110 protein-coding genes, 5 pseudogenes and 1 riboswitch (2 of these 116 only partly in view) are annotated in these 113,341 nt (G+C 57.3%); of the genes and pseudogenes, 57 read left to right on the top strand and 58 right to left on the bottom strand.

All coding sequences use genetic code 11. The features are described from left to right. From RTE01_RS10175 to pckA, 6 genes and pseudogenes are all read right to left on the bottom strand, one after another. On the bottom strand, nt 1-254 hold the 5' portion of the coding sequence (locus tag RTE01_RS10175) for a PAAR domain-containing protein (protein ID WP_134526589.1). The gene continues 25 nt to the left of window position 1, outside the view; 254 of the gene's 279 nt are visible here — the first part of the coding sequence; the start codon lies at nt 252-254; its stop codon lies off the left edge, out of view. A gap of 65 nt (nt 255-319) precedes the next feature. Further along, nucleotides 320-1,411 carry a T6SS immunity protein Tli4 family protein gene (locus RTE01_RS10170; protein WP_134526592.1) on the bottom strand — a complete coding sequence of 364 codons (1,092 nt, stop codon included), beginning with the start codon at nt 1,409-1,411 and terminating at the stop codon, nt 320-322. Next, nucleotides 1,408-3,075: a lipase family alpha/beta hydrolase gene (locus tag RTE01_RS10165; RefSeq protein ID WP_134526595.1), complete on the bottom strand. Its 1,668-nt coding sequence runs from the start codon at nt 3,073-3,075 to the stop codon at nt 1,408-1,410. Before RTE01_RS10165 ends, RTE01_RS10170 begins: the two co-directional genes overlap by 4 nt. A 121-nt stretch (nt 3,076-3,196) precedes the next feature. Further along, a pseudogene (gene tssC, locus RTE01_RS10160) lies at nt 3,197-4,417 on the bottom strand (type VI secretion system contractile sheath large subunit); the annotation flags it as partial. Between the two features lie 37 nt (nt 4,418-4,454). Continuing rightward, nucleotides 4,455-4,952: a type VI secretion system contractile sheath small subunit gene (gene tssB, locus RTE01_RS10155; RefSeq protein WP_134526598.1), complete on the bottom strand. Its 498-nt coding sequence runs from the start codon at nt 4,950-4,952 to the stop codon at nt 4,455-4,457. A gap of 515 nt (nt 4,953-5,467) precedes the next feature. Next, nucleotides 5,468-7,111, bottom strand: a complete 1,644-nt coding sequence (gene pckA, locus RTE01_RS10150) for a phosphoenolpyruvate carboxykinase (ATP) (RefSeq protein WP_115192422.1) — start codon at nt 7,109-7,111, stop codon at nt 5,468-5,470. A gap of 311 nt (nt 7,112-7,422) precedes the next feature. Here pckA and RTE01_RS10145 point away from each other — a divergent pair, with 311 nt between their 5' ends. Both RTE01_RS10145 and RTE01_RS10140 read left to right on the top strand, forming a co-directional pair. Further along, nucleotides 7,423-8,316 carry a LysR substrate-binding domain-containing protein gene (locus tag RTE01_RS10145; protein WP_115192421.1) on the top strand — a complete coding sequence of 298 codons (894 nt, stop codon included), beginning with the start codon at nt 7,423-7,425 and terminating at the stop codon, nt 8,314-8,316. A gap of 105 nt (nt 8,317-8,421) precedes the next feature. Next, the gene (locus tag RTE01_RS10140; RefSeq protein WP_134526601.1) at nt 8,422-9,120 is read left to right on the top strand and encodes an RluA family pseudouridine synthase; all 699 of its coding nucleotides are present in this window, start codon (nt 8,422-8,424) and stop codon (nt 9,118-9,120) included. Nucleotides 9,121-9,140: 20 nt separating this feature from the next. Here the strand turns inward: RTE01_RS10140 and RTE01_RS10135 are convergent, their stop codons facing one another. Next, nucleotides 9,141-9,458 (bottom strand): cupin domain-containing protein, encoded by a 318-nt coding sequence (locus RTE01_RS10135; protein WP_041146139.1) that lies wholly within the window; start codon nt 9,456-9,458, stop codon nt 9,141-9,143. A 124-nt stretch (nt 9,459-9,582) separates the two neighbouring features. Continuing rightward, complete coding sequence (locus RTE01_RS10130; protein ID WP_134528551.1) at nt 9,583-10,407, bottom strand: helix-turn-helix transcriptional regulator; 825 nt, start codon at nt 10,405-10,407, stop codon at nt 9,583-9,585. Between the two features lie 131 nt (nt 10,408-10,538). On the opposite strand from RTE01_RS10130, the gene RTE01_RS10125 reads away from it, so the two are divergent. The 7 genes from RTE01_RS10125 to RTE01_RS10095 all read left to right on the top strand — a co-directional run bounded on the left by RTE01_RS10125 (nt 10,539) and on the right by RTE01_RS10095 (nt 16,543). Continuing rightward, entirely contained in the window at nt 10,539-11,279 is a 741-nt protein-coding gene (locus RTE01_RS10125; protein WP_041146140.1) for an AzlC family ABC transporter permease, read from the top strand. Further along, entirely contained in the window at nt 11,280-11,600 is a 321-nt protein-coding gene (locus RTE01_RS10120; protein ID WP_134526604.1) for an AzlD domain-containing protein, read from the top strand. It begins immediately after the preceding gene. A gap of 177 nt (nt 11,601-11,777) precedes the next feature. Continuing rightward, the gene (locus RTE01_RS10115) at nt 11,778-12,866 is read left to right on the top strand and encodes an ABC transporter ATP-binding protein (protein ID WP_076947394.1); all 1,089 of its coding nucleotides are present in this window, start codon (nt 11,778-11,780) and stop codon (nt 12,864-12,866) included. Beyond that, nucleotides 12,859-13,488 (top strand): ABC transporter permease, encoded by a 630-nt coding sequence (locus RTE01_RS10110; protein WP_123551586.1) that lies wholly within the window; start codon nt 12,859-12,861, stop codon nt 13,486-13,488. Before RTE01_RS10115 ends, RTE01_RS10110 begins: the two co-directional genes overlap by 8 nt. Then, nucleotides 13,488-14,156 (top strand): ABC transporter permease, encoded by a 669-nt coding sequence (locus tag RTE01_RS10105; RefSeq protein ID WP_041146144.1) that lies wholly within the window; start codon nt 13,488-13,490, stop codon nt 14,154-14,156. Before RTE01_RS10110 ends, RTE01_RS10105 begins: the two co-directional genes overlap by 1 nt. Nucleotides 14,157-14,258: 102 nt before the next feature. Further along, on the top strand, nt 14,259-15,158 hold the full coding sequence (locus RTE01_RS10100) for an ABC transporter substrate-binding protein (RefSeq protein WP_041146145.1): 900 nt from the start codon (nt 14,259-14,261) through the stop codon (nt 15,156-15,158). 44 nt (nt 15,159-15,202) lie between these two features. Continuing rightward, nucleotides 15,203-16,543, top strand: coding sequence for an NtaA/DmoA family FMN-dependent monooxygenase (locus tag RTE01_RS10095; RefSeq protein ID WP_141334967.1), 1,341 nt, complete (start codon nt 15,203-15,205; stop codon nt 16,541-16,543). 35 nt (nt 16,544-16,578) lie between these two features. Here the strand turns inward: RTE01_RS10095 and RTE01_RS10090 are convergent, their stop codons facing one another. Next, complete coding sequence (locus RTE01_RS10090; protein WP_134526607.1) at nt 16,579-17,379, bottom strand: phosphate/phosphite/phosphonate ABC transporter substrate-binding protein; 801 nt, start codon at nt 17,377-17,379, stop codon at nt 16,579-16,581. Next, complete coding sequence (locus RTE01_RS10085) at nt 17,372-18,355, bottom strand: fatty acid desaturase (protein ID WP_134526610.1); 984 nt, start codon at nt 18,353-18,355, stop codon at nt 17,372-17,374. The genes RTE01_RS10090 and RTE01_RS10085 overlap by 8 nt, the downstream gene beginning before the upstream one ends. Nucleotides 18,356-18,479: 124 nt before the next feature. Between RTE01_RS10085 and RTE01_RS26525 the strand changes: the two are divergent. Together RTE01_RS26525 and RTE01_RS10075 are read left to right on the top strand one after the other, a co-directional pair. Further along, nucleotides 18,480-18,753 (top strand): annotated as a pseudogene (locus RTE01_RS26525) (aminotransferase); the annotation flags it as partial. A 91-nt stretch (nt 18,754-18,844) separates the two neighbouring features. Beyond that, the gene (locus RTE01_RS10075; RefSeq protein WP_134526613.1) at nt 18,845-19,288 is read left to right on the top strand and encodes a 6,7-dimethyl-8-ribityllumazine synthase; all 444 of its coding nucleotides are present in this window, start codon (nt 18,845-18,847) and stop codon (nt 19,286-19,288) included. A gap of 133 nt (nt 19,289-19,421) precedes the next feature. Here the strand turns inward: RTE01_RS10075 and RTE01_RS10070 are convergent, their stop codons facing one another. Further along, the gene (locus RTE01_RS10070) at nt 19,422-20,594 is read right to left on the bottom strand and encodes an ROK family transcriptional regulator (RefSeq protein WP_141334965.1); all 1,173 of its coding nucleotides are present in this window, start codon (nt 20,592-20,594) and stop codon (nt 19,422-19,424) included. Nucleotides 20,595-20,817: 223 nt separating this feature from the next. Between RTE01_RS10070 and RTE01_RS10065 the strand changes: the two genes are divergently transcribed. Genes RTE01_RS10065 through RTE01_RS10045 form a run of 5 tightly spaced genes read left to right on the top strand, consistent with a single transcriptional unit; the run spans nt 20,818 to nt 25,849 of the window. Then, on the top strand, nt 20,818-22,065 hold the full coding sequence (locus RTE01_RS10065; RefSeq protein WP_134526616.1) for an extracellular solute-binding protein: 1,248 nt from the start codon (nt 20,818-20,820) through the stop codon (nt 22,063-22,065). A 9-nt stretch (nt 22,066-22,074) separates the two neighbouring features. Next, entirely contained in the window at nt 22,075-22,983 is a 909-nt protein-coding gene (locus tag RTE01_RS10060) for a carbohydrate ABC transporter permease (protein ID WP_041146153.1), read from the top strand. Further along, the gene (locus tag RTE01_RS10055; protein WP_134526620.1) at nt 22,973-23,812 is read left to right on the top strand and encodes a carbohydrate ABC transporter permease; all 840 of its coding nucleotides are present in this window, start codon (nt 22,973-22,975) and stop codon (nt 23,810-23,812) included. Before RTE01_RS10060 ends, RTE01_RS10055 begins: the two co-directional genes overlap by 11 nt. Nucleotides 23,813-23,814: 2 nt before the next feature. Further along, on the top strand, nt 23,815-24,777 hold the full coding sequence (locus tag RTE01_RS10050) for a carbohydrate kinase family protein (protein WP_141334963.1): 963 nt from the start codon (nt 23,815-23,817) through the stop codon (nt 24,775-24,777). Then, nucleotides 24,764-25,849, top strand: coding sequence for an ABC transporter ATP-binding protein (locus RTE01_RS10045; protein ID WP_041146156.1), 1,086 nt, complete (start codon nt 24,764-24,766; stop codon nt 25,847-25,849). Before RTE01_RS10050 ends, RTE01_RS10045 begins: the two co-directional genes overlap by 14 nt. A 14-nt stretch (nt 25,850-25,863) precedes the next feature. Here the strand turns inward: RTE01_RS10045 and RTE01_RS10040 are convergent, their stop codons facing one another. Next, the gene (locus RTE01_RS10040) at nt 25,864-27,018 is read right to left on the bottom strand and encodes an MFS transporter (protein ID WP_134526623.1); all 1,155 of its coding nucleotides are present in this window, start codon (nt 27,016-27,018) and stop codon (nt 25,864-25,866) included. 93 nt (nt 27,019-27,111) lie between these two features. On the opposite strand from RTE01_RS10040, the gene RTE01_RS10035 reads away from it, so the two are divergent. Then, nucleotides 27,112-27,891, top strand: coding sequence for an AraC family transcriptional regulator (locus RTE01_RS10035; protein ID WP_041146158.1), 780 nt, complete (start codon nt 27,112-27,114; stop codon nt 27,889-27,891). On the opposite strand, the gene RTE01_RS10030 is transcribed toward RTE01_RS10035, so the two are convergent. From RTE01_RS10030 to RTE01_RS10005, 5 genes are all read right to left on the bottom strand, one after another. Beyond that, nucleotides 27,888-28,628, bottom strand: a complete 741-nt coding sequence (locus RTE01_RS10030; protein ID WP_041146159.1) for a proteasome-type protease — start codon at nt 28,626-28,628, stop codon at nt 27,888-27,890. The two genes, RTE01_RS10035 and RTE01_RS10030, sit on opposite strands and share 4 nt — an antisense overlap. An 18-nt stretch (nt 28,629-28,646) precedes the next feature. Next, a complete protein-coding gene (locus RTE01_RS10025; protein WP_041146160.1) occupies nt 28,647-29,462 on the bottom strand; it encodes a transglutaminase family protein in 816 nt (271 codons plus the stop codon). Next, nucleotides 29,459-30,388: an alpha-E domain-containing protein gene (locus tag RTE01_RS10020; protein ID WP_134526626.1), complete on the bottom strand. Its 930-nt coding sequence runs from the start codon at nt 30,386-30,388 to the stop codon at nt 29,459-29,461. The genes RTE01_RS10025 and RTE01_RS10020 overlap by 4 nt, the downstream gene beginning before the upstream one ends. Beyond that, entirely contained in the window at nt 30,382-31,821 is a 1,440-nt protein-coding gene (locus RTE01_RS10015) for a circularly permuted type 2 ATP-grasp protein (protein WP_041146162.1), read from the bottom strand. Before RTE01_RS10015 ends, RTE01_RS10020 begins: the two co-directional genes overlap by 7 nt. A gap of 199 nt (nt 31,822-32,020) precedes the next feature. Then, a complete protein-coding gene (locus tag RTE01_RS10005; protein WP_141334961.1) occupies nt 32,021-32,920 on the bottom strand; it encodes an alpha/beta hydrolase in 900 nt (299 codons plus the stop codon). 231 nt (nt 32,921-33,151) lie between these two features. Here RTE01_RS10005 and RTE01_RS10000 point away from each other — a divergent pair, with 231 nt between their 5' ends. After that, on the top strand, nt 33,152-34,972 hold the full coding sequence (locus RTE01_RS10000) for an alpha,alpha-trehalase (RefSeq protein WP_141334959.1): 1,821 nt from the start codon (nt 33,152-33,154) through the stop codon (nt 34,970-34,972). A 266-nt stretch (nt 34,973-35,238) separates the two neighbouring features. Continuing rightward, nucleotides 35,239-37,359: a TonB-dependent siderophore receptor gene (locus tag RTE01_RS09995; protein WP_041146165.1), complete on the top strand. Its 2,121-nt coding sequence runs from the start codon at nt 35,239-35,241 to the stop codon at nt 37,357-37,359. A 92-nt stretch (nt 37,360-37,451) separates the two neighbouring features. Here RTE01_RS09995 and emtA read toward each other — a convergent pair whose 3' ends face one another. Beyond that, on the bottom strand, nt 37,452-38,063 hold the full coding sequence (gene emtA / locus RTE01_RS09990) for a membrane-bound lytic murein transglycosylase EmtA (protein ID WP_041146166.1): 612 nt from the start codon (nt 38,061-38,063) through the stop codon (nt 37,452-37,454). A 95-nt stretch (nt 38,064-38,158) separates the two neighbouring features. On the opposite strand from emtA, the gene ldcA reads away from it, so the two are divergent. Then, on the top strand, nt 38,159-39,073 hold the full coding sequence (ldcA, locus tag RTE01_RS09985; RefSeq protein ID WP_115192408.1) for a muramoyltetrapeptide carboxypeptidase: 915 nt from the start codon (nt 38,159-38,161) through the stop codon (nt 39,071-39,073). A gap of 92 nt (nt 39,074-39,165) precedes the next feature. Continuing rightward, nucleotides 39,166-40,899 (top strand): potassium/proton antiporter, encoded by a 1,734-nt coding sequence (locus RTE01_RS09980; protein ID WP_041146168.1) that lies wholly within the window; start codon nt 39,166-39,168, stop codon nt 40,897-40,899. Between the two features lie 123 nt (nt 40,900-41,022). Here the strand turns inward: RTE01_RS09980 and RTE01_RS09975 are convergent, their stop codons facing one another. The 4 genes from RTE01_RS09975 to RTE01_RS09960 all read right to left on the bottom strand — a co-directional run bounded on the left by RTE01_RS09975 (nt 41,023) and on the right by RTE01_RS09960 (nt 43,816). After that, complete coding sequence (locus RTE01_RS09975) at nt 41,023-41,919, bottom strand: type VI secretion system-associated protein TagO (protein WP_112166133.1); 897 nt, start codon at nt 41,917-41,919, stop codon at nt 41,023-41,025. Between the two features lie 4 nt (nt 41,920-41,923). Continuing rightward, a complete protein-coding gene (locus RTE01_RS09970; protein ID WP_117035270.1) occupies nt 41,924-42,256 on the bottom strand; it encodes a zinc ribbon domain-containing protein in 333 nt (110 codons plus the stop codon). Nucleotides 42,257-42,367: 111 nt separating this feature from the next. Then, the gene (locus tag RTE01_RS09965; RefSeq protein WP_101869126.1) at nt 42,368-42,616 is read right to left on the bottom strand and encodes an ogr/Delta-like zinc finger family protein; all 249 of its coding nucleotides are present in this window, start codon (nt 42,614-42,616) and stop codon (nt 42,368-42,370) included. 45 nt (nt 42,617-42,661) lie between these two features. Then, complete coding sequence (locus RTE01_RS09960) at nt 42,662-43,816, bottom strand: phage late control D family protein (RefSeq protein ID WP_141334957.1); 1,155 nt, start codon at nt 43,814-43,816, stop codon at nt 42,662-42,664. 152 nt (nt 43,817-43,968) lie between these two features. Between RTE01_RS09960 and RTE01_RS09955 the strand changes: the two genes are divergently transcribed. From RTE01_RS09955 to RTE01_RS09930, 6 genes and pseudogenes are all read left to right on the top strand, one after another. Then, nucleotides 43,969-45,150: a phage tail sheath subtilisin-like domain-containing protein gene (locus RTE01_RS09955; protein ID WP_134526635.1), complete on the top strand. Its 1,182-nt coding sequence runs from the start codon at nt 43,969-43,971 to the stop codon at nt 45,148-45,150. After that, nucleotides 45,151-45,666, top strand: coding sequence for a phage major tail tube protein (locus RTE01_RS09950; RefSeq protein WP_134526638.1), 516 nt, complete (start codon nt 45,151-45,153; stop codon nt 45,664-45,666). It abuts the gene before it with no gap. Nucleotides 45,667-45,720: 54 nt separating this feature from the next. Continuing rightward, entirely contained in the window at nt 45,721-46,020 is a 300-nt protein-coding gene (locus RTE01_RS09945; protein WP_134526641.1) for a phage tail assembly protein, read from the top strand. Next, entirely contained in the window at nt 46,017-46,193 is a 177-nt protein-coding gene (locus RTE01_RS09940) for a GpE family phage tail protein (RefSeq protein ID WP_101869148.1), read from the top strand. The genes RTE01_RS09945 and RTE01_RS09940 overlap by 4 nt, the downstream gene beginning before the upstream one ends. A gap of 34 nt (nt 46,194-46,227) precedes the next feature. After that, nucleotides 46,228-46,587: pseudogene (locus RTE01_RS09935) on the top strand (alkyl sulfatase C-terminal domain-containing protein); the annotation flags it as partial. Nucleotides 46,588-46,892: 305 nt separating this feature from the next. Beyond that, nucleotides 46,893-47,495 carry a site-specific integrase gene (locus RTE01_RS09930; protein WP_134526643.1) on the top strand — a complete coding sequence of 201 codons (603 nt, stop codon included), beginning with the start codon at nt 46,893-46,895 and terminating at the stop codon, nt 47,493-47,495. Between the two features lie 83 nt (nt 47,496-47,578). Here RTE01_RS09930 and RTE01_RS09925 read toward each other — a convergent pair whose 3' ends face one another. The 4 genes from RTE01_RS09925 to RTE01_RS09910 form a co-directional block, all read right to left on the bottom strand. Beyond that, complete coding sequence (locus RTE01_RS09925) at nt 47,579-48,436, bottom strand: alpha/beta hydrolase family protein (RefSeq protein ID WP_134526646.1); 858 nt, start codon at nt 48,434-48,436, stop codon at nt 47,579-47,581. Between the two features lie 117 nt (nt 48,437-48,553). Beyond that, nucleotides 48,554-49,714, bottom strand: a complete 1,161-nt coding sequence (locus tag RTE01_RS09920; RefSeq protein WP_134526649.1) for an IS30-like element ISCfr4 family transposase — start codon at nt 49,712-49,714, stop codon at nt 48,554-48,556. Between the two features lie 317 nt (nt 49,715-50,031). Beyond that, the gene (dadX, locus tag RTE01_RS09915) at nt 50,032-51,102 is read right to left on the bottom strand and encodes a catabolic alanine racemase DadX (protein WP_134526652.1); all 1,071 of its coding nucleotides are present in this window, start codon (nt 51,100-51,102) and stop codon (nt 50,032-50,034) included. Between the two features lie 9 nt (nt 51,103-51,111). Beyond that, on the bottom strand, nt 51,112-52,410 hold the full coding sequence (locus RTE01_RS09910; RefSeq protein WP_115192407.1) for a D-amino acid dehydrogenase: 1,299 nt from the start codon (nt 52,408-52,410) through the stop codon (nt 51,112-51,114). 321 nt (nt 52,411-52,731) lie between these two features. On the opposite strand from RTE01_RS09910, the gene RTE01_RS09905 reads away from it, so the two are divergent. Then, a complete protein-coding gene (locus tag RTE01_RS09905) occupies nt 52,732-54,264 on the top strand; it encodes a SpoVR family protein (protein WP_041146171.1) in 1,533 nt (510 codons plus the stop codon). A 75-nt stretch (nt 54,265-54,339) separates the two neighbouring features. Here the strand turns inward: RTE01_RS09905 and fadR are convergent, their stop codons facing one another. After that, complete coding sequence (gene fadR / locus RTE01_RS09900) at nt 54,340-55,059, bottom strand: fatty acid metabolism transcriptional regulator FadR (protein ID WP_041146172.1); 720 nt, start codon at nt 55,057-55,059, stop codon at nt 54,340-54,342. Between the two features lie 242 nt (nt 55,060-55,301). On the opposite strand from fadR, the gene nhaB reads away from it, so the two are divergent. The 3 genes from nhaB (at nt 55,302) to RTE01_RS09885 (ending at nt 58,134) form a co-directional block, all read left to right on the top strand. Further along, nucleotides 55,302-56,852 (top strand): sodium/proton antiporter NhaB, encoded by a 1,551-nt coding sequence (gene nhaB, locus RTE01_RS09895; protein ID WP_115192406.1) that lies wholly within the window; start codon nt 55,302-55,304, stop codon nt 56,850-56,852. Nucleotides 56,853-56,988: 136 nt separating this feature from the next. Then, nucleotides 56,989-57,519 (top strand): disulfide bond formation protein DsbB, encoded by a 531-nt coding sequence (dsbB, locus tag RTE01_RS09890; protein ID WP_041146174.1) that lies wholly within the window; start codon nt 56,989-56,991, stop codon nt 57,517-57,519. Between the two features lie 270 nt (nt 57,520-57,789). Beyond that, nucleotides 57,790-58,134: a DUF1971 domain-containing protein gene (locus RTE01_RS09885; protein ID WP_041146175.1), complete on the top strand. Its 345-nt coding sequence runs from the start codon at nt 57,790-57,792 to the stop codon at nt 58,132-58,134. Between the two features lie 95 nt (nt 58,135-58,229). On the opposite strand, the gene RTE01_RS09880 is transcribed toward RTE01_RS09885, so the two are convergent. The 4 genes from RTE01_RS09880 to RTE01_RS09865 all read right to left on the bottom strand — a co-directional run bounded on the left by RTE01_RS09880 (nt 58,230) and on the right by RTE01_RS09865 (nt 60,443). Then, entirely contained in the window at nt 58,230-58,745 is a 516-nt protein-coding gene (locus tag RTE01_RS09880; protein WP_134526655.1) for a DUF4823 domain-containing protein, read from the bottom strand. 127 nt (nt 58,746-58,872) lie between these two features. Continuing rightward, nucleotides 58,873-59,319, bottom strand: coding sequence for a YcgN family cysteine cluster protein (locus RTE01_RS09875; protein WP_041146176.1), 447 nt, complete (start codon nt 59,317-59,319; stop codon nt 58,873-58,875). 93 nt (nt 59,320-59,412) lie between these two features. After that, nucleotides 59,413-60,072 carry a fumarylacetoacetate hydrolase family protein gene (locus tag RTE01_RS09870; RefSeq protein ID WP_134526658.1) on the bottom strand — a complete coding sequence of 220 codons (660 nt, stop codon included), beginning with the start codon at nt 60,070-60,072 and terminating at the stop codon, nt 59,413-59,415. Between the two features lie 92 nt (nt 60,073-60,164). Beyond that, the gene (locus RTE01_RS09865; RefSeq protein WP_041146178.1) at nt 60,165-60,443 is read right to left on the bottom strand and encodes a YcgL domain-containing protein; all 279 of its coding nucleotides are present in this window, start codon (nt 60,441-60,443) and stop codon (nt 60,165-60,167) included. Nucleotides 60,444-60,569: 126 nt separating this feature from the next. Here RTE01_RS09865 and minC point away from each other — a divergent pair, with 126 nt between their 5' ends. The 3 genes from minC to minE are packed head-to-tail and all read left to right on the top strand — an operon-like array spanning nt 60,570 to nt 62,377. Then, entirely contained in the window at nt 60,570-61,268 is a 699-nt protein-coding gene (gene minC, locus RTE01_RS09860) for a septum site-determining protein MinC (protein ID WP_041146179.1), read from the top strand. Between the two features lie 23 nt (nt 61,269-61,291). Next, nucleotides 61,292-62,104, top strand: coding sequence for a septum site-determining protein MinD (gene minD / locus RTE01_RS09855; protein ID WP_041146180.1), 813 nt, complete (start codon nt 61,292-61,294; stop codon nt 62,102-62,104). A gap of 3 nt (nt 62,105-62,107) precedes the next feature. Then, nucleotides 62,108-62,377: a cell division topological specificity factor MinE gene (gene minE / locus RTE01_RS09850; protein ID WP_041146181.1), complete on the top strand. Its 270-nt coding sequence runs from the start codon at nt 62,108-62,110 to the stop codon at nt 62,375-62,377. Between the two features lie 97 nt (nt 62,378-62,474). Here minE and rnd read toward each other — a convergent pair whose 3' ends face one another. From rnd to RTE01_RS09825, 5 genes are all read right to left on the bottom strand, one after another. Beyond that, nucleotides 62,475-63,590 carry a ribonuclease D gene (gene rnd, locus RTE01_RS09845; RefSeq protein WP_161795719.1) on the bottom strand — a complete coding sequence of 372 codons (1,116 nt, stop codon included), beginning with the start codon at nt 63,588-63,590 and terminating at the stop codon, nt 62,475-62,477. Nucleotides 63,591-63,671: 81 nt separating this feature from the next. Then, entirely contained in the window at nt 63,672-65,357 is a 1,686-nt protein-coding gene (gene fadD / locus RTE01_RS09840) for a long-chain-fatty-acid--CoA ligase FadD (protein ID WP_115192405.1), read from the bottom strand. Nucleotides 65,358-65,576: 219 nt separating this feature from the next. Continuing rightward, nucleotides 65,577-66,179, bottom strand: a complete 603-nt coding sequence (locus tag RTE01_RS09835; RefSeq protein WP_041146184.1) for a Slp family lipoprotein — start codon at nt 66,177-66,179, stop codon at nt 65,577-65,579. Between the two features lie 38 nt (nt 66,180-66,217). Then, nucleotides 66,218-66,913 (bottom strand): tRNA (adenosine(37)-N6)-threonylcarbamoyltransferase complex dimerization subunit type 1 TsaB, encoded by a 696-nt coding sequence (tsaB, locus tag RTE01_RS09830; protein WP_134526661.1) that lies wholly within the window; start codon nt 66,911-66,913, stop codon nt 66,218-66,220. A gap of 67 nt (nt 66,914-66,980) precedes the next feature. After that, a complete protein-coding gene (locus tag RTE01_RS09825; RefSeq protein ID WP_041146186.1) occupies nt 66,981-68,891 on the bottom strand; it encodes an ATP-dependent DNA helicase in 1,911 nt (636 codons plus the stop codon). 194 nt (nt 68,892-69,085) lie between these two features. Here RTE01_RS09825 and RTE01_RS09820 point away from each other — a divergent pair, with 194 nt between their 5' ends. After that, a complete protein-coding gene (locus RTE01_RS09820; protein ID WP_041146187.1) occupies nt 69,086-69,430 on the top strand; it encodes a RidA family protein in 345 nt (114 codons plus the stop codon). Between the two features lie 65 nt (nt 69,431-69,495). On the opposite strand, the gene RTE01_RS09815 is transcribed toward RTE01_RS09820, so the two are convergent. Genes RTE01_RS09815 through RTE01_RS09795 form a run of 5 tightly spaced genes read right to left on the bottom strand, consistent with a single transcriptional unit; the run spans nt 69,496 to nt 74,839 of the window. After that, nucleotides 69,496-70,635, bottom strand: a complete 1,140-nt coding sequence (locus RTE01_RS09815) for an alginate lyase family protein (protein WP_134528554.1) — start codon at nt 70,633-70,635, stop codon at nt 69,496-69,498. A 7-nt stretch (nt 70,636-70,642) separates the two neighbouring features. Then, the gene (locus RTE01_RS09810; protein ID WP_141334955.1) at nt 70,643-71,737 is read right to left on the bottom strand and encodes an ABC transporter ATP-binding protein; all 1,095 of its coding nucleotides are present in this window, start codon (nt 71,735-71,737) and stop codon (nt 70,643-70,645) included. A gap of 10 nt (nt 71,738-71,747) precedes the next feature. Next, entirely contained in the window at nt 71,748-72,587 is an 840-nt protein-coding gene (locus tag RTE01_RS09805) for a carbohydrate ABC transporter permease (protein WP_123709081.1), read from the bottom strand. Between the two features lie 9 nt (nt 72,588-72,596). Then, on the bottom strand, nt 72,597-73,538 hold the full coding sequence (locus tag RTE01_RS09800; protein WP_255313516.1) for a carbohydrate ABC transporter permease: 942 nt from the start codon (nt 73,536-73,538) through the stop codon (nt 72,597-72,599). A gap of 11 nt (nt 73,539-73,549) precedes the next feature. Continuing rightward, complete coding sequence (locus RTE01_RS09795; protein WP_134526664.1) at nt 73,550-74,839, bottom strand: ABC transporter substrate-binding protein; 1,290 nt, start codon at nt 74,837-74,839, stop codon at nt 73,550-73,552. A 527-nt stretch (nt 74,840-75,366) separates the two neighbouring features. On the opposite strand from RTE01_RS09795, the gene RTE01_RS09790 reads away from it, so the two are divergent. Together RTE01_RS09790 and RTE01_RS09785 are read left to right on the top strand one after the other, a co-directional pair. Then, entirely contained in the window at nt 75,367-76,605 is a 1,239-nt protein-coding gene (locus RTE01_RS09790) for an alginate lyase family protein (RefSeq protein ID WP_134526668.1), read from the top strand. Further along, nucleotides 76,605-78,602, top strand: a complete 1,998-nt coding sequence (locus RTE01_RS09785; RefSeq protein WP_134526671.1) for a heparinase II/III domain-containing protein — start codon at nt 76,605-76,607, stop codon at nt 78,600-78,602. The genes RTE01_RS09790 and RTE01_RS09785 overlap by 1 nt, the downstream gene beginning before the upstream one ends. Before the next feature lie 118 nt (nt 78,603-78,720). Here the strand turns inward: RTE01_RS09785 and RTE01_RS09780 are convergent, their stop codons facing one another. Continuing rightward, nucleotides 78,721-78,906, bottom strand: a complete 186-nt coding sequence (locus tag RTE01_RS09780) for a YoaH family protein (RefSeq protein WP_134526674.1) — start codon at nt 78,904-78,906, stop codon at nt 78,721-78,723. An 87-nt stretch (nt 78,907-78,993) separates the two neighbouring features. Between RTE01_RS09780 and pabB the strand changes: the two genes are divergently transcribed. The 4 genes from pabB (at nt 78,994) to RTE01_RS09760 (ending at nt 84,275) form a co-directional block, all read left to right on the top strand. Continuing rightward, a complete protein-coding gene (pabB, locus tag RTE01_RS09775) occupies nt 78,994-80,349 on the top strand; it encodes an aminodeoxychorismate synthase component 1 (RefSeq protein WP_134526677.1) in 1,356 nt (451 codons plus the stop codon). A gap of 3 nt (nt 80,350-80,352) precedes the next feature. Beyond that, on the top strand, nt 80,353-80,931 hold the full coding sequence (locus RTE01_RS09770) for a CoA pyrophosphatase (protein WP_041146190.1): 579 nt from the start codon (nt 80,353-80,355) through the stop codon (nt 80,929-80,931). A gap of 277 nt (nt 80,932-81,208) precedes the next feature. Beyond that, nucleotides 81,209-82,573 carry an L-serine ammonia-lyase gene (sdaA, locus tag RTE01_RS09765; protein ID WP_041147681.1) on the top strand — a complete coding sequence of 455 codons (1,365 nt, stop codon included), beginning with the start codon at nt 81,209-81,211 and terminating at the stop codon, nt 82,571-82,573. Nucleotides 82,574-82,697: 124 nt separating this feature from the next. After that, complete coding sequence (locus tag RTE01_RS09760; protein ID WP_134526680.1) at nt 82,698-84,275, top strand: EAL domain-containing protein; 1,578 nt, start codon at nt 82,698-82,700, stop codon at nt 84,273-84,275. 38 nt (nt 84,276-84,313) lie between these two features. On the opposite strand, the gene yoaE is transcribed toward RTE01_RS09760, so the two are convergent. Further along, entirely contained in the window at nt 84,314-85,873 is a 1,560-nt protein-coding gene (yoaE, locus tag RTE01_RS09755; RefSeq protein ID WP_041146192.1) for a CNNM family cation transport protein YoaE, read from the bottom strand. A gap of 447 nt (nt 85,874-86,320) precedes the next feature. Between yoaE and manX the strand changes: the two genes are divergently transcribed. The 5 genes from manX (at nt 86,321) to mntP (ending at nt 90,526) form a co-directional block, all read left to right on the top strand. Further along, complete coding sequence (manX, locus tag RTE01_RS09750) at nt 86,321-87,292, top strand: PTS mannose transporter subunit IIAB (protein WP_041146193.1); 972 nt, start codon at nt 86,321-86,323, stop codon at nt 87,290-87,292. Between the two features lie 55 nt (nt 87,293-87,347). Beyond that, nucleotides 87,348-88,148, top strand: coding sequence for a PTS mannose/fructose/sorbose transporter subunit IIC (locus RTE01_RS09745; protein ID WP_041146194.1), 801 nt, complete (start codon nt 87,348-87,350; stop codon nt 88,146-88,148). A 12-nt stretch (nt 88,149-88,160) separates the two neighbouring features. Beyond that, nucleotides 88,161-89,012 (top strand): PTS mannose transporter subunit IID, encoded by an 852-nt coding sequence (locus RTE01_RS09740; RefSeq protein WP_041146195.1) that lies wholly within the window; start codon nt 88,161-88,163, stop codon nt 89,010-89,012. Between the two features lie 62 nt (nt 89,013-89,074). Continuing rightward, complete coding sequence (locus RTE01_RS09735; protein ID WP_041146196.1) at nt 89,075-89,533, top strand: DUF986 family protein; 459 nt, start codon at nt 89,075-89,077, stop codon at nt 89,531-89,533. A 199-nt stretch (nt 89,534-89,732) separates the two neighbouring features. Next, nucleotides 89,733-89,843: riboswitch (yybP-ykoY riboswitch) on the top strand. 116 nt (nt 89,844-89,959) lie between these two features. Beyond that, nucleotides 89,960-90,526, top strand: a complete 567-nt coding sequence (gene mntP / locus RTE01_RS09730; RefSeq protein ID WP_041146197.1) for a manganese efflux pump MntP — start codon at nt 89,960-89,962, stop codon at nt 90,524-90,526. Between the two features lie 3 nt (nt 90,527-90,529). Here the strand turns inward: mntP and rlmA are convergent, their stop codons facing one another. The 6 genes and pseudogenes from rlmA to mgrB form a co-directional block, all read right to left on the bottom strand. After that, nucleotides 90,530-91,324, bottom strand: a complete 795-nt coding sequence (gene rlmA / locus RTE01_RS09725) for a 23S rRNA (guanine(745)-N(1))-methyltransferase (RefSeq protein ID WP_141334953.1) — start codon at nt 91,322-91,324, stop codon at nt 90,530-90,532. 61 nt (nt 91,325-91,385) lie between these two features. Next, on the bottom strand, nt 91,386-93,131 hold the full coding sequence (ftsI, locus tag RTE01_RS09720; RefSeq protein ID WP_115192398.1) for a peptidoglycan glycosyltransferase FtsI: 1,746 nt from the start codon (nt 93,129-93,131) through the stop codon (nt 91,386-91,388). 191 nt (nt 93,132-93,322) lie between these two features. Further along, complete coding sequence (gene cspE / locus RTE01_RS09715) at nt 93,323-93,532, bottom strand: transcription antiterminator/RNA stability regulator CspE (RefSeq protein WP_001062678.1); 210 nt, start codon at nt 93,530-93,532, stop codon at nt 93,323-93,325. A gap of 12 nt (nt 93,533-93,544) precedes the next feature. Further along, a pseudogene (locus RTE01_RS09710) lies at nt 93,545-93,689 on the bottom strand (DUF2627 domain-containing protein). Nucleotides 93,690-94,322: 633 nt separating this feature from the next. After that, the gene (locus tag RTE01_RS09705) at nt 94,323-94,610 is read right to left on the bottom strand and encodes a YebO family protein (protein WP_141334951.1); all 288 of its coding nucleotides are present in this window, start codon (nt 94,608-94,610) and stop codon (nt 94,323-94,325) included. A 74-nt stretch (nt 94,611-94,684) separates the two neighbouring features. Further along, nucleotides 94,685-94,828: a PhoP/PhoQ regulator MgrB gene (mgrB, locus tag RTE01_RS09700; RefSeq protein WP_041146201.1), complete on the bottom strand. Its 144-nt coding sequence runs from the start codon at nt 94,826-94,828 to the stop codon at nt 94,685-94,687. 160 nt (nt 94,829-94,988) lie between these two features. Here mgrB and RTE01_RS09695 point away from each other — a divergent pair, with 160 nt between their 5' ends. After that, complete coding sequence (locus RTE01_RS09695; RefSeq protein ID WP_041146202.1) at nt 94,989-95,228, top strand: YobH family protein; 240 nt, start codon at nt 94,989-94,991, stop codon at nt 95,226-95,228. A gap of 66 nt (nt 95,229-95,294) precedes the next feature. Here RTE01_RS09695 and kdgR read toward each other — a convergent pair whose 3' ends face one another. Next, the gene (gene kdgR, locus RTE01_RS09690) at nt 95,295-96,086 is read right to left on the bottom strand and encodes a DNA-binding transcriptional regulator KdgR (RefSeq protein ID WP_041146203.1); all 792 of its coding nucleotides are present in this window, start codon (nt 96,084-96,086) and stop codon (nt 95,295-95,297) included. Between the two features lie 177 nt (nt 96,087-96,263). On the opposite strand from kdgR, the gene RTE01_RS09685 reads away from it, so the two are divergent. After that, a complete protein-coding gene (locus RTE01_RS09685) occupies nt 96,264-97,637 on the top strand; it encodes an MFS transporter (protein WP_134526686.1) in 1,374 nt (457 codons plus the stop codon). 78 nt (nt 97,638-97,715) lie between these two features. Here the strand turns inward: RTE01_RS09685 and htpX are convergent, their stop codons facing one another. The 4 genes and pseudogenes from htpX to RTE01_RS09665 all read right to left on the bottom strand — a co-directional run bounded on the left by htpX (nt 97,716) and on the right by RTE01_RS09665 (nt 102,176). Beyond that, complete coding sequence (htpX, locus tag RTE01_RS09680; protein WP_134526689.1) at nt 97,716-98,597, bottom strand: protease HtpX; 882 nt, start codon at nt 98,595-98,597, stop codon at nt 97,716-97,718. 238 nt (nt 98,598-98,835) lie between these two features. After that, entirely contained in the window at nt 98,836-100,884 is a 2,049-nt protein-coding gene (gene prc / locus RTE01_RS09675) for a carboxy terminal-processing peptidase (RefSeq protein ID WP_141334949.1), read from the bottom strand. Nucleotides 100,885-100,903: 19 nt separating this feature from the next. Beyond that, on the bottom strand, nt 100,904-101,581 hold the full coding sequence (gene proQ, locus RTE01_RS09670; protein WP_135184323.1) for an RNA chaperone ProQ: 678 nt from the start codon (nt 101,579-101,581) through the stop codon (nt 100,904-100,906). Nucleotides 101,582-101,662: 81 nt separating this feature from the next. After that, a pseudogene (locus RTE01_RS09665) lies at nt 101,663-102,176 on the bottom strand (GAF domain-containing protein). 132 nt (nt 102,177-102,308) lie between these two features. Here RTE01_RS09665 and yebS point away from each other — a divergent pair. The 5 genes from yebS to RTE01_RS09640 all read left to right on the top strand — a co-directional run bounded on the left by yebS (nt 102,309) and on the right by RTE01_RS09640 (nt 108,398). Continuing rightward, complete coding sequence (yebS, locus tag RTE01_RS09660; protein WP_134526695.1) at nt 102,309-103,592, top strand: membrane integrity lipid transport subunit YebS; 1,284 nt, start codon at nt 102,309-102,311, stop codon at nt 103,590-103,592. Beyond that, nucleotides 103,561-106,194, top strand: coding sequence for a PqiB family protein (locus RTE01_RS09655; RefSeq protein ID WP_134526698.1), 2,634 nt, complete (start codon nt 103,561-103,563; stop codon nt 106,192-106,194). Before yebS ends, RTE01_RS09655 begins: the two co-directional genes overlap by 32 nt. 126 nt (nt 106,195-106,320) lie before the next feature. Further along, a complete protein-coding gene (gene rsmF, locus RTE01_RS09650) occupies nt 106,321-107,754 on the top strand; it encodes a 16S rRNA (cytosine(1407)-C(5))-methyltransferase RsmF (protein WP_115192394.1) in 1,434 nt (477 codons plus the stop codon). Between the two features lie 115 nt (nt 107,755-107,869). Then, nucleotides 107,870-108,109, top strand: coding sequence for a YebV family protein (locus tag RTE01_RS09645; protein WP_041146212.1), 240 nt, complete (start codon nt 107,870-107,872; stop codon nt 108,107-108,109). A gap of 97 nt (nt 108,110-108,206) precedes the next feature. Continuing rightward, complete coding sequence (locus RTE01_RS09640) at nt 108,207-108,398, top strand: YdfD/YebW family protein (RefSeq protein ID WP_041146213.1); 192 nt, start codon at nt 108,207-108,209, stop codon at nt 108,396-108,398. Here RTE01_RS09640 and pphA read toward each other — a convergent pair. Then, on the bottom strand, nt 108,395-109,048 hold the full coding sequence (gene pphA / locus RTE01_RS09635; RefSeq protein ID WP_115192393.1) for a protein-serine/threonine phosphatase: 654 nt from the start codon (nt 109,046-109,048) through the stop codon (nt 108,395-108,397). The two genes, RTE01_RS09640 and pphA, sit on opposite strands and share 4 nt — an antisense overlap. Before the next feature lie 163 nt (nt 109,049-109,211). Between pphA and RTE01_RS09630 the strand changes: the two genes are divergently transcribed. Then, the gene (locus RTE01_RS09630) at nt 109,212-110,171 is read left to right on the top strand and encodes a VirK/YbjX family protein (protein WP_115192392.1); all 960 of its coding nucleotides are present in this window, start codon (nt 109,212-109,214) and stop codon (nt 110,169-110,171) included. Nucleotides 110,172-110,276: 105 nt separating this feature from the next. After that, nucleotides 110,277-110,420 (top strand): Ecr family regulatory small membrane protein, encoded by a 144-nt coding sequence (locus RTE01_RS09625; protein ID WP_141334947.1) that lies wholly within the window; start codon nt 110,277-110,279, stop codon nt 110,418-110,420. Between the two features lie 607 nt (nt 110,421-111,027). Here the strand turns inward: RTE01_RS09625 and RTE01_RS09620 are convergent. The 3 genes from RTE01_RS09620 to yobA are packed head-to-tail and all read right to left on the bottom strand — an operon-like array spanning nt 111,028 to nt 112,630. Next, a complete protein-coding gene (locus tag RTE01_RS09620; RefSeq protein ID WP_041146216.1) occupies nt 111,028-111,366 on the bottom strand; it encodes a YebY family protein in 339 nt (112 codons plus the stop codon). Between the two features lie 16 nt (nt 111,367-111,382). Further along, nucleotides 111,383-112,252, bottom strand: a complete 870-nt coding sequence (gene copD / locus RTE01_RS09615) for a copper homeostasis membrane protein CopD (RefSeq protein ID WP_076947338.1) — start codon at nt 112,250-112,252, stop codon at nt 111,383-111,385. Nucleotides 112,253-112,255: 3 nt separating this feature from the next. Further along, nucleotides 112,256-112,630: a CopC domain-containing protein YobA gene (yobA, locus tag RTE01_RS09610; protein WP_134526701.1), complete on the bottom strand. Its 375-nt coding sequence runs from the start codon at nt 112,628-112,630 to the stop codon at nt 112,256-112,258. A gap of 125 nt (nt 112,631-112,755) precedes the next feature. On the opposite strand from yobA, the gene RTE01_RS09605 reads away from it, so the two are divergent. Further along, complete coding sequence (locus tag RTE01_RS09605) at nt 112,756-112,986, top strand: DNA polymerase III subunit theta (RefSeq protein ID WP_041146219.1); 231 nt, start codon at nt 112,756-112,758, stop codon at nt 112,984-112,986. A gap of 78 nt (nt 112,987-113,064) precedes the next feature. Next, nucleotides 113,065-113,341: the start of an exodeoxyribonuclease X gene (exoX, locus tag RTE01_RS09600; RefSeq protein ID WP_041146220.1), read on the top strand. The gene runs 383 nt beyond the window's last position; 277 of the gene's 660 nt are visible here — the first part of the coding sequence; the start codon lies at nt 113,065-113,067; the stop codon falls past the right edge of the window.

The following is a 113,341-nucleotide window of genomic DNA, read 5'->3' as shown; positions in this document are numbered from 1 at the left end:
ATAGTAGGGATAAATTTTGCCTGGCATGGGCAGGAGCTAAAACTATCAAGCGACCCCGCCAGCGCCTGTCCTTCGTCGAAGGTAGCAGCGACTCCTCCTGAGACTTTAAAAATTCCCGGGTAATTACCGCAGCTAACCATATCCCCTTCTCTGGCAGCAAAGACGCCATACCATTGAAGCGTTGGATCGCCGATAAGGATCTTCCCACCGCAGGTAGTACTATCACCGACTCTTAAAAAATAGCCTAAACTCATTATAAAATCCTTTATATAGAAACAATCTAAAAGTATACGAAAAGAATTACTGGCTTTTCTGGCAACTACTTATAGCGCAGGGAATTTACCAGCCTGTCCCAGATTTCAATCATCTGCGCTTCGCTGTAGCGCGTTTTTTTATACTCACTGCCGAACCCAATATTAAGATTCGGCTTATCCGATGTAGCATCTCGCTCATTAGCATAAAGCATAAAATTATAGAATGTGTTCTTTTCATCTTTTCCCGTCGCAAAATTTCTGATGGTTTGGGTACCGCCGAATAACCATGACTCTGCCTGAATGCCGTGCGGTGAGAGTGCCACTTTTTTAATGGTGTACTGATTTGATGTTTTAAGTGCTTCATTAATTTTCGCGCTGCGGTTAAACAACGTGTCGTCTGAGCCCTTGATTGTATTGTCCATATCGACACCAAAAACAAAATCATCATTTTCATACCGGAATGTGAGGCTTTCCTTATGCTTTTCACCATCATCCACGATAAATCCATTCGGAATACACACCCCTTTAGCTGACGGAATATCCTCATCTTTCCTGCCACTAAGCCTTGACATCAGGGACTGCAGGGCAGCCAACTTGGCTGGTTTGGTGTTAGTCTCTACCCCGGAAAAACCAGCGTTGATATACAATTTTTTCTCATCCGCATACTTAGCAGCAGACAAGTCTAAAATCTTGGTTGTGATAATAAAAGCGATGCCATTTATATAAAAATGCGCTTCCAGATGCCGGAATGAGTCCGCAGAACCAGAGTTATTTCGATCATAGATCACACCCTTACCGTTCTGTAGTCGAATAATCTGCTTTATAAAAGGTGCATTTTCTGGCTTATTCCCTGGATTGTTTATTACATCATTAAGCACCTGCTCCCTTAACTGCACCCGCTGTTTAAAGGCGGGTGGATAGAGAGGTTTGCTTTCAATTTTAAAGTCATCGATAAAAATCATATCGTGAAGCTGATTGTTGAACGACTCGGGAACGTCAATCACATAGCGCCCGATGCATTGCGGTTTGGTTTGCGCAAACAGAGTTTTTATCACTGCACTGTCCTTCTGCACTGGCGTGGATGCTGTAGCCGGGGCAATAACAAACATGCTGCCCGCTATAAGAGATAATGCTGTAAGCTGCCGAATAACATTCATGGGATCGGGATCTCCTGAACCATTTTCACAATGGCCCTGAGGGTAAACCGCAGGGCTGGCCTGGTCTGTATATCCTTCAGGCTGCTGACTTTGTAGGCATCCTGATGGTCAACTCCAGTTGCCAGAACGCTTTTGATTTCGCTGTTACGGCATATGGCGCTCAGCGATTCCACCGGTACCGTGCCATCTCCCGGCGTTTTTGACGAGGTGACCACATACATCTGAGACCGATTAAAAGGCAGGGGGATCTCCCGGTAGTTGTTTGGCTGCTTCCTGTCACTTTCATGCCTATTTTTCGGGTAGGTAATGGAGGTTTTTCGCCACGTCAGGGTACCGTCAGAGGCGATGTTATGGCCGTAGAAGACATATGTATTAGAGTGATATTTATCATCTAGTTCAGTAATAAAAGGACGCACTCTACCTTTCATCAATTCGAAATAATCCTTCCAATTTTGACTGTAGATATTTTCATCCTTATCGATAATGTCGGACTCATACAGGCGATACCAGAGGGTCTTATTCAGGTAAATTTCACCGAAGGGATCCCGGGTCTGCGGCAGTTTGACATCGCTGCCATCTTCGCCAGCACCTTCCACGGTCAGCCAGGGAGCTCCAGAAAGGTATTTCGCCGAGGGCAAAAGCTGAAGCGGCGCGGGAGCCCTGGCCAGGACCGGCATCAGCTCTTTCGCGGTATTACCCAGCACCGCCCCGGCCATGCCCTCCTGTTTTGCACCAACCTTCATACGGCGGTACGCCGCCGGTGAGCCAAGGTCGGGGATCACCCCATGCACTATCCCCAGAATCTTATCTTTTGCCCCGCAGACCTGCGACGCATAGCGTGCCACCAGCCCGCCCATGGAATGGGTGACGATAATGACTTTTTCCTGCCCGGCGGGAAAGGGCATGCCGTGGCCGCGCTGATTTTTGTAGAGGCTGATAGTTCTGTCGATAAAGGTTACCAGTCCTTCTGCCGAGGTTTTATTATCCTGCAGCCAGTTATAGCCATAGACGTGAACCGGGAATAAAAAGTTCTGGAAATGGTTCAACTCCCCCTGAGTCAGGACAGATTCGCCGGTAATTTCAGCATATTCGCCCTCAGACAGAGTTTTACCGACCAACTGACCTAGCACGCCATTTTTCTCCGGCACTGATTTGCCGTAGTTAACAAGAGCCTGCTGCCAGTCATCCATCAATGCGCCCTGCAGGACGCTTAAAAACTTACCGTAGCTGAAGGATAAAACCTCTCCCCAGCCCCTCTCCCGGCGGGTTGTAAATAATTTTCCGTCATCGGAAAGCGGAGAATAGATGGTCTGGTTGATATCCCCACGGTTATCCACCTTCGTGGAGTCAGGATTAAGTAGTTTTCTTCTGCGCTCCCCGTCTACTCCTGCCCATTTAAGATATACGCCACCCAAACTATCGCCACGCCAAATACCCTCGGTTTGTGAGGATTTGTTTGTCATCAAATTAGTCCCCATCACTCCGGGAAGGAAGATAACGGGGATCGCTTTGACAGGTGGCTGAAGCAAAACAGCTTTAGCATTCTCTGATTTTTTCTGATTCTGTATGCCGGGCCAGCAGACCTGTCCACTGTCGTCCCATTCTGGTTTTATGCAGGTCATTGAGGGGCTGCTCTCATTACCTGCCGCGTTTTCTTCCGCCATGAATTCCGTCCTTTTTCCTTTCAGGAAAATACTCTTCAGAAAGACCTTCGTGGCAATCAACCCGGTACTTTCCCCGAAAATATGCTCCGAAATAACAGAGTGCCTTATGTTTTATCCAGCAAATCCGGCTGTTTGCGGTAGCGTCCGCGGTGTCGTACAGCGCCGGTTTCTGGGCCGAATTTGCCGAGAAGAAGCAGGCGTAATCCCGGTTCTTATAATAGGAAAGCGGAATAAAACCGAGGTTGGCGAACTCAAATTCGCGGGTTTCCGGCAGCATCACCTCTGACGGAATTTTCACCTGATTGCCGGTGCCGAGATCGTACAGATGAATGGGCAGGTCCTGCACCGCGCCGCCGGCCTGCGGCCCGCGGATCTGCACGCACCAGCCGTTGTTGATGAAGCTTTTCACCATGTTTGCCGCAAAGGCGAAGGAGGCATTGGTCCACAGGTATTTGTCGTGTTCCGGCCCCTTCACCTCTTCGACATAGTTGAAGCTGCGCACCGGCACGGTATCCGGGCCATACGGCAGGCGGCCCAGCACGCGCGGCATCACCAGGCCGATGTAGCGAGAGTCGTCGGTGTCGCGGAAGCTTTTCCATTTGATATATTCGGCGCGATCGAAGTAGTTGCCGATATCCTTGATGGCCGCAACCTGCTCCATGTTCTCCTTTAAAAAGAACGCCGGTCCCGCGGAGCCAATAAACGGCATATGCGCGGCGGCGGCGACTTTTGAGATGTTACGCATCAGCGCCACGTCCTGAGCGGAGGCATCGAACTCATAGGCCGAGATAACCGCGGCAATAGGCTCGCCGCCCGGGGTGTCGTACTCCGCGATATAGGTCTGCTTATACAGCCCGCTCTGGATAATTTCCGGAAAGTCCTCGAAGTCCTGGCGCAGCTCCTCTTTAGACAAATCGAGGAGCTCCAGCTTGACGTTCTGGCGAAAATCGGTTTTATCCACCAGCGATTTGAGCCCACGCCAGACGCCCTCAGTGCGCTGAAAATCCGGGTGATGCATGACTTCATCAAGCTGGCGGCCAATCTGAAAATCCAGCTCCGCAATATGATGGTCGAGGATCGTCTTATCCAGCTTCTCCACTTTGTGCCCGGATTTTTGCAGACACTGCATAAACACTTTCACCGCGGCGGTCACGCGCGCGTCGGCGGAGGTTTCCGCCATGACGGTCGTATCATCAAAACCGTTTAAATCACCGAGCTCAGCCACCGGTGTTAAATTTATTTTGTCAAACAGTGAGGCATATACCCCACCCTGCGGCAGGTGTTTTTCGACAACGGCGCCACCCGCCAGATTCTGGGATTCGTTATTGACTGACATTAGCATTTACTCGTCATTATTCCGTGATAAAAATGTCCAGTAATTAATCCTGGGTCGGGGCAAGCGCATTCAGTTCATTACGCAACTCTGCGGAAAGCGCGGGGTCTTTTAATATAATTTCCAGTTCTTTCCGAAAAGTCATATTATCCAGAAGATTTGATTTCAAATCGCGCAGCAGATTACGCATCGCGAGCATTGCCCGAAGCTGTGGAATTTGCCGCGCCACCGCTTCCGGCTCAAAGTCCTTCATATTGTGAAAAAAGAGCTTCACGTTTTCTTCAGAACCATCGCTGGCGAGGGTGTTTTTAACGGTGAGATTGACTTCCGGATTAAGATTAGCCAGGACGCTGTTAAAATTGTTCTTGTTGATGTCTATCTTATCGCGCTCAGAGAGCGTGCCCTCTGCCTTGCCGTTGCTGAAGTCACCCACGCTCAGGAGCTTTAGCGGGAGCTCAACTTTCTTCTGAACGCCCCCCGTCAAAAGATCCAGCTTTATATTTACACGCGCACGAGGTATTTCGTTCTGAAATGATTCAGACATATATACTTATCTCCTGAATAAATTAATCACTTAACCTGAAAGATTGTCACTATAAAGAATGCGGCTTTTTGTTTTTACTCTAAATTCATCGCGGCGTAAAGTGTGAAAAATTCAAATAACCCGTAACGGCAATCGCTAATTAAAAGCGACCCGCGCCATAAGCCCGACATCACAGGCCTGGCGCACCTGTCACCCGCCAATATTTATTTTAAATAAAGCCACACCGCAAAAATAAATAACATTCACGACAACAATGAAAATGCCAAATTAATAAATGAAATAATAAAATAATATTTTTCAAGTCCAGTATCGGACATTTAAAACACCACAAGGAGAGGAGCCGGCAATATTGACGTAAGGAGCGGTATTGACTAAAGAAGCGGGCAAGCGAAAGCCGGCGCGGCCGACGTTGACCGCTAATGCGCGTTCAGCCGGTTGCCAGAAACAGAAAAACCCGGACAGCAAACGTGTTGCCATCCGGGTTGAGCGCGGGCGACGCTATTTAGCGTTGCGGATTAGTTTGCCGTAGCGGCGGACGGTTCAAGCTTCGGGCCCGCCAGCGCCAGGCGCGCGCCGGCCTCGGTATCGCTATATTGCCTGAAGTTATCGATAAACAGCTGGGCCAGACTCTCGGCTTTCTCCTGCCAGCCGTCGGCAGAACTCCAGCCGCTGCGCGGATCGAGCCGCGCGCTGTCAACGCCCGGGATGCTCTGCGGAATAGCCAGGCCAAAGACCGGGATCGTCTCGGTGCGCAGAGGGCCGGTAGTATCGTTTAAGATAGCGCTGATAATGCTGCGGGTATCGCGCAGGGACAGGCGTTTACCCTCCCCGTTCCAGCCGGTATTGACCAGCCAGGCTTCGGCGCCCGCTTCCGCCATTTTGGCGGCCAGCACGCTGGCGTACTGCGTGGGGTGCAGCAGCAGGAACGCCGCGCCGTAGCAGGCGGAGAACGTTGGCGTCGGTTGGGTGATACCGCGCTCGGTGCCGGCCAGCTTCGAGGTGAAGCCCGACAGGAAATGGTACTGCATCTGTTCGGTCGTCAGACGTGAAACCGGCGGCAGCACGCCGAATGCGTCGGCGGCGAGGAAAATCACCCGCGCCGGATGGCCGGCACGAGAGACCGGCTTGACGATATTTTCGATATGCGACAGCGGGTATGAAACGCGGGTATTTTCGGTCTTACTGCCGTCGGCATAATCCACCGTGCCGTCAGCCCGGACCACCACGTTTTCCAGCAGCGCATCGCGGCGAATCGCCTGATAAATCTCCGGTTCCGCCTGCGGATCGAGGTTGATGGTTTTGGCGTAGCAGCCGCCTTCAAAATTGAACACGCCGTCGTCATCCCAGCCGTGTTCGTCGTCGCCGATAAGCTGGCGCAGAGGATCGGTGGAGAGGGTCGTTTTGCCGGTACCGGAAAGGCCGAAGAACAGGGCCACGTCGCCCTCTTCGCCGCGGTTAGCCGAACAGTGCATCGAAGCAATGCCCTGCTGCGGCAGCAGATAGTTCATGACCGAGAAGAGCCCTTTTTTCATCTCTCCGCCGTACCAGGTGCCGCCAATAAGCTGAATTTTCTCGCTCAGGTTAAAGGCAACGAAGTTCTCGGAGTTGAGGCCCTGCTCCTGCCACTGGTCGTTGGTGCAGCCCGCGCCGTTGAGGACCACGAAGTCCGGCGTGAACTGTTCCAGCTCCTCAGCCTCGGGAACGATAAACATGTTTTTGACGAAGTGAGCCTGCCACGCCACCTCGGTGACAAAGCGCACGCCGAGGCGCGTATCAGGGCTTGCCCCGCACCAGGCATCAACCACGTACAGCTTTTTACCGCTCAGCTGTCCGGCAACCCGCGTTTTGAGGCTGGCCCAAATCTGCGGCGTTAACGGCTTATTGTCGTTGCGGCCAAGCCCGGCATCGGACCACCAGACGGTATCGCGGGTCAGGTCATCTCTGACGATATATTTGTCACGCGGTGAACGTCCGGTAAATATCCCGGTATCAACGGCCACTGCGCCGGATGCGGTCATCACGCCGCGCGCTGCGCCGGTGAGTTCCGGGCTGGTTTCATGGGCAATCAGCAGGTCGTAATCGGGGTTATAAAATAACTCGCTGCTATCCTTAATACCAAGCTCGTGCAGAGCCTGTTTTACTAATTCGATACGTGGCATGGAACTCCTGACAAACAGCTGGCTAGGTAAGATGTATTCATTATTTCAGCCCGTCATTGCGTTCTTCTGTGAATTCCGGTGTAAAAAATCCACAGCAAAATGAAATAACAGGATGAGCAGCCTGGAGCAGCGATTTTATAGCGGTGCTCGTAGGGTATCGCCTGTGCTTTACGAAACTCGTATTAACTGCTTAGGAATACGCTAAATCTGAGAAAAATGTTAACACCTGTGGTTAGTTATGTTAATTGCATAGTTTCTATGCGTTATGCTAAAATTGCATAGCATTAAATACAGCGTTAAGGAACGGATCCGTGCTGGCTAATCTTGAAGTGAAGTGGCTGTACGATGTCATTGCTCTGGAGGAGTCCAGAAGCTTTACTCTGGCGGCTAAAACCAGAAATATATCGCAATCCTCGTTCAGCCGCAGGATTCAGGCGCTCGAGGCGTCGCTGGGTTTCAGCATCTTCGACCGCGGGGTTAACCCGCTGCAGCTCACCACTCGTGGCAAAATTTTCGTCGGCTATGCGCGAAATATGCTGGACGATATGGACTTTCAGATTAGTCGCATTAAGGGGCTAAATAACACTACTCAGAAAATAAGAATCGATGCCGCTCCGTCGCTCTCTGTTTTAGTCCTTCCGGAATTAATTGCCGGCTACACCGATATAAAAAATAAAACCTTCCACGTCGAATCCATTAACGTTAACGAAGCCGTATTTAACCTTAAGGAAGGCAAGAGCGACTTTATTCTGTCGTTTTATAATGAGGAGTTAATGAACTATCCGTTTATTAACCACAAAATTTTCGACTCCTCGGTGCACCTTGTTACGCCCTGCGATGAGAGCGGCAGGCCGCTCTTTCATCTGCACCGCGGCGTTTTGCCGCTGATGAGATATGCCAACGATAGCTATATGGGGCGCCAGGTAAATCAGGTTATCGACCGCACGCCGGGGATCACCTTCTCGCTGACCTTCGTCTCGTCGATGAGCGAGCTGCTTAAGCGGATGATCCTCAACGGCGACGGCGTAGGCTGGCTGCCGCAATACTCTATCCAGCGCGAGCTCGATGAGGGCCGCCTGGCCATTATGGACACCACGCTCTCGCTGCCGATCGGGGCCTACATGTATCGTTCCGGCTCGCGGCTTAACCAGTCGGCCGAGCGCTTCTGGCAGCATATTAAATCCCGGGATGCCCGCCAGTCCTGAGTAATAAAACCGGCGGTTTGCGTCCGTCGCCGGCTAGATAGCGAATTCGCCAGCTGGCAGAAAATTCGCTATCATCCGCCTCCTCTTTCCCAGGCGAGCCGCCCGATGTCTACGATCGTTGATACCTTTATTGCCCCGCCGTGCCATGCAGAAATTGAGATCCTTTATCAGGACGATCATCTGCTGCTGATCGCAAAACCTGCCGGCCTGCTCAGCCTCTCGGGGAAAAACCCGCGCAATCTCGACTCGGTGCATCATCGGTTAGTCCAGACCTTTCCCGGCTGTACGCTGGTTCATCGTCTCGATTTCGGCACTTCCGGCGTGATGGTGATTGCCCGCAGCAAGGCCATCAACGCCGCCCTCTGCCAGCAGTTTAGCCAACGCGCGGTGAGCAAGGTCTACAGCGCGCTGCTGTGCGGGCACCTGACCGATAATGAAGGCGTAATAGACGCCCCCATCGCCAAAGACCCGGCGCTGTTTCCGCGGATGACCATTTGCGCCACCCGCGGCAAGCCGGCCCGCTCCCGCTATCGGGTGCTTGAGCGCCTGCAGCGCCAGGGTGAAGACGGGACGCTGCTGCCGCTGACCCGCGTGCGGCTCACCCCGGAGACCGGTCGCACCCACCAGCTGCGCATTCACTGTCAGCTCGCGGGGCACCCCATTTTAGGCTGCGATCTCTACGGCGGCCTGCTGCTACCCGGCACCGAGAGCACGCCGCGCCTGATGCTGCACGCCAGCGAGCTGCGCTTTACCCACCCGATCAGCGGGGAGCCAATCAACGCCAGCAGCGCCAGTCCGTTCTGAAACCTGCCGGTCGGCAGCGATTAATCCAGCGGCGCGTCCCTGATATCAACCAGCAGCAGCGTACCGAAGCTACCGGCCGGAACGTGGTGCACGGCGCCCTTCGGCACAAAGCAGTAATCGCCGGCGGCGAGGTTGAACCGTCTGCCGTCGATAACCAGCGGCAGCGCCCCTTCCAGCACCAGCAGCAGTTCGTCGAAGTCATCGTGCGCTTCGGCGGCGATCCCCTCACCGCCCATTTTTATGACCTTTATGGCGCTATTGCCTACCGCGCCCAATACCCGCGACTGCCAGACCTGCTCCAGCCCGGCGGCGATCCGGTATACTGAGTTAATCTCCATCAATGCCTCCTGCAGGCGAATGCCAGCCGCTATAAATAACCGATCGGCGCCATCGCGCAAATACGGATATGTTAGTTGCATACGCAAAATCATTCGCTGTGCCGGGAAGCGTCTGTCGGACGGCCTATATCGATGAGGCCGCAAAAACGCCGGGCGTGGTGCCATAATGCAGGCGGAAGTATTTAATCAGGTGGCTTTGATCGTAAAACCCGACGTCCGTCGCCACCTGAGCGGCGCCGAAGCCTTTCGCCAGCAGCCCTTTGGCTCTGACCAGGCGCAGCTGCGTCAGGTATTGATGGACCGACAGCCCGGTCTGTGTCTGGAAGGTGCGCATAAAATGAAACTCGCTCAGCCCGGCGACCCCGGCAATCTCCTTAACCGCCAGCGGCTGCTGATAGGCGCAGTGTAAAAACTCGATGGCGCGACGGATGTCGGCGCGGATCGCATCCCGTCGGCCACCGCGAGCGCTGCGCCCGGCATAGCGCCCCACCAGCATATTCAGCACCTGATACATCAGGCACTCTTTTTCCAGCGGATCGCGGCTGGCGCCAAGCACGGCGGAGGCCTGCAGCATGCTGCGGGCCATCAGCGGGTCGTGGCGCATCCCTTCGCCGCCAAAATGGACCTCGCCTGCGCCGGTGAGCACCGTTGCGGCCACCTCATCGATCAGCTGCGCTGAAGGATAAAATGCGCAGTAATCCCAGCCTTCGTCACGCTGCACCGCTTCGCCGGTATGCACTTCGCCGGGCATGATAACCATCACCGTCCCCGCCGCCGCGATGCCGCGCTCCCGGCAGATGCGCGTGCGCTGCGCCCCGCGGGCGAAGGCGGCAATCACATATTCATGATGAAAGTGCGGCGGATAGCTGTGCTCGTAGCAGGAGGCGCGGAGGATCTCCATCCCACCGTGCAGCTCGCTGTCCCGCCAGAGCCTGATATCATCCCGTATCTCTTTCGCCACCCCGCCACCCTTTTTATTGCGCAAAATTGATATTTCAGCCAATGAGCAGGATTTTACTATAGCGATCCTGACGATTTCTTAAGATTATCATTCAGTGACGGACAATTCGGGACTATTTGATGTTGATGAACAAGAAGACCTCGCCCAGGGATGAGGCAGCCGCGGAGTTTCGCGCGGGCATTATCGCCTGCCTGCCCACCATCCCCGGCTACTGGAGCATTGGCTTTGCCGCCGGGGCTATCGGCACATTATCAGGGTTCACCACCGCGCAGACGGCGCTACTGGCGAGCGCGCTGTACGCGGGCTCCGCCCAGTTCCTGTTTTATTCGCTGTGGGCCACCGGCGCCGAAGTCGCCTCGGTGGTGCTGAGCGTACTGCTGGTGAACCTGCGCTACCTGCTGATGAGCTCCGCCATGAGCGTATTCTTTCGGGAATACACGACCGGGCAAAAAATTATCAGCGGGCTGCTGCTGACCGATGAAACCTTCGGCGTCGCGGTCCAGCGCGGCAGCGGGCACAACAAAGTGCCCTACGCGTGGATGCTCGGGCTCAACGTCGCCGCGTGGCTGAACTGGATCCTCGCCTGCGTGGTCGGCGCGGGGTTAGCCTCCGCCCTTCCGCCGTCGCTGATGGAGGGGCTGAGCTTCAGCCTGGTGTCGATGTTTATCGGGCTGGTGCTGATGATCTGGTTTGCCAGCCGGCGTAAAGCGCTGGAGGCCTTCAGCATTGCGACGGCGGTGGTCATCACCCTGTTCACCGCCGGCCACGCCGATATGAGCGTTGTGGTCATCGTGGCGGCGTCGGTCGCGGCAACGCTGGCAACGGTCGGGCTGCGCCTGACGTCCAAAGGAGAACAATAGATGGAACGCAATATTATCCTTGCCATTCTCGCCTCCGCGCTGGTCACCGCCCTGATGCGCACGGTGCCTGTTTTACTGCTTTCGCGTTTTCGCCTGGCGCCGGTTATCCAGCAGTGGCTGAGCTTTATTCCGTCCGCCATTATGGCGGCGATTATTGCCGCAGAGCTGCTCGGCAAACCGGCGCTAAGCGGCTCGGGGATCAGCATTTCGCTGCTGGCCGCCGCCGCCGCGACGGTGGCCGGCGTCCTCACCCGCAGCCTGTTTGCGACGGTAATTGCCGGGATGGTTGCCTTTTCCGCACTCAGCTACCTGCTGCTTTAATTATGCTCCTGGCCACGGTTATCGTGGCCTTTTCATTATCAGCTTTCCCCCACGCGTTAAATTCAAATAGCGGCATTGCAAATGCAAATATCATATTTGCCGGTTAATCACCGCCTCTGTAGCTTGTAGTTTATTCATGCTTTCCATGAAATAAACTTCAGGGCGCGACGGCGGCAAATGATTAGACTCGAAAATATCTATAAGACCTACCCCGGCAGCGCGCATGCGGCAATAAGCAATCTGAACCTGACGATTAATAGCGGCGAACTCTGCACCTTCGTTGGCCCCAGCGGCTGCGGTAAAACCACCCTATTACGGATGATTAATCAGCTCGATAAGCCGGACTCCGGTTACGTCTACGTGCAGGGTGTAAAAATAGCCGAAAGCGATATTATCCAGCTGCGCCGCAAAATTGGTTTTGTTATGCAAAGTGCGGCGTTATTTCCGCACCGCACGGTGGCGCAAAATATCGCGACGGTACCGCGCCTGCTCGGCTGGAGCAAAACGCAGATCCGCGCGCGCATTGCCGAGCTGGTCGATTTAATGTCGCTGGACCGCCTGCTGCTTGAGCGCTATCCGCATCAGCTTTCCGGCGGCCAGCAGGGACGCGTTGCTATCGCCAGGGCGCTGGCGGCCGACCCGCCGGTGCTGCTGATGGATGAGCCCTTTGCCGCCATCGACCCGCTGGTGCGCGAACGCCTGCAGGACGAGCTGCTGCTGCTCCAGCAACGCCTGCATAAAACGATAGTGCTGGTGACGCACGATATTAACGAGGCCATCCGCCTGGGCGACAGAATTGCCATTTTCGAGGAGGGCGGCGTGCTGGCGCAGTTTGCCTCTCCTGACCATATTTTATCGCACCCGGCCAGCGACTTTGTCCGCCGCTTTATCGGCCCCGAGCCCAACCTCAAGCGGCTGGGCATGATTCAGGTCGGCCAGCTGCCGCGCCATGACGTGGCGCTGGTTGACGAGCAGCATGCGCCGATCGCCAGCCGTCACCCAACCCTCAGCAGCCCGCTGCAGCTGATCCTCGATAAGCACCAGCGTCCGCTGCAGTGGTTCGACCCGCACCGGCGCATTTCGCTGCCCATCACCCAGCCGCTGGCCGCGCTGCACAGCCTGCGCTTTGCCTACAGCGCGCTGCTGGATGCGCCGGGCGGCGTGCTGGTACACGTCGACGACAGCGGAAAATATCAGGGCACCGTTTCGTACTCGCTGCTCCAGCACGTGCTGGATGGTCTGGTGGAAATTCGCCGCTATGGTTGACTGGCAGTGGATCCTCGACAACCGGATGATGATCGGCGCGCTGCTGTGGCAGCATACCCAGCTGGTGGCTATCTCGCTCTTTTTTGGCACCCTGCTGACGGGATTACTGATTGGCCTGACTCTGCGCTGGCCGAAGGCCGCGCAGCCTCTGCTCTATCTCTGCGGGGTCCTGTTTACGATCCCCTCGCTGGCGCTGTTCATTTTACTGCTGCCGTTTACCGGCCTGTCGCTGACCACTTCGGTCATCGGCCTGACGCTCTATTCCCTGCTGATCCTGCTGCGCAACACGCTTGCCGGCATCGAGAAGCTGCCGGCGGCGGTGCTGGAGTCGGCCCGCGCGCTGGGCTACACCCGCGGCTACCGCTTTTTTGATATCGAGCTGCACCTGCTGGCACCGTCGCTTTTCGCCGGCCTGCGCATCGCCTCCGTCACCCTGGTTGGGCTGGTGACGGTGACCGCGCTGATTGGCCAGGGCGGGCTGGGACAGCTGCTGCTGGCGGGGTTTAACCAGGATTTTATTACTCCTGTCATTGTCAGCCTGGCATTGAGCCTTGCGCTGTCGCTGTTATTTGACTCGCTGATCGCCCGCGTTGGCTATTGGCTTACGCCCTGGACGCGCTGATGGATATCCTACAGGCAACGCTGGGCTGGTTTTTGCAGCCCGAACACTGGCTCAGCGACGGCGGTATTTTGGTGCGCCTGCGGGAGCATATTTATTACGTTACGCTGAGCATGCTGATCGCCTCCGCCATTGCCCTGCCCACGGGAATTGCGCTCGGCTACTGGCGCAAAGGCGCCTTCGTGATCATTAACTTATTTAATATCGGCAGGGCAGTTCCGGCGCTGGGATTAATTCTGCTGTGCATTCTGCTGTTCGGCTTTAACGATATTCCGCTCTTCGCCGCGCTGGTCGCCATGTCCGTTCCGCCGATTCTGACCAACGCCTGGGTCGGGATCTATCACGCCGACCGCCAGCTGTGCGATGCGGCGAAGGCGCTGGGCATGACGCCGCTACAAAGCCTTTGGCAGCTGCGGATCCCGCTGGCCGCGCCGCTTATTTTCGCCGGAATGCGCACCGCGCTGGTACAGCTTATCGCCACCGCCGTCGTCGCGGCCTATGCGGGCCTCGGCGGCCTCGGTCGGTTTCTGATTGACGGGCTCGGCCAGCGCGATATTCCGCAGGTGATCGCCGGCTCGCTGGTGGTCTCCCTGCTGGCCATCGGCAGCGAGCTGCTCTTTTCACTGATTGACCGGCGCTTCACCCATACCATCGGCACTCCGGAGTATTAGTTTTTATCACCCATTGCCGCGGCCCGAATATCTCACACGGGCGGCAGCGTACCCGTGGCTGACTTAACGCATCACGGATATTTATTCACCTAGCGAGGCACTATGCACAATATATTAGCTTTCCCTTTTCACCGTCGCCGTTTTCGCCTGTCACTATTAGCCGTCGGGTTACTCGGCTTAAGCTTTAGCTCATTAGCGGAAAGCGTCACGATCGGCGGCGCTAATTTCACCGAGAGCTCTATTCTCGCGAATATTTACGCCAGCGCGCTGAAGAAAAATAATATTGAGGTCAGTACCCGACTTAATCTCGGCAACCGCGAGATCATTATTCCGGCATTAAAGAGCGGCGAAATTGATATTGTGCCGGAGTATCTTGGCGCCCTGCTTAACTACTACGACGGAAAAACCCTGGCCACCAGCCAGAGCGACGTCAGCGCCGAGCTGGCTAAGGTTCTGCCCGCCGACTTCACGCTGCTGACGCCTTCCCCGGCGACCTCAATTACCGCGTGGGCGGTTCGCGCCGACACGGCGAAAAAGTACGGCTTGAGCAAGCTCTCCGATCTGCAGCCCATCGCTCATCAGCTGACGATCGGCGGGCCACCGGAGCTGGCGGTGCGCGCGCTCGGCCTGCCGGGGCTTAAGCGCGTCTATGGCCTCGAATTTAAGGCGGTAAAATCCCTCGATATGGGCGGGCCGCTGACTCGCCTGGCGCTCAACTCCGGCAAAATCGACGTTGCGACGGTTATCTCTACCCAGGGCAACCTGGCGAAAGAGGACTGGGTGGTGCTGGATGACGATAAGCACGAGCAGCCGAGCCAGAACGTGGTGCCGCTGGTGCGTAAAGCCAGCCTGACGCCGACGGTGAGCAAGGTGCTGAACGACGTCTCCGGCAAGCTGAACAACGCCACCCTGATTGAGCTCAACCAGCAGGTCGATCTGCAGCATAAAGACCCGGCCGCCGTGGCGGAAGCGTGGGTCAACGACCATCTGGCAAACCGCTAACCTCTCCATGCCAGGGATCGGCAATAACCGCAAACGAGTCGCACATGTCTGAAAATCATATGATTCTGAACCTGTTTTTCTTTAATCCGCAGGGGGATTACCGCTTCTCATGGCGCCATCCTCAGGCGCCGGGCAAAGAAATTTTCACCCTCGGCTACTACGCGGAGCTGGCGAAGAAGGCCGAGGCCGCCACCCTCGACGCCATTTTTGTCGCCGACCACATTGCCATCTGGGATACGGTGCCCAGCGGCTTAACCCACTACGCCAACGCACGGCTGGAGCCCATCACCCTGCTCGCCGCCCTTGCCGCCGTGACCGAGCATATCGGCCTGATGGGCACCGCCTCCACCTCCTACAACGAGCCCTACAATCTCGCCCGCTACTTTGCCTCGCTGGACTTTCTCAGCGGCGGTCGGGCGAGCTGGAACGTGGTCACCTCGTGGCTGGAAGAGGAAGCGGCGAACTTCGGCCTCGACCAGCTTCCGCAGCACGGCAACCGCTACCAGCGCGCCGGGGAGTTTATCGATGTCGTCACCCGCCTTTGGGACTCCTGGGAGGACGATGCGGTGCTGTATGACAAAACGAGCGGCCTGTTTGCCGATGCGTCTAAGGTGCACCACCTCAACCATCGCGGCGAGTTCTTTAACGTCCGCGGGCCGCTCAACGTCCCGCGCCCGCCGCAGGGTCATCCGGTGCTGGTCCAGGCGGGGTCTTCCGAGGCGGGGAAAAACCTCGCCGCGGCGTGGTCAGATATGCACTTCGTGTTTATTAAATCCATTGCAGAGGGGCTGGCCTATCGTCAGGAGATGAATCAACGGCTGCGGGACTATGGGCGCGATCCGGCGCACTTTAAAATCATCGCCGGCGTTCTGCCCGTGGTGGTCAATTCCGACGCCGAGAAGGAGGAGCGCCAACGGCTTAACGAGCGTTTGATGAGCGATCAGATGGCGATAGACCTGCTCTCGTCCTACCTGCGGATGGATTTAAGCGCCCACTCGCCGGACCAGCCCCTGCCGCCGCTGCCGGACGAGGCGACGTTTGACGGCATCCGCACCGCGCTGCAGCTTATCCGCCACTACGATCCCAGCCTGACCGTTCTGCAGCTGGGGCGCCTGCTGCTGCAAAGCTCCGACAGCTGGCTGCTGATCGGCAGCGCGGAGGAGGTTGCCGACGCGCTGACCGCCACCTGGCGCGCTGGCGCGGCGGACGGATTTAACCTGATGTTCCCGCTGCTGCCGGGGGATTTCGATCGCTTTGTCGACCAGGTGGTGCCGATCCTGCAGCGTAACGGCGCGATGCGCACCAGCTACCCGTCGGGCACGCTGCGGGAGAAACTCGGGCTGCCGGCGGCGGAAAACCGCTTTACCGCGCCGGGTCCGCGCTAGCCTGCGCCGAAGGAGGCCGGGCCTCCTTCACCCGCCTACAGTTGGGTCACGCCCCTTGTCGCCGCCTCGGCGCGCCACGCCAGCAGCTGCGCATACGGCTGGCGCGTCACAACGCTAAAATCGTCGATCAGCTGCGCCCGGCAAATATCCCGGTACTGCGCGCCGGTAACCAGCTGATGCAGCGCCTCGCGCAGGAGCGCCATCGTCGCCGGCGGCGTATCTTTGCTGCTTATCAGCGGCAGCCCCGGCGCCAACGGACTGCGTCCGATAACGCACAGTCCGGCAAGCAGCGCGGGGTCGTGGCGCTGCAGCAGCGCCCAGCTGACGCAGTCAATCGCCGCGATATCAGCCGTTCCCTGCTGTAATTCAATCAGCGACTGGCGGTGGCTGCCGCTCCAGCGCACGGCGGAAAAAAAGCGGCCGCTCTCGGCCAGCGGCGCCACCCTTTCCAGCAGCGCATTGTAGCCGGACTGGGAGTCTGGCGAATTGCACACCGCCCGCCGATGGCGAAAATCCGCCAGCGTCCGATGCCGGTTCGCCTCCTGGCTCACCAGCAGGCTACGATAATTCGCCCCTTCACAGCCCTCCGCCGCGTAGTGAAAGCAGCCGACGATCTGCACATCCGCAAGCAGGGTGACCAGCGGATAGCCGCAGGTCTGGCTCAGCAGCAGCTGCGGATCGCGCCAGTGGTTCAGCAGCTCATCCCGGGGCCATCGCGCCGGCAGGTCCGCCACTGCCACCCCGCGGGCCGCGAGGATCTCGCGCAGCGCCAGCCACAGCGCCCGCGTCTCTTCATGATTAACCGCATACATGGGAAAATCGACAACGTTATTCATGGTTCTCCCCCGCGACAGGCCGCTTTTTTACGCCGGGATGGGCGTTCACCGCCACCGCGCGAAACGAAAAGCGCCGCAGCCATTCGCCATAGCCGCGCACCACAAAGCCGTGGTTACGCTGCCGGTAGCTCTCCCGTTCGAGCAGATAAAGTTTACGCAATCCGTACCAGGGGATCCCCGGCAGGTCGTGATGAACTGAATGATAGTTGAGGTTAAGAAACAGCACCCGCCACGCCAGCCCCGCTTCATTAATCACCGAGCGCGCCAGCGGATCGTCGGCGGCCCGATGCTCAAGGAAGGAGCGAACCTTGGTGAGCGCCAGCGCCGGATAGCTGACGGCGGCGACAAAATAGAGCGGCGAGAACTCAACGTGCACCATCAGCGCAAACAGGCCGGCCAGCAGCAGGCCGTGGGTAGCCCACATCGCCATCGCCGCCTTCTGGCGCAGGCGAAAGGCGCGCCACGCGCTGACGAGCGTTTGCGCAATATCCAGCAGCGGTGCCAGCAGCAGCCGTCCGATAAAGGTGTTGCGCAGATGAATCACCCGGCGCTGCCAGGGCGCGAAACGCCGCCAGCTCTCGGCGGTAAAATAGTAGGATTCGGGATCATCGACCGGCAGCGTGAGATGGTGATTATCGTGGTGCGCGAGATGCGAATCCCGGTACAGGCCGTAGGGATACCACACCGCCAGCGGCAGGATGCCCAGCAGCTGATTCAGGCGCGGCCAGCGCGTCGGATGGCCGTGTATCAGCTCATGCTGTAACGACATATACCAGGCGCTAAACCAGATCAGCAGCAGCGTTGCCGGCAGCAGCCCCAGCGTTTTCCAGTATACGAGGGTGGCAAACCAGCCGCCGTAAATGGTGATAATCAGGAGCCAGGTCGGAAGTTCGCTGCGCCATAAGCGGCTGCGTGAAAGCTGGTGGATAAGGTCGCGCTGCTGCGGGTGCAAATAGACAGACGTTTTTTTGGTCATTACTGCAAATACCGTTTCCGCGTTATCTTTTATCCTTCGAAGATGTGAGATAACACGGAAAATAACAAAGTATTTAAATGACTTAGCTTTGCCAGAAACGTGGGGTAAACGAAGCGCCTGCGGGGCGCTGCCGATGCGGATGATGGCGGATACTGCCCACCTCCCCCGCGACGCGTCAATTATCCACATTATGCAAAGCATGCTGGATAAAGGCGGGCATCGACCCTTTACATTACAGTATAATGTTAACAGACGGATCCAACCCGAACCGCTGCTCGACGCGTTCAGGCGCGGTGGCGCAGAGGAGAACGAGATCTGCCTTGAGCTCAGTTTTAAAAGAACGCGAACCGACCGATAGCCAGGTTGTCGCCAATATCGCTGAAAGCGTGGCCTTTTAGGTCCCCTGTATCGATAGCGGAGTCGAGGACCTGCTGGTCTCAATAATTGGGTCCGCATCGCCTGATGCCGACCGTTTAACAGGAGTGTGTCATGCCATCGTTAAGAGTCGCCTTTATCAAAGCCAACTGGCACGCGGATATCGTCAGCCAGGCCGAGAGCGGATTCCGCCAGGAGCTGGATAGTCAGCAGGTGGAATACACCGTTGATAGCTGGGACGTTCCCGGGGCGTTTGAAATGCCGCTGCTGGCCCAGCGTCTGGCGAAAAGCGGCAGCTATGATGCCATCGTCTGCGCCGCGCTGGTGGTTGACGGCGGGATCTATCGCCATGACTTCGTGGCCCAGGCGGTGGTTAGCGGCCTGATGCAGGCGCAGCTGGCGACGGAAGTGCCGATGTTCTCGGTCTCTCTGACGCCGCACAACTTCCAGCCTGCCGCCGAATTTATCGATTTTTATCGCGGGCACTTCGTGAAAAAGGGTCAGGAAGCGGCAAAAGCGGTACTGCAGATCCATCGCCTGCCGCAGCCCAAAGCCTGAGAAGACGAAACGAGCCTCTCTTCTTGAGGGCGACGGCTCCCTGAGCCAGCGGGCTGATTAGCGACGAGCTGACGGCCCAGGCCCTGCGCAATCTCAAGCCTGAGTCCCGACGGCCACGCTAGCGGCCGCCGGACTACTTCATCAGCGCCTGAAACTGCGGGTTAAACTCATCGAATATAGGCAACGCGGCGGCGCCGAGCGCGGCGGTATCGGTGCCGGTCATCCCCATTTTCACCCGCATCCCCGTCAGATAGCGCCCGCGCACCGACTGATACAGCGGCGGCAGGCGCGCCAGCACTTTTTCCAGCAGCGGCGCCGGCATCGTCCCGCCCACCACCACCGTTTCGGCATCAAAGACGCACTCCAGCAGGTTGATCGCCTGGCGCAGCGGCGGCAGCGCGCTGTCAATCCAACGGTCGAACAGCGCCTCATCTACCGCCAGCAGATCTTCCGGCAGCGCCCGATACGGGTCAAGGCCGCAGAACTCATAGGCCGCCTGCAGCGAAACATAGCGCTCAAGGCAGCCCTGATTGCCGCAGTAGCACGTCCGGCCGCCGGGCTGGATGACGATATGCCCGACCTCCCCGGCGTTATGCGCATGCCCGGTATAAATATGGCCATCGGTAAAAATACCGGCACCCAGCCCGGTGCCGATATAGAGATAGACAAAGGAGTTCAGGTGGCGGGCAACGCCGTGAAAACGCTCGCCGATGGCCGCCACCGTCGCGTCGTTTTCGAGGGTGACCGGCAGACCGCTAAGCCGCGCCAGCTCGGATTCGACGTCCACGCCCTCCCAGCCGTTAAGGGTCGTCGGCCCGGTGGATGAGATCCCCTCCACGCCAAAGGGACCGGGCATCACCACGCCGATCCCCAGCACCCGGCTCCAGTCGAGCCCCGGCAGCGTCCGCAGCTCCTGTATCACCTCGCCGATGCGCGCAAAGGTGGCACCAGGCTGGGGCTTTTGCACCAAAATGAGTCGGCGAAAATGGATCTCGCCGGTGAGATCGACCAGTACCACGATCAGCGTTTGGTGATCGAGATGAATACCAATAGACCACGCGCTGGAGGGGTTGAGGCTCACCGGCACCGCGGGTTGTCCGCGCCCCGCCGCCCGCCGCGGCGCGTGGCTGGTGAGGATCTCCATCTGCTGCAGCTCGGCAACAATATTAGAGACCGTTTGCGGGGTCAGCGCGGTCAAGCGCGCCAGCTCGGCGCGGGTTAATTTGCCATGCAGGCGCACGGCTTCAATCACCACCCGCCGGTTGTGCACCCGCGCGTGCTCAAGGTTTGTTCCCGATGTTTTCATTCTTTCCCTTCCTTGCCTTTCCCAGGCGCCTGATGCAGCAATTCTAGCCTTCGTCACAAATCCCGCAATCACATTCTCGGGCGGACTTTCGCATGGCACAAGCTTTGCTACGCTTATGCCAAGGGCCACGAATGACCTTGCGGCTGTATTGTCGCCCCGATTAAATCAATCAAATTGATTTAATAAATCATAACCCCTTTTTCTCAGTACAGCGGAGAGCCACATGAAATACCACAGCACACTTCGGGTGAAGGCCGGTTTGTTGGCTATGCTCGTCATCAGCGGCAGCGCGGCCGCGGCCGCCACCCAGGTCAACGCCCTGTTTATGACCCAGGCGGCGTACAGCGAAAACGATATTCGTGCGATGACCGCCGACTTCGAAAAGCAGAACCCGGATATTAAGATCAACCTCGAGTTCGTCCCCTATGAAGCGCTGCATGACAAAATTGTCGCGGCGCGCGGCGCCGGCGGTAACGGCTATGACGTGGTGCTCTTCGATGCCATCTGGCCGGCGGAGTTTAGCCGCTTCGACCTGCTGCAGGACGTCTCGGCGCGGATCCCCGCCGACGAGCGGGAGAAGGTGTTCCCTGGCGCAATGAATACCGTGGTCTACAAAGGCAAAACCCTCGGGATGCCGTGGATCCTCGACACCAAGTACCTCTACTACAACAAAGCCATGCTCGAAAAGGCGGGCATCAAGCAGGTGCCAACCACCTGGCAGCAGGTGCTGGACGACGCCAAAATTCTTAAAGATAAAGGCGTGGTGAAATACCCGCTGGTCTGGAGCTGGTCCCAGGCGGAAGCCCTGGTCTGCGACTACACCACCCTCGTCTCCGGCTTCGGCGGCAAGTTCTACCAGGACGGCAAGCTCGACTTCTCAACGCCGGCTTCGCTCAAAGCGGTCACGCTGATGAAGAAATCGTTGGACGACGGCCTGACCAACCCCGCCTCCCGCGAATATCTCGAAGAGGACGTGCGTAAAGCCTTCTCCAACGGCGACGCGGCGTTCGCGCTGAACTGGACCTATATGTACAACATGGCCAACGACCCCAAACAGAGTAAAGTCGCCGGTGACGTCGGCATTATTCCCGCCCCCGGCGATACCCCGGATAGAGCCGGCGCCGTCAACGGCTCGATGGGCTTAGGCATTGCCAAAGCCAGCCAGCACCCGGAGCAGGCGTGGCAGTATATCCACTACCTGACCTCGCAGCCGGTGCAGGATAAATACGCCAAACTCAGCCTGCCGGTGTGGAAATCCTCCTACCACGACCCGGCGGTTGCCCAGGGCCAGGAGAGCCTGATCGTCGCCGCGGACAAATCGCTGAACGTGATGCTCTCGCGCCCGGAAACCGCCGACTATTCGCGGCTCTCCAACACCCTGCAGCAGCAGCTTCAGTCGGTGCTTCAGGGTAAAGAAGCCCCGGAAGCCGCCATGCAGACCGTTGATAAAAGCGCGGCCCGCCTGCGTTAAGGAGTTTTGATGCTGAGTTTGCAACAACGCGAGCGTCGTCAGGCATGGGTGCTGCTGGCGCCCATGCTGGTAGCGATGTTTCTGCTGACGGCCTGGCCGCTGGCGCGCACCCTGTGGCTGAGTTTTACCGATACCGCGCTGGTGGGAAACGGTGAGGCGACGAACTACGTCTGGCTGGAAAACTATCTCTATGCTCTGACCGACCCGGATTTTCGCGCCGCCTTCGCCCGTTCGCTCTACTTTACCGTGGTCTCCGTCGCCATTGAGGGCGTTATCGGCGTGCTGGTCGCGCTGTTGCTCAATCAGCGCTTTGTCGGACGCAATATCCTGCGGGTGCTGGTGATATTGCCCTGGGCGCTGCCGACCATCGTGAACGCGATGATGTGGCGGCTTAACTTTAACCCGGACTACGGCAGCATTAACGCGCTGCTCACCCAGCTGGGGATCATCGACGGCTATCGCAGCTGGCTGGGGTCGCCGGACTCGGCGCTGAATGCGGTGATGCTGGCGGATATCTGGAAAAACTATCCGCTGGTCACGCTGCTGGTGCTGGCGGCGCTGCAGTCCATTCCTGAGGATCTGTACGAGGCGGCGCGCCTCGACGGGGCCGGATCGTGGCGGCGCTTTCGCGCCATCACCTTCCCGGCCATCGCCGCCCCGCTGGGCGTGGCGCTGGTGCTGCGGACCATCGACGCCTTCAAGGTGTTCGATATCATCTACGTGATGACCCGCGGCGGCCCGCTCGACAGCACCAAAACCCTCAGCTTTTTCGTCTATCAGGAGTCCTTCAGCTATCTGCGGGCGGGCAGCGGCGCGGCCTACGCCATTCTGATGACCCTGATGTGCGCCCTGCTGATCGCCCTGTATCTGTTTATGCTGCTGCGCCAGCGCCGCCGGAGCACCGAATATGAAGCGTAAAATCCGCACTCTGCTGCGCTATCTGGCGGCGCTGCTGGTCGCCCTGTCCACTCTCGCGCCGATGCTGTGGCTATTTTTAATGAGCGTCAGCACTCCCGCCGATCTGACCCGCGTGCCGCTGGAGTGGCTGCCGGGGGAGTGGGACTTTAGCCGCTACGGCCGCCTGCTCTCCCTGCAGCCCGGCGAGCCGGGAGCGCTATTTTTACCCGCGCTGCGCAACAGCCTGCTGGTCGCCGCCGGGGCGACGCTGGTCTCGCTGCTGCTGGCGGTGCCCGCCGCCTTCAGCTTCTCGCGCTATCCTGGCCGCGACGGCTGGCTGTACGCCGGGCTGGGGATTTACATGGTGCCGCCGGTGGCCTTCGTCCTGCCGCTGTACTTTATTCTCGAACACTTCGGGCTGCTCAATACCCGCAGCGGGCTGGTGCTGGTCTACTGCTCGCTGATTATGCCGTTCCTCACCTGGATGGTGAAAAACCAGTTTGACGCGCTGCCGCAGGATATTGAACAGGCCGCGCGCCTCGACGGACTGAGGGTCTGGCAGGTGCTGCTGCGCATCACCATACCGCTGGCGAAACCGATGCTCGGCGCCTCGGCGCTGTTTGGCTGGCTGCTGGCGTGGGATGAGTTTTTCTATTCGCTGCTGTTTACCAGCAATATCGCCGCTCAAACCCTGCCGGTCACTATCGCCGGGTTCACCGCCGGACGCGCCACCGACGACGGTCTGGTGGCTGCCGTCGGCATTCTCGCCTCGGTCCCGCCTCTGTTTATCGCTATCTGGTTACAAAAAACGCTGGTCAGCGGCCTCACTAACGGTGGAAGTAAAGGATAACTATGCACAAGCTCACCGCGCCCGTGCTCTATATCGCGGGCAATTACAATATTGATTTGATTATGGGGACCCTCGCGCAGTGGCCCCTGCCGGGCACGGAGGTGATGCTGGAGCACAGCGCCCTGCGCCCCGGTGGCTCGGCGGGCAACTGCGCCCTCGCGCTGGCCGCCATGCAGATCCCGCATCGCACCATCGGCTGCCAGGGCGATGACGCCTTTACCGCCTGGCTGGCGGCCCAGTTTCCCGGCAGCGCCGAACGCTGGCCGCAGTACTCCTGCGAAACCTCGCTGACGGTGGCGGTTACCCATCCCGATAAAGAGCGCTCCTTCCTCAGCAACTACGGGCATATCACCCGCCTGTCGGCGGAGGATGTTCTCGCCCAGCTTCCGGAACGGGCAACGGCCGGCGATATCGTCCTGCTCTGCGGGACCTTTTTATGCACCGCTCTGCTGCCGGACTATCCGGGGCTGCTGCGGACGCTGCGCCAGCGCGGCTTCCAGGTCGCCGTGGATACCGGCTGGCCGCCGCAAAGCTGGGATCCGGCGCTGCGCGAAGCGGTGAACCAGTGGCTGGCCGATTGCGACTGGCTGCTGCTCAATGAAGTTGAAACCCTCGGACTCGCCGCGATGAGCGACCTGCCGCAGGCGGCCCGCAGCCTGGCGTCGCGCCTCAGCGGCCGGGGAGGCTGCATCGTCAAATGCGGCGCCGACGGGGCCTGGTGGTGGACCGCCGAGCGCGGCGACCGCGCGGCGGTGAAGCCGGTCGAGGTGATTGACACCATCGGCGCGGGCGACAGCTTTAACGCCGGCTTTCTCGCCGGGCTGCTAAGCGGCCAGCCGGCAGCCCAGGCGCTGCGCTGGGGCAACGCCGTTGCCGCGCACGCCATTAGTACCTCCCCCCGCCACTATCCCGACTGGCGAACCCTGCAACACCATATTGAGGAGACCGCCGATGGCCAGCGTTGAGCTGATAAAAGTCGCCAAGCATTACGGCAAACAGACGGTGCTTCTGCCGCTGGATTTAACCATTCCTGACGGCAGCTTCACGGTGCTGGTCGGGCCCTCCGGCTGCGGGAAATCGACCCTGCTGCGGCTGCTGGCCGGGCTCGAGGCCCTTTCCGCCGGGGAGATATTAATGAACCGCCGGCCGATTGGCGATCTCGATCCCGCCGATCGCGACGTGGCGATGGTTTTTCAGAGCTACGCCCTCTACCCGCACCTGACGGTAGCCGAAAACCTCGCCTTCCATATGCAGGTTAAAAAGGTCGATAAAGAGACGCAGAAAAGCAAAGTCCAGCATATCGCCAGCCTGCTGGGAATCGATAAGCTGCTGGCCCGCTACCCGCGCGCGCTTTCCGGCGGCCAGCGCCAGCGCGTGGCGATGGGCCGGGCGATGGTGCGCAACCCGCAGGTTTTCCTGTTTGATGAACCGCTCTCCAACCTTGACGCCCAGCTGCGCATGGAGCTGCGGGCGGAGATCAAGTCGCTGCACCAGCGCTTTAAGACCACCATGATTTACGTTACCCACGATCAGGTTGAGGCCATGACCCTGGCCGATCAAATCGTGGTGATGCGCGAGGGGCTTATCGTCCAACAGGGGCCGCCGCTGGAGATTTACGATCGCCCCTGCAACACCTTTGTGGCCCGCTTTATCGGCTCGCCGCCGATGAACCTGCTGGCGGGAGAGATAGCCAGCCGCGACGGCGTTCCCGGCGTGCGCTGCGGCGAGCTGTGGCTGGCGCTGCCGGAACGCTGGTATCGGGCGGCGGCGGCGCAGGGAAGCGCGCCGGTCACCGTCGGCCTGCGTCCGCAGGATATCCAGCCGGACCCCGACGGCCTGCCCGGAACGGTCAAAATTATGGAGGTCACCGGGGAGTCCACCCTGCTGCATCTCGATTGGCAGGGATTCCCGGTTCACGTGCAGGTCGCCGGACGCATTGACGCCCGGCTCCAGCAGCCGCTGAATCTCACTGCCCGGCGCGAGAAAATCCATCTCTTCGATGCCGCCAGCGGCAGGCGGCTGGCGGAGGAGAACTAGCTGACGCGGGTGCCCTAAGCGGCGCCCGCGCTCTTTTCGGCGAAACAGGGTAAATAGCGGATACCGGCGATGACGCCGAGCGCGGCACAGACCACCAGCGACACCCCCAGCGATTGCCCCCAGCCGACCAGCGCCAGCCCGAGGCCAATCAGCAGATAGTAACCGAGACCGAAAATGGCCCCGGCGGTGCCGCGACAATCGCTGTAGGCGCCGAGCGCCGAACCGAGCACCAGCGGGATCGCCATAGCGAAAGCGAGCGCCACCCCGGCCATCGGCAGCAGGAACCAAAGCGAGTCGCGCCAGAGGTACACCGCCGCGCCGCTGGCCAGATGGAGCCAGCAGGCAAGCAGCAGCATCCGCCCCTGAGTCACGCCCCGGTGTAGCAGCCGGCGATTGAGCAGCGCACCGGCCAGGGAGCCGCCGGCCAGCGCCATGCCGCTGTAGCCAAACGCGGCGACCGGCAGGCGCAGCTCGGCGAAGATAAACGGCGCCAGGCTGTAGTAGCTGAACAGGCTGACGTTGAACGCCGCGACCAGGATAACCGCCAGGCCAATCTGCCGGTCGGCTGCCATCCGGCGCAGCACCGGCAGAAACGCCGCGTTCGCCTGCCGCGCCGGCCGCGTTTCCGGCAGCAGCCAGCCGCACAGCAGTAGCAGGACGCCGGCCAGCAGCGCCAGGGCGAGGAAGACGCCGCGCATGCCCCAGCCGGCGGCGAGCAGGCCGCCGACCCAGACGCCCGCCGCCGGACTGACCGCCAGCGCCAGGCCGATAAGCGAAAAGAGGCCAGCGAGCCGGCGGCCGCTAAAACGGTCCCGCAGGATCGTCTGGCTGACAACCGACCCGACTGCGGCGCCGAATGCCGCCACGATCCGCGCCAGCAGCAGCAGCCTAAAGTCCGTCACCGCCAGCGCCATCGCGCAGCCGAGGGCGTACACCGCGATCCCCGCCAGCATCGCCGGACGGCGGCCGTAGAGATCGCTGGCCCGCCCCCAAAAAAGAACCCCGAGCGCGAAGCCGATAAAATAAACCGCCAGCGTTTGCGCCGCCTGCTGCGCGCTGACGGCAAAACGGACGCTGATATCGGTCAGCGCCGGGCTGTAAATGGTTTCCACCATCTGCGGAAACATCAGTAATGCGGTGACCAGCACCACGGCCGAACGCCCGAACATATCCACCTCCTGATAATAAGAGGCGCTATTGTAGGCAGGCCGGGGATCGGACATTATAAACATAGTGACTATATATATCGGAAATCAGACATTATGGCGTGGCTCGATGCGCATGCGGCATTCAACCCGGATGCGCTGAACAAAACGGTGGTTGGCGTCCGCTCGGCGCTCGGCAGCCACGACTCCGGCAGCCACCGGCACGATATGGCGCAGATACTTTTCACCCGCCAGGGCTGCGTGCGCCTGACCCTCAACGATGGCGCGCTGCTGTGCCTGCTTCCGCCCACCCGGGCGGCGTGGATCCCGGCGGGCGTCCCCCATCGCGCGGAGATGAAAAGCATCGTCGACTACCGCTCGGTGTGGTTTCAGCCCTCCCGTTTCCCCGATCTCCCCGCACATCCGGCGATCCTCAACGTCGGCCCGCTGCTGCGCGAGCTGCTGGAGCGGACGGCGGCAAGCCCGTGGGACAGCGATTGGGAGAGCGGAAGCGGCTGGCATCTTGCCGCCCTCTGCGCGGCAGAGATTAGCGCGGCGGCCCATGAGCCGATGATGCTTGCCCTGCCGCAGGATAAGCGCCTGGCCGCGCTGGGCGGTCAGAGCCTGCCGCCGACGTTACGGGCGCTGGCCGCAGAGTGCGGCGCCAGCGAAAAGACCATCAGCCGCATTTTACACCGCGATACCGGGATGTCCTGGCAGCAGTGGCGGCAGCAGTGGCGATTGATGAAGGCGGTGGAGCTGCTGGCGACGGGAAAGCGCATTACCGATGCCGCGCAGGCGCTGGATTTCGCCAGCGACAGCGCTTTTATCTACTTTTTCCGCACCATGACCGGCATGACGCCGGGACGCTATCTTTCGTCATCGACGACGGTTTAGCGCTCGCGCGCCGGCGCGAACGGCGGCAGCTTCTGGAAGGTGTTCTGCAGCCCTTCGGACCACGCCCTGCGAATGGTCGTGAAGTAAGGATCGCTTTCGGTGATGCGATGCTGCTCGTCGCTGCTCAGGCTGCCGCTGCGGTAGAGCAGCGTATCCAGCGGCAGGCCGACGGAGAGGTTGCTGCGCAGCGTTGAATCAATGGAGATCAGCGCGCAGCACATCGCCTGCTCCAGCGGCGTGTCGATGGTCAGCACCCGGTCGATAATCGGTTTACCGTACTTGCTTTCGCCGATCTGGAAATAGGGCGTATCGCGCGTGGCCTCGATAAAATTACCTTCCGGGTAGATGTGGAACAGGCGGTGCGTCTCCCCCGCTAGCTGGCCGCCCAGCAGCAGGTTACAGTTAAAGTTGGTATTGCCGCAGTTCTGCTGGTTGCTGCTGTCGCGCTGAATAACCTCCTGCAGCGTTTTGCCAATCAGCATCGCCGCATCATACATGGAGCTGACCTGCATCAGGTTAGGCTCCTGCTGGGTGCGAATTCGCGCGCTCAGCAGGCTAATCACGCTTTGGGTGGTGGCCAGGTTGCCGGCGGACTGCAGCACCAGCACCCGTTCGCCCTCTTGCTGAAAAACATGAAGCTTCTTAAAAGTCGCAATATGATCCACGCCCGCATTGGTGCGCGAATCTGACGCGAATACCAGTCCATCCGCTAAACACATGGCCACACAGTAGGTCATCGTTCTCCGTTCCTGCCTCTATTGCTGCTGCGCCTGTTGAGGATGTTCGCGCACTTCAGCGTTGGTTAACATAACTTCCCCGCCGCCACCCAGACGGGTGCCGCGCACCGGACAGGCGTCAAGATAGTCCAGCCCGGTTGCCAGCCGCAGGTGCTGATTCAGGTTACGGGTATTATTGGTAATATCAAATGATTTCCAGCGCCCGTTGAGCCACACCTCCGCCCAGGCGTGCATCGCCACGTGCTGGGCGTTATCGCTATAAACATAGCCGCTAACGTAGCGCGCCGGGATCGCCATCGCCCGACAGCAGGCGAGGAAAACGTGAGTATGATCCTGGCACACGCCCTTCGATCGCGCGAAAGCGTCGGCGGCGGAGTCCTGCACCAGCGTCGCACCCGGCGAGTAGGGCATTCTGACCAGCAGCTCCGCCATCAGCTGATTGAGGCTCTCCTCCGGCTCGTCGGCGCGATAGAGGCCGTGGGCGAACTCACGGATCCGCTCGTCGGCGCGGGTCAGCGGCGTGCAGCGCAGGAAGACCAGCGGCGAAAGCAGCTCCTCTTCGTCTACCCCGCTCTCTTCGTCCTCCTGCGCGATATCGACGATCCCGCTGGCGCGGATCGCTATCTCCTTATGCGGGTTATCCAGCGTCAGCACGTGCAGCACGTTGCCCCACGCGTCGGTGGTCGCGATGCTGGCGCCGTCCGGCAGCGTCAGCGTCCAGGAGGTGATTTTTTGCCGACCGGAGCTGCGCGGCGTCAGGCGCAGGTACTGAGTCGAAAACTTGACTTCTTCATCGTAGCCGTAGCGGGTCAGGTGGTCGATAACCAGTTTCATAGCGCCTCCAGATAGGTTTGTCTGATGCTGTCGGACAGGGCGTTAATTCGCGCCAGCAGCCCGTTGAGGTAACTCTGCAGATCGGCGCTGGCCAGCTCTTCCCGGGTGCTGAAACGCAGATCGACGTTAAGCTGATGCGCCAGGCGCAGCGGCATATGGGAGCGATCGTTGGCGATATGCTCCAGCTGGCCGACCAGGTCAGAAATGGAGGCCCTGAGCGAGCGCGGGACGTCGTTGCGCAAAATTAGCAGCTCCATCACCGTCTCCCTGCTCACCGGCTGGCGGAAGATGCTGTTGTAGGCTTCGCGGGCGCTGACCGCGTTCAGCAGCGTGTCCAGCCGGTAGTACTCGCGCACCGGGTCCGGGTCGCTGCTCAGCTGCTGATCCTTAACCAGCAGCAGCTGGGTGGTGGCGTAGGCGCGTTCAATCAGCGTGCCGATGCCGATAAAACTGAGGGCGTCGTTGCGCAGCAGGGTGCCCAGCACCGCGCCGCGGAACAGGTGTACCCGCTCTTTTACCCACTCGAGGAAACCGTCGCTGCCGAGCTCGCTGATCCCCTGCTGGCGCAGCCTGCGCAGCTCAATGCGCGTCGCGTTAATACACTCCCATACCTCAGCAGAGAGGCTGCCGCGCACCGCGTGGGCGTTATTCCACGCCATCTCGACGCAGCTGTAGATGCTGCCGGGGTTGTTGCCGTCGAGGGCAAAAAAGTTGAACAGGTTGCCCATCGAGAAGCGCGCGTGGCGCTCCTGAAACAGCTCGTGGGTCTGCGACAGGTTCAGCGGCAGGGCCAGATCCCGCGCCTGCTGGCTATGGCGGGGGATCATCGAGAGTTTGCAGGTTACGTCGAGCACCCGGGCGTAGCTTTCCGCACGCTCCAGATAGCGCGCCATCCAGAACAGTTCACTCGCTGTACGACTTAGCATGATTCGTCATCCTCCATCACCCAGGTGTCTTTGGTGCCGCCGCCCTGCGATGAGTTCACCACCAGCGAGCCTTCCGTCAGCGCCACCCGCGTCAGGCCGCCGGGCACCAGGCGAATCTCCTGGCCGGAAAGCACGAACGGACGCAGATCGATATGTCGGGGCGACAGGCCGTCTTCGACGAAGGTCGGGCAGGTCGAAAGCGCGAGGGTATCCTGGCCGATGTAGTTGGCCGGGTTTGCCAGCAGGCGCTGGCGGAACGCTTCGCGCTCCTCTTTCGTCGAGCGCGGACCGACCAGCATGCCGTAGCCGCCGGCGCCGTGCACTTCCTTAACCACCATCTGCTCGAGGTTGTTCAGCACGAACTGCAGGTCTTCCGGCTTGCGGCACTGCCAGGTCGGGATGTTGTTGAGGATCGGCTGTTCGCCAAGGTAGAAGCGGATCATCTCCGGCACGAAGGGGTAGATCGATTTATCGTCGGCGACGCCGGTACCGATCGCGTTCGCCAGCACCACCCCGCCCGCCCGGTAGACCGACAGCAGGCCGGGAACGCCGAGCATCGAATCGGCGCGGAAGGCCAGCGGATCGAGATAGGCGTCGTCGACGCGGCGGTAGATAACGTCAACCCGCCGCGGCCCCTCGGTGGTGCGCATGTAGACCGCGCCGGCTTTAATAAACAGATCGGCGCTCTCCACCAGCTCAACCCCCATCTGCTGGGCAAGAAAGCTGTGCTCAAAGTAGGCGCTGTTAAAGCGCCCCGGCGTCATCACCACCACGCAGGGATCGTCCACGGGGGAGCTTTCGCGCAGGGTTTGCAGGAGATAGCCCGGATAGCGCTCCACCGGCGCAATGTGGTGCTGCTCAAACATCTCCGGGTAGAGGCGCATCATCATCTTGCGGTTTTCAAGCATATAGGAGACGCCCGACGGCGTGCGCAGGTTGTCCTCCAGCACGTAGTACTGACCGTCGCTGTTGCGCACCATATCGACCCCGGTGATGTGGGCGTAGATATTGTTGGGCAGATTAATGCCCTGCATGCAGGGCTGGTACTGCTCATTGGCCAGCACCTGTTCCGCCGGAATAATGCCGGCGCGCAGGATATTCTGCTCGTGGTAGATATCGTAAAGGAAGGCGTTCAGCGCCTTCACCCGCTGGCGGATGCCGCGATCGATGCGCCGCCACTCCGCGGCGGGAATAATGCGCGGTACGCTGTCAAAGGGGATCAACCGTTCGGTCCCCTCTCCTTCGCCATACACGTTAAAGGTGATGCCGATGCGGTGAAAAAGCAGCTCCGCCTGCTCTTTTTTTTGCCGGATAGAGAATTGATCGGTGTTGTGAAACCATTGCCACCAGGCGTTATAGTGCTGGCGCTGCTGTCCCTCGACGGTAAGCATCTCGTCATAATAATGCCCGTCAGGAAGCGTTATTTTTATCATGGCCGTCTCCTCCGGTTGTACTCACTTTGGGGTAACCCCAGGAAGAGATAAGCATTAATTATGCCAGATCGCGGCCGGTGACGGCGTTGTGCAAGCCCGCAGCCTCGCGCCGCCTGGCTGTGCAAAAAACAACCCGTTATTTTCCTTATATTTCGCCCGGTCTGCACCACGATGAGGCACGGCAAACCGCTTTGCGCCATTACGGCGAGAGCGCCTCCAGCCAGGTCGCATAGTGCCCCGGCCAGTCGACGGTTGGCGTCCCCGGACGCCCCATCGCAAAGCCGTGACCGCCGCTGGCGTAGCGATACAGGCTGACCGGCACCTGATGCTGGCGGCAGGCGTCAGCCATAATCAACGTGTTGTGCGGATCGGATACCGGATCGTCCAGCGCCTGGGTCAAAAAACAGGGCGGCGTCTGCCCGTTCACGTAGGTCTGCACCGACCAGGCGCGGTCAACTTCCGGCGAGGCGTGAGGCCCGGCGAGGATCCGGTGGGTGGCGGTGTGGCTGTAGGGCGGCTCCAGGGAAATAATCGGGTAGATCAGCGCCGCCCCGTCGGCGCGGGCGGGGAGCGCATCCGCCGCGTCGAGCGGCGGATAAGAGGCAAAATCGGCCCGGCAGGCGGCCATCCCCAGCAGGTGACCGCCGGCGGAAAAGCCCAGCAGGCTGGCCTTCCGTTCGCGCTGACGAATCAGGCGCAGCGCCCGCTGAGCATCCTGCAGCGGCGCCAGGCCCCCCGCCGCCCAGCCTTCGCCGGGAAGGCGGTAGCTCAGGACGTAGGCGGTGTAGCCGCGTGCCGTGAGCCAGCGGGCGGCAGGCCACGCCTCCATGGCCATTTCAATCCGCCGATAGCCACCGCCCGCGGCCACCAGCACGCCGTGGCCGTTGGGTACCGCCGGTCGCCATACCGTCAGCTGCGGCCGCGCTATCTGGCTAAGGGCGCCCCGGGCCGACAGCCGCACAGCGCCGCCAGGCCCGCCGCCCCCTGGCGCCACGCCGGGCCAGAGATTCAGGATCTCCTGCTGACCCTCGCCGGCGCCGGCGCGGCGGGCGGCCAGCAGCGCCGCGGCGCTAAACAGTAGAAAATGACGTCGGTTCACGGTTCGCTCCCCGGGCGCTTGTCGCCCGTCGTTACGGTAGCGCGATTTTAGCATAAAGCGGCGCCGCGCACGGCGCCCTTATTCGCCCGGCGGCGGCGCAGAATACAGGTAAATTATCTGTTTTCATCCAAAATGTTAGCTGCGACACGCGTAGCGGCAGATATTCGTCTAAGGTTTTCTGATGATCAATCGCAGTGGCAAAATCGTCTGTAATGATAAGGAGAACTACCCATGACGAGATCCGTTTCACGTCGCCCGGCAGCGCTGCCCTACGCGCTGCGTCTGGCGCTGGGAGGCGCCCTCTTTGCGCTGTCAGCGCTGGCGGCCCAGGCCGATGAGACAAAACCCGCCCCGCCGCAGTCGCCGGATATTCTGTTAGGCCCGCTGTTCAACGATGTGCAAAGCGCCAAACTCTTCCCCGATCAGAAAACCTTCGCCGACGCGGTACCGAACGGCGATCCGCTGATGATCCTCGCCGACTACCGGATGCAGAAAAATCAGGCCAGCTTCGACCTGCGCCACTTCGTCGAGCTCAACTTCGCGCTGCCAAAAGATAACGACACCTACGTCCCGCCCAAGGGCCAAACCCTGCGCCAGCATATTGACGGCCTGTGGCCGGTGCTAACCCGCAGCACCGTCGAGGTCGAGAAGTGGGATTCGCTGCTGCCGCTGCCCAAGCCTTACGTCGTCCCGGGCGGCCGTTTTCGCGAGGTCTACTACTGGGATAGCTACTTCACCATGCTGGGCCTCGCCGAAAGCGGGCACTGGGATAAAGTGGCCGATATGGTGGCCAACTTCGGCCACGAGATCGATACCTGGGGACACATCCCCAACGGCAACCGCAGCTACTACCTGAGCCGGTCGCAGCCGCCTTTCTTCCCGTTTATGGTGGAGCTGCTGGCGACCCACGATGGCGATCGGGCGCTGAAAGCCTGGCTGCCGCAGATGGAGAAGGAGTACCAATACTGGATGGAGGGCGCCGATGCGCTGTCGCCGGGCAAAGCCAATAAGCGGGTGGTGCGCATGGAAGACGGCGCGCTGCTGAACCGCTACTGGGACGACAACGACACGCCGCGCCCGGAGTCCTGGCTCGATGACGTGACCACCGCCAAAAACAACCCCAACCGCCCGGCGACCGAGATCTATCGCGATCTGCGCTCCGCCGCGGCCTCCGGCTGGGACTTCAGCTCCCGCTGGATGGATAACCCGCAGCAGCTGGGCACCATTCGCACCACCAGCATCGTTCCGGTCGATCTTAACTCGCTGATGTTCCGCATGGAGAAAACTCTCGCCCGCGCCAGCAAAGCCGCCGGCGATAGCGCGAAGGCGGCGCAGTACGACGCGCTGGCCAACGACCGCCAGAAGGCGCTGGAGAAATACCTGTGGAATGACAAAGAGGGCTGGTACGCCGATTACGATCTTAAAAGCCACAAGGTGCGCAATCAGCTCACCGCCGCGGCCCTGTTCCCGCTGTACGTCAACGCCGCCTCCAGCGAACGGGCGGCCAAAGTTGCCGCCGCGACGCAGTCTCGCCTGCTGAAACCGGGCGGTTTAACCACCACTACCGTCAACAGCGGCCAGCAGTGGGATGCGCCGAACGGCTGGGCGCCGCTGCAGTGGGTGGCTGCCGAAGGGCTGCAGAACTACGGCCAGCAGAAAATCGCGATGGAGGTGAGCTGGCGGTTCCTCAGCAACGTCCAGCACACCTATGACAGCAAGCAGAAGCTGGTGGAAAAGTATGACGTCAGCTCAACCGGCACCGGCGGCGGTGGCGGCGAGTATCCGCTGCAGGACGGCTTCGGCTGGACCAACGGCGTGACCTTGAAAATGCTCGACCTGGTGTGCCCGAAAGAGAAGCCTTGCGATTCGCTCCCGGCGGCGCGACCGGCGGCAAACGACAGCGCCGGCGGCACGGCTAAAGCGGTACCCGCCGCCAAGCCAGCGGCGAACGACAGCGCTGGCGGAACGGATAAAACGGCACCTGCCGCTAAGCCAGCGGCGAACGACAGCCCTGGCGAAACGGGTAAAGCGGCGCCCGCCGCCGCGCATTAACCCTCACCGCACCCGGCCTGCGCGTGGCTACCAAATCTGGTAGGCACGCGCGCTGGCCCTCACGCCCTCCTCCCCCGCACGCCGCGCCTGTACCGATAAATACCATATTTATCATCAGGTTTTACTTTCCTGCGCGCGAATTACATCTTGATAACGATAAGATAAACAATAATAATTCGTATTACTTTATGACGAAAATTGACACTTTCGCTTTTTCTCGCGGCGGCGTACAGGAGTACCAGGCTGCGTAACATCAGGATTATGCAATGATCGCTCGCGTCACCTTCAAACGCTCCGCCTTACTGTGCGCCCTCGCTACCGCTTTCCCTCTCGCAGGCCTTGCGGAAGAAACGGTCGTGGTTACCGCCCAGCCGGTCGACTCCGCCAGCACGCCCACCGTGGGCTATAGCGCAAAGACCTCCGCCGGAGCCACCAAAACCGATCAGCCGCTGATTACTACCGCCCAGTCGGTGTCGGTTATTACCCGGCAGCAAATGGCCGATCAGGGCGCGAATACGATTAGCCAGGCGCTGCAGTACACGCCAGGCGTCTACTCTAGCTTTGGCGGCGGCGCGACGCGTTTTGATACCGTCTCCCTGCGCGGCTACCACGGCGGCGACGTGGATAACCTGTTCCTCGACGGCATGCGCCTGATGAGCGACGGCGGGAGCCATAACGTCATTCAGGTCGATCCGTGGTTTATCGAACGGGTGGACGTTATCCGCGGCCCCTCCTCCGCGCTGTACGGGCAAAGCGTGCCGGGCGGCCTGGTCAACCTGACCTCGAAGCGCCCGCAGTTCACCTCTGAAGGTCATTTCCGCCTCAGCGGCGGAACGCAAAATACCAAAGGCGCCGCCTTCGACTATACCGATGCCATAAACGACCAGTGGGCCTATCGGATTATCGGCATGACGCGCTCCAGCGATACCCAGTATGACAACTCCCGCGAAGAGCGTTACGCCATTTCGCCGTCCCTGCTCTGGCAGCCGGATAGCGACACCTCGCTGCTGCTGCGCGCCTATCTGCAAAAAGATCCGTCGGGCGGCTATCACGGCTCGCTGCCGCTGGACGGCACCCGCTACGCGCACAACGGGCGCAAGCTCTCCACCAGCACCAACGAAGGCGATCCGTCCGATGGCTATCAGCGTCGCGAGCAGATCTACAGCTATGAGTTTAATCACCAGTTCAGCGACGTCTGGTCGGCCTACTCCGCCGGCAGCTATACCCACACCAACGTCTCGTTAGATCAGGTGTATCAGGTGGGCTGGGTTGACGATAGCAATATGCTCTCTCGCGGCTACAGCGGCTCGCGCGGCTCGCTGGACGCGTGGTCTACGGATAACCGCCTGCGCGCCGATTTTAATACCGGCGAGCTGGCGCATACCCTCATCCTCGGCGCGGAATATCACCGCTTCCGCAACGATTTATGGACCGGAGCCGGCAGCGCCTCGCCGCTCGATCCGTTTAGCGGCTATACCGCCCAAACCGGACATACCGTCACCTACAGCGACAACAATAACCGCCGCTACTATCAAACCGGGCTCTATCTGCAGGATGAGATGGTGTGGAATCGCTGGCATCTGGATCTCTCCGGCCGCTACGATCGCATCGTTTCCCAGCAGGTCAGCGACACGTTCGGCACCTCGAGCCGCCGTTCGGATGACCATATCAGCGGCCGCGCCTCCCTGCTGTACGCTCTGGAAAACGGCCTCTCGCCGTACCTGAGCTACAGCCAGGCCATTACCCCGGCAATGCTGCCGGGAGCCGACGGCACCCTGCTTAAACCGACGACCGCGGAGCAGGTCGAAGCGGGTCTGAAGTTCCAGCCGCCGGGCAGCGCCGATATGTACAGTATCGCTATCTATGATTTAACCCAGAAAGACGTGGCCACCCGCGATCCGAATATCGCCACCGCGACCTTTGTTCCGGCCGGGAAGGTGCACTCTCAGGGCGTCGAGCTGGAGATGCATAACCAAATTACGCCGCAGCTGAGCACCATCGCCTCCTATACCTGGAACCGCCTGCGCTTCCAGGAAACCAGGGACGGCACCAACGATAATACGCCGCAGCTCTCGCCGGATCAGATGGCTTCCTTCTGGGCGCGCTATCAGTTCCCGGCAGGGATCAGCGCCGGTGCGGGGGTTCGCTATATTGGGAAACAGTGGGCGGATGATGCCAATACCGAGCGTCTGCCGTCGGTGACCCTGCTGGATGCCATGGTGCGGGCGGATCTCGGCGTCTGGTCGCCGTCGCTGAAAGGGGCGTTCGTGCAGGTGAATGCGAATAACCTCAGCGACCGGGAGTACCTCTCCGGCTGCTACGGAACCGGCAACTGCTACTGGGGCGCGGAGCGCAGCGTGACGGCCACCGTCGGCTACGATTTCTAAGCTCTGGTCTAAAACGCCGCGCCTGCGGGCGACAGAATCACGCGTTCTGTCGTCCCGCTAAGCGCGGCGCGAGTGGCGCAAGGCGGCGATGATTACATCGCGTCCAGCGCTTTCTGCAGCTTCCAGATATAGCGCGGCGCCTGCGGAGCCGGATGCTTTTTCGCTACGTGCTCGAAGAAGTCGTCGGCATCCATATCATTGATCTCGTCAATCGCGTCCTGGCGGTTCGACGAGAAGGTGCGCAGCAGCGCGCCGGCGCCGTTGGCGTAGGAGACCACCACCGCGTAGCGCATCACCTGCGGATCTTTAATCCCGGCCAGCGGACCGTTCTCAAGAATGCTCAGATAGGCCGCGCCCATCGAAATATTGCGCTCCGGGTTTTTCAGCTCGCTCACCGACGGCTCGCCGCGCCAGCCCATGCGCTGGTAAACATCGCGCCCGGAGGTCGAAGGCTTCAGCTGCATCAGGCCAACCGCGCCGGATTTACTCACTACCGTGGGATTACCGCCGGACTCAATGGCAATAATCGCCGTCACCAGCTGTGGGTCAACGCCCCACGCCGCGCCGGCTTTTTCGCTGATTGGCATCCACTGCATCGCCCGCTTCACCGGAACCTCGGCGTTCCACGGCGGATTGCGGTAATCATGTTTCGAGCTACAGCCGGCCAGGAACACAAATAAAAAAACGCACCATCTCAATTTCACACATCTATCCTTATTGGCTGAAGTTTGCTGCCTGGAGATGACAATAATCGCTCCAGGCGGCATGATAACCCTTTCATTCTTAGCAAGGAATTGTCATGTCCCAGTTTTATCTGGTCGCCCCCTCAGGCTACTGCACCAACCAGCAGGCGGCGGCCCGCGGCGTCAGCCGTCTGCTGGAAGCAGGACACCAGGTGATGAACCAGCAGGTCATTACCCGCCGACAGCAGCGCTTTGCCGGGACTGAGCAGCAACGCCTGGACGATATCAACCAGCTCGTCACCCTCGACGGCAGCAACCGCATCGTCATGCCGGTACGCGGCGGCTACGGCGCCAGCCGTCTGCTCCCGCATATCGACTGGCAGGGCCTGACCGCGCGCCAGCGGCAGGACCCGCTGCTGATCTGCGGCCACAGTGATTTCACGGCGATCCAGCTGGGTCTGCTGGCAAAGGGTAGCATAATCACCTTCAGCGGGCCGATGTTGGCAGGTAACTTTGGTGCAGAAACGCTGGATCCGTTCACGGAATTTCACTTCTGGCAGGCGCTGAGCAGCCCGCAGTTTACCCTCGAATGGGACGGCGACGGTCCGGAGTGCCGCGCGCAGGGCACGCTGTGGGGCGGTAACCTGGCGATGCTCACCTCGCTTATCGGCACGCCGTGGCTGCCGCAGATTGCCGACGGCATTCTGGTACTGGAAGATATCAACGAACATCCGTTCCGCGTCGAGCGCATGCTGCTGCAGCTGCTACATAGCGGCATTCTTGCGCGCCAGCGGGCGATTATCCTCGGCAGCTTCAGCGGCGCCGCGCCCAACGATTACGACGCCGGATACGATTTACCGGCGGTCTACGCTTACCTGCGCGCGCAGCTCGCTATTCCGCTGATCGACGGCTTAGATTTCGGCCACGAGCAGCGCACCGTCACCCTGCCGCTCGGCGCGCGGGCGCTGCTGGTGAACAATGCGGCCACCACCACCCTCACGCTGAGCGGCCATCCGGTGCTGACGGAATAAAATTTTCCGTGACACATTTCCGGATCCCCCGCGGATGGTTAATATGTTGTCAATTTCTCAAAGTCTTCATACGCGTAAGGAGTGCATGAACATTGGATGCCGGTGCGGTTATTAGTCTGTTTATTCTGGGTTCTGTATTAGTAACCTGTAGCATTTTATTGAGTTCCTTTTCCTCACGTCTCGGCATTCCGATTCTGGTCATCTTCCTGGCTATCGGCATGCTGGCGGGCATTGACGGTATCGGCGGCATCCCTTTTGACAACTACCCTTTCGCCTATATGGTGAGTAACCTGGCGCTGGCGGTGATCCTGCTGGACGGCGGGATGCGCACCCAGGCCAGCTCCTTTCGCGTGGCGCTGTGGCCCGCGCTTTCGCTGGCCACCGTCGGGGTACTGATCACCTCCTGCCTGACCGGGCTGATGGCAGCGTGGCTGTTTCATCTCAACCTGATTGAGGGGATGCTGATCGGCGCGATTGTTGGCTCTACCGACGCCGCGGCGGTCTTCTCCCTGCTCGGCGGCAAGGGCCTCAACGAACGCGTCGGCTCAACGCTGGAGATCGAATCCGGCAGCAACGATCCGATGGCGGTATTTCTAACCATCACGCTTATCGAGATGATTCAGCAGCACGAAACCGGCCTCAGCTGGATGTTTGCGGTCCACATCGTGCAGCAGTTTGGCCTCGGGATCGTCATCGGCCTCGGCGGCGGCTATCTGCTCCTGCAGATGATAAACCGCATCGTGCTGCCGACCGGCCTCTATCCTCTGCTGGCACTGAGCGGCGGAATTATGATTTTCGCCGTCACCACCTCGCTGGACGGCAGCGGCATCCTGGCGGTCTATCTGTGCGGCTTCCTGCTCGGCAACCGGCCGATTCGCAACCGCCACGGCATTCTGCAAAACTTCGACGGCCTGGCGTGGCTGGCGCAAATCGCCATGTTCCTGGTGCTCGGCCTGCTGGTGACGCCGTCGGACCTGTGGCCGATTGCGATCCCGGCGCTGCTGCTGTCGATGTGGATGATTTTTATCGCCCGTCCGCTGTCGGTCTTCGCCGGCCTGCTGCCGTTTCGCGGGTTTAATCTGCGCGAGCGCATCTTCATCAGCTGGGTGGGGTTACGCGGCGCGGTACCGATTATCCTCGCCGTATTCCCGATGATGGCCGGGCTTGAGAATGCGCGCCTGTTCTTCAACGTCGCCTTCTTCGTGGTGCTGGTCTCGCTGCTGCTGCAGGGCACCTCGCTGTCGTGGGCGGCGAAAAAAGCGCGGGTGGTGGTCCCACCGGTCGGCTGGCCCATTTCCCGGGTCGGGCTGGATATCCATCCGGAGAATCCGTGGGAGCAGTTCGTCTATCAGCTCAGCGCCGATAAATGGTGCGTCGGCGCGGCGCTTCGCGATCTGCATATGCCGCCGGAAACGCGCATTGCCGCCCTGTTTCGCGATAACGCGCTGCTGCACCCCACCGGCAGCACCCGCCTGCTGGAGGGCGATATTCTGTGCGTGATCGGCCGCGAGCGCGACCTGCCCGCGCTGGGTAAGATGTTCAGCCAGTCGCCGCCGGTAGCGCTCGACCAGCGCTTCTTCGGCGACTTTATTCTTGACGCCAGCGCCAGGTTTGCCGACGTCGCGCAAATTTACGGCCTCGACGGCGGAGAAGAGTATCGCGATCGCCAGCTGTCGCTGGGCGACGTGGTGCAGCACCAGCTCGGCGCGGCGCCGGTCGTGGGTGACCAGGTTGAGTTTGCCGGCATGGTGTGGACGGTCGCGGAAAAAGAAGAGGACCACGTTCTGAAGGTGGGCGTTCGCGTTGCGGAAGACGAGGCGGAGTGATCCGCCTCAGAAATAACATTAACTTACTGATATTTATTATTTTTTAAAAATTACGATCCACATAAAGACCACACTAAGCAGAAGCCACGGCCTGCCGTGGCTTACCCTGATTGACTGTTAGCTCTATTTCCAGCCGCAGGCTTGCTGTAGGGGTTTCAATGCGCTATTGAGTCCAGCCAGATCGAATGTTACGGACACGGGGCTTTCGTTGTAAGGAGTTATCCTGGCGAACATCTTATCGGCTTTCATTAGGGCTTTAACAAAATCAATATCTCGCCCGCTATAGAAAACTGCCTTTGTATCGGTAGATATCGACCAGCTTCTTTCCACGGCTTTTTGCTTATCAAGCCGATAAAGCATGCTCGTTTCTTCTAACCCCAAGTACACATCCCAATTAATGAAGACTTCAGTTTTCTTTTCCCGGCAAGCTACAAAAATCGTCGGTGTAACCGTTTCACCGTATGGGGTTCTAATGGAATCATTGCTAGGTAGCATTAAAACCACGTTTTTTGAGTCATCAACTGGAGATGTTGTTATATGGGTCAACCATTTTCCAGGGTTCGAGACTGGCTCTACTGCGGTGGATACAACCTCTTCTGTTGCATCTTGAGGGAAAAGCTTGTCATAGCACGCTAATCGTTTAGTGCCATTTATTTCTGAGCGGCACACGATGACCTTGTCTTTACTGATCGTCTCGATCTTGCCAACCTCTGCGACTGAAGATGCGGTTTTAGCTGAGCTAACAGGTTTAAAGGTTGGCGAGAAAAATCTGTCATAGCAGGTCAGACGCCTCTCATCCGTTTTTTCATCAGGGCATTGCTCTCTACTTTCAAATTTTTTAACAATCTTCGTTCGCGTAGGTGGAATTGAATTATCGTAACAAGAAAGACGCTGAGAGCTATCCTCCATAGTTCGGCACTGAAGAACCCCTTTAAAGTCCCTTGGCTCCTCCTGAGCATGAGTAGCCAAAGAAACGGAGGCTGCTAAAAATGTCGCAATGAAAACAAAACTTTTCTTCATGAGATCATCCCTTTGGTCTCGTAAGAAACACCAGTATTCCAATGACTACGTCGCCGATAACCCAAATCGTTCCAATGGCCATCATCCCTAAACCGGCTCCTAAAGCGGCCCCCGCCCTTTCCGCTTCCGATGTTGCATTGTTAATGACTTCACCGGTTCCACCTAACCCCTTAAAAAGGGCGTAGATCATGAAGATATTAAATAGAATAAAGAGCCATTTTATTAATACCCCAAAAATTGAGCGTCGCGGTTTTCTTAGTTGTTTACCACATGACGGACACCTCAACGCTGAATCACTCACTTCCTTCCGGCATTCCGGGCAGCTAACTAAAGCCATAGCAATCATCCCCATCGTTACTTATTAATTTTCATTTGTTACAAAACATTTTGATTTTATCGGATTATTCTGAGTTAACAAGAGATAGACCCCGCATATGCGGGGCCTATTTTAAACTGCGAGGCTAAGCTGATCGTTTCCATAATGCGAAGCGGGGAACGCATCTGAAGGGATAAAACCAGGTGGCAACTTTTCGCGATGGCCGCGTTTTGTTACCAGTTTTTCAACGCTATTTAGCGTGGTAAAAGTGATGCTGCATTCAAAGTTCTGGCACTGATGATAATGCCGAACGGTGGTATTACTTAACGGACGACTGGTGCGCGTTTTCGCAACGGCACCACAGATAGGACACTTAAACATGATGGCCTCCCGGGGCGGGAGTTGAACTCGCTCATATTATGGCCGCTAACCCTCACTTTCTGCAATCCATTCAGGTATTTTCGCTTCAAGCTCAAGCCGTGTTTGAAATCCGTTATCGTCGATAGAGTGTGTGGCCTTTGCGATTATCCAGTCCTGATTATCTATCGCCCCTTTAAACCCGGTTACTGTGCCGTGCATTTCCGGGTAAAGATCTGCGCGGCCATAGGCCAGTGTTAAATTAAACTCAGCTGCGCCTCGCTGGAGCTGTTGCCACTTTGCGGCGGCCGCGCGCTGCGCCGCTATTTCGCTACTGTAGGTTGTCCGCAGCACAAAAACGTTGCCGTCTTCACCTGCAATATAATCCCCTTCCCGGCTGCTGCTGCGTGGCTTTTTCTCGGCGGTCTTTTTGCGCTTTCTGACGGTGACCTTTTTCTTTTTTCCGAAGTCCAAATCCAGCCAGTACGCCTGTACGCCGGTATATGCATCACGGTCAGCGATGCGGAAAGAGTGTCGATCCCCGCTGCTGCGCGTGATAGCGAACTCAGGTAGCGCCTTGCCGTTCGCGCTGACTCCGCCGCCGGGCAGGATAAATAACAGGCATCCGTTTTTTACCGTGGCGATGGACCCCAGAATATCCGCCATGCGAGTCAAAAATGACATGTCGCTTTCCTGGGTCTGGTCTGCGTGGTCGATCTCGGCACTCATCAGCTGCTCAGATATGATCGGCTTCAGCTTGTAGCGGTGGGCGATGGCCGACACGATGCGCTCCACGGTGACGTCGTGCCACGACACCTCGCGTTTAACGTTGAATTCATCCCGAAAATCAGCGCTCCGGGCGGTAATGTCGATACGGTCTGGCGGGCCTGAATGGGACACCTCGTCAACAATATAAATCCCCTTGTATATCAGTGGCACTCCCAGCCATCCCAGCGACACGGATAGCTCCGCGCCACGCGGCGGCAACGCAATATCACCCTGGCTATCGTCAACGGAGATCGTTAGCTCATCGGCATTAAATCCGCGGTTGTCCGTCAGCTCCAGTGAGATCAATTTCTCATCCAGCACGGTCAACGCCTTGCCGCCCATCAGGACATTGAGCGCCGGGATGCGCGACAGTTCATCCTGATAGGCTTTAAAGTCCCTGGCGCCTGTATCAAGCAGGCTTTTTACTTTGTCGATTGCGTCTGTATTCAGCACCATGATCACCCCTCTGGCGCTGATAGTTCCATGCGCGCGCGAAGCTGGCGACGGCTTTTTGTTGTCACGGAACGCTCACAACCAGCGGCGCAAGACGACGCCGGAAAATTTAGGGATTATCACCCCGAACTCACTCAACATGATGGCGGTAGAGTATGACCGACAACTTTTTCCACGGGGCGCGCACTAAAGAAGACACCGACCTCCAGACCGCGATCAACGACGTTGACTCGACGGTTATTGGCCTGGTCGCGGTTGCTGAAGATGCCGACCCTCTCGCCTTTCCACTAAATACGCCGGTACTTATCACGCGGGTGATTAGCGTGCTGGGTAAGGCCGGCAAAACCGGCTCTCTGTATAAATCGCTGAAGGCCATTTCCGACCAGGTTAGCACCCGCGTAATCGTCGTTCGCGTCGCGGAAGCTAAAGCCGGAGAAAATGAGCCAACGCAATCGCAGCTCGTTATTGGCGGCACTCAGGCCGACGGGAGCTATACCGGTATGTATGCACTGCTGACGGCAGAGCAAAAAACCGGATACCGTCCGCGCATTCTCGGCGTGCCGATGTACGACACCGAAGAGGTGACCGCGCAACTGCGTGTTATCGCGAAGCAGCTGCGGGCGTTCTCATACAGCTACTGCGACGGCTGCGACACCATTGCGGAGACTAAAACCTACCGCGAGACGTTTGCGGAGCGTGAAGGCATGCTGATCTGGCCGAACTTCATCGCCTATAACCCGCTGACCGGTGACAACGAGGAATTCCCCGCCGTCGCTTATGCGCTGGGTCTGCGTGCGCTGATCGACAACGAGCAGGGCTGGCATAAATCGCTGTCCAATGTGGCGGTTAAGAATGTGCTGGGGATTTCCAAAGACGTGTTCTGGGCGTTGCAGGCGGAAGATTCCGACGCCAACGAGCTGAACGCCCACGAAATCACCACGCTGATCAAGCGCGACGGCTTCCGGTTCTGGGGCAGCCGCACCACCGACACCGAAGAATATATCTTCGAGGTGTACACCCGAACAGCACAGATCCTCGCCGACAGCATCGCGGAAGCGCAGTTCACCACTGTAGATACCCCGCTGACCCCGGCAAACGTGAAAGACGTGGTGAGCGGGATTAACGCCAAACTTCAGGCGCTGGTCACCGCGGGCAAATTGATTGGGGCCAACTGCTGGTTTGATATCGTCGACAACCCAACCACTGGCCTGCGCCAGGGTAAGGCGGTCGTGCGCTACAACTACAGCCCGGTGCCGCCGCTGGAAGATTTGACGCTGATCCAGACCTTCACCGATCAGTATTACGAACCGGCTTTTGCATCGCTGGGAGGTGCGTAAATGGCTATTCCTAAAAAACTCCGGCTGTTTACCCTCTTTGTTGACGGGGAAAACTTCATCGGGAAAGTACCTAGCGTCACGCTCCCGAAGCTCACCCGGAAAACGGAAGACTACCAGGGCGGCGGCATGCTCGGCGCGGTAGCGGCCGATCTCGGCTTAGATGCCGGCGCGCTGGATGCGACGATGATTGTTGGCGGTGTGGTCGAAGAGCTGATCCTGAAATGGGGTGGCGATATCGACGAATTGCGCTTGCGCTTCGTGGGTGAGATTTACAGCGGCGGAAGCAGCTCATTGCTGGAAGTCGAAATGCGTGGGCGCATCACTGAGATTGATCCGGGTGAGGCGAAACAGGGTGATGATACTAACCACACCTACGCCATCAAAAACACCTACTACAAGGAGTCGGTAGACGATAAGCCGCTGCTGGAAATCGACCTGCTGAACTTTATCTACAAGCGCAACGGCAACAGCCTCTACCCGGATCGCATTGCGTCCGCGCTGGGCCTCGGCCAGTAACCCTCTCGTTTTTCACTATCAACGGCGGTCAGCTGGCCGCCTGGAGAAATCACTATGTCTGTAACGCTTAGCCAGCCGATTAAACGCGGCGATCAGGAAATCAAAACCGTCGCCATCAATGACACCATCAAACAGGCCGGATCGCTTCGCGGCTTGCGGCTCGTTGATGTGCTCAACCTCGACTATGACGCAGTGTCCACGCTGTTCACGCGCGTGACCAGTCCGCAGCTTACCGCTTCTGATATCGCCACTATGACCACCGGCGATTTCACTGCGCTGTGCGAAGAGATGGCGCCTTTTTTGACGAAAACGGCGCCGTCCGCACCGAACGAGGCGGCGACGGCGAGCAAATAAGAGAAGCGGTTATTTCCGGTGTCGACGACCTGATCGCCGACATCGCTGTAGTTTTTCACTGGCCGCCCTCCGAGATGTACGGCATGGAGCTGCGCGAGCTGATAGCCTGGCGCGATCGGGCGGCTATCAGAAGCGGCAACCATGACAAGGAGGATGACGACGATGGATCTTAGTATTCGCGTTGCGTTCAGTGCGATCGATAAACTTACCGTGCGCGCGATGACCCCGGAAATGTTCTTCGACTATCTGGCGGTACATATCAATGGCGAGAAAGCGGGTAACGCGAAATCGGTCTTTAATATCGATCTCGGCAGCGACGGCGGCAAGTATAAGCTGGAGCTGGAAAACGGCGTACTGAACCATACCGCCAACGCGGAAGCAAAAGATGCCGATACCACTATCGCTCTCAACCGCGCCACCCTGAATAAGATCATCCTCAAAGAGGAGACGCTGAAACAGGCCGTCGATAAAGGCGACGCGAAAATCACCGGTAACGCCGATAAGCTCAATGAAATGCTGGGCTATATGGACAAGTTCGAATTCTGGTTCGACATAGTTACGCCATAATTGATTTGCCACCTAAATTGATATCTAAGTCCAGATATAAAGTCTGGACTTTTTTTGCCCTAAGATTTGCATACGCCATTATTTTCCCATCCCTTCAGGTTTAAATTTGAGCGTAATCTGAACAAATTTACCCTGAGGAAATGTTCGCAACACGGTCATTCTCACAGTGTATTGATTTAAATGGTGAACTTGGTATGCAGTGGCTGTTGGATTGTGTTTTGCTTCCTTTGCATGACGTTAATTTCAGCTTATCGCTCATAAGGGACAACCATACTCAAATCTCCCACATTGCAGGAGATTTGAGTATGAACACGTCACCGTGGAACAAATACCGTATCATCGGCCAAAAAAGACCACTTCAGATATCTCATATCTGGGGGATCCGAATCCGGCTTGAACTGGAAGGTAAAACGCGCGATTTAGCTCTGTTCAATATGGCCCTGGACAGTAAGCTTCGAGGCTGTGATCTGGTCAAACTCAAAGTATCTGATGTGGCATATGGTAGCTCGGTTTCAAGCAGAGCAACGGTGTTGCAACAGAAAACCGGTAGCCCTGTGCAATTTGAGATAACCAAAGGGACAAGAGAAGCTGTTGCTGCATTGATAAAGCTTGGCAATTTGCGCAGTAAAGACTTCTTGTTCCGGTCTCGGGTCGGAACTAACCAGCACATATCAACACGTCAATACAACCGGATCTTTCATGGGTGGATAGAAAAGCTTGGTCTCGAAGATTCGCTTTACAGCACTCATTCCATGAGAAGAACAAAACCTTACCTGATCTACAAGAAAACCAAGAATCTTCGGGTGATCCAACTTTTGTTGGGCCATAAGAAGCTGGAAAGCACAGTCCGTTATCTGGGCATTGAAGTAGATGATGCGTTAGAGATCTCTGAATCGATTGAAGTCTAAGGTTGTCAGGGCTGCAACAGCGGCCCTGTGCCAACAACGGACGTTAATCCGGGAGGACTCAGGACTTAATGCCCACACTTCGTTCAATCCGGGCATTGACTCTCGAGCCATTGACCGACGACAGGCCATAATTTCTCCGCACATCGCGCACGAAAAAAGCCCATATGACCAATGGATGACAAACCAAAATCTGCGCACCGTATGTCGCGGCGTTCTAATTTTGCGTTTTGCACTGGCTCCAACAACCGTGCAATAGCTTCCGGGTTAGCCCACGGATCGTCATCAAAACCCATCACCAGTACGGGTAACGTTATCTCACCAGCCCGTTGGCGTGCATTCCAGTCTGGATCGTCGTAGAAATACCCCGGCATTGCGCTCCAGCGCCCCCACTGACGCATCACCGGAGCCGGTAAATCTTCGCCGAGCCCCAGGCGCCTGGCAGGCATATAGCCGAAGATACTGCAAAGAACCGGGGCAAGGACACGCAATAAGCACCAGACTCGCATTTTTTCTACCGTCTGTTTTATCGTGCTCGTCACACCAGCATGTGAGGCCACAATGACCGCGGCCTGCAAAGATTGGGTGGCAGACGAAAGCAGAACGGCATGACCTCCCACACTGTGCCCTACTGCCAGCAGGCTAACGCCCGGGAAACGCTCTTTAGCCCATGCTGTTATGCATCCGACGTCCTGCTCGATCCAGTCCGACATTGAGATGTTGTAATGACAGACCCTCCCGGACTTCGAAAGACCCGTGCCGCGGTAATCATAAGTGAGAACACTGAATCCTCTGTTAAAAAGATACTCTGCAAATCCCTTATAGAATTCCTGCACAACCGCCGTTGCCGGGTGAACAATAACCAATGCTTTAGCATTGCTTCTCTCCCAAACCGTGGCAGCCAGAAATCCGCCTTGATTGATGGGTATGATTATCGAATTCATTTTAAGAGCCTTACCTGTGTGGTCATACCAGTTATCCTGAATTCAATTTAGCCTTTACTACCGAATCTGGCTATTTTTTTCTATTTTGGAGCCTTATGTCCGCTTTTCGCTGTGAGTTCAACCGATGGACGCAACACACTTATTGAACCGTTCTGCGGGTGATTCATAGTCTAGCGTTTTTCTCGGCCTTTCGTTGAGCTGTCTGGCAACACTGTTAAGTCTTTGCTGGCTGTGAACCGATAAGTCAGTTCCTTTTGGAAAATATTGTCTGAGCAATCTGTTCGTATTTTCATTTGAGCCACGTTGCCAGGGAGATTGAGGATCACAAAAATAAATCTGAATGTCTGTCGCTACAGTAAATCGTGTGTGGCTGGTCATTTCAGCGCCACGATCCCAAGTTAATGTTTTATAAAGCTCAGCAGGTAATTCCCGGGCTTGTCTGATGAGTGCAGATATAACCGTTATGGTCTTGTTGTCTCTGATCTTTGCCAGCATAACAAAACGGGAATGACGTTCTACGAGGGTGATGATATAGGAGTTTTTCGAGCCCTGAATCAAGTCACCTTCCCAGTGACCTGGAATGGCCCTGTCAGCGGCCTCAGGTGGCCTTTCGCTGATAGGTATCGTGTGCGGGATTGACCCTAATCCTTTCCCTTTAAGCGATGACGTTCTGGATCTACGCACTGCTCTTCCGCTTCTGAGGCATTGCTGCAGCTCTTTTTTTAATGCTCCCCGGGTTTGTATAAAAAGCGTTTTATAAATCGTTTCGTGTGACACATGCATTTCCTGATTATCCGGATAACAGCGTGTCAGCCAACCGGCGATCTGTTCCGGTGACCAGTCCTGATGCATCTTCTCTGCAATGATTTTACACAATGCGGGGCTTTCAATTGGCTTGCAAGGTTTTGGTCTCAGCGCATTTTCCCACGCAGTAGCATCGGCTTTTGCTGCACGGTATTGTTTTGCACCACCGTGCCTCCTGACCTCGCGGCTAATCGTTGAGGGCGCTCTTGATAATTTGGCGGCGATGGCTCTGATACTGAGTTTTGCTACCAGCCCTCTGGATATCTCCTCTCTTTCATCAAGCGAAAGCGCTAATCGGTGCCGTTTTCGCACGGGAGGACGGTAGCCGCCTGTCTGGTGGATAGTGGGCATAATGGAAGAATGATATCTGTCAAACATTCTGGCGATATCATGTAGAGAATCACCTTGCTTATATCTGTCCCAGATAATTGCCTTCTGCTCTGGCGTGTAGTTAATCCGAGTTCTTCGTTTCATAGCAACGTCCCCCTTGATTAAGGATAGCGTTGCATCGACCCATTGAACTCACAGCTCAAAGCAGACTGTCAGATTCGATTGTGTACTGCCAGTAAAAACTATCAACTCAAATCTGAGCTGATACACTTAATGCGAATAACCCCGATCAAGCTTCGGGTCTATTTTGTCTGCAGAAGGGGCGATCCACAAAGTGTCCACACCCGCCGAGTAATGGCGGGTTTTGGCGGGTAGTTTGAGGTTATCGAAATTCCGGTATTTCAGTAACTTATTGAAATACCGGCACATATGATCGGCGGAGTGATCCGCCTCACGGAAAGTTACGCCGTCACAACGGGGACGCGCGGCGCCAGAGCGCACATCAGCTCATAGCCGACGGTACCGCTGGCGGCGGCCACGTCGTCGATTTTCACTTCCTTGCCCCACAGTTCGACCGGCGCACCGATCCCGGCCTGTGGGCATGGCGTGAGGTCTACCGCCAGCATATCCATCGACACGCGCCCCACCAGCGTGGTGCGCACGCCGTCAACCAGCACCGGCGTTCCCGCCGGCGCGATACGCGGATAGCCGTCGGCATAGCCGCAGGCCACGATGCCAATCCGCTGCTCCTCCGTCGTCCGGTAGAGGCCGCCGTAGCCCACCGACTCACCCGCCTTCAGGTTCTGCACGGCAATAATCTCGCTACTGAGGGTCATCACCGGCTTCAGGCCGCTGTTGGCGATATCCTGCCACTGGCCGGACGGCGAGGCGCCGTACAGCACGATCCCCGGCCTGACCCAGTCAAAATGCGCTTCCGGGTGCCAGAGGGTCGCCGCCGAGTTCGCCAGCGAGCGTGAGCACGCCAGCCCTTCCGCCGCCTGCTCGATGCGGCGCATCGGCTCGACGATGCCCTGCGGATTTTCCGCGTCGGCAAAGTGCGACATCAGCGTCATTTCGCTGACGTTGCCCAGCGCCCGCAGCTGCTGCCAGACGGTATGGATGCGCTCCGGCATAAAGCCCAGCCGGTTCATGCCGCTGTTGACCTTAACGTAGATATCCAGCGGAGCGTGGAGCTTCGCCTGCTGCAGCGCCTTGATTTGCCAGTTGCTGTGCACGCTGGTGGTCAGGCGATACTTATCAAACAGCGCCAGCTCGTCAGCGTGGAAAAAGCCCTCGAGCAGCAGAATCGGCCCTTTCCAGCCCTGCTCGCGCAGCAGGATCGCCTCTTCAAGATTCAGCATCGCAAAGCCATCTGCGCCGCTGAGCGCATTCCACACGCGCGCCAGGCCGTGGCCGTAGGCGTTGGCTTTCACCACCGCCCACAGCCGCGAGCCAGGAGCCGCGCGCCGGACAATCTGCAAATTCTGCCGCAGGGCCGACAAATCAATGCTGGCCAGTACCGGACGGGACATGAAAACTCCTTAGTTGTGAACGCCGTGCAGGTGCTGAGCACGTGCCGGAGTGAAGCCCGGGCTATAGCGGGCGACGGCAAGATCGTCGTACGGAATAGCCGGAGTGCGACCCGAAATTAAATCGCTCAAAAGTTGTCCTGAGCCGCATGCCATGGTCCAGCCCAGAGTGCCGTGCCCGGTATTGAGCCACAGGTTTTTATACGGCGTGCGCCCGACCACCGGCGTGCCGTCCGGGGTCATCGGACGTAGGCCGGTCCAGAAGGTCGCCTGTTCTACGTGGCCACCGCGCGGGAACAGATCGCGCACCACCATCTCCAGCGTTTCGCGACGCGGCTGCAGCAGCTCTTTATTAAAGCCGACGATTTCTGCCATCCCGCCGACGCGGATCCGCTGGTCGAAGCGGGTAATCGCAATTTTGTAAGTCTCATCAAGGATAGTCGATACCGGCGCCCCGTCCTCCTCGGCGATCGGGATCGTCAGCGAGTAGCCCTTCAGCGGATAGACCGGAATGTCCACCAGCCCTTTCAGCATCGCCGTCGAGTAGGAGCCAAAGGCCATGACGTAGGCATCGCCTTTGACAATTTCATCCCCGCACTTCACGCCGGCGATCTGCTCTCCTTCGTACAGCAGCGCGTCAACCGAGGTATTGAAGCGGAAGGTAACGCCCGCCTGCTCCGCCATCGCCGCCAGGCGCGTGGTAAACAGCTGGCAGTCGCCGGTTTCATCGTTCGGCAAACGCAGGCCGCCGGTCAGCCTGTGGCTGACCTCGGCTAAAGCGGGTTCGACTTCCCGCAGACGTTTCGCCTCCAGCAACTGATACGGCACGCCGGCATCCTGCAGCACGGCGATATCGCGGGTGGCGTTCTCATACTGTTTTTCGGTACGGAAAAGCTGCAGCGTCCCGCCCTGGCGCCCTTCATACTGGATGCCGGTGCTTTCGCGAAGCGCCTTCAGGCAGTCGCGGCTGTACTCCGCCAGACGTACCATGCGGCCTTTGTTTTCCATATAGTGGCGGGTGTCGCAGTTGCGCAGCATCTGCCACATCCATTTTAGCTGGAACTGCGTGCCGTCAAGGCCGATCGCCAGCGGCGCGTGGCGCTGGAACATCCACTTAATGGCCTTCAGCGGCACGCCGGGCGCGGCCCAGGGTGCGGCGTAGCCCGGGGAGATCTGTCCGGCATTGGCGGCGCTGGTCTCTTCCGCCGGCCCCGGCTGGCGGTCGATAACCGTCACCTGATGCCCTGCCTGACTTAAATACCATGCACTAGCTACCCCAACCACCCCACTTCCCAGTATGACGACTCGCATAGCGACTCCGTAATAGTTAAAGAACAATCATCTGATTACAAATTGATAACTCAGTTGAAAATATTATTCAACATACGCTTTATTTATGGTGACTTATCTCACAGCGAACCGCACCAGCCCTGCCCCCGAAGATTTACTATCTCCTGCTGCGCTTCATTTTTCCTCAGAATAAAATTCTGCGTGAAAGGCTAAACCAGGCCTTTAAGATTGCTAAATCGCGAAGAAAAGAAATTGTCCGCAGGCGCAGTTTGCCGAGCCGTGTTCTATGCTTGTTGTGAGGCTCTCCGTATAGAGAGAGTCACCGACAATGAGGGCGCGCTAATGGCTACGATTGATTCCATAAACAGGGACACGACTCGTTTAAGCGATGGACCCGACTGGACTTTTGAACTGCTGGAAACCTACCTCGCCGAGGTTGACCGGGTCGCGAAGCTGTACCGTCTCGACACCTATCCGCATCAGATCGAAGTCATTACTTCCGAGCAGATGATGGATGCCTACTCCAGCGTCGGAATGCCAATCAACTACCCGCACTGGTCGTTTGGTAAGAAATTTATCGAAACCGAGCAGGCGTATAAGCACGGCCAGCAGGGGCTGGCCTACGAAATTGTCATCAACTCTAACCCCTGCATCGCCTACCTGATGGAGGAGAACACCATTACCATGCAGGCGCTGGTAATGGCCCACGCCTGCTACGGGCACAACTCCTTTTTCAAGAATAACTACCTGTTCCGCAGCTGGACCGATGCCAGCTCGATAATCGACTACCTGATCTTCGCCCGCAAATACATCACCGAGTGCGAGGAGCGTTACGGCGTTGATGAGGTGGAGAAACTGCTCGACTCCTGCCACGCGCTGATGAACTACGGCGTCGACCGCTACAAGCGTCCGCAGAAAATCTCGCTGCAGGAGGAGAAGGCGCGGCAGAAAAGCCGGGAAGAGTATCTGCAAAGCCAGGTGAATATGCTGTGGCGCACCCTGCCTAAGCGGGAAGAAGAGAAAGCCATCGAAACCGCGCGCCGCTACCCTTCTGAGCCGCAGGAAAACCTGCTCTACTTTATGGAGAAGAACGCGCCGCTGCTGGAGTCATGGCAGCGTGAAATCCTGCGTATCGTGCGTAAGGTGAGCCAGTATTTCTATCCGCAGAAGCAGACGCAGGTGATGAACGAAGGCTGGGCGACCTTCTGGCACTACACGATCCTTAACCACCTGTACGATGAAGGCAAGGTGACGGAACGCTTTATGCTGGAGTTTCTGCACAGCCACACCAACGTTATCTACCAGCCGCCCTATAACAGCCAGTGGTACAACGGGATTAACCCCTACGCGCTGGGCTTTGCCATGTTCCAGGACATTAAGCGCATTTGTCAGTCGCCGACCGAGGAGGACAAATACTGGTTCCCCGACATCGCCGGCTCCGACTGGCTGGAGACGCTGCATTTTGCCATGCGCGACTTCAAGGATGAGAGCTTTATCAGCCAGTTCCTGTCACCGAAAATTATGCGTGATTTCCGCTTCTTTACGGTGCTCGACGACGACCATCACAACTACCTGGAGATTTCCGCTATCCATAACGAAGAGGGGTATCGGGAGATTCGCGCCAAGCTTTCCGCCCAGTACAACCTGAGCAACCTTGAGCCGAATATTCAGGTGTGGAACGTCGACCTTCGCGGCGACCGTTCGCTGACGCTGCGCTACGTGCCGCATAACCGCGTACCGCTGGATAAGGGGCGCCGTGAGGTGCTCAAGCACGTCCATCGCCTGTGGGGATTCGACATCCTGCTGGAGCAGCAAAATGCCGATGGCAGCATCGAACTGCTGGAGCGCAGCCCGCCGCGGCAAAACGCGCTGTAAATCGCGCGGCGTTAAATCGCATAAAGCAAAACGCCCGGCATAATCGCCGGGCGTTTTTTTATCTTATTGCGGGACTTAGCGCATACCGATGACTAAATCACCCGGCAGCGTTTTCTGCATACGATGCCAGATTTCACCGCTGTCATGCCCGTAGCGACGGACTATCTCGTAAACCTGCTCGTGCTGCCCTTCTTCACAGACTTTGGCCAGCTGGTGATAGAAGCCCAGCGCCAGGCTGCGCGCTTCCGGATTGGCGAAATAGTGGCGGCCAATGCGGGTATACAGGCCCTTCATGCCGTTGAGGATCAGGCCGTAGATCGGGTTGCCGGAGGCAAAGGCCAGGCCGCGGAAGATGCCGTAATCGAGATCGGCAAACGCATCGCCGTGGTCTTCCACCTCACGCGCCGCGGCGAGAACCTGCAGGGCGTTTTCAGGATGCTGACGGAAGGCCGTGCGGATAAAGATAGTGGAGATATTGGTCCGCACCGACAGCAGGTTATCGATCAGCTGCGGGACGCTGTCGTGATCGAGGCGCGCCAGCGTTTCGAGAATATTCAGACCCGACGTTTCCCAGAAATTGTTCACCTTCGTCGGTTTGCCGTGCTGTATCGTTAACCAACCGTCACGGGCCAGACGTTGCAGAACTTCGCGTAAGGTCGTACGGGTCACACCAATAAGTTCAGAAAGCTCACGTTCGGCGGGGAGAATGGTGCCCGGGGGAAAGCGGTTATTCCATATACTTTCAATGATGTACTCTTCCGCGAAACCCGCAGGGCTCTGCGCCTTAATGACCATAGTAAGATTTCCATTACACAGCGTTGCAAATTCTACTCATCATACCAGAGCCGCTATAGGGCAGATAGCGCCTGGAAGTAATTAAAAAGGGATCGCCGTTTCATTTTGAGATTTTGCTCTTCGCGTTTGACAAAGGCTGGGCGCGATGCGAACCAGGTTGCTTCCCCTTTTGCTCAGCTGGTAGTCTTGCCAATCGCAATACGTAAATTCATGTCAATATTTGACGGGGAAGGATGTCTGTCGTGGAAATGTCTTATGGCCGCGCCCTGTGGCGTAATTTTCTTGGCCAGTCTCCGGACTGGTATAAGCTCACCTTAATTGTTTTCTTAATCATTAACCCGCTGGCGTTCTATCTCAATCCGTTCATCGCCGGCTGGCTGCTGGTGGTTGAGTTTATTTTTACCCTGGCGATGGCGCTCAAATGCTATCCGCTGCTGCCCGGTGGCCTGCTGGCTATCGAAGCGGTATTTATCGGGATGACCACCGCAGAACATATTCGCGATGAGATCGCCGGCAACCTCGAGGTGCTCCTGCTGCTGATATTTATGGTGGCCGGGATCTACTTTATGAAGCAGCTGCTGCTGTTTATCTTTACCCGCCTGCTGCTGGGTATCCGCAGCAAGATGCTGCTGTCGCTGGCCTTTTGCCTGGCAGCGGCGTTCCTCTCCGCCTTCCTCGATGCGTTAACCGTGGTGGCGGTGGTGATTAGCGTCGCGGTGGGATTTTACGGCATTTATCATCGCGTGGCCTCCGCGCGGCCCGACGATCTCGATCTGCTGGACGATAGCCACATCGACCAGCACTATCGCGACGTGCTGGAGCAGTTCCGCGGCTTTCTGCGCAGCCTGATGATGCACGCGGGCGTCGGTACCGCGCTGGGCGGCGTGATGACCATGGTGGGCGAACCGCAAAACCTGATCATCGCCAAAGCGGCCGGATGGCACTTCGGCGAGTTCTTCTTACGCATGGCGCCGGTGACGCTGCCGGTCATCGTCTGCGGCCTGCTCACCTGCCTGCTGGTGGAGAAGTTCGGCCTGTTCGGCTACGGAGAACCGCTGCCGCTGGCGGTGCGTAAGGTTCTGCAGGATTACGACGACCGCAGCCGCCAGCAGCGTAGCCGTCAGGATCGCCTGCGGCTTATCGCTCAGGGGATTATCGGCATCTGGCTGATAACCGCGCTGGCCCTGCATCTTGGGGAGGTCGGGCTGATCGGTCTGTCGGTGATCGTTCTGGCGACCACCTTCTCCGGCGTGACCGACGAGCACGCTATCGGTAAAGCCTTTACCGAGGCGCTGCCGTTCACCGCGCTGCTGACGGTCTTTTTCGCCGTGGTCGCCGTAATCATCGACCAGCACCTGTTCTCGCCGGTGATCCAGTTCGTACTGCAGGCGTCGCCGCACGCCCAGCTGTCGCTGTTCTATCTGTTTAACGGCCTGCTGTCATCCATTTCCGATAACGTCTTCGTCGGCACGGTCTATATCAACGAGGCCAAAACCGCGCTCCAGCAGGGCACCATCAGCCTGCCGCAGTTTGAGCTGCTGGCGGTCGCTATCAATACCGGCACCAACCTGCCTTCGGTCGCCACGCCTAACGGCCAGGCGGCATTCCTGTTCCTGCTGACCTCCGCCCTGGCGCCGCTGATTCGCCTCTCCTACGGGCGAATGGTGTGGATGGCGCTGCCTTACACCATCGTGATGACCCTGGTCGGGCTGCTGTGCGTCGAGTTTACGCTGATGCCGGCGACGCAGTGGATGCTCGAAAACGGCTGGCTCGTGACGCCGCAGCTTCCCTGAGCCTGACGCATATTGCACATCCGGGATCTATCGCCGGATGTGCAATATTTTTACGTAATATTTTCGGACTAGCTGCTGGCGTCGGTTCGGTTTTCGTTTACACTGCCATGATTTAGCATTTTTCAGGGAAAAGACTATGTTGCGATATTTAAACCAGTGCTCAAGAGGACGCGGAGCCTGGCTCCTGATGGCGTTCACCGCTTTCGCGCTTGAGATGGTTGCGCTGTGGTTCCAGCACGTTATGCTGCTGCAGCCCTGCGTAATGTGTATTTACGAACGCTGTGCGCTATTAGGCATTATGGCAGCCGGTATTGTCGGCGCTATCGCCCCGAAAACGCCGCTGCGCTACGTGGCGCTGGTTATCTGGCTCTACAGCGCCCTGCGGGGGCTGCAGCTGGCGTGGGAACATACCATGATTCAGCTTCACCCTTCTCCGTTCCAGACCTGCGACTTTGCCGCCCGTTTCCCAACGTGGCTGCCGCTGGATAAGTGGCTGCCGCAGATGTTCGTGGCCAGCGGTGACTGTTCCGTGCGTCAGTGGGAGTTCCTGACGCTGGAGATGCCGCAGTGGCTGGTGGGGATCTTTGCCGCCTATCTGGTTGTGGCCGTGCTGGTTCTGATTGCTCAGCCGTTCAAACCGAAAAAACGCGATCTGTTCGGCCGCTAATCAAGCCGCACCGCTAAGAGTAAAACCTGTCAGAGCAATCGCTGGCAGGTTTTTTTTTGCCTCGCCCTCCAACAGCTCTCCACGATGCCGAAGGTTCGGCGATGAAAAGGCCCGGGGCGGCCGCAGCCTCTGCCCGACGTTCGTTGAGCGCAGCGGACCCCGGTCGCCGGTATCGCGCCTTTAGGGTATTTTTCTCTGCCGCGAGTTGACGTCAGGCCCAATAAGTTGCATATTAAATGCATCTTATTCGCATCCGCTAAGGAGCTCATGATGTCTCACCTGCGTATTCCGGCTAACTGGAAAGTTAAACGCTCCACGCCCTTCTTTACCAAAGAGAACGTACCTGCCGCCCTGCTCACCCACCACAACACCGCCGCCGCCGTTTTCGGCCAGCTCTGCGTGATGGAAGGGACGGTGACCTATTACGGCTTCGCCGACGAACAGGCGACGGAGCCGGAGGTCAAAGTGGTGATTAACGCCGGGCAGTTTGCGACCAGCCCGCCCCAGTACTGGCACCGCATCGAATTAAGCGACGACGCCCAGTTCAATATCAACTTCTGGGTTGAGGATGATGCCGACGGCGAAAACGGGCTGTTCCACAGCAAAAAATCGTAATCCCGCCTGCCGATGGCTGAAAACAGAAAACCCGCCGGTTGGCGGGTTTTCTGACGGGGATGAAAGGCTAATTCGAACGCCGCTGGATGTGGTGATTAATACAAGCCCGCAACGTAGCTATTAATAGGTTGCGGCAATAAATCCTGAGGATGATCGCCACCAAAAGTGGCCCACTTACTCTTACCACTCAGAATGGACGAGGCGACCACGCGATCCGTGGCGGAGTGATAGACCGTAATTTTCACTTCAATTTTATCCGGAATTCCGGACCACTCTGTCGCTCTGTCTTCCCAATGCAGTATTTGAGGCACGACGTAATAGCCTTCGCTCAGCGGACGTTTATCCTTCAGGCAGCTCAACGTCGTACACTCAGGGACAATGGATACGTTGTCGGTATAACGGGAGAACGCAGACTGGACCGCGAGGGCCGTAGCTGCCCCGGAGCCGTTGTATGTTTTGGTTTCATAAACCCCATTTGTTGGCTGAGCAATAACGACCATTTTGTTTTTGAGCAACAGCTCGGTGCTTTTGGTGACTTCTGCTGTGTTGTATTTCGCCGAACATCCGCCAAGCAGGAGCCCGGTAATAGCTATCATTAGTATTTTTTTCATTTTATGTTTCCATTAATTGCAAACGGAAACACTTTATCATCGGTAGCCACTGAGCTAAAACAGAAAACCCGCCGGTTGGCGGGTTTTCTGTTTTAGCCGTTCTGCTTAGCGCTGCGGGCAGCGGGCGCTACTGCGCCCAGTCAGGCTTGTTTAAAATATGGTCCTGCCAGTCGTTGACGGTGGACTCTTTCACCGCGATATGGCGCACGGAAATGCGCTCGCCGTGCATCGCCGCCTTCGAGCCGGTCAGCAGCGGATGCCAGTGCGGCAGCGGCTGGCCTTCCGCCAGCAGGCGATAGGCGCAGGTAGGCGGCAGCCATTCAAAGGTTGGCAGATTGTCCCGCGTAAGCTTGATGCAGTCAGGCTCATACTCGAAGCGCCGTTCATAGTTACGACACTGGCAGGTTTTAATATTCAACTGACGGCAGGCGACGTTAGTAAAATAGATTTCGTCAGTATCCTCATCCATCAGCTTATGCAGGCAGCACTGTCCGCAGCCGTCGCACAGTGATTCCCACTCCGCGTCGGTCATTTGCTCCAGCGTTTTGTGTTGCCAGAAGAGTTGTTCGCTCATAGGGATGTCCGTCATTGCAATTCAGGGTGCACCTTATAACCAGTCTGGCACGCCGATGCAAGTTTTGCCGCCTCTGAAGGCGGCAACAGGAGGTTACAGCACGCGGGTCGACAGGGAGAAACCGTTAAAACCGACTTCGAGCTCGTCGCCGCTATCCAGCGGGCCGACGCCTTCCGGGGTGCCGGTCAGCACCACGTCGCCGGCCTTCAGCGTAAAGAAGCGCGACATGTAGGCAATCAGCGGCACAATTTTATGGATCATATCGGCAGTCGTGCCCTGCTGGCGGACAGCGCCGTTCACCTTCAGGCTCAGCGCGGTGCTCTGCGGGTCGCCGTGGAATTCAGCGGCGGGAATAAAACCGGAGATCGGGCAGGCATTGTCGAACCCCTTGGCCTTCTCCCACGGCTGGCCGGCTTTTTTCAGCTTGCCCTGTAGATCGCGCAGGGTCAGATCCAGCGCCACGCCGTAGCCCGCGATCCCTTTGAGCACGTGCTCTTCGGTCGCCTGACGCAGCGTGCTGCCAATCAGCACCGCCAGCTCCACTTCGTGATGCACCGACCCCAGCCCTTCAGGAAGCACCAACGGCTGGCGGATATCGCACAACGCCGTCTCAGGTTTAATAAACAGCACCGGTTCTTCCGGCGTCGCACTGCCCATTTCCTTGATGTGGTTTGCATAGTTGCTGCCCACGCAAACGACTTTGCTTACCGGAAAATCCAGTAATGCTCCCTGCCAGTTATGATGTTGGTACATTATTTCCCCTTAGTGGGTGAATCAGAGTGATACCCTTTTCCTTCAGGCTGCTCCGGTGCGAACGACGTTCCCCTTCCGGCAGTCTGAATTATTTAAGGATTATTCCCCTGTTCCGCCAGATGCTTCTTGAGTAAATTCTCAGGCGGTGGAGGAATCTGCAGATAATAGCCCTGTTCGCTCAACGCCTGTTTTACTTTTTCCAGGTCAGCGCTAGCCAGTTTTTTACGCCCGTCGAGCGGCAGCAGCATGGTCATTTTCGGCGTGCCGAAGCTGCTCATTAATTCCGGGGGCACGCGTGAGAAATCGTCCTTTTTTTCGACATATAAATAGGTTTGCTCACGTTTAGTACTTCGATAGATCACACAAAACATAGTTTTACTCGGAATTAGACCCGTGGTCACTTGCCTCAATATATGAGTGACTATAACATGCCTTTTAGTCTTCGGAATATCACCGCACTTCGGCAGGTGATAAACAGCAAATTGAGTAAGGCCAGGATGTCAAATACGCCAATCGAACTTAAGGGCAGTAGCTTCACCTTATCTGTCGTTCATTTGCACGACGCAAATCCCGAGGTTATTCGTCAGGCGTTAGAAGACAAAATCGCCCAGGCCCCCGCTTTTTTACGTCACGCCCCGGTCGTTGTGAATATTAGCAGCATCGAAAATGTCGTCGACTGGCGCGCCATGCAGGAAGCTATCGCCACCACCGGTTTACGTATTATCGGCGTGAGCGGCTGCAAGGTCCCACGGCTGAAAGCGGAAATCGACCGCACCGGGATCCCTTTACTGACGGAAGGGAAAGAAAAAAAGCCTCGTCAGGCACCGCCAGAACCGGTTGTCGCCCCGCCAGTTGTTAATCAGATCACAAAAACGCGTTTGATTGACCTGCCGGTACGTTCCGGTCAGCGCATTTATGCGCCAAACTGTGATCTAATTGTTACAAACCATGTGAGTGCCGGTGCGGAACTTATCGCAGACGGTAATATCCATGTATATGGCATGATGCGAGGTCGCGCACTCGCAGGCGCAGGCGGCGACAGGGAAGCCCAAATATTTTGTTCACACCTCACGGCGGAACTGGTGTCCATCGCTGGGGAATACTGGCTGAGTGATAATATCCCGGCCGAATTTTATGGCAAAGCGGCGCGTCTGCGTCTGGGCGATAACGCTTTGACTATTCAACCGTTGAGTTAGTCCCTTTTTAACAAGGAATTTCTATGGCACGCATTATTGTTGTGACTTCGGGTAAAGGGGGCGTTGGCAAGACCACCTCCAGCGCGGCCATCGCTACTGGTTTGGCCCAGAAGGGAAAGAAGACCGTCGTTATCGACTTCGACATTGGCCTGCGTAACCTTGACCTGATCATGGGCTGCGAGCGCCGGGTGGTTTATGACTTCGTTAACGTTATTCAGGGTGACGCCACGCTGAATCAGGCGTTAATCAAAGATAAGCGCACCGAAAACCTCTACATCCTCCCCGCTTCCCAGACGCGTGATAAAGACGCGCTGACCCGCGAAGGCGTAGACAAGGTTCTTGAAGAACTGAAAAAAATGAATTTCGATTTTGTTGTCTGCGATTCCCCTGCAGGCATCGAAACCGGTGCGCTGATGGCGCTGTACTTCGCTGACGAAGCCATCATCACCACTAACCCGGAAGTCTCCTCCGTTCGTGACTCCGACCGCATCCTCGGTATTCTTGCATCCAAATCCCGCCGTGCGGAAAATGGCGAAGAGCCGATTAAAGAGCACCTGCTGCTGACCCGCTACAACCCAGGTCGCGTCAATAAGGGCGACATGCTGAGCATGGAAGACGTTCTGGAGATCCTGCGTATCAATCTGGTAGGCGTGATCCCGGAAGATCAGTCCGTGCTGCGCGCGTCGAACCAGGGCGAGCCGGTTATTCTGGATGATGCATCGGACGCAGGTAAGGCCTATGCCGATACCGTCGAACGTCTGCTCGGAGAAGAACGTCCTTTCCGCTTCATTGAAGAAGAGAAGAAAGGTTTCCTCAAACGCCTGTTCGGAGGATAAATTATGGCATTACTCGACTTTTTTCTCTCGCGGAAAAAGAACACGGCCAACATTGCGAAAGAGCGCCTGCAAATCATCGTTGCGGAGCGTCGTCGCGGCGATGCTGAACCGCATTACCTGCCGCAGCTACGAAAAGATATTCTGGAAGTCATCTGTAAGTACGTGCAGATCGACCCGGAAATGGTCAGCGTGCAGCTGGAGCAGCGAGACGGTGATATTTCGATTCTGGAGTTGAACGTGACTTTACCAGAACCGGAAGAGTCGAAATCCTGACGCTGGATGCGCCCGATAGCCTTGCGCTGTCGGGCCAGTTTGTTGCATAGCCCGGAGATCTCCCGGGCTATTTGCCGTAGCTTAGCGCTGCCGTGACCTAGCGCGGATATTCGCTGAGCAGTGCCCGCAGGCGATCGGCCATCAGTTCGCTACGCCAGCCGGAAATCAGCTCCGGCAGCGCATTTCCGCTCTTCAACTGCCAGTGCCAGTTCAGCAGCTGGTTAATCTGCCTTCTTGACGCCAGCAGCTCGGCGCTCAGCCCCGTTTCGCTACTCACTTCCTGTACCAGCGCCTTAATCTCTTTGAAGACCTTGCGGTATCCCGGCATATCGATCAGGTTTTGCAGCGGCTCAGGCAACGCCTCTTCCGGCAGCTCCTGCGCCTTCGCCACCAGGCTTATCAGCGTTTTGCCGTGAAAACGAATTTCGCTGCCCGACAGGCCGAGGCTATCGAGCTCGCCGAGGCTGCCGGGCATATAGCGCGCCACGCTCCACAGATGCTCCTCACGCACGACGAAATTCACCGCCATGTCACGATCGCGCGCTTTGCGCAGGCGCCACTCCGCCAGCAGCTGCAGGCAGCCGAGCTGGCGGGTGCGAAGCTGCCAGGCGTTGCCAATCTCGCGCCACGCCTGCGACGGGTCCTGTATTTCCTGGCGGCGCTGCTGCATCAGACGACATTCGTCCAGCGCAGCGGGCAGCCAGCCGGCGGCTTCCGTTTCGGCCATCAGCCTGATGGCGATGGGCAGCAGGTACCAGACGTCCGCCGCGGCATAGTCGCACTGGCGTTCGGTCAGCGGGCGGGCCAGCCAGTCGGTACGCGACTCGCTCTTATCCAGCGCCACGCCGGAGTACTCCTCGACCATCGACGCAAAGCCCCATGACATCGGGCGCCCGCAGAAGGCCGCCAGAATTTGGGTGTCAATCAGCGGCTGCGGCATCAGGCTGAAAGTATTAAGGAACACTTCCAGATCTTCACTGCCGGCGTGGAGGTATTTGGTGACGTTTTGATTCAGCAGCAGTTCACGCATCGGTGCCCAATCGGTGATTTCCAGCGGATCGATGAGCGAAACCTGCTCGCCATCAAACAGCTGCAGCAGCCCCAGCTGTGGATAATAGGTACGGGTGCGGACAAATTCCGTATCCAGCGCAACCGCAGCTGCCGCGCTTGCCGCTTCACAGACGGCGCGAAGACCGTCGTTGGTGGTAATCATCTGATAGTTCAAATCATGCTCTCTTAACTGGCGCCCATAAAAAACGCCGGCTTAGCCGGCGTCTGGCGATTCACTCTTAGCTCAGGCTTTATTGTCTACTTTAGCGCGAGCTTCGTCACGAAGTTCTCGCCGTAAAATTTTCCCGACGTTCGATTTTGGCAGTTCATCACGAAACTCAACCAGCTTGGGAACCTTATAGCCCGTCAGCTGGCGGCGGCAGAAAGTGATCAGCGCCTCTTCCGTCAGCGCCGCATCTTTCTTCACGACAAAAATCTTCACCGCTTCGCCGCTGCTGCCGGACGGTACGCCGACCGCCGCCACTTCCTGAACGCCGGAGTGCTGCATCACCACGTCTTCAATTTCGTTGGGGTAGACGTTAAATCCGGAAACCAGAATCATATCTTTCTTACGATCGACAATCCGCAGGAAACCATCGTCGTCCATCACCGCGATATCGCCGGTGTGCAGCCAGCCGTCTTTGATGATTTCAGCGGTGGCGTCCGGACGCTGCCAGTAACCCAGCATCACCTGCGGGCCTTTCACGCACAGCTCGCCCGGCTCGCCCGGGGCGACCTCGTTATCGTCATCGTCCACCAGCTTCGCTTCGGTCGACGGCACCGGAAGCCCGATGCTCCCGCTGTGGTAGTCAATATCATGCGGGTTAACGCTAACCAGCGGCGCGCACTCGGTGAGGCCGTAACCCTCCAGCAGATACTGTCCGGTGAGCTTCACCCAGCGTTCGGCCACCACCTGCTGAACCGGCATCCCGCCGCCGGCGGAGAGGTGCAGCGTGGAGAAGTCGAGCTGCTGAAACTCTTTGTTATTCAGCAGCGCGTTAAACAGGGTATTGACCCCGGTCATCGCGGTAAACGGATATTTAGCCAGCTCCTTCACCAGCCCCGGAATATCCCGCGGGTTGGTAATCAGCAGGTTCTGCCCGCCAAGCTCGATAAACAGCAGGCAGTTCATGGTCAGCGCAAAGATGTGGTACAGCGGTAAAGCCGTCACCACCAGCTCTTTGCCCCGGTGCAGCAGCGGCCCGTAGGTGGCGTTGACCTGCTCAAGGTTGGCCAGCATATTGCGATGGGTCAGCATGGCCCCTTTCGCTACGCCGGTCGTCCCGCCGGTATACTGCAGGAACGCCAGATCTTCACAGACGATTTCCGGTTTGACGTACTGCATCCGGTAGCCGTGCTGCAGCGCGCTGCGAAACGAAATGGCGTCGGGCAGATGATATTTCGGCACCAGCCGCTTGATATACTTGACGACGAAGTTAACCAGGGTCCCTTTCGCCGTCGACAGCTGATCGCCCATTCGCGTCAGGATAACGTGCCTGACCTGGGTTTTATCGACCACCTTCTCGAGGGTATGCGCAAAGTTTGAGACGATCACAATCGCCGCGGCGCCGCTGTCGTTGAGCTGATGCTCAAGCTCGCGCGGCGTGTACAGCGGGTTGACGTTAACCACGATCATCCCGGCGCGCAGGATGCCGAACAGCGCGATGGGGTACTGCAGCAGGTTAGGCATCATCAGCGCCACGCGGTCGCCCTTTTGCAGACCCAGGCCCTGCTGAAGGTAAGCGGCGAAGGCGCGGCTGCGCTCCTCCAGCTTACGATAGGTCATCACCTCGCCCATGTTGATAAACGCCGGCTGGTCGGCATAGCGCGTGGCGGCGTGTTCAAACAATTCAACCAGGGATTGATAGCGGTCAGGATTTATCTCCGCAGGAACATCGGCGGGATAACGGTTTAGCCAAACCTTTTTCACTGCATCACCTCTGAAATAGTTATTCGTCGTCATCACAGCCCCTGATCAACAAACACTCTGTTAACATTATATTAACTCAGCGTACCAGTTTATTAATTAGGCGTTTTGCAGGTTGCGAAGCGCGTCACTATTTATTTTTCTTATCAGACCAAAAATGACGAAACAGCGGACAGGCCGCTGTTTCTTTTAGCTTTCAAATAGCTTATAAAAACCGCAAAATCATTCAGTTACCACATTTCTTACTTCCGCTGGACCCGGGTTATACCAGCCCATTCCACCGTAGCCCCAGCCGCCATAACCATAGCCGTAGCGCCACGGACGCGGGCCGACCATCCACGGGTCAATCGGCTGCGGCGGCATAACCACCTGCTGCACAACGTTCCAGCGCTTATAGCCGATGGCATTCATCTGCATAAATTTGTACGGCGTGCCGCCAACCTTACCGTCGACAACGCCGGTAATCGGGCCAACTACCGTCACCAGGTGACCGCGGAAGTCGACCGGGTCGAGGAAGCCATTAACGTCGGCGAGGATACGCCCGCGCGAAGGCTCGCCCAGCTCGGGTCGAGCGGCGCTGTCCAGCGGCACCGTGGCAATTTCTAAGCGGGTTTTGCCCTGCTGATTGGTGATGTTGACCACTTTGCCGCCAAAGCGAGCTTCCTGGCCAACGTACAGCTGCGGTGCGGCCATAACCCGCACTAAATCCTGCTGCGGCGTCGGGGTAGAGCCTTTGATGGCATCCGGTACCGAAACGCAACCACTTAACGCAGCGGCAGCGGCGCCCGCCAACAGCCAACGTACTACTTTAGTTTGACCCGCCATGATGCGACTCCTTCTCTCAGTCTTATGCTTACTGAGATTCATCCACGGCCAGGAAGTTTCTTCCAGGCCACGTTGTTACGCAAATAAACCGGCTCGGCGAGCTCTACGGCAACGGTTTTTCCGACGGAAAGCAGATGGCAGGCCAGCGGCAGCATATCTTCCGCTGCCGGCAGCTCAATTTCGCCGTGGGTTAAGGTCAGCGAGGAGTCCTTCGCCAGATCGGGCCACGCCGGCCAGCCGGTGCCAACCGTTGCCCAGCGTCCCTCCAGCTGCTGCAGACGCTCGCTGACGGCCTCCGGCGTGAGGACTGCTTCGGTCTCTTCGCCGTGCCAGACGCCCTGCTCGTCGCGCTGATATTCCGCCCAGTAAACCTCGCCCATGCGGGCATCAATGGCGGCCAGCACGCGGGTGGCGCCGGTTTTACGCCATGCCCCCTGCGCCATGGTGGCCAACGTAGAAACGCCGATCATCGGCAGTTCGGCGCCGAGCGCCAGGCCCTGCGCAATGCCGATACCGATGCGCACGCCGGTAAAGCTACCCGGGCCGCGGCCGAATGCCAGCGCATCCAGGTCGGTCAGCAGGACGTTGCTTTCGTTAAGGACATCCTGCACCAGAGGCAGAATACGTTGCGTATGTTCACGGGGGCAGATTTCAAAATGAGCACAAAGGGTGCCATCATTCCACAGCGCCGCGGAGCAGGCCTCCGTGGCGGTATCGATAGCTAAAATTCGCATGGGTTGTCGCGCTCTCGCTATAGCAGATTGACAAAATGGCGCGCAGTTTATCACATTTTACGCCGGATCACCGCACCGGCGGCACGGCGAGAAAGCGCACCGCCCGGCGGATATCGCGGGTTCGCGGCGCCGGGGGCAGGCTGGCGAGGAATACCGCGCCATAGGGGCGCATCACCAGACGGTTATCGCAAATGACCAGCACGCCGCGGTCGTCAATGTCGCGGATCAGGCGCCCCACGCCCTGCTTGAGGGTGATCACCGCATCCGGCAGCTGAACCTCGTCGAACGGGTCGCCGCCGCGCAGCCGGCAGTCTTCCATTCGCGCTTTCAGCAGCGGATCGTCGGGAGAGGTAAAGGGGAGCTTATCGATAATCACCAGCGAGAGGGCATCGCCGCGCACGTCGACCCCTTCCCAGAAGCTGCTGGTCGCCACCAGCAGCGCGTTACCGGCGCTGACGAACTGCTGCAGCAGCTGGCCTTTGCTGGTTTCCCCCTGCAGGAGAACCGGCAGCGTCATGGTGGCGCGGAACTGCTCCGCCAGATCGCGCATCATGGCGTGGGAGGTGCACAGCATAAAGCAGCGCCCGTCGTTAGCCTCAATCAACGGCTTGAGCATCGCCGCCAGGTGACGCGCCGCGCCGGGCTGATTCGGCAGCGGCAGATTGCGCGGCACGCAGAGCAGCGTCTGGTGAGCATAATCAAACGGGCTGGGCAGCAGCAGCGACTCGGCCTCTTCAATCCCGAGGCGAGAGGTAAAGTGGCGCAGATCGTCATTTACCGACAGCGTTGCCGAGGTGAAAATCCAGCTGCCGGGCTTTTGCGCCATCACTTCTTTAAACTTTTCGGCGACGGTCAGCGGGGTCAAGGCCAGCGTAAAGTGGCGCGAGGTGCACTCATACCAGTAGCTGAAGCCCGGCTGGTTAATCTCTTTCAGCCGCTTGAGCCGCGCGCGATAGACCGTTGCCCGCTCAAAGGCGGCATCCAGCAGCGCGGAGCGCCCAAGGGAGAGCTTCGCCACGTCGTAACAGAGTTCCAGCGCGTCATCGAGCAGCAGCAGCGCACGCTGGATATGGCTATCGGCCAGCAGGTCGCGCAGGTTGCCGCGATAGCCGGGGTCACCGAGCTGCAGGCGAAAATCCTGCGCGCTCTGGGCCAGGCGATCGGCGCATTTTTGCAGCTGCTGGGTATCTTTGAGTTCGGTGCGGTAGGCGATGGTGATGTCTTTCGCCAGGTCCTGCAGCTGGCGGCTGGAGAGCGACTGGCCAAAATACTGGCTGGCGATATCCGGCAGCTGATGCGCTTCATCGAAGATCATCACTTCAGCCTCAGGGATGAGCTCAGCGAAGCCGCTCTCTTTAACCACCATATCGGCGAGGAACAGGTGATGGTTAACCACCACCACGTCGGCATCCATCGCCTTTTTACGCGCTTTAACCACGAAGCACTCTTTATACAGCGGGCAATCGCTGCCAAGGCAGTTGTCATTGGTGCTGGTGACCAGCGGCCAGGCCTGCGAGTCCTCCGCCACGCTGACGCAGGTGCTGACGTCGCCGTCAATCGTTTGGTTAGACCACGATCGCAGCAGGATGACATCGCTCAGAACCTGCACCGGCAGATCGCCCCCGGCCAGCGCCTGCTGCTCGAGACGCTCCAGGCACAGGTAGTTCGACCGCCCTTTCAGCAGCGCCAGCTTACCGGTAAATTTCAGCGCCGTAGCTACCGTTGGCAGGTCGCGGCTGTAGAGCTGATCCTGCAGCGCCTTCGAGCCGGTGGAGATAATCACCTTTTTGTTGGCCCGCAGCGCGGGTGCCAGGTAGGCGTAGGTCTTACCGGTTCCGGTCCCAGCTTCGACCACCAGAGGCCGCGTTTCCTTAATAGCCTGCGTCACCGCCACCGCCATCAGGCGCTGCGGCTCGCGTGGTTTGAATCCCGGAATCGCGTTGGCCAACTGGCCGTCTGCTGCAAAATCGTCGATCACAATGCCCCCTGGTTATTTGGACAGTGATTATGTCAGGGAGGAGCTCTTTTCACCAGCCCGGGTAGTGACGCGAGCGGAACATTATGGCAGTCTTGCCCCCGTCAAACGGATATACCCGTCGTCTTTCGGGCGGTTTCCGCGCCGGTTCTGCCGGCAACGCCGCCTGAAATTCATTGGATTGAGAGGAAACTGAAATGACTATTACGCGTATCGATGCGGAAGCCCGCTGGTCTGATGTGGTGATCCACAACCAGACGCTGTACTACACCGGCGTGCCGGCAAACCTCGACGCAGGCGCCGAAGAGCAAACCGCCAACACCCTGGCGCAGATTGACGCGGTGCTTGAGAAACAGGGCAGCAACAAGTCGCGTATTCTCGACGCCACCATTTTCCTTGCCGACAAAAGTGATTTTGCCGCGATGAACAGAGCCTGGGACGCCTGGGTTGTTGCCGGTCACGCGCCGGTTCGCTGCACCGTGCAGGCCGCGCTGATGAAAGCAGAATACAAAGTCGAAATTAAAATTATCGCCGCGGTGTAAGCACTTTTACGCTGAGCCTTTCCGGGGTCGGCGCAAGCGCCTCGCCCGGAAAGGTGCCCGCCCTATCAGGCCGGGCACCACATCAACTGTTCTTTTAACGGTAACGTCTCCTGAGGCAAGCACTTCAGGGCTTCGCGATAGGTTGCCAACTGCTGGGGATATCCCCGCGCCGACTGCAATAACACTCTTAGCGCACTATCCCAGACAATTCCCTGCAAGTCGCTATACGGCCACAGATCCGGCTCACGGATAAACGGCACCAGATAATCAATCCCCTGCTTCACCCCTCGCCCGTCGCGGACTGTATTCCAGCGATCAAACTCAACGTGTTCAGCGTAGCGGTTAAGCAGCAGATGCGCTTCCAGGTTAAACAGCGAATAGTGAAACGGAATGGTGCGCTCCAGTTCCATCGTCTGCTTGCCGTCCTGGTCGATTTGCGCCGCCATCCGTTGGGTAATGCCCTGTTCGATAATCCGCGCCACCAGGCCTTTATCGCCATAGAACAGCGCGTTCACTGCACGCTGGGCGTCATACCAGGTGCCGTGGTTGTTGTGCCAGACATACTCAGAATGGCCTATTTCGCTGTAATACATCCAATGGTTGAAGTCGCGGAACCACTGGTGCAGGCCGATGATATCATCCGTATCCAGCACGCTTGCCGCATTAATCAGTCCGATGGTGTCAACCACCATCCACAGCAGGCGCGTGTCGATAAGCCCGGTGCCGCGACCGGAGACAATCCCCGGGATCGCCTGACCGTAGTTCAGATGCGGGTTCATCCGCGTATCCGCATCAAGAAACCAGCAGCGGATCTGCTGCGCGGCGGCCTGCGCGTACTGTCGCTGGCCGGTGAAGTACCATGCCAGCCCCAGCGTCAGGCAACGTTCGCACATACGGATAATGCGCGTGGTGTCGGTGTCGTTATTTTCGCACTGCGGATTGATGTGCCCGTCGCGGCGAATATAGGGCAGCCCGTTGGGCCGCCGTGGATTAGGCCACCAGTAGGTACCAAGACTGTAGTAATCATGGGCGTCGCCGCTCGCCGGACGCAGTTTTTTATGCACCACACTTTCCGGCGGCTCGCGGCGCAGCAAGTCCGCTTCCGTCACCAGTTTCCCGAGCGCCTGCTGGAGTGGAGAAAATGGCTGCTTTAGTCCCGCGCGGGCATTCTCAAGACAGCTTTCATCAAGGGTGTACAGCTTCATCGCCACCTTATTCATCCTCCGCACAGGCGATGCGCAGGCCGCTTTGCGCATCAAACAGATGCACGCCGGAAAGCTTCGGCTGCAGCCAGATATTATCGCCCTCCTTGACCGCAAGACGCTGTTTGAACACCGAAGTGAATGCCCCGCCGCCAGTATCGCAGAACAGTTGCATATCCGAGCCGGTATTCTCCACCGCCGTAACCTTTGCCGCCAGAGCGTCGTCGCGAGCTTCGTGCACCACGTTGACCTGCTCCGGGCGAATCGCGTAGACCACCTGCTGCCCGTTTTGCACCCGTGATCCCGCAGGCAGCGCCAGCAGCGAACCGTCCTTCAGACGCAGAGTGGTGATGTTGCCGTTAATCACCACTTCGCCCCGCAGCTGGTTGATTTCCGGTGAGCCGATAAAACCGGCGACAAACAGGTTCGCCGGCTGGTCGTACAGCGCCAGCGGGGTGCCCGCCTGCTCAATTCGCCCGTCGCGCAGCACGACGATCATTTGCCCCATGGTCATGGCTTCAATCTGGTCGTGCGTCACGTATACCGAGGTGGTTTTCAACCGACGATGCAGCTCGCGGATTTCACCGCGCACCTGGGTACGCAGCTTGGCATCGAGGTTTGATAACGGTTCATCAAACAAGAATACCTGCGGCTTACGTACAATGGCGCGTCCCATCGCCACACGTTGACGTTGACCGCCGGAGAGATCTTTTGGCAAACGCTCAAGCAGCGGTTCCAGCCCCAACAGCGCCGCCGCATCGTTAACCTTCTGGTTGATTTCCGTCTTCGCCAACCGCGACATTTTCAGCGCAAAGCCCATGTTTTCGCGCACCGTCATCTGCGGATACAGCGCGTAGCTCTGAAACACCATCGCGATATCACGCCGCTTCGGTTCAACCTCGGTGACGTTGCGTTCATTAATATGCACTTCACCAGCGGATATCTCTTCCAGTCCGGCAATCATGCGCAGCAGCGTCGATTTGCCGCAGCCACTTGGCCCGACAAGGACGCAGAACTCACCGTCCGGGATAGTCAGCGACACGTCTTTAATGACGTGCGTATCACCATAAGACTTCCGCACGCTATTCAATACAACAGATCCCATTGGTAACTCCTTATCCTTTGACCGCGCCGGACATAATCCCGCGATTGAAATGTTTTTGCAGACCCAGATAGACGATGATGCTTGGCAGCATCGCCAGTAGCGTAATGGCGATAAAAATGTTCGGTGTGATGCTCTCATCGGTACGCAGCGTACCGAGGATCACCGGAATAGTGTTCAGGCTGTCCTGGTTGACCACAATCAGCGGCAGCAGGTACTGGTCCCAAATCATGATGAAGCCAAAGGTCACTACCGTGCCGAGCGCCGGTTTCACCAGCGGGAGGATCACATGGAAGAAGATTTGCCATTCGTTAGCGCCGTCAATGCGTGCCGCCTCTTCCAGTTCTTTCGGGATGGCCGACATAAACTCGGTCAGCACAAAGATGGAGAATGCCCAGCCCACCACCGGCAGAATCATCCCGAGGTAGCTGTTGTAGAGCGATGCATCGATAAACGGCAGCCGCCAGTTAATAATCATGTACAGCGGAATGGCGATAACTTCTTCCGGCAGCATCATGGTGGACAAAATCACCAGACTGACCAGCGCCACGCCGCGGAACTTTTTGCGTGCCAGCGCGTAGGCCGCCAGCGCGCTCACCGAGACCTGCAAAACTGTGCCGAAAAACACCACCAGCACTGAGTTCAGCAGGTACTGCCAGACGCCGATATCCATCCAGGCGAAGATAAAGTTCTCGAAGGAGAACTGATTCGGCCAGGCCAACAGTTCGCCCGGCTTGACCGGCGCGCCGCTGAACGCGGTCGCGACGATGCCCCAGAACGGGCCGACAAAAACAATCAACAACAGCGCGTAAATGCACCAGCGTCCTGCGGTATCCCAACGTTTACTTAACATCACGGCTCCTTAGTAACGTGCGATACGTTTTTTTAGCGTTAAATGACAGATGGTTAAGATCACCGTAAAGGTGAACAGCAGGAACGACACCGCCGAGGCGTAGCCATAGTCGAACTGCTCAAAACCCAGTTTATAGATGTGGGTCATGACCATTTCCGTGGCGTTAGAGGGGCCGCCGCCGGTGGTGGCGTACACTTCCGCAAAGACACGGAAACCACGAATAAAGGAGAGCATCAGCACCACCGACAGCGCCGGGATCATTCCGGGCAAGGTGACGTAACGCAGGCGGTTCCACCAGTTTGCGCCGTCAACGTTCGAGGCGTCGTACAGATCGCGGCTGATACCCGCCAGCCCGGCAATGAAAATCACCATGTTGTAGGGCACTGCTTTCCAGATATGCAGCAACATGATCACCCCCAGCGCCTGATCGGAGCTGGCAAGGAAACCCTGATCGGCGACGCCAAACCAGCTCAGAATGTGGTTTACCACCCCGTTTGGTGTAGGGTTAAACAGGATGCGCCACATTTCGGCGACAATTGCCGCGCTGGTCACTGCCGGTAAAAAGATGGCGGTGCGAATAAATCGCAGGTGGCGCGCTGGCCCTTCAAGCAGCATGGCGAGGAAAAAAGCCAGGATTGCGGCGGCAAACATGGTCACCACCACGTACAGCAGGGTATTCACCACTGCCGCATGTAGCTCAACGTCGGCGAAAGCGCGGGTAAAGTTCGCCAATCCCACCCACTCGTCCGGTTGATTAAAGTTAACCTTGTAAAAGCTCATCACCAGCCCCTGAATCATCGGGATGAACTTAAACCAGCTAAAAATAATCAGCGCCGGGGCTAAAAACAGCCACGGAATCAGCGCCCGCTTGCGCTTTGGCGTCAACCATCCGGTGGCTTCAGGCGAAGCGGCTTGCTTTAGCGGCGAAGACTTCGTCTCATGCAGCGTCATAACTTACTCCCTCAATTAGCCAGCACATTTTGCTTTTGCAACTCAGCGTCGACCTTGCCATCTATCGCCTTCAGCTCAGCGGCAATATCGCTGTTGCAATTGGCGAAAATACGGTTAAAGCCATCGGCAGCCACCTGACGAACCGGCGTCCAGTTCGGAATTTGCGGTACGTAACGGCCCTGTTCGTTGTAGAGCCGAGCGAAGGTTTCCCAGCGCGGGTCCTGATAGACTGCTTTGACATCGACATTTTTATTTACCGGCAGGCGCACCACCGGAATGTGCTTGCTGCCTTTACCCATGCCAATTTCCTGGCCTTCGGTCGAAATCATAAATTCGATAAATTTACGCGCCGCCTCTTTTTGCTTGCTGCTCTTCATCATAAAGACGGAGGTCCCTTCAGCCAGAGTAGCTTCCCCTTTTGGCCCCACCACCGGCAGGACCTCAAAGTTGTCTTTGCCCGGGTCTTTATCAAACAGCGCGATGTGGTACGGGCCGCTAAAGAACATGCCGCTTTGCCCGGAACGGAAGGATGGGATAACGTCGGCGGTGGTGGCGTTAATCGCCCCCGGCTGGGTGACTTTTTCACACATCATGGTACGCATAAACGTCAACGCCTGCGCGACTTGCGGGGTTTGCAGCGAGGCGCTGAACTTGCCGTTATTCTCTTTGACAAAATCACCGCCCGCCTGCCAGATAAAGCTGCTCATAAACCAGCTGGCATAGCCACGGGTCGTGGATGCCGGAACAACAAATCCGTAAGTGTCGTGTTTGCCGTTCCCGTCCGGGTCCTGGGTGGTAAAGGCTTTGGCCAGCGTTTGAATATCATCCCAACTTTTCGGCTGCGGCAGGCCTAATTTCTCGCGCCAGTCCTTGCGCACAAATAGCGCGAAGGTTTGCGCGGATGTTGGAACGCCATAGTATTTGCCGTCAATATAGCGGGTACTGTTCCAGGCGGTCTGATACAGCTGGTCACCACCCTTAATGCCTGAGGGGTCGATTTCTTCCGCAATACCCAGTTGAATAAACTGTCCCAGCGATGCCGCGTCGTTAAAAATCAGGTCCGGTAAGGCGTTGCCCGCCGTCGCCCTCGCCAGGCGCTGTTCAAAATCAGTCGTGGCGTTGAAATACTCAATTTTAATGCCGGTATTCTCTTCGAACTTTTCAGCCTCTTGTTTATAGATATTTTTGGAGTCATTGCTTGCGCGGATCCACACGTTAAGGGTCGTGGCGGCGTAGCTTTGCCCGACGCCAACACCCAGAGCGGTAACAAGTAATAATGAACGTAATTTATTCGCAGACATGATTGCATATCCTTTATTGTAGGGCACAACGGTAATTAAATTCGCAACAGCTGTTTTTCTGTGAGCGCGATTAACATTGAGGCATTAATTCAACATGCATAAAAAAGTATTTCCAAACATTAAATAGAAATGCATTTCTCAATACAACCACACAAAAAAGAAATTGCATTTCAAAAACTTAAAAGTTGAATCAGATCACATCAAATAGTGACACAAAAAGTGACATTAAAATTTAATAATTAAAAATCAATAAGTTATAAACTTAGTCATTTTGTTGCATTTATCAATAAAAATTGAAAAACGTCGAAAACCGTGAACTACACAGCATTAAATGAGTCATTTTTCATCCACCGCAATAATCATGATGAACATCACAAAAAAAATCACTTTGTCTTTTACACTGCACGCCATGCTATTTATCAAGGCGTTATTTTTTAATTAATTCACCTGCCTTTTACGTCATGGAAATACGCAACAGGCATAATTCTCTTGTTATCTTTTCTCATATTTGAAGAAGGGTTATCACTATGTATTCAATACCTCGCCGAGGAATATTAGGCTTTACGTTTCTCTGTTGCAGCATCAGTGCATCCCTGTATGCCGCTGAACCCTACACCCTTGACGGTAAAGATTTAGCCTATAGCCGCCAGCAGATAGCGGCTAAAGACCCGCTGTTCGTGCAGGCCGCAAACGCGCTGTTAAACAAGGCGGACCTGGCGCTTAAACATCCGCTGCTTTCAGTGATGGATAAAACGCTGGTCGCCGCCAGCGGCAATAAGCACGATTACTACAGCTTTCCACCGTACTGGTGGCCAAACCCGGAGACCAAAGACGGTCTGCCGTACATCCGCAAAGATGGGCAAACTAACCCGGACGCAAACAGTAATGCCACGGATAAAAATCGCCTGGTGAAAATGAGCAACGATGTCTCGACGCTGGCGCTGGCATGGTATTTCTCTCAGGATGAACGCTACGCGCAGAAGGCCGTTCAACAGATTAAAAGCTGGTTCCTCGACGCCAATACCCGCATGACCCCGAACCTGCAATATGCGCAGGCTATCCCCGGGATTAATACCGGACGTGGCATTGGCATTATCGATAGCCGGGCGCTGGTTGAGGTGGTTGATGCCATCTCCCTGCTGCAATCATCCAGCGCACTGAGTGAAAAGGACGTAACGGCGCTTAAACAGTGGTTCGGCGAGTTTTATCACTGGATGACCACCAGCCAGAACGGCTTTGAAGAAGAGAACTGGCACAACAATCACGGCACTTATTTTGATATGCAAGCCGCCACCTATGCGCTGTTCAGCGGCAAAATCGAAGAAGCGAAAAAGCGTCTGTACATCACTCAATTGCGCCGTATCGCCGGGCAGTTTGATATGCAAGGCCGTCAGATGGCTGAGCTTGAGCGCACCCGTCCGTGGCACTACAGCAACTTCAACCTCGAAGCCTATAACCGTCTGGGACGTCTGGGCGAAAAAGCCGGTGTCGATATCTGGAACTTTACCCTCGACGACCATAGCCTGCAAAAAGGCTATCAATATGTCGCTGGCTTTATTAACAGCGGCACGCCGTGGCCATGGAAAGACCTCGACAAAATGGACGATAAAAAAGCGCTACGCAACATTGCGAGCGCCGCCCACGCATGGCCGAACAATCCGCTATTTAGCGAGAAAGCGCGCTGGCTGAGAGCGAAATATCCTGACGATATCACCACGCTCATCGCCCCACTTCCTGCATCAACCGAGGTCAGGGATAACCAATAATGAAACAATTTTCTGGGCTATGGACCGACATTGCCAGACGTGCAGCCGATAATGTCGAGCAGATTGAACAGCTCGTGAAGGATGCACAACCGATACTTGAAGCCGCCGTTCACATCCCGCAAACCGGGATAGCCAGTTGGAATCTTTATTACTTTTGTCAGCACCATGGGGTGCGGCTGACGTGGCTGGCGGACTCTCCCCACCAGCACGCTTGCCCTGTGGATGGCGAAACATTCAGCGGCGAGCCCTGGGACGGCGCATGGTGGCGTGAAATGAACGGTCGCAACGCCAGCGCCTGCCAGCAGTTGGGGCTGCTTTGGCGTCTGACCGGGGAAACGCCGTACCGCGATAAAGTCCGCATGCTGCTAATGGGCTATGCGGATGTTTATCCCGACTATAAAGTCCATGGCGATATTCCGCACAATGGTCCTGGCAAAATGAATGCCCAGACGCTGTGCGAAGCCAACTGCATTCTGGATATGGCGCTAGGATATGATTTTATTCGCGACAGCTTACCGCCCGGTGAGCAGCAGCACATTGGCGAGATCCTGCTGCGCTGCGCGGCAACGTTTCTGCGCGCGCATCGCAGCCCACAAATCCATAACCATGAAGTGAAAATCAGCGCGGCGCTCGGGGTGCTGGGGTTTGTGCTGGAAGATGAGAGCCTGCTGGATTTTGCCGTAAATCAGCCCTACGGGCTGCGCTGGCAACTCGAGCATGGATTACTGGCTGAAGGTTTATGGTTTGAAGGTTCGATTCACTACCACTACTACGCGCTGCAGGGGTTCTTTGCCTTTGAGAAGCTGGCGCGTGGCACCCGCTGGAGCCTGCTTGATGGCCCGTGGTATCCACGAATGCTCAGTTTCCCACTCTCGCTTGTGCTCCCTGACGGTACCTTCCCACGTCTGAACGATTGCCTCGCCGGACAAGAGAAGCTGTATCACCGCGATCTGTACGAATTTGCCTGGTTTATCTGGCATGACCCGCTCTACGCGTCGGTCCTGCAGTTGACTGAAGATGAAGCGGATTGGCGGGAGACGCTGCTGTGGCGCGACCGGGCGCTGCCTGAAACCGCAATCAATCCGCTCCCGCAACACTCGGTCTTTGCTCCGGGCGCCGGGCTGACGCTGTGGCGACACCCGCAGCAGCAGTTGGCGGTGTTGATCAAACACAGCCCCTGGGGCGGCGAGCACGATCACTACGATCGGCTGAGTCTGATGCTGTGGCAACACAACGGCTGGTTACTCCCGGATCTTGGCACCACGGGCTACGGTGCGAAAATGCACTACGATTATTACAAAAACAGCGCCACCCACAACACGCTGTCCGTCAACCAGACCAATCAGCCGCCAGCCAACACCGAGGTCTTGGGCTGGCATATGGGCGATGATTATCACTGGATAGACGCGGAAGTTAACTGGAAGAAGCCGCCACCAACGCTTAATAGCCATACGCGGGTAGAATGGGATGTTGAGGCATGGCGCGAAGTGCGCTTTCGCCGTCGCCTGTTGTGGCTGGATGATGTGCTGATTGACCTGTCAACGGTGGAAAACCCTCATCGCCAGCAGCTCGACTGGACGCTGCATCTGGCCGCGAAGGCGCTCGACCAAAGCGGCATGCCGCAACCCTTTTCGCTCAGAGGGCCGCTGCGTGATATGCGGGATTCAACCGTGACGCCGCTTCACGGCTGTCAGCCGCGCCACTTTTCCCGCGAGAACGACACCTTTGCCCTGTGGCTAGCCGGTGACGGTGAACTGTGGCAAGGGCTGGCTCCCGATAATCCGGCGATCGGCGACCTCAGCTATCTGGTATTACGCAACCATCTGCCGCAGGCGCGTTTTTGTTGTGTTTGGGATCTGGCGAAAACGTCACCGCTGACCGAAGTAAGCGTACATCACACGCCCCTCGGTACTCAGTTGAACTTCTGGCGTGGTGAGCGCGTGACCCACGTGATGCTGCATGAAGATCCCGGCCTGCTGCCAGAGGTGATTATTTGACCCGCCGCCTTCCGCTAACGGAGGGCGCGTTTAACATTTTTCGCCGGTAATCATCGGCCTGAAGGGGGAGACTGTCAGGGAACTGGCTCCCTGCTGATATATCAAAGACGCTATCTACTTACTCTTCGTCTTCATCATCTTCAAAGCGCGCTACGATTCGGTCCCCGGTATGCGTGGCGCGCAGTTCGTTGGCCACCAGGCGAATCGCCTCACCGCTGCTCATCCCCTGCGACATCAGCTCATGGATACGCTCTACTGCTTTTTGCTGCTGCTCGTGGCTCAGCGAAGGTAAACCTGCAAACATATCTGACTCCTGCTACATTGTGGGGCGTAATTATTTCACGCCGTCCCCTTATTAGCCAGCGGGCGGTAACGATCAGGATCGAGGAAGATGTTGTCCCCCGCTATTATTACCCTGCCCTGGCATCCGGATGCCGCCGAGCGCTACTTTGCGCCGATAAGCGCAGCGCCCTGGGCGATGCTGCTGCACTCAGGCTTTGCCGATCATCCGCACAACCGTTTTGATATTATCGTCGCCGAGCCGCGCGCGACGCTGACGACCCGCGGCGGTATCACCACGGTGAATGACGGCCAAACGTTGACGACTTCGGCTGACGATCCGCTAACAATCCTGGCGCAGCAGCTGGCGCAGTGCGGACTCGCGCCGCAGGCCCATCCGCACCTGCCGTTCCTTGGCGGCGCGCTGGGGCTGTTCGGCTACGATCTGGGGCGCCGCTTCGAAAAGCTGCCCTCTCATGCCGACGCGGATATTGCCCTGCCGGATATGGCGGTCGGTATTTACGACTGGGCGCTGATCGTCGATCACCAGCGGCGTGAAGTCGCTCTGCTGAGCTACGACGATCCCCACGCGCGCCTGCGCTGGCTGACGGCACAAGCGGCCCCAGCGGCGACCCCTTTTAGCCTGACCTCGGCCTGGCGCTCTAATATGAGCCGCGAGCAGTACGGCGAGAAATTTCGCCAGGTGCAGGCGTGGCTGCAAAGCGGTGACTGCTACCAGGTCAACCTGGCCCAGCGCTTCCAGGCCCGCTATCAGGGCGACGAGTGGCAGGCATTTTGCCAGCTTAACCGCGCTAACAGAGCCCCGTTCAGCGCCTTTATTCGCCTCGAGGACGGCGCGGTGCTGAGCCTCTCTCCGGAGCGTTTTATCCGGCTGCATCAGGGTGAAATCCAGACCCGGCCGATTAAAGGCACCCTACCGCGGCTGGCCGATCCGCAGCAGGATGCCCGCCAGGCGAAAAGGCTGGCTAACTCGCCAAAGGATCGCGCTGAAAATTTGATGATCGTCGATTTGATGCGCAACGATATTGGCCGGGTGGCCGAGCCCGGCAGCGTTCGCGTACCCGAGCTCTTCGTCGTTGAGCCGTTCCCGGCGGTCCACCATCTGGTCAGCACCATTACCGCCAGGCTACCGGCCCATCTTCACGCCAGCGACCTGCTGCGCGCGGCGTTTCCCGGCGGCTCCATTACCGGCGCCCCCAAGGTGCGCGCGATGCAAATTATCGATAGCCTTGAGCCGCAGCGGCGCAACGCGTGGTGCGGCAGCATTGGCTATCTCAGCCTGTGCGGGAATATGGACACCAGCATTACGATCCGCACGCTGACGGCGTGGCAAGGGCAGCTATACTGCTCTGCGGGCGGCGGAATTGTCGCGGATAGCGAAGAAGACGCTGAATACCAGGAAACGTTTGATAAAGTTAACCGCATTCTGCACCAACTGGAGAGTTAAGATATGGCGGATAGCGCCCTTGAGCTGGACGACTTTCTTTCGCGCTTTCAATTACTGCGCCCGCAGCCTTCGCAAGGCGCCCTCAATCAGCGCCAGGCCGCGGTGCTGGTACCGATTGTCCGTCGCCCGCAGCCGGGGCTGCTGCTTACCCAGCGCTCGCCGCGGATGCGTAAGCACGCCGGCCAGGTGGCCTTCCCGGGCGGGGCGGTCGATAACAGCGACGCGTCGCTGATTGCCGCCGCGCTCCGCGAGGCGCAGGAAGAGGTGGCCATTCCCCCTGAACAGGTGGAAATCATCGGCGTTCTGCCGCCGGTGGATAGCGTGACCGGCTTTCAGGTCACCCCGGTGGTGGGGATCATTCCGCCAAACCTGCGCTATCACGCCAGCCAGGATGAGGTGGCGGCGGTCTTTGAAATGCCGCTGGCCGAAGCGCTGCGCCTGGGTCGCTATCACCCGCTGGATGTCCATCGCCGCGGCAACTCGCATCGGGTCTGGCTTTCGTGGTATCAGCATTATTTTGTCTGGGGAATGACCGCGGGGATTATCCGCGAGCTGGCCCTGCAAATCGGCGTCAAGCCCTGACGCCTTAATCGACTTTGCGCAGCCCTTCTTCCGGCTGCGTTCCCTCGCCGAACTCCCCCGCACCGCCCTTTGCTTAACCCTCTTCCGGCTACCCATCGGGCCCGTTATTTAGGGTATATACTTAAATATGACGGCGCTCTCAACATTAGTAAATTAATGGTTATCCATTAGTTTAATTCATGTGAATAGTTAAGCTGATGCTACGGTTCCCTCTTACACTATGCGCAGTTATCACATCGTTGCCGCACCCGCGGCAACCCTGTACTGGAGTGTTATGGTGATTAGTATATTCGACATGTTCAAGGTGGGGATTGGTCCCTCATCTTCCCATACTGTAGGGCCGATGAAGGCCGGTAAACAGTTCGTCGATGACCTGGTCGAAAAGGGACTACTTAGTGACGTGACGCGCGTGGCGGTTGACGTCTACGGCTCGCTGTCATTAACCGGCAAAGGCCACCACACGGACATCGCCATTATCATGGGGCTGGCGGGCAATCAGCCCGATACGGTCGACATTGACGCGATTCCGGCATTTATTCGCGACGTAGAAGCGCGCGGACGCCTGCTGCTGGCGCAAGGGCAGCAGGAAGTCGATTTCCCGCAGGATGACGGCATGCGTTTTCGCAGCGACAATCTGCCGCTGCACGAGAACGGGATGACGATTCATGCCTGGGCCGGTGACAAAGAAATCTACAGCAAAACTTACTACTCCATCGGCGGCGGTTTTATCGTCGACGAAGAGCATTTCGGCAAAGAAGATGCGGGCGAGCTCAGCGTTCCTTACCCGTTTAAATCGGCGCAGGAGATGCTGGGCTACTGCAAAGAGACCGGACTGTCGCTCTCCGGAATGGTGATGCAGAACGAGCTGGCGCTGCACGACAAAAAAGAGATCGAAGACTATTTCGCCAACGTCTGGCAGACCATGCGCGCCTGTATCGATCGCGGCATGAATACCGAAGGGGTACTGCCAGGGCCGCTGCGCGTACCGCGTCGCGCCTCTGCGCTGCGCCGCCTGCTGGTTGCCAGCGATAAGCTCTCCAGCGACCCGATGAACGTCATTGACTGGGTGAACATGTTTGCCCTCGCCGTCAACGAAGAGAACGCCGCCGGCGGCCGCGTGGTTACGGCTCCGACCAACGGCGCCTGCGGGATTGTGCCCGCGGTGCTGGCCTACTACGACCACTTTATTGAATCGGTCAGCCCTGATATCTACATTCGCTACTTTATGGCGTCCGGCGCCGTGGGCGCGCTGTACAAGATGAATGCTTCTATTTCAGGCGCGGAAGTGGGCTGTCAGGGCGAGGTTGGTGTAGCGTGCTCGATGGCCGCCGCGGGTCTTGCAGAGCTGCTCGGCGCCAGCCCGGAGCAGGTGTGCGTGGCGGCAGAGATCGGCATGGAGCACAATCTTGGCCTTACCTGCGATCCCGTCGCCGGCCAGGTCCAGGTGCCGTGCATCGAACGCAACGCTATCGCATCGGTTAAAGCGATTAACGCCGCGCGAATGGCGATGCGCCGTACCAGCGAACCGCGCGTCTCCCTCGATAAAGTTATCGAGACGATGTACGAAACCGGCAAGGATATGAACGCCAAATATCGCGAGACCTCCCGCGGCGGTCTGGCCATCAAAGTACAGTGTGACTAAACCATCGCAAACGAAATGCGCCCTAACCGGCGCATTTTTCTTCTGCTATTCATTTACACCCACTACACTTACTGTCTGACGATTGTTATTCTGACCGATACTCAGAGTCGACAGGGTGTCGCGCATGCAGACTGCACATAAGGTCATCACGACATACCGCCGAAAACGTATGGTCGTCTGTTTGATTGTTGCGTTATTAACGTTAACAACCACGCTGGTTATCCGATTTATTTCACAGCGTAGCCTAAATCAGCAGCGGATCCAGACCGTCACCGGCCAGATGGTGCTGGCGATGGATAAAATTCTTCTCCCGCTTGAAAACCAGCACACCTCGCTGCTCAATTTCGTCGGCCAGCCGTGCCGGGATATTCACCTGCCTCTACGCAAGCTGGCGGCCACGCTGCAGACGGTGCGCACCATCGCGCTGGTGAAATCCAGTATTCTTTACTGCTCGAGTATTTATGGCGAACGCAATGTTAACGTTCATCAGCGACAGCCAATGCTGCCGAGCAATCACCCCATTCTGGTATTCTCCACCGATGGATCGCTTCTGGTCGGCTCGCCTGTATTAATACAGTGGTATCCGGTATCCCCCAGCGGCGCCGACGGCGTCATGCTGATGATTAACATTGAGCTGCTGGGGGAGTTAATTCTCAACGCGAAATCACCGCTGATTACCGGTATTGGGCTGCAGGTGGGGGGCAAAAGCTTTATTAACGGCCTTGGTCTGGTGGACCGCGACGCCATTCCCGGCGAGCGCATTATTTATCATCAGAGCTCTTCGCAGTTTCCCTTTACCATTAACGTCAGCGGCCCGGGCGCCTCGGCTATCGCCCTCAACGACCTGCCCGCCGAGCTGCCGCTGGCGCTGATCCTCACGCTGTTGATGACCGGTATTGCCTGGCTAATCACCGCCGGCAGGCTCAGCTTCTCCCGTGAAATCAGCCTCGGGATCGCTTCTCGCGAGTTCGAGCTTTGGTGCCAGCCGCTGGAGGATGCGCGCAGTCAAAGGTGCTGTGGAGTCGAGATCCTGCTGCGCTGGAACAATCCGCGTCGCGGGAATATTTCTCCCGACGTCTTTATTCCCATTGCCGAGGGCTACAATCTTATCGTTCCCCTCACCCGCTACGTGATCGCAGAAACCGCGCGCCAGCTGAAGCTCTTCCCCCAGGACAAAGGTTTCCATATTTCAATCAACGTCGCCGCCCGCCACTTTGCTAACGGCGAACTGCTGCGCGATCTGCATCACTACTGGTTTAGCGCCCATCCCATCCAGCAGCTGGTGGTGGAGTTGACGGAGCGTGACGTGCTGCAGGATGGCGATCGTCATATGGCCGAACACCTGCATTACAAAGGCGTGCAGCTGGCAATCGATGATTTCGGTACCGGCAACAGCTCGCTGTCATGGCTGAAAAAACTGCGCCCCGATATCTTAAAAATTGATAAGTCCTTCACCGGCGCTATCGGCATCGACAGCGTAAATTCGACGGTAACGGATATGATTATTGCCCTCGCGCATCGCCTGGAAATTGTCACTATCGCGGAAGGCGTTGAAACGCAGGAGCAGGCGGAGTATCTGCGTGACCACGGCGTCGATATCCTGCAGGGGTTTCGCTACGCCCGACCGATGCCGATAAACGAATTCCCGCAATGGCTGGCGATGCACAATCTGGCAACGGTGGGAGCAAAGAATAGCGAATAGCCTGCCGGCCCCTTGCGGAGGCCGGCAGGTCGGCGGGATTACTCTTCTTCGTCGTGCTCGTGGCGCGTTTTGACGACGCGGACCAGATCGACACGATAGTTGTTAGCCTCAACGATAGTGAACTGCAGCGGCGCCAGCTCAACGACGTCGCCGGGGCGTGGGATATGGCCGTTGACGGCGATAACCAGCCCGGCAACCGTCGCAATATCCTCTTCTTCGTTGACGATATCATCCAGCCCCAGCGCCTGCTGCAGCGCGTGGAGATCGGTCGAGCCCTTGATCAGCCAGCCGTCGCCATCGGCAACAATCTCCGGCGTCTCATCGGCGTCCGGGAACTCGCCGGCAATCGCCTCCAGCACGTCCAGCGGCGTCACCAGCCCCTGCACCACGCCGAACTCGTTGGTGACAATGACGAAGCTGCCGCGGGCCCTGCGCAGGACGCCCAGCAGATTGATCGGGTCCAGAGTTTCCGGAACCACAATCGCCGGCGATGCCGAAGCAAGCGCCGCCACGTTCTCACCGGCCTCCAGGGCCACCAGCATCTCTTTGGCACGAACGATACCGATGATCTCATCCAGCTCGCCCCGGCACACCGGGAACAGGCTGTGCGGGGAAGAGAGCAGCTGGCGGCGAATCTCATCTTCGCTCTGCTCAGCGTCAACCCAGCTGATTTCACCGCGCGGCGTCATGATGCCGCGCAGCGAGCGCTGGGCAAGCGTCAGCACGCCGTTAATCATGTAGCGCTCTTCTTCGGCAAACTCGCCTTCCGGCACCGGTACCGCAGAAGGCATGTCGCCATCGTGCGTGACCTGATTCTGCTTGCGGCTGCCCATCAGGCGCAGGATCGCATCGGCGGTCCGCGCGCGCAGCGGCAGCGTCGACTGATGGCGGATAAAGTTACGGCGCGCCACCTGGTTGAAGAACTCGATGGTTATCGAGAAGCCAATCGCGGCGTACAGGTAGCCTTTCGGTATATGGAAACCAAAGCCTTCAGCCACCAGGCTCAGGCCAATCATCAGCAGGAAGCTAAGGCACAGCACCACCACCGTCGGATGCTGGTTCACGAAGCGGGTCAACGGCTTCGAGGCCAGCAGCATCACCATCATCGCAATCACCACCGCCGCCATCATCACCGGGAGATGGTTCACCATACCCACGGCGGTAATCACGGCATCCAGCGAGAACACGGCATCAAGCACGACGATCTGCAGCACCACCACCCAGAAGCTGGCGTAACCTTTACCATGACCGGCATCATGCTGGCGGTTTTCCAACCGCTCGTGCAGCTCGGTCGTCGCCTTGAACAGCAGGAATATCCCCCCCAGCAGCATAATAAGATCGCGCCCGGAGAAGGAAAAATCAGCGATGCTGAACAGCGGTTTGGTTAAGGTCACCATCCACGAAATAACCGACAGCAGCCCCAGACGCATGAACAGCGCCAGCGACAGGCCAATCAGACGTGCTTTATCACGCTGCTTTGGCGGCAGTTTATCTGCAAGGATGGCGATAAATACCAGGTTGTCGATACCGAGCACGATCTCGAGGACGACCAGCGTCAACAAGCCGACCCAAATAGAGGGATCCATTAAGAATTCCATGAGTTGCTCCAGTTAACGACGGACGTAGTCATCGCTATGTCATGCACAGGCGAGACAGTTGTTGCTGGTAAAAAAGCGTAGCAGGTAGCGGTGGCAGACTGGTGCCAAAAGGTGAAAAGACGTCGATGAGGGTCCATACAGCGGGCTATGCCCTATACTCCTGAGTAGTTAAACGGAAGCTAAACATAGCAAAAAACAGAACCGGATTGGAAAAAAATTTACCTGTTTTTGCAATAGCTAAGGCTATTTTTTGCGCCGCGAAATTATTATTCGTAGATGCGTGATTAACGGATCTTCATCACATTAATTATTTTTTCACTATCTAAAATAATTCGCTGTAGTGATTATTTTAGATCTTACACCCTTACTGAATCGATTTTGTTCGCAAGAGTGATTCAGGATGTATCACAACAGATGATGCATTCACCATAATAAAGGAGGTAGCAAGTGACGATTGCTATTGTAATAGGCACACATGGTTGGGCTGCAGAACAGCTGCTGAAGACGGCAGAAATGCTGTTGGGCGAGCAGGAAAACGTTGGCTGGATTGATTTCGTTCCCGGTGAAAACGCCGAAACGCTGATCGAGAAGTACAACGCACAGCTGGCGAAGCTGGACACGACTAAAGGCGTGTTGTTTCTCGTCGATACGTGGGGAGGCAGCCCGTTCAACGCGGCGAGCCGCATTGTCGTCGATAAAGAACACTACGAAGTCATCGCCGGCGTTAACATTCCAATGCTGGTTGAAACGCTGATGGCCCGTGACGACGATCCGTCGTTCGACGAGCTGGTGGCGTTAGCGGTGGAAACCGGTCGTGAAGGCGTTAAGGCGCTGAAAGCGAAAGCGGTAGAAAAAGCGGCTCCGGCTCCCGTTCAGGCGGCAGCGCCGCGAGCGGCAACCCCAGCTAAACCGATGGGTCCAAACGATTACATGGTTATCGGCCTGGCGCGTATTGACGATCGTCTTATCCACGGACAGGTCGCGACCCGCTGGACCAAAGAAACCAACGTCACCCGTATTATCGTCGTCAGCGATGAAGTCGCCGCCGATACCGTACGCAAAACGTTGCTGACTCAGGTTGCACCTCCGGGCGTCACCGCCCACGTTGTTGATGTGGCTAAAATGATCCGCGTCTACAACAACCCCAAATACGCCGGCGAGCGCATTATGCTGCTGTTCACTAACCCCACTGACGTTGAGCGCGTTGTTGAAGGTGGCGTGAATATCACCACCGTTAACATCGGCGGCATGGCTTTCCGCCAGGGCAAAACGCAGGTGAACAACGCGATTTCGGTCGATGAGAAAGATATTGAAGCGTTCAAGAAGCTGAACGCCCGCGGTATCGAACTGGAAGCACGTAAAGTTTCCACCGACCAGAAACTGAAAATGATGGACCTGATCGCCAAGGTTAATAAATAACCCTGCGCTCGCGCCTGACTTTTCAACTTAAGACTTAATCAACAGGAGAAGTACAATGGAGATTACCCTTCTTCAGATTGTGCTGGTGTTCATCGTCGCGTGTATTGCGGGTATGGAGTCGGTACTTGATGAATTTCAGTTCCACCGTCCTCTGGTGGCCTGTACGCTGATTGGCGCCGTTCTCGGGGATATGAAAACCGGTATTATCATCGGTGGTACCCTGGAAATGATCGCCCTGGGCTGGATGAACATCGGTGCCGCCGTAGCGCCGGATGCCGCCCTGGCGTCCATCATCTCGACCGTTCTGGTTATCGCGGGCCACCAAAGCATTGGTGCCGGTATCGCGCTGGCTATCCCGCTGGCAGCAGCAGGCCAGGTTCTGACCATTATCGTTCGTACGATCACCGTTGCCTTCCAGCACGCTGCGGATAAAGCAGCGGATAGCGGAAACCTGACGGCCATTTCCTGGCTTCACGTTTCGTCTCTGTTCCTGCAGGCCATGCGTATCGCTATCCCGGCTGTTATCGTCGCTATCTCCGTCGGTACCAGTGAAGTCCAGGGTCTGCTGAACGCCATTCCGGAAGTGGTCACCGGCGGTCTGAACATCGCAGGTGGCATGATCGTAGTCGTTGGTTACGCGATGGTCATCAACATGATGCGCGCAGGCTATCTGATGCCGTTCTTCTACCTCGGCTTCGTTACCGCTGCATTCACCGACTTCAACCTGGTTGCTCTGGGCGTGATTGGTACCGTAATGGCCATCCTCTACATCCAGCTGAGCCCGAAATACAACCGCGTAGCGGGTGCGCCAGCGCAGGCTGCTGGTAATAACGATCTCGATAACGAACTGGACTAACAGGTGAGCGAAATGGTTGATATGACTAAAAATACCACCGAGAAAAAACTCACTCAGAGTGATATTCGTGGCGTGTTCATTCGTTCTAACCTGTTCCAGGGTTCATGGAACTTCGAACGTATGCAGGCGCTGGGCTTCTGCTTCTCTATGGTGCCGGCAATTCGTCGCCTGTACCCGGAGAATAACGATGCGCGTAAACAGGCGATTAAGCGTCACCTTGAGTTCTTTAACACTCACCCTTACGTTGCGGCGCCGGTTCTCGGCGTAACGCTGGCGATGGAAGAGCAGCGTGCTAACGGCGCGGAGATCGACGATGGTGCCATCAACGGTATCAAAGTCGGCCTGATGGGTCCGCTGGCAGGCGTAGGCGACCCGATCTTCTGGGGTACCGTGCGTCCGGTATTCGCGGCGCTGGGCGCCGGTATCGCGATGAGCGGCAGCCTGCTTGGTCCTCTGCTGTTCTTTATCCTGTTTAACGCGGTACGTCTGCTGACCCGTTACTACGGCGTCGCGTACGGTTACCGTAAAGGTATCGACATCGTTAAAGATATGGGCGGCGGCTTCCTGCAGAAACTGACCGAGGGGGCATCGATTCTCGGCCTGTTTGTCATGGGGGCACTGGTTAACAAGTGGACGCACGTGAACATCCCGCTGGTGGTATCCACCATCACCGGTCAGGATGGCCAGACTCGCGTGACTACCGTGCAGACTATCCTTGACCAGCTGATGCCGGGTCTGGTGCCTCTGCTGCTGACCTTCGCCTGTATGTGGCTGCTGCGTAAGAAAGTTAACGCCCTGTGGATCATCGTTGGCTTCTTCGTCATCGGTATCGTTGGCTACGCCATCGGCCTGCTGGGGCTGTAATTATCCTGCTGTACGCCGGGGGCCTGCCCCCGGCTTTTTTTTAGCTTTTGTTCGGAGGATGGATGACTCTCACGGATCTGGTGCTGGTTCTGTTTATTTTGCTTCTGCTGGCATTTGCGATTTATGACCAGTTTATTATGCCGCGCCGTAACGGCCCGCAGCTGCTGGCCGTTCCCCTGCTCCGTCGCAGCCGCGTTGATGGGATAATCTTCGTCGGCCTCACCGCCATCCTGATTTATAACAACATTATCAGCCACGGCGCGCTCATCACGACCTGGTTATTATCTGCTCTGGCATTAATGGGGTTGTACCTGTTCTGGATCCGCACGCCGAAGATCATCTTCAAGCCGACTGGCTTTTTCTTCGCCAATATCTGGATTGAATATAAGCGAATTAAAGAGATGAATTTATCGGAAGACGGCGTGCTGGTGATGCAATTAGAGCAAAGACGCCTGCTTATTCGCGTACGAAATATCGACGATCTGGAAAAGATATACAAACTTCTCATTTCTACTCAGTAAGTTACAAATATAGCCTGCGCTATATTTCAGCCGATTCCGGCAGAGGGATACATAGCCATTGCTATATTCCCTCTGCCCACTTCACTCATATTTATTAACCAATTATTGACACCTAAATTCAAATGAAAATCGTTATCATTTGGTTATTAAAATATCTAAATGGTGTTATTGTTTTATATTCTCAAAATATGTTAAGGTTGCGCCCGTCGTTGGGGAGTAGCCGATCTTCTGTCCGCCAGGCCAGAAGATGTACGTGTCAACATACTCGTTGCAAAACGTGGCACGTACGGGTTGAAGAACGCATTCAATCAGGCGAGACCATAGGCACATCACTGCGGTACGCAATGTATAATCATTAGAGCTATTGCGTATATTTACTGGGGGCAGCGATGTGTCATATGGAATATCCCCGGTCAGGACGCACTCATGAACTTATCCGCAACGATCCTTCTGGCCTTTGGCATGTCCATGGACGCCTTCGCCGCCTCTATCGGTAAGGGTGCAACTCTCCACAAACCTAAATTTTCCGAAGCGTTACGCACCGGGCTTATCTTCGGCGCGATTGAAACGCTGACCCCGCTTGTCGGCTGGGGAATGGGGATGCTTGCCAGCCAGTTCGTCCTCGAGTGGAATCACTGGATTGCCTTTGTGCTGCTGGTTTTCCTCGGAGGCCGAATGGTCATTGAAGGATTTCGCGGCGGCGCCGGCGACGAGTGCGAAGCGCCCCATCGTCACGGCTTTTGGCTGCTGGTCACCACCGCCATTGCCACCAGCCTTGACGCCATGGCCGTTGGCGTCGGTCTGGCATTCCTGCAGGTGAACATCATTGCCACCGCGCTGGCGATTGGCTGCGCGACGCTGGTGATGTCAACGCTGGGTATTATGCTGGGACGGTTTATCGGCCCGCTGCTTGGCAAACGGGCTGAAATTCTCGGCGGGATTGTGCTTATCGGTATCGGGACAGAAATTCTCTGGAGCCACTTCGCCGGTTAGCGATCAGGCATCACGCTGCCAGCAGTGGATCATAAAATCGGTCTGGCAGCCGAATCGCGCCTGCTGACGCAGCGTTTCACGCACCGGCGGTTTCGCCCGCCATGCAAACGGCGTCATCTGCAGCAGCGCCTCGGCCTCACTTCCGCTTAGCGTCATGGGATACGCCAGCTGCTGCTCATGGCGCAGGGTAAAACCGGTCATCTCTTCCGTATTCTGCTCGTGCAGATGCACCTCGTCGTAAATCAGGCCTTTTAGCTCAAGCAGATGCTTCGGACCCGGCGTCGCGGTAACCACCCAGCCTCCGGGTCTGACCACCCGCGCCAGCTCGAGCGCGTTGCAGGGCGCGTAGATCCGCACCACCGCATCAAAGCTGCTATCAGCAAACGGCAGACGCTGGCTGGAAGCGACGCAGAAATTCACCTGCGGATAGCGTTTGGCCGCCGCGCGAACCGCTGATTTAGAGACGTCGAGGCCCCAGCAGCGGGCTGAAATAGCGGCAAACGCGTGGGTGTAGTAACCCTCGCCACAGCCGATGTCCAGCAGGTCGGCTGGCGCACAGGTCTGCAGAAACTCGCCGATCGCATCACGCAGCGGCTGGTAGTGGCCGGCATCGAGAAAGGCGCGTCGCGCCTGCATCATCTCCGCACTGTCACCCGGATCGCGCGAGCGTTTGAACTGCACCGGCAGCAGGTTAACGTATCCCTCCTTTGCTAAATCAAACTGGTGCCGCTGCGGGCAGATATAGCTATTTTCGCGGCGATCAAGCGGCGCGTGGCAAAGGGGGCAACTGTAAGACATGACAACTCCGGTGTCGCTGAAAGAGCGAAAGTGTAGCGTTATTCGCTCTTTCAGACCACTGTTACAGCGCCGGAGGCAGGCTCTCGTCGTTATGCATAACGATAAGATTGTCCGAGCCCGCCGGCATTCCGTCCGGCATGACGTTTTCGAGCCGCAGGACGTCGCCCATTATCTGGCTAAATACCGGCGCCGAAACGGCCCCGCCGTAATAAGAGCCGTTGCTGGGGTCGTTGATCACCACCACCAGCGCAAACTGCGGGTTGCTGGCCGGCGCCACGCCCGCGGTATAGGCAACATATTTATCGATGTACTTGCCGTCCGGGCCAATTTTTTTCGCGGTCCCGGTTTTTACCGCAATGCGATAGTCGCGGACGGCCGCTTTTGTCCCGCCGCCGCCCGGCAACGCCACGCTCTCCATCATATGCTCTACCTCATGGACGATCTGTTCCGGCATCACTCGCGTACCGATAACCGGCGGATCGATGCGGGTAATCGACAGCGGCCGCTCGATGCCGAAGCCGCCGATGGTGGCGTAGACGTGCGCCAGCTGCAGCGGAGTGACCATCAGGCCGTAGCCGAAAGAGAAAGTCGCGCGATCCAGCTGGCCCCAGTAGCGGCGCTGGGGCATCAGCCCCGCGCTTTCCCCGGTGAGCCCGAGGCCCGTCGGGTCGCCAAAGCCAAAGGCCTTATAGGTGTCGATCAGGTGCTGGACCGGCATAGCCAGAGACAGGTGCGAGACGCCAACATCGCTGGATTTTTGCAGAATGCCGGTGAGGGTCAGCTCCGGGTAGTAGCCGACATCGCGAATGCGGTGACCGTCAAGAACGAAAGGATGGGTATCTACCACGCTGTCAGGCTGCACAATCCCCTGCTGCAGCGCCGTCATCAGCACCAGCGGCTTCACCGTCGAGCCCGGCTCAAAGGTATCGCTGATGGCGCGATTACGGAAATCATCCAGCCGGGCGTTATCGCGATTATTGGGGTTAAAGTCCGGATAGCTGGCCATCGACAGGATTTCACCGGTATCAATCTTAATGAGCACCGCCGCTCCGGACTCGGCCTTGTTCCAGCTGACCGCATTATCCAGCGCATCCTCGGTGACCGTCTGCAGCCGCTCGTCGATACTCAGCTGTAAATTGTGCGCCGGAACCGCCGCCACCTCGGTGATATTTTCAATCACGTGGCCGTGGCGATCTTTACGCACCAGCCGACGTCCGGCCTTTCCGGTGAGCTGGGCGTTGAAGCTTTTCTCAACCCCTTCAATTCCCTGATTATCGATATTGGTAAAACCAAGCAGGTTGGCCGCAACGTGGCCCGCCGGATAAAAGCGTCGGGATTCATCGCGCAGGTTAATCCCCGGCAGATGCAGCTTATCGATCCACTCGGCCTGCTCCGGGTTAACCTGGCGCGCCAGATAGACAAAGCGCATATGGGGATGAGCCTGAACCCGTTTCGCCAGGTCGCTCAGGTTAAGGTGCAGCGCTTCCGCCATTGCCTGCCAGCGTGGCCCATAGCCGACGCCCCCTTTCTCGACGATCGTTTGCGGGTCGGCCCAGATTGCGCTAACCGGTACGCTGACCGCCAGCGGGCGATTCTCGCGGTCGCTTATCATCCCGCGCTGAACGTCGATAGGCTCTTCGCGCAGCGAACGCATATCCTCTTGTTTAACCAGATTATCGGGGGAGACAATCTGCAGCCATCCCACCCGGCCTAAAAGCAGCCCAAGGCAGCTGAGGATCGCTGCACACAGTAGCCCAAAGCGAATCGGGGTGAAATTCGCGCCTGTCTTAGTTTTGTTCTTTTGCACCGTAGCTCCAGCATTATTTTGCAACCCTCTGATTTAACAGAAAATCGACAAAACAGGATGCGAAACAGTGCTAATAAAGGTGTTGTTTTGCAACAAAGCGCAACGGAGGGGGAAAATCGGAAATGTTTTGCAATAAATGCTAAAAAGCCCCGCAAAGGCGAGGCTTTCTTTACAAGCTGAGTGGTCTTGAATCAGATAGCAGTTACGTTAACTGCTGCCGGACCTTTCTGGCCGTCCTGAATTTCGAACTCAACGTTCTGGCCTTCAGCCAGAGTTTTGAAGCCATTACCCTGGATGGCGGAGAAGTGTACGAACACGTCTTTGCTGCCATCAGCCGGAGTAATAAAGCCAAAACCTTTAGACTCGTTGAACCACTTAACTTGACCTTTAATCTTTGCCATTTGCAAAATTCCTTAGACTGTTTTCTTCGCCCGTAGGCGCTTACATAGATAAAACTGACACACTACTGCATGAGGCACTAATATAAGGTTCGGCAGAGAAGCGGTATTCAACGACAACGTGTTTACTCAGGACTTCTTTACTGAAAATGCCACACATAAACAGAACTGTACCTCGTTTAACCCGAAAGGTGTTATCACATACAACGTTAATAATGGCAAGCCATTTTTAAACGGCTCTCGATCCTTCGCACAAAATATAAGGGAATCATTTGACCAACTGCACATTTATGCGCCTTTTCTCGCCCGTCGTTAATGCCGGGGCGCGCGGCAAACATCCCATTATGCATGGATGAGCGCTGCAACTTTTTCACCGTAGCTCAACAACTTCGCTCCGTCCAGCCCGCCAGGCATGCACCCTGCCAATTTTAAGGGGTTACGTCCGGGTCGCTGCATAACGATGCGCATAAACGCGCATATTGATAGTTGAAAATTGGCTTAGGCCGAGAATATGCAGGGTTAATTAAATCCTGTTAGCCACGCGATAAATAGTGTTTATATTGCATCTTAATAATGAATTTTCGATGACACACACTTTCATCATGCAATTAAATCACGATGTTATTATTTTATTTGAATAGCTCAAAAATCCATAGCTTATTGGATAAAATTGCGATCGCTAACACATTAAGTGACATAAGAAATGTGGCAATAAGCACGGAAGGATAAGAATAAGTTATTGCGTAAGGCGATGAGGCAGGCGTACACCAGTGCGGTGTACACCCTTTAGCAGCTACCGCTCAGCGACGAGACGGATAAAGTCGTCGTCCTTCCCCTTCTCAACGGCTGAAGGTTCGGCAGCCTCTTCCTTTTCAGGTTCATTGGCTTCGCAGAGCCGACGCAGCAGCGCGTTTTGGCGCTTTTGCTGATCCAGCAGAGCCTGCAGCAGCGCAATCTGCTCGTTGGCGCGCGAACTTGCGCGATTAACAAAAAACCATAACAACAGGCCGACAAGCAACAGCACAATGGAAAGCGCCAGCGATGCCAGATTTACGATCCCAGGACTTAGTAACTCACTCATTTCACCACCTCAAAGAGAAGGCGTTTATTCTACCACCCGCGCAGCAGAAGAAAATCAGTCGTAATAAAAATGTCTTACCAGGGGATGAATTTGTTGATGGTGCAGATGCCGCTGAAAAACTGCACATCCTGATCGCACATTACGTTAAGCATCTGAGTCCACAGCAACAAACAGCCCGCTATGACAACAATCAGCAAAACCCAGCGTAATTTTTTCACTCCACACTCCGCATCAATACCAGATGTTGCCAGGATAGCACGCTCATCTTAAACCGCGGCTAACTGTAATACGAAACGCAAGTTTCAGAATCATAGACTTGTTTCAACTCGTGTACCTGTCAAAATAAACGCCGAGGATAATACAAATTATGAGGCAACAATGCGATTGATCATTCGTACGATTGTAGTACTGGCTATCTTATGGATTGGCGTATTATTAAGCGGCTACGGCATGTTGATTGGCAGCAATGAGAACGCAGCGGGGCTGGGCCTCCAGTGTAAATATCTGACCGCTCGCGGTACCACAACCGTGCAGTACGTTCATTCTGACAGCGGTATTATTGGTCTGACCGACTGTCCGGTTCTGCGTAAAAGCGAAACCGTTATCGACAAAGGTTAATCCGCTCCGGGCTACAGCAGGAAGCGTCTTCCCGCTGTAGCCCGACGCAGCTAGCGCCCGCCGCTGTCAGAACGGATAGTCGTTATAGCCCATCTGCTCAGAAATTTTACGCGCCGCGGTGTGCAGCATTTCAACGTATTCATGCAGACGTTCCTCCGAGAAGCGCAGCGTCGGGAAAGAGATACTCAACCCGGCAATCACTACGCCAAAGCGGTCGAAGACCGGTACACCAATGCAGCGTAGCCCCTCTTCCTGCTCTTCGTTGTCTTCGCCATAGCCCTGCTGACGAACGCTGTCCAGAACCCCCAGCAGCTCTTCGGTGCTGGTAATCGTCCGGTCGGTGCTGCGCTTATACTCGACGTCTTCGAGGATCTGCTCCACCTCGGCGCGGTCGCGCCACGCCAGCAGCACTTTGCCGATAGCGGTGCTGTACAGCGGGTTGCGGCGGCCGATGCGCGAATACATGCGCAGGTTGTACATCGAATCGATTTTATGGATGTAGACGATACTGTCTTCGTCCAGCGCACCCAGATGGATAGTCTCTTTCGTCAGGCGCGACAGCTCGCGCATCTGAATATCCGCACTGCGCACCAGATCGACATTCTGCAGCGCGCGCGCGCCCAGCTCGAACAGCTTCAGCGTCAGGGAGTACTTCTCAGACTCCCCTTCCTGGGCAACGTAGCCCAGCGACTTCATGGTCTGCAAAAAGCGATAAACGGTGCTTTTTGACATCATGACGCGCTGAGATAGTTCGGTAATACCAATTTCACGCTCTTCGCCAAGCGCCTGCAGGATGCCAAAAACCTTCAATACTGAAGAGACAGAATCTGGCTGTTTATCCAAATCTGCAACTGCCATTTATCACCTCATCGCAACTGTTTTATAAAAATTAGAACCGGTTTTTATTATAAATTCGCAACCCGATGCCCGCAATCGTTCTTCTGCCCATTCGTTACAAATCTGCGACATACCGCCGAATAATCAATGCTAAAATCATTACCCAGAGAATAGTTACGATAAAGACACAAGCTTAACATGGATAAAAACGTTCCCGATGGTCTGCCACTGCCGCAGCGTTACGGCGCCATTCTGACCATCGTTTTAGGCATCGCGATGGCGGTACTCGACGGCGCCATTGCCAACGTGGCCCTGCCGACCATCGCCACCGACCTTAACGCTTCGCCCGCCGCCTCAATCTGGATAGTCAACGCTTACCAAATCGCCATCGTCATTGCGCTCCTGCCGCTCTCCTTTCTGGGTGATATGTTCGGCTATCGACGCATCTATAAAATCGGTTTGCTGGTGTTTACCTTTACCTCACTGGCCTGCGCCCTCTCCCACTCGCTGGAGATGCTGACTCTCGCCCGCGTAGCCCAGGGCCTCGGCGGCGCCGCGCTGATGAGCGTGAATACCGCGCTCATTCGTCTTATCTTCCCGAAACGCTTCCTCGGACGAGGAATGGGGATCAACTCGTTTGTGGTCGCCGTCTCATCCGCGGCCGGCCCGACGATTGCCGCCGCTATCCTCTCCGTCGCCTCCTGGCAGTGGCTGTTTTTAATCAACATTCCGCTGGGGATTATTTCGCTGACGCTCGCCATGCGCTACCTGCCGGCCAACAGCAGCCGCAGCAGGATCACCCGCTTCGATCTCCCCAGCGCTATCATGAATGCGCTGACGTTTGGCCTGCTGATCGTCGCGCTCGGCGGCTTTGCGCAGGGGCAGTCCGGCCAGCTGGTGCTGGCTGAATTGGCGGCTATGCTGGTTATCGGGTTCTTCTTCATTCGCCGCCAGCTGCGGATGCCGGTGCCGCTGCTGCCGGTTGATCTGCTGCGTATTCCGCTTTTCTCACTCTCCATCTGCACCTCAATCTGCTCCTTCTGCGCCCAGATGCTGGCGCTGGTTTCGCTGCCCTTCTTCCTGCAGGCGACGATCGGACTCAGCGAGGTCGAAACGGGACTGCTGCTGACCCCCTGGCCGCTGGCGACCATGGTGATGGCGCCGCTGGCGGGTTACCTGATTGAGAAAATTCATGCCGGGCTGCTGGGAGCAATCGGTCTAACGGTCATGGCCTGCGGTCTGTTTGGCCTGGCGCTGCTGCCCTCATCGCCGTCCGACCTCGATATTATCTGGCGCATGGCGCTCTGCGGCGCGGGCTTCGGCCTGTTCCAGTCGCCGAATAACCACACTATCGTCTCATCGGCCCCGAGCCACCGCAGCGGAGGGGCCAGCGGAATGCTCGGCACCGCCCGACTGCTGGGACAAAGCACCGGCGCGGCGCTGGTCGCGCTGCTGTTCAATCTGCAGGGTAACGGCGGCACCCATACCGCGCTGCTGCTGGCTGGCGGACTGGCGGTAGTTGCGGCCACCGTGAGCGGCCTGCGCGTCACCCAGCCGCGCCCCGGACAATAGCCCGCCCGATTACGGCACAAAAAAAACCGCAGCCCGATTAAGGCTGCGGTTTTTGTTTCTACGCTCTGAAGAAGAGGATTACTTCAGGTATTCCCCGCTGCGCAGAGCTTCGATACGTTTATCCAGCGGCGGGTGCGTCATAAACAGCTCGCTCATCGACTTCGCTTTGCCGTTGATGCACAGCGCCATCATGCTGCTGGCTTCCTGCGGCTCGTAGCTGGTTTTCAAACGCTGCAGGGCGGCGATCATTTTCTCACGGCCGACCAGACGGGCAGAGCCCGCGTCCGCATGGAACTCGCGGTAGCGCGAGAACCACATGGTGATGATGCTGGCCAGAATCCCAAACACCAGCTCCAGAACGGTGGCGACGGCAAAGTAAACCAGCGGGTTGCCGTTGCTGCTCTCGCCTTCATCGCGGTTGCCGCTAAGGAATCCTGCGGCAATTTGCGCGATAACGCGCGAGATAAAGATAACGAAGGTGTTCACCACCCCCTGAATCAGGGTCATGGTCACCATATCGCCGTTGGCAATGTGGCTGATTTCATGGGCAATAACGGCTTCCGCCTCGTCACGGCTCATGTTTTGCAGCAGCCCGGTGCTGATGGCAACCAGCGAAGCATCACGGCGTGCGCCGGTGGCAAAGGCGTTAATATCCGGCGCATGGTAGATAGCAACCTGCGGCATGCCGATGCCCGCCTGCTGCGCCTGCTGCGCGACGGTATTCATCAGCCAGCGTTCGGTTTCGTTACGCGGCTGCTCAATGACTTCCCCACCCACCGATTTTAGCGCCATCCATTTCGACATCAGCAGCGAAACGATCGAGCCACCAAAACCAAAAAGCAGCGCCATGATCAGTAGCCCGGTCATGCTGCTTGACTGTATTCCCGTCAGGCTCAGCACCAGCCCGAACACCGCCATAACGGCCAGGTTGGTCAACAGGAAGAGCGCGATTCGCATCATAATTTTCTTCTAACCTCGATTTAACAAAACGCACTATGCGATTACCCATATCGTATGGGTACAACGTTAATTTTCAACCATCCTCCCCCGCTAAGTCACGAGAAAGACACAACTTTACATTTTGTAGCATATCGCTGACATCTGCATAATATATTGACATCGCGCGCGGGGGAATCGAGGTTTTTGACGGCAGGATCGGATAAAAAAAACGGGCACAACATGTGTGCCCGTCGGGTGCTTATTTGCTAACCGGTGGTTCCACCGCCGGCTGGTCTTTCTCCAGATGGGCCAGGTCGCGCGCGATATGGACCGTTTCATCAAGATACGGATCCGGCTCCTGGTAATCCTTCGGCAGATCGTCCAGCTTCTTAAGCTGTGGTTTGCCTTCACGTTTCAGGCGATCGTTAATGCGGGCCAGACGAGTCGCATCATCCTCTTCGTTCTCTTTCTCACGCTGGGCGTAGTTCAGAGAAACGATATTACGCTTGTCTTTCATTGCGTTATAGCGAGCGATGTCCTTCATGATGTACTGGAATTCCGGATCTTTGGCAATCCGCTCATCATGCAGTTTCAGCAACCCGGCGCCGAACGGCGTTAAGTCGCCGGACTTGACGTAGGTGGCTGCATTCACGCTATCCCACGGCAGAGCGTTATCTTCATACTGCTCGCCGGTCTCGCGATCTTCAGTGCCGGTTGGCATCATGATGTCCGGCGTTACGCCCTTACGCTGAGTACTGCCGCCGTTAATACGGTAGAACTTCTGGATGGTGTACTGTACGGAACCCAGCGCCGGCCAGTCCGGACGCAGCATCTGATCGTAAATGCGGTTCAGGGAGCGGTACTGCTGCACGGTGCCTTTACCGAAGGTTGGCTCACCGACGATCAGTCCGCGCCCGTAGTCCTGCATCGCCGCGGCGAAGATTTCAGAAGCCGAAGCGCTGAAGCGGTCAACCAGTACAACCAGCGGGCCTTTGTAGTACACGACGCCGTCAGTATCGCTGTCTTCACGCACTTTACCGTTGTTATCACGCACCTGCACTACCGGGCCAGACGGGATAAACAGACCGGAAAGCGATACCGCCTCGGTCAGCGCCCCGCCGCCGTTGCTGCGCAGGTCGATAACGATACTGCTGACGTTCTGTTTTTCCAGCTTCTGCAGCTGAACCTTGACGTCATCCGTCAGGCCAACGTAGAAACCAGGGATATCCAGCACGCCGATTTTTTCTTTACCAACGGTTTTCACCGACATTTTAACCGCGCGGTCTTCGAGACGAATTCGCTCGCGGGTTAGCGTGACGATGCGCGTTTTCGCGCCCTTGCCTGCAGGCAGCACTTCAAGGCGAACTTTACTGCCCTTCGGCCCTTTGATCAGCGCCACCACGTCGTCAAGACGCCAGCCGATCACGTCAACCATGCCCTTGCCGGCCTGGCCGACGCCTACGATACGGTCGCCAACGCTAATGGACTTGCTCTTCGCCGCCGGCCCGCCGGCCACCAGCGAGTTGATCACCGTATAGTCGTCGTCCATCTGCAGCACCGCGCCGATCCCTTCTAACGAAAGGCTCATTTCGGTATTGAACTGCTCGGTATTGCGCGGCGACAGGTAGTTGGTATGCGGGTCGATTTCGCGGGCAAAGGAGGTCATAACCAGCGAGAACACATCTTCACTATTGGTTTGCGCCAGACGGCGAATAGCAAACTTATAGCGACGGGTCAGCGTTTCGCGGATCTCTTTGTCGTCTTTACCGGCAAGCTTCAGGCTCAGCTGGTCAAACTTCACCTTGGCATCCCACAGCGCGTTCAGCTCGGCCTCGTCTTTCGGCCAGGGCGACTTGCTGCGGTCAAGGTTGAAGTTATCGTTGCCGGTAAAGTCCATCGGACGCTCCAGCACCTTCAATGCGTACTGATAGCGTTCGAAACGGCGCTTCTGTCCCAGGTTATACAGGTCGTAAAAAACGTCCAGTTTTCCGCTGCGCAGCTCGTCGCCGATTTGATTTTTCCTGGAGGCAAACTGAGCAACGTCGCTGGCCAGCAGCACGTTGTGGCTGTAATCCAGCAGGTTCAGATAGCGGTCAAAAATTTTTGCCGAGAAGGCGTTATCGAGATCGAACTGTCGATAGTGCGAACGAGTAAAGCGCGAGGTTACGCGCTCACTCACCGTCGCGTGCTGCGGCTCTTCTTTCAGCACGGGGATTTGATCGGCTCGGGTAATATCATCCACGGCAAACGCATGGCCTGCTATTACTAGCAGGCCCGCAAGCGCGGTGAGCTTAAAGAATGTGTTCATGCCTGGCCCGGCCTCCGTTTCAGAACACCAGGTGTTCTGCGCGTACAATCATTGACATACCAGAAGTCAGCTGTACACGAACGCCATCTTTGGTGATTTCCAGAACGGTGGCGTCCATTGCGTTATTGCCTGCTTTCACCTTCAGAGCCTGGCCGACGGACAGCACGGTCAGATCTGATACAGGAGTATGACGCTCTTCGCGCGGTGCTTTCGCAACGGCGGGACGCGGCTTACGCTGTTCGGTGCCTTCTTTGCGGCGAACCTGAGGACGTGGCTTACGCTCACGACGGGCGCCGTCTTCCTGCTGACCTGCAGCGGCAGCTGCGGCTTCGCGTTTTTTGGCCTGCTGGCCTGCACGCTGTGCCTGGACGCGAGCTTTTGCTTCTTCGAGCTGCTGACGGGCATGAGCAACGTGCTGCTCTTCCAGTTCGCCGCACGGGTTGCCGTCGAGGTCGACGCGAATCGCCCCAGGCTTAACGCCGTACAGATAGCGCCAGCTCGAAGTATAAAGACGTAAAGCGGCACGAAGCTGGGTTTTGCTGAGATTCATCTCACCCCCAACGCGCTCAACGAGATCCTGAAAAATACCGACTTTCAGGGGGCGAGCTTCACCTTCAGCGCTGAAGCACTGTGGGAAACGTTCGGCCAGAAATGCGATAACTTCTTTACTGCTATTCAACTTAGGTTGATTTTCCATGAAATTTCCTGATTACAACGGACGTAGCCAACAAGCCGCAGGCATGAACAGGCGCCATTATAATGACGCCATCGCTAAATGCTACGTTATCCGTTGATTATCCTGCGACGTGGGTGAATATTTTTTGATAGTCGGTCGCAGAAATGAGTTTTTCCAGCTGCGCTACCAGTTCCGTAAGCCCTTGTTCATCCTCAGCGGTGAAGCGGGCGTACGCGGTGCTGTCGATATCCAGGACGCCAATAATCTGACCGTTCACCCGCAGCGGGAAGACAATCTCCGAATTGCTGGCGGCATCACATGCGATATGCCCGTCAAAGGCGTGAACATCCTCCACGCGCTGCACGCGATTCTGCGAAACGGCAGTACCGCAAACGCCCCGCCCAACCGGAATTCGCACGCAGGCCAGCTTGCCCTGGAAGGGCCCGAGCACCAGCGTATCGCCTTCGAGTAGGTAGAACCCGGCCCAGTTTACCTCGCTCAGCCGCTCAAACAGCAGCGCGCTGGTATTAGAGATCGTGGCCAGAAAACTGGTTTCTCCTGCCATTAATGCCTGAAAATCACGGTTCAGATCCGCGTAAAATTCTGTTTTGTTCATTATGTAATCACTTAGTTGTCTTACTCTCTTACACTGACTGCCTAATAAAATAAGCATTAAATGCGTTCAGGCTCAAGATGAATTCATTCCTGGGTTAATATAGTGAAATACATTCATTGCCGTACGTAATAAATGCCACTAAAAACACCCCAGATTACGCCAGCGAAAAAGATGACCGTACATGCGGTCGGTTCGCCGTTGCCTCAGGCCCACTATCACCGCTGCCCGCAGTGCGACATTCTGTTTCGCCTGCCGGTGCTTAAGCGCAATCAGAGCGCCTGGTGCCCACGCTGCAGCGCCAAAATACGCGACGGCCGCGACTGGTCGCTTTCGCGCCTCGGCAGTATGGCGATCGCCATGATGCTGCTGATGCCTTTCGCCTGGATGGAGCCTTTACTGCGTTTGCACCTGCTCGGCGTGCGTATCGACGCTAACGTATTACAGGGCATCTGGCAAATGACCGACCAGGGCGATCCGCTGACGGCGGCGATGGTGCTATTTTGTGCCATTGGCGCGCCGGCCCTGCTGGTTATCTCCATCGCCTATCTTTGGCTAGGCAACGTGCTGGGGATGAACCTGCGCCCGGTGCTGCTGATGCTGGAGCGGCTAAAAGAGTGGGTGATGCTCGATATCTACCTGGTGGGCATCGGCGTGGCCTCGATCAAGGTCCAGGATTACGCGTTCCTGCAGCCCGGCGTCGGGCTTATCGCCTTTGTCTCATTGACGCTGCTCAGCATCCTTACGCTCATTCACATGAACGTCGAAGAACTGTGGGAGCGATTCTACCCCGAGCGCCCGGCGCTGCGTCCGGACACGAATCTGCAGGTGTGCACCGGCTGCCACTACACCGGGCACCGCGACGCCCGCGGTCGCTGCCGTCGCTGCCATACGCCGCTACGCCACCGTCGGCCGCAGAGCTTGCAGAAGAGCTGGGCGGCGCTGATTGCCTCGATGATGTTCCTGCTCCCCGCCAACCTGCTGCCGATCTCGATTATCTACGTTAACGGCGCGCGCCAGGACGATACGATCCTCTCCGGGATTCTGTCGCTGGCCAACAGCAACGTCGCCATTGCCGGCGTGGTGTTTATCGCCAGTATTCTGGTGCCGTTTACCAAAGTTATTGTGTTGTTTACGCTGCTGGTCAGCATACAATTCAGGTGCGAACAGGGGCTGCGCACCCGCATCCTGCTGCTGCGGCTGATTACCTGGATTGGCCGCTGGTCGATGCTCGATCTTTTCGTTATCTCATTAACCATGTCGCTGATAAACCGCGATCAACTCCTCGCTTTTACGATGGGGCCTGCTGCGGTATATTTCGGCGCCGCGGTAATATTAACTATCCTTGCTGTTGAATGGCTGGACAGCCGCTTACTTTGGGACGCACATGAGTCAGGAAACGCCCGCTTCGCCGACTGAAGCCAAAATTAAAACCAAACGTCGCATCTCGCCATTCTGGCTACTGCCGGTCATCGCGCTGATGATCGCCAGCTGGCTGATCTGGACCAGCTATAGCGATCGCGGGACGACGATCACTATCGACTTTCAGTCGGCTAACGGGATTGTCCCCGGACGCACGCCTATCCGCTATCAGGGGGTAGAAGTGGGCACGGTGCAGAATATCTCGCTGAGTAAAGACCTGAGTAAGATAGAGGTTTCGGCCAGCGTCAAAAGCGATATGAAAGATGCCCTGCGCAAGGACACGCAGTTCTGGCTGGTCACGCCGAAAGCCTCGCTGGCGGGCGTTTCCGGCCTTGATGCGCTGGTCGGCGGCAACTATATCGGCATGATGCCGGGTCGGGGCGAACCTGAGGACCACTTTGTCGCCCTCGATACCCAGCCGAAGTACCGTATCAATAACGGCGAGCTGATGATTCATCTCCACGCCGCGGATCTCGGCTCGCTAACCAGCGGGTCGCTGGTCTATTTTCGCAAAATTCCCGTTGGCCGGGTCTACGACTATGCGCTCAACGACGGCAACCAGGGGGTCACCATTGACGTGCTGATCGAGCGCCGCTTTACCAATCTGGTTAAAAAAGGCACCCGCTTCTGGAACGTTTCGGGCGTCAAGGCCGACGTCGGGTTTAGCGGCGCTAAAGTGGAACTGGAAAGCCTTTCGGCCCTGGTTAACGGGGCGATTGCCTTCGATTCCCCCGACGATTCCAAAGCCGCTCAGCAAAACGATGAGTTCGGGCTGTACGAAGATTTGGCCCACAGCCAGCGCGGCGTGCTGGTGACGCTCGATTTACCCGACGGCACGGGCCTGAAAGCCGGCTCTACGCCGCTGATGTACCAGGGTCTCGAGGTCGGACAGCTGACTAAGCTCAACCTCCAGCCCGGGAGTAAAGTCACCGGCGAGATGACCGTCGATCCCAGCGTCGTAACCCTGCTGCGTGATAAGACGCTTATTCAGATGAAAAAGCCGAAAATTTCGCTGGATAACCCAAGCCTCAGCGCCCTGCTGACCGGCAATACCTTTGAGCTGGTTCCGGGAGAGGGTGAGGCGCGCAGCCACTTCGTGGTGCTGCCGGCGGATAAATCGCTGCTGGAGGAGCCCAACGTCGCCGCCATCACGCTGACGGCATCGGAGAGCTTCGGCATTGACGCCGGACAGCCGCTGGTGCTGCACGGCGTGAAAATCGGCCAGGTGCTGGAGCGCAGGCTGACGGCGAAAGGCGTCACCTTCCAGGTGGCCATTACGCCGGAATACCGCGACCTGGTGCACGGAGACAGCAAATTTGTGGTCAACAGCCGCCTCGACGTTAAGGTTGGCCTCGACGGCATTAAGGTGCTTGGCGCTAGCGCCAGCGAATGGGTTGACGGCGGTATCCGCATTATTCCCGGCGCCAAAGGGGCGATTCAGTCCAGCTATCCGCTGTATGCCAATATGGAAAAAGCGCAGGAGAATAGCCTGAGCGACGTCCCGACCACCACCCTGAGCCTCACGGCGGAAACGCTGCCGGATGTGCAGGAAGGCTCGGTGGTGCTCTACCGCAAGTTTGCCGTGGGCGAGGTGACCTCCGTCAGGCCGCGCAGCAACGCGTTTGATATCGACCTGCACATTAAGCCGGAATATCGTCATCTGCTCACCGGCAACAGCGTGTTCTGGGCAGAAGGCGGCGCGAAGGTCCAGCTCGACGGCAACGGCCTGACCGTGCAGGCTTCGCCGCTGGCTCGCGCCCTGAAAGGGGCAATCAGCTTTGACGAGCTGAGCGGCACCAGCGCCAGTGCCCGCAGCGGTAATAAGCGTATTCTGTATGCTTCAGAGACCGCCGCCCGCGCGGTAGGCGGGCAGATAACCCTGCACGCCTTCGATGCGGGAAAACTCTCCTCCGGCATGCCTATCCGCTACCTGGGGATTAACATCGGCCAGATCCAGTCGCTAAACCTGATCACCGCCAAAAACGAAGTGCAGGCGAAAGCCGTGCTCTACCCGGAGTACGTAGATACCTTCGCCCGCGGAGGCACCCGATTCTCGGTGATCACCCCGCAAATTTCCGCGGCGGGCGTCGAGCATCTGGATACCATCTTCCAGCCGTATATCAACGTTGAGCCAGGTCGGGGAACGCCGCGCCGTGACTTCGAAATCCAGGAAACGACCATTAGCGACTCTCGCTATATCGATGGCCTGAGCATCGTGGTTGAGGTTCCGGAAGCCGGTTCGCTGGATATCGGCACGCCGGTGCTGTTCCGTGGCCTCGAGGTGGGGACGGTCACCGGGCTGACGCTGGGATCGCTGTCGGACCGCGTGATGGTCAAACTGCGTATCAGCAAGCGTTACCAGTATCTGGTGCGTAACAACTCGGTGTTCTGGCTCTCTTCCGGCTACAACCTCGACTTTGGCCTGATTGGCGGAGTGGTAAAAACCGGGACCTTCAATCAGTTCATTCGCGGCGGCATCTCCTTTGCCACCCCGCCGGGCACGCCGCTGGCGCCAAAAGCGCAGGATGATAAGCACTTCCTGCTGCTGGAGAGCGAGCCGAAAGAGTGGCGCGAATGGGGCACCGCCCTGCCGCGCTAGCTCGCGGATTGTTGGAGCTCAGCCGCCGCCCCGGCGCCTGAGCTCCGCGCTGGCTAAACGCTCCGGTGTCCGATGCCGGAGCGTTTATGGTAAACTGCGCACCCTTTTTTCTTGTGGTGCGCTCCAGTGGCTCAAAACGCTGTCTTTTTTCCTGACGAATTCCTCGCTCAAATGCGTGCGGCAATGCCGACACATCTCTCTTTCGATGATTTTATTGCCGCCTGCCAACGTCCGCTACGCCGCAGCATCCGCGTTAACACGCTGAAAACCAGCGTGGCCGACTTTCTGCAGCTGGTCGCCCCCTACGGCTGGCAGCTTACGCCGGTGCCGTGGTGCGCAGAGGGATTTTGGATCGAGCGCGAGGACGAGGAGTCTCTGCCGTTAGGCAGCACCGCAGAGCACCTCAGCGGACTCTTCTATATTCAGGAAGCCAGCTCAATGCTGCCGGTGGCCGCCCTGTTTGCCGATGGCGATATGCCGCAGCGGGTGATGGATGTCGCCGCCGCGCCGGGGTCAAAAACCACGCAAATCGCCGCCAGGATGGGGAATAAAGGCGGGATCCTCGCCAACGAATACTCCGCCAGCCGGGTCAAGGTCCTGCATGCCAATATCAGCCGCTGCGGAATAAGCAACGTTGCGCTGACGCATTTCGATGGCCGGGTATTTGGCGCCGCGCTACCGGAGAGCTTCGATGCGATCCTGCTCGACGCCCCCTGCTCCGGTGAAGGCGTGGTGCGTAAGGATCCCGAGGCCTTGAAAAACTGGTCCCCGGAAAGCAATCAGCAGATTGCGGCAACCCAGCGCGAGCTTATCGATAGCGCCTTTCACGCCCTGCAGCCGGGCGGTACGCTGGTGTACTCAACCTGCACCCTGAACCGCGAAGAAAATGAGGACGTGGTGCAGTGGCTGCTGGCCCGCTATCCGCAGGCGGTGGAGACGCTGCCTCTCGGCTCGCTCTTCCCCCAGGCCAGCGAGGCCCTGACGGCGGAGGGCTTTCTTCACGTCTTCCCGCAGATTTATGACTGCGAGGGCTTCTTCGTTGCCCGTCTGCGTAAAATCGCCGCCGTTGAACCGCTGCCGGCGCCGGGCTACAAGGTGGGTAAGTTTCCGTTTATCCCGATGAAGCGCCGGGAAAGCGCCGCCGTGTCGGACGCCGCGGCGGCCGTTGGTCTGCGCTGGGATGAGAGCCATACCCTCTGGCAGCGCGATAAGGAAATTTGGCTATTCCCTCAGGCCCTGGAAGCGTTTATTGGCAAGATCCGCTTTTCGCGAATTGGCATCCGGCTGGCGGAAACGCACAACAAGGGCTTCCGCTGGCAGCACGAGGCGGTCATCGCCCTTGCCGCATCCGCGACGCCTTTTGCGCTGACGGAGAGTGAGGCCGAAGAGTGGTATCGCGGCCGCGATATTTACCCGCAAACCCCGCCGCAGCAGGACGAAGCGATCGTCACATACCAGGGCGCAACCCTCGGCCTGGCGAAAAAAGTGGGTTCACGCCTGAAGAACAGCTATCCCCGCGAGCTGGTGCGTGACGGGAAGCTATTTGCCGGCAAGGTGTGATTGAGCGCAAAAAAACAGCACTTTTTCACTGGCTATTTGCGCCCCATTGTCTACGCTGAAAAATGGCGGCCTTAACTGGTCGTACCACAACTCAGCAGACAAACGGGGTGAATTTATGAGTAAAACAAACATACGCATCGGCGCGTTTGAAATAGACGACGCCGAACTGCACGGCGAACAGCAGGGGGAGCGAACGTTAAGCATTCCCTGCAAATCCGATCCGGATTTGTGTATGCAGCTCGACGGTTGGGATGCTGACACCAGCGTTCCGGCTATTCTCGATGGCCGACATTCCGTTCTCTACCGTAAGCACTACGATCAACAATCTGACGCCTGGGTCATGCGCGTAGCCTGACTCAAAAAGAACCCGTCGCCTAAGACGGGTTATTTACCCCCTTTCTCGTTAAACTCCCCTATACTTATTAGCATGTTAACCTGAACATGTGGCCAGGATGTTTGCCTTAGTTTTGTTCATTTGTTACCTGGACGGCGGCTGCGAGGACATTGTCGTGGATGTTTACGACGACGAACGACGCTGTGTGGTCGCCATGGACGATCAGCGGATCCGCCATGGCGGCTGCTTTCCGGTAGAAGATTTTATCGACGGTTTCTGGCGCCCCGCCAGCGAATACAGCGATTTCTAGCCTGCCTGCTGCAGCTGCACGAGGGTTAGCTCACCGCCAAAGACGGCCCCGGTATCAATATAGTGCTGGTTATCGCTGTCGTAGCGCTGCCTGAGCGGCGTATGGCCAAACCAGAAATGATCGGCGCCGCCAATCGCCCCGTGTCGTCCAGCCAGATGCTCCGTCAGGCGCTGACGGTTCCACAGGACCTGAGTTGCATCCACCGGCTGCTGCCAGCGATAGCACGCCGCCGGATAATCTGCGTGGGCAATAACGTGGGTCTGCGAGCCGGCGCGGAGCTCAATAATCAACGGCAGCCGACGGCAGCGGGCAAAGAGCGGCGCCATCTGCCGCCGCGCCTCCGACGAACTCTCCTGATACCAGCGCCCGCCGTTGAGCATCCACAGCGCCATCTTTCCGCTCTCCTGCGCCTCCAGCGCCATCTGCTCGTGGTTGCCCCGCACCGCGCGAAACCAGCGCCGGTCAAGGAGGCCCAGCGTTGCGGCGCTTTGCGGCCCGCGATCGATCAGATCGCCCACGGAGATAAGCAGATCCTGGTACGGGTCAAACCTGAGCAGCCGCAGCTTCGCCGCCAGCAGCGCAAGGCAGCCGTGCAGGTCTCCGACGAGCCAAATATTACGCCAGAGTGAACCATCAAGATGCTGATACATATTGATCCTCCTGCCACAATTATAGCGAGATATTTCTCCTGTTCTCCTCCCTGAAACACACTTCAATAAAATTTAAACGAAACGGAAATATAGTCCGCCAGGGCATTAATCTCGCGCCTGACTCTCATTAAAATAGAGGCTAAATAACGCCGAGGTATTCATCGTGACGGACAATAGCCTGCATTCAGCCTACGTACTACAGCCACAGACAAATCTAATTACCGATCTGGTGATGGGCAGACTTATTCCCGCACCAATTTGGCAAAAGCGTAATTACCGGCTTAAGTTCCTGCTGCGAACCGCATTATTTTATACGCCAACCCGGACCATGCTGGATAATCTCGCGGCGCGGCCCAACTTCAGCCAGCTGCTCGCCGCTCAGGTGACGCTGCCGGGAAAAGTTCATCGTCAGTACCTGAGGCGCGGGCTCAACGCCGGCCAGCGCGCCGCGGCGATCGTCAGCCACTATCAGTATATCGATACCTTACCCGCCGGCCGGCTGGGTGCCGCCATGACCGCGGTGCAGGAGATGCCGCTGCTGGCGCTGCAGGGCAAAGATGACGCCCGGTTTACGCTGTCCGCCTCCTCGGCCGGGAAAGCCGAGCGCGAAGGCGAGACCACGCTTTGGCTGCGCGACGGGAGCCAAACGCTGCTGGCCAGCGCGACGTTTAGCGTGGTGCGCGACCAGGAGCAGTGGCAGCTGACCATCGGCGGGCTGCAGGGGCCGCGGCGCAACGTCCCGCACGAGGTGATAAAACAGGCTACCCGTGCCTGCTACGGCCTGTTTCCTAAACGCCTGCTGCTGGAGTTTATCTGGGCGCTGGCGGCGCAAAGCAATATCCAGGCAATTTATGGCGTGAGCGATAACGGCCACGTTTTCAGAGCATTACGCTATCGTTTAAGTAAAGGACGCCACTTCCACGCCAGCTATGACGAGTTCTGGAAGTCTATTGAGGGCGAGGCCGACGGCGCGTGGCGCTGGCGCTTACCGCTGCGCCTTGAGCGCAAGTCGCTGGAGGAGATTGCCAGCAAAAAGCGCGCCGAGTATCGCCGCCGCTTCCAGCTGCTCGACGAGCTGAACGCCGAGGTTATCGCCCTCACCGCCGGCTCCCGCCAGGCGTAGCTTGCCAATAAATAAACGCCGTTTTCACAACGGCGTTTGCATCTTATCCTGCGGTTTCGTTACTATCATCACTTCTTCGTTTCCGTTCAGGTAGCCATTGAAGTTATGAGTAAAGCAGAAGCAGTGCTGTTGGCTATCGTCTTGATTATTTTGACGGCTTCCCTGTGGTTTATTTTCAGCGGCGAAATCTGGTCCCTGGTCAGCTATCTGGAGACGCAGCTATATCCCTCTTTAGTGGCGCCGGAATAATCCCTTTGGTTTATTTACACACGCCAGCTGCGCGTTTTTTTGCGGCATAAAAGTAACTAAAAATAAGCCTCGGGTCGCGTTGACAGCATCTAACTCAATTATCTGACAAAAATTTATGCCCGCCCACCCGATGAATGTCGCTAGAGAATGAGGAATGGGAGCCTTTTTCGCAAAACCCGCGATCGCCATCTCCTCTAATGCAAGAGGTGCAAAGCACATCCCGCGCGCTGTTTTTCTGTAAAGGAAATGTGAATGCGTTTTTTGTTGTGGTATAAGGGGAAAAGGTCGCGTCGGGAAATGAGGGATCGTCTCGGGCCTTGCTAGATAATACTTTGAAAGATATAGATAAAAAGAGACCGAACACGATTCCTGTATTCGGTCCAGGGAAATGGCTCTTGGGAGAGAGCCGTGCGCTAAAAGTTGGCATTAATGCAGGCTAAGTCGCCTTGCCTTATAAGAATAGTTTACCGCGTCAGGTTTTCCAGTCCGCAACAAAAGTGGGCCAATAATTCCTGGTAAAATCGCGGAAAGGCATAAAAAAACCGCCGTCCCTGTTGCAGGGAAACGGCGGTTTTTTCATTTTAATACAGTCAGATAGTTCTAAAGATCAGCAAAGTTTTTGCGCTCGCTCGATAAAGGGTGCCAGGCTCATTTTTTGCCCCGGATGCTGGGGGTCATCGACCTGGATCACAGAAATCGGCTGACCGCTGGTTTTACCGGCCTTAACCTGCTCAATAGCAATATCATTTAACGGATACTGCACCAGCGTGCTGGGATTGATGGCGAACAGCGCATTTCCCGGACGACAGGTCAGCATCACCTCTTCACGGTTAAATGCCCAGCTATCCTTACCGACTTCAAAGCGGCTAACGGTGATAACCTGCGGGGCCGCAAGTGCGGCGCCGGAGCTTGCCAGTAACATCAGTGTCAGAACAATTTTTTTCATGATTTAACCAGTTAATTCAATAAGGTTCCCAGGTCGCAAACAGGCTGACGGCCAGCAGCGCCAGCGCCCCCAGCGCCATCTCCACCTGCGTGGTTCGCAAAATGAGCCGCTCTGCCCGCGCGTCGTTCAGCGACATTCGAGGTACCAGAACATACCGGTTCACCAGCGCGATTGCCACCATCCCCGCGACCAGAGCACATTTGATCAACAGCATTCGGCCCCACGGCGAATCGCTGAAAAATCCGCCCTGAATCAGCAGCGTATTCACCATGCCGCTGGCAATAGTGCCGGCCACCGCCAGATGCCCGTAGCGCGAAAAGCGCATCATGGCGCTAATCGCCGCCTGCCGCCAGCGCCCCTGCAGCAAACGCAGGCAGTAGATAAACGGCAGCAGCCCGCCAAACCAGCCGGCGACGCAGAACAGATGCACGGCATGATTGGCGCGCTGCAGCGCCCCCAGCCCGCCTTCGCTCATCGCCGCATGGCCCACGCCCGCCAGTAAAAGCAGCTGCGCGCAAAGCAGCACCAGCAGCAGTCGCGCCGAATGGTGCGGCTTAAGCCAGACGACGATAAGCGTGACCCAGGCCAGCAGAATTTGCCACACCCAGACGCTGCCAAACCGCGTGCCGGCGACGGCCTGCCAGATAGCGGGCTGCCAGACATCGGGCCAGCCTTCGCCCATCAGGCCGCCCTGCGCCATTAGCATCAGCAGCGCTGAAAGCGCGCTGATCAACAGCAGATGGCGCAGTAGCGGATAAAATCGCTGCATCAGCAGGCGACGCAGCGTCGATGGCGCCCACCACGCGCCGTACAGCACGCAGCCGAAAGCCACCATCAGCGAGCCGAAGTGGACAAACCGTAGGATGATATAGAGTGACGCGAGCATCGTTTATTTAACGGTAAAGTGGTACTGCCCTTTGGTCTTATGACCGTCGACGGAGACCACGTGCCAGTCAACGGTATAGTCTCCCGGCGATAAGGGCTGCGACAGCGGGACCACCAGCTGCGCTTTATTATCATCGCTAAGCGCCAGCTTGCCGGTCGCCACCGCGTTTTGCTGAGGGCCGCTAAGCGTCACGCCGCTGAAGCGGGTTTCGATACCCTCGGAAAAGCTCAGCGTTAGCGCCTGCGGCGAGGCGTTCACCGTCGAATCCGCGGCGGGAGTTTGCTGCTGCAGGTGCGCGTGGGCGAAAGCGCCGGCGCTGGCCAGGAAACCGGCGAGAAGAGCGGCTGCGCGCAGCGTGCTTGCGGCGAGGATACGCATAATCGTCATTCCTTTTCGTTATGTATGTAGCACAGAGAATAACCCTGTATAATGGCGTAGTCGAGCCATGCGTATCAGTCTTAGGTCACGCTCGGCAAGCTTTAGGTATCATCCAGGAGAAACCAATGGAAAATAATCTGGCAAAAATCTCGCAGGACGAGATGGACAAGGTCAACGTCGATCTTGCGGCGGCCGGCGTCGCCTTTAAAGAACGTTATAATATGCCGGTGGTCGCCGATTTGGTCGAAAGAGAGCAGCCTGCTCATCTCCGGGACTGGTTCCGCGAACGCCTGATCGCCCATCGACTGGCATCCGTATCACTCTCACGCCTGCCCTATGAACCCAAAACAAAATAATTCAGCCCCCCTGTGGAGACCCGGGTTGGCAAGACCGGCACATTCTATTACGCTGACCCCTTTGACCAGGAGCGCGCTATGCTACGCGTAATCGATACAGAAACCTGCGGACTGCAGGGCGGCATCGTAGAGATCGCCTCTGTCGATATTGTCGATGGCCAGATAACCAATCCGATGAGCCATCTGGTCCGCCCCGATCGCCCTATCAGCCCGCAGGCGATGGCCATTCATCACATCACCGAAGAGATGGTCGCCGACCAGCCGTGGATTGAAGAGATTGTCCCGCACTATTTGGGCAGCCCGTGGTACGTCGCCCACAACGCCAGCTTTGACCGGCGGGTGTTGCCGGAGATGC

The organism is Klebsiella terrigena, assembly GCF_006539725.1.
GTDB classification, from domain to species: Bacteria; Pseudomonadota; Gammaproteobacteria; order Enterobacterales; family Enterobacteriaceae; genus Klebsiella; species Klebsiella terrigena.
This window is presented reverse-complemented; position numbering and strand designations above follow the sequence as displayed.

What these genes read in the sequence shown, in the direction of transcription:
- RTE01_RS10125 (WP_041146140.1), top strand. Translation starts at nt 10,539, where the DNA reads ATGTTGATGAACAAGAAGACCTCGCCCAGGGATGAGGCAGCCGCGGAG.
- RTE01_RS09625 (WP_141334947.1), top strand. Translation starts at nt 110,277, where the DNA reads ATGAGTAAAGCAGAAGCAGTGCTGTTGGCTATCGTCTTGATTATTTTG.
- RTE01_RS09950 (WP_134526638.1), top strand. Translation starts at nt 45,151, where the DNA reads ATGGCTATTCCTAAAAAACTCCGGCTGTTTACCCTCTTTGTTGACGGG.
- RTE01_RS10095 (WP_141334967.1), top strand. Translation starts at nt 15,203, where the DNA reads ATGTCTGAAAATCATATGATTCTGAACCTGTTTTTCTTTAATCCGCAG.
- RTE01_RS09820 (WP_041146187.1), top strand. Translation starts at nt 69,086, where the DNA reads ATGACTATTACGCGTATCGATGCGGAAGCCCGCTGGTCTGATGTGGTG.
- mntP (WP_041146197.1), top strand. Translation starts at nt 89,960, where the DNA reads ATGAACTTATCCGCAACGATCCTTCTGGCCTTTGGCATGTCCATGGAC.
- RTE01_RS09925 (WP_134526646.1), bottom strand. Translation starts at nt 48,436, where the DNA reads ATGAATTCGATAATCATACCCATCAATCAAGGCGGATTTCTGGCTGCC.
- RTE01_RS09945 (WP_134526641.1), top strand. Translation starts at nt 45,721, where the DNA reads ATGTCTGTAACGCTTAGCCAGCCGATTAAACGCGGCGATCAGGAAATC.
- pckA (WP_115192422.1), bottom strand. Translation starts at nt 7,111, where the DNA reads ATGCCACGTATCGAATTAGTAAAACAGGCTCTGCACGAGCTTGGTATT.
- minE (WP_041146181.1), top strand. Translation starts at nt 62,108, where the DNA reads ATGGCATTACTCGACTTTTTTCTCTCGCGGAAAAAGAACACGGCCAAC.
- minD (WP_041146180.1), top strand. Translation starts at nt 61,292, where the DNA reads ATGGCACGCATTATTGTTGTGACTTCGGGTAAAGGGGGCGTTGGCAAG.
- RTE01_RS09885 (WP_041146175.1), top strand. Translation starts at nt 57,790, where the DNA reads ATGTCTCACCTGCGTATTCCGGCTAACTGGAAAGTTAAACGCTCCACG.
- RTE01_RS09965 (WP_101869126.1), bottom strand. Translation starts at nt 42,616, where the DNA reads ATGTTTAAGTGTCCTATCTGTGGTGCCGTTGCGAAAACGCGCACCAGT.
- RTE01_RS09620 (WP_041146216.1), bottom strand. Translation starts at nt 111,366, where the DNA reads ATGAAAAAAATTGTTCTGACACTGATGTTACTGGCAAGCTCCGGCGCC.
- RTE01_RS10040 (WP_134526623.1), bottom strand. Translation starts at nt 27,018, where the DNA reads ATGTTCGGGCGTTCGGCCGTGGTGCTGGTCACCGCATTACTGATGTTT.
- RTE01_RS09930 (WP_134526643.1), top strand. Translation starts at nt 46,893, where the DNA reads ATGAACACGTCACCGTGGAACAAATACCGTATCATCGGCCAAAAAAGA.
- RTE01_RS09760 (WP_134526680.1), top strand. Translation starts at nt 82,698, where the DNA reads ATGCAGACTGCACATAAGGTCATCACGACATACCGCCGAAAACGTATG.
- RTE01_RS09920 (WP_134526649.1), bottom strand. Translation starts at nt 49,714, where the DNA reads ATGAAACGAAGAACTCGGATTAACTACACGCCAGAGCAGAAGGCAATT.
- yobA (WP_134526701.1), bottom strand. Translation starts at nt 112,630, where the DNA reads ATGCGTATCCTCGCCGCAAGCACGCTGCGCGCAGCCGCTCTTCTCGCC.
- RTE01_RS10135 (WP_041146139.1), bottom strand. Translation starts at nt 9,458, where the DNA reads ATGGAGATTAACTCAGTATACCGGATCGCCGCCGGGCTGGAGCAGGTC.
- pphA (WP_115192393.1), bottom strand. Translation starts at nt 109,048, where the DNA reads ATGTATCAGCATCTTGATGGTTCACTCTGGCGTAATATTTGGCTCGTC.
- RTE01_RS09735 (WP_041146196.1), top strand. Translation starts at nt 89,075, where the DNA reads ATGACTCTCACGGATCTGGTGCTGGTTCTGTTTATTTTGCTTCTGCTG.
- RTE01_RS10085 (WP_134526610.1), bottom strand. Translation starts at nt 18,355, where the DNA reads ATGACCAAAAAAACGTCTGTCTATTTGCACCCGCAGCAGCGCGACCTT.
- ldcA (WP_115192408.1), top strand. Translation starts at nt 38,159, where the DNA reads ATGTCCCAGTTTTATCTGGTCGCCCCCTCAGGCTACTGCACCAACCAG.
- RTE01_RS09960 (WP_141334957.1), bottom strand. Translation starts at nt 43,816, where the DNA reads ATGGTGCTGAATACAGACGCAATCGACAAAGTAAAAAGCCTGCTTGAT.
- RTE01_RS09780 (WP_134526674.1), bottom strand. Translation starts at nt 78,906, where the DNA reads ATGTTTGCAGGTTTACCTTCGCTGAGCCACGAGCAGCAGCAAAAAGCA.
- RTE01_RS09995 (WP_041146165.1), top strand. Translation starts at nt 35,239, where the DNA reads ATGATCGCTCGCGTCACCTTCAAACGCTCCGCCTTACTGTGCGCCCTC.
- RTE01_RS09835 (WP_041146184.1), bottom strand. Translation starts at nt 66,179, where the DNA reads ATGGCGGGTCAAACTAAAGTAGTACGTTGGCTGTTGGCGGGCGCCGCT.
- minC (WP_041146179.1), top strand. Translation starts at nt 60,570, where the DNA reads ATGTCAAATACGCCAATCGAACTTAAGGGCAGTAGCTTCACCTTATCT.
- dadX (WP_134526652.1), bottom strand. Translation starts at nt 51,102, where the DNA reads ATGTCCCGTCCGGTACTGGCCAGCATTGATTTGTCGGCCCTGCGGCAG.
- RTE01_RS09805 (WP_123709081.1), bottom strand. Translation starts at nt 72,587, where the DNA reads ATGTTAAGTAAACGTTGGGATACCGCAGGACGCTGGTGCATTTACGCG.
- copD (WP_076947338.1), bottom strand. Translation starts at nt 112,252, where the DNA reads ATGCTCGCGTCACTCTATATCATCCTACGGTTTGTCCACTTCGGCTCG.
- RTE01_RS09785 (WP_134526671.1), top strand. Translation starts at nt 76,605, where the DNA reads ATGAAACAATTTTCTGGGCTATGGACCGACATTGCCAGACGTGCAGCC.
- RTE01_RS09795 (WP_134526664.1), bottom strand. Translation starts at nt 74,839, where the DNA reads ATGTCTGCGAATAAATTACGTTCATTATTACTTGTTACCGCTCTGGGT.
- RTE01_RS09865 (WP_041146178.1), bottom strand. Translation starts at nt 60,443, where the DNA reads ATGTTTTGTGTGATCTATCGAAGTACTAAACGTGAGCAAACCTATTTA.
- rnd (WP_161795719.1), bottom strand. Translation starts at nt 63,590, where the DNA reads ATGATTACCACCAACGACGGTCTTCGCGCCGTCTGTGAAGCGGCAAGC.
- proQ (WP_135184323.1), bottom strand. Translation starts at nt 101,581, where the DNA reads ATGGAAAATCAACCTAAGTTGAATAGCAGTAAAGAAGTTATCGCATTT.
- RTE01_RS09875 (WP_041146176.1), bottom strand. Translation starts at nt 59,319, where the DNA reads ATGAGCGAACAACTCTTCTGGCAACACAAAACGCTGGAGCAAATGACC.
- RTE01_RS09905 (WP_041146171.1), top strand. Translation starts at nt 52,732, where the DNA reads ATGGCTACGATTGATTCCATAAACAGGGACACGACTCGTTTAAGCGAT.
- RTE01_RS09705 (WP_141334951.1), bottom strand. Translation starts at nt 94,610, where the DNA reads ATGAGTGAGTTACTAAGTCCTGGGATCGTAAATCTGGCATCGCTGGCG.
- htpX (WP_134526689.1), bottom strand. Translation starts at nt 98,597, where the DNA reads ATGATGCGAATCGCGCTCTTCCTGTTGACCAACCTGGCCGTTATGGCG.
- RTE01_RS09870 (WP_134526658.1), bottom strand. Translation starts at nt 60,072, where the DNA reads ATGTACCAACATCATAACTGGCAGGGAGCATTACTGGATTTTCCGGTA.
- dsbB (WP_041146174.1), top strand. Translation starts at nt 56,989, where the DNA reads ATGTTGCGATATTTAAACCAGTGCTCAAGAGGACGCGGAGCCTGGCTC.
- RTE01_RS09815 (WP_134528554.1), bottom strand. Translation starts at nt 70,635, where the DNA reads ATGAAGCTGTACACCCTTGATGAAAGCTGTCTTGAGAATGCCCGCGCG.
- RTE01_RS10165 (WP_134526595.1), bottom strand. Translation starts at nt 3,075, where the DNA reads ATGGCGGAAGAAAACGCGGCAGGTAATGAGAGCAGCCCCTCAATGACC.
- RTE01_RS10020 (WP_134526626.1), bottom strand. Translation starts at nt 30,388, where the DNA reads ATGCTAAGTCGTACAGCGAGTGAACTGTTCTGGATGGCGCGCTATCTG.
- RTE01_RS10065 (WP_134526616.1), top strand. Translation starts at nt 20,818, where the DNA reads ATGAAATACCACAGCACACTTCGGGTGAAGGCCGGTTTGTTGGCTATG.
- RTE01_RS10140 (WP_134526601.1), top strand. Translation starts at nt 8,422, where the DNA reads ATGTCTACGATCGTTGATACCTTTATTGCCCCGCCGTGCCATGCAGAA.
- RTE01_RS10070 (WP_141334965.1), bottom strand. Translation starts at nt 20,594, where the DNA reads ATGAAAACATCGGGAACAAACCTTGAGCACGCGCGGGTGCACAACCGG.
- cspE (WP_001062678.1), bottom strand. Translation starts at nt 93,532, where the DNA reads ATGGCAAAGATTAAAGGTCAAGTTAAGTGGTTCAACGAGTCTAAAGGT.
- RTE01_RS09695 (WP_041146202.1), top strand. Translation starts at nt 94,989, where the DNA reads ATGCGATTGATCATTCGTACGATTGTAGTACTGGCTATCTTATGGATT.
- RTE01_RS09970 (WP_117035270.1), bottom strand. Translation starts at nt 42,256, where the DNA reads ATGGCTTTAGTTAGCTGCCCGGAATGCCGGAAGGAAGTGAGTGATTCA.
- tsaB (WP_134526661.1), bottom strand. Translation starts at nt 66,913, where the DNA reads ATGCGAATTTTAGCTATCGATACCGCCACGGAGGCCTGCTCCGCGGCG.
- RTE01_RS10025 (WP_041146160.1), bottom strand. Translation starts at nt 29,462, where the DNA reads ATGAAACTGGTTATCGACCACCTGACCCGCTACGGCTACGATGAAGAA.
- RTE01_RS10100 (WP_041146145.1), top strand. Translation starts at nt 14,259, where the DNA reads ATGCACAATATATTAGCTTTCCCTTTTCACCGTCGCCGTTTTCGCCTG.
- RTE01_RS10030 (WP_041146159.1), bottom strand. Translation starts at nt 28,628, where the DNA reads ATGACCTACTGTGTGGCCATGTGTTTAGCGGATGGACTGGTATTCGCG.
- RTE01_RS10110 (WP_123551586.1), top strand. Translation starts at nt 12,859, where the DNA reads ATGGTTGACTGGCAGTGGATCCTCGACAACCGGATGATGATCGGCGCG.
- RTE01_RS09910 (WP_115192407.1), bottom strand. Translation starts at nt 52,410, where the DNA reads ATGCGAGTCGTCATACTGGGAAGTGGGGTGGTTGGGGTAGCTAGTGCA.
- RTE01_RS09605 (WP_041146219.1), top strand. Translation starts at nt 112,756, where the DNA reads ATGGAAAATAATCTGGCAAAAATCTCGCAGGACGAGATGGACAAGGTC.
- RTE01_RS10120 (WP_134526604.1), top strand. Translation starts at nt 11,280, where the DNA reads ATGGAACGCAATATTATCCTTGCCATTCTCGCCTCCGCGCTGGTCACC.
- RTE01_RS09955 (WP_134526635.1), top strand. Translation starts at nt 43,969, where the DNA reads ATGACCGACAACTTTTTCCACGGGGCGCGCACTAAAGAAGACACCGAC.
- RTE01_RS10170 (WP_134526592.1), bottom strand. Translation starts at nt 1,411, where the DNA reads ATGAATGTTATTCGGCAGCTTACAGCATTATCTCTTATAGCGGGCAGC.
- RTE01_RS10045 (WP_041146156.1), top strand. Translation starts at nt 24,764, where the DNA reads ATGGCCAGCGTTGAGCTGATAAAAGTCGCCAAGCATTACGGCAAACAG.
- RTE01_RS09770 (WP_041146190.1), top strand. Translation starts at nt 80,353, where the DNA reads ATGGCGGATAGCGCCCTTGAGCTGGACGACTTTCTTTCGCGCTTTCAA.
- RTE01_RS10050 (WP_141334963.1), top strand. Translation starts at nt 23,815, where the DNA reads ATGCACAAGCTCACCGCGCCCGTGCTCTATATCGCGGGCAATTACAAT.
- tssB (WP_134526598.1), bottom strand. Translation starts at nt 4,952, where the DNA reads ATGTCTGAATCATTTCAGAACGAAATACCTCGTGCGCGTGTAAATATA.
- rlmA (WP_141334953.1), bottom strand. Translation starts at nt 91,324, where the DNA reads ATGTCTTACAGTTGCCCCCTTTGCCACGCGCCGCTTGATCGCCGCGAA.
- RTE01_RS09975 (WP_112166133.1), bottom strand. Translation starts at nt 41,919, where the DNA reads ATGAAGAAAAGTTTTGTTTTCATTGCGACATTTTTAGCAGCCTCCGTT.
- RTE01_RS09740 (WP_041146195.1), top strand. Translation starts at nt 88,161, where the DNA reads ATGGTTGATATGACTAAAAATACCACCGAGAAAAAACTCACTCAGAGT.
- pabB (WP_134526677.1), top strand. Translation starts at nt 78,994, where the DNA reads ATGTTGTCCCCCGCTATTATTACCCTGCCCTGGCATCCGGATGCCGCC.
- RTE01_RS10060 (WP_041146153.1), top strand. Translation starts at nt 22,075, where the DNA reads ATGCTGAGTTTGCAACAACGCGAGCGTCGTCAGGCATGGGTGCTGCTG.
- fadR (WP_041146172.1), bottom strand. Translation starts at nt 55,059, where the DNA reads ATGGTCATTAAGGCGCAGAGCCCTGCGGGTTTCGCGGAAGAGTACATC.
- RTE01_RS10105 (WP_041146144.1), top strand. Translation starts at nt 13,488, where the DNA reads ATGGATATCCTACAGGCAACGCTGGGCTGGTTTTTGCAGCCCGAACAC.
- RTE01_RS09640 (WP_041146213.1), top strand. Translation starts at nt 108,207, where the DNA reads ATGTTTGCCTTAGTTTTGTTCATTTGTTACCTGGACGGCGGCTGCGAG.
- RTE01_RS09880 (WP_134526655.1), bottom strand. Translation starts at nt 58,745, where the DNA reads ATGAAAAAAATACTAATGATAGCTATTACCGGGCTCCTGCTTGGCGGA.
- RTE01_RS09655 (WP_134526698.1), top strand. Translation starts at nt 103,561, where the DNA reads ATGAGTCAGGAAACGCCCGCTTCGCCGACTGAAGCCAAAATTAAAACC.
- kdgR (WP_041146203.1), bottom strand. Translation starts at nt 96,086, where the DNA reads ATGGCAGTTGCAGATTTGGATAAACAGCCAGATTCTGTCTCTTCAGTA.
- yoaE (WP_041146192.1), bottom strand. Translation starts at nt 85,873, where the DNA reads ATGGAATTCTTAATGGATCCCTCTATTTGGGTCGGCTTGTTGACGCTG.
- RTE01_RS10015 (WP_041146162.1), bottom strand. Translation starts at nt 31,821, where the DNA reads ATGATAAAAATAACGCTTCCTGACGGGCATTATTATGACGAGATGCTT.
- RTE01_RS10075 (WP_134526613.1), top strand. Translation starts at nt 18,845, where the DNA reads ATGCCATCGTTAAGAGTCGCCTTTATCAAAGCCAACTGGCACGCGGAT.
- RTE01_RS09790 (WP_134526668.1), top strand. Translation starts at nt 75,367, where the DNA reads ATGTATTCAATACCTCGCCGAGGAATATTAGGCTTTACGTTTCTCTGT.
- prc (WP_141334949.1), bottom strand. Translation starts at nt 100,884, where the DNA reads ATGAACACATTCTTTAAGCTCACCGCGCTTGCGGGCCTGCTAGTAATA.
- yebS (WP_134526695.1), top strand. Translation starts at nt 102,309, where the DNA reads ATGCCACTAAAAACACCCCAGATTACGCCAGCGAAAAAGATGACCGTA.
- RTE01_RS09810 (WP_141334955.1), bottom strand. Translation starts at nt 71,737, where the DNA reads ATGGGATCTGTTGTATTGAATAGCGTGCGGAAGTCTTATGGTGATACG.
- RTE01_RS10090 (WP_134526607.1), bottom strand. Translation starts at nt 17,379, where the DNA reads ATGAATAACGTTGTCGATTTTCCCATGTATGCGGTTAATCATGAAGAG.
- RTE01_RS10055 (WP_134526620.1), top strand. Translation starts at nt 22,973, where the DNA reads ATGAAGCGTAAAATCCGCACTCTGCTGCGCTATCTGGCGGCGCTGCTG.
- RTE01_RS09800 (WP_255313516.1), bottom strand. Translation starts at nt 73,538, where the DNA reads ATGACGCTGCATGAGACGAAGTCTTCGCCGCTAAAGCAAGCCGCTTCG.
- RTE01_RS10115 (WP_076947394.1), top strand. Translation starts at nt 11,778, where the DNA reads ATGATTAGACTCGAAAATATCTATAAGACCTACCCCGGCAGCGCGCAT.
- RTE01_RS09685 (WP_134526686.1), top strand. Translation starts at nt 96,264, where the DNA reads ATGGATAAAAACGTTCCCGATGGTCTGCCACTGCCGCAGCGTTACGGC.
- RTE01_RS09645 (WP_041146212.1), top strand. Translation starts at nt 107,870, where the DNA reads ATGAGTAAAACAAACATACGCATCGGCGCGTTTGAAATAGACGACGCC.
- RTE01_RS10000 (WP_141334959.1), top strand. Translation starts at nt 33,152, where the DNA reads ATGACGAGATCCGTTTCACGTCGCCCGGCAGCGCTGCCCTACGCGCTG.
- RTE01_RS09745 (WP_041146194.1), top strand. Translation starts at nt 87,348, where the DNA reads ATGGAGATTACCCTTCTTCAGATTGTGCTGGTGTTCATCGTCGCGTGT.
- RTE01_RS10035 (WP_041146158.1), top strand. Translation starts at nt 27,112, where the DNA reads ATGGCGTGGCTCGATGCGCATGCGGCATTCAACCCGGATGCGCTGAAC.